Genomic DNA, 115,343 nt, shown 5'->3' on the forward strand with positions numbered 1-115,343 from the left:
CTTCGGAATAACGTGGCATACATGAACCTATGCCGCCCACTGTTTATTAATTAATGGCGAAATTGCCAACTGGACAACTAGGCTGACATAGTGGGGACCTTAGAGATTTTATAACTAAGAATAAGCGGGCATGAGGATTAACTCAGCTTTTTCTGAAGTAGCTCTTCCGGACTTCTTTAGTTCAGTAGTTGGTTCCGAGAGCGTTGCTCACAGGGATGTGAGGAGCTTATATGCAGATAAGTTAAGAAAGCATGTAGATAGAGAGGCAAGCTTTAGAGCTCGAAATACAAGTCTGTTCGGTCCAGTCAACTCGCAAAATATTACGTCGTTGACTAGGAAATCATTTAGTGAGGCTGTTTATGGGAACCTAATTGACGATGAGGACTTTTTAGGGGAAGAGGTTTTCTTTACGCCTAATGGTTTTTTTAGCGCTTCTAGGGCGAAGCTGGCTGAGTTGTCTGAGCTATGTTGTATCTGGGTTGATCTAGATGTTCGGGATAAAGAGCTCGAAAAACGCCTTTCATTAGTTGAAATAGATCGCATACATAAATCTCTCTACAAAACTCTAGAAGCAAATGAAAGTTTGCCAGAGCCAGATATCACAGTTGAGTCAGGTTCTGGTGGTTTACATTTCTATTGGCTTTTTAAACTTGAAGCGGCAACTCCCAAAAATATAAAACGGTGGTTCATGTTAAAGGAACGACTGAATAGCCTGTTAACTGCGCTATCCATAGGGTGGGAGCTATTTGTCGATGAACGAGCTAATAGTAGTCCTAAAAGAATTATGCGTCTGCCAGGGACGATAAACATCAAATATCAGACAGCATGTAAGGCATATCGCTCGAGTAAAGTAACGGAAAGAAGGACGCTTGGGGGGTTAATAAAGCAACTAAATATTGATGACAGGCATAGGGTCTTTCCAAGATCTTATAAGAAGAGTTTCAAGCCTTCACTGGTATCATCAGAGGATTTTTGTCGTGGCTACTTCAATATTTCAGAAAACTTAAGTAACCACCAAAAATGGTGCTTAAAGTATGTGAACTTTGTAATCCCTCTTCTGCTAAAAGGAACGAGGGTGAAAGTTGGTTTTCGCGATCTAATTGCCTATTCCATCGTCGTCTGCTTACGGCAGTTAGCATGTCCACGTAACTTAATTAGGGAAGTTCTTTTTCAAGTCAATAGTAACTCTATAAAGCTTCCAACGGCGGCTCTATTGAATTATGTGTCTACAGCTATGGCAAAACGTTATCAAGCAAGTTCTGGCGAGTTTATTAAGAATTTCACGAAGGGAACTGGCGTACCGACGGGGCATTTAGTGAAGAGACGAAAGCCAAGCAAAAGGAACAGAGGAGATCATGCGCGGTATGTTTCAAAAAAGCTTAAAGAGAGATCAATGCGCAAGGTTGTTAAAGCTATATTCACCATCCAAAAGCAGGGGATTCCAGCCCATAAGATACGATTAAAGCAAGTATCCGAGATTTCTGGAGTGACGACTGAGACACTAAGAAATTTAGGACTAAAAAAGGCTAATATTTGGGCTTGGTGCTTGGTGTTAAGTTCTTCAGCTAGCTTCAAAAGCTCCCAGTTTGTTCCGTTACGGAAAGGCAAAGAGGGTATAGTTCGTTAGTTACTCCGCGCGGCTTCTTTTTTATCTAGTCTTGCAGCTAAAAGCCACAGTGAAGCCCCACCAACACAAACAATTCCGGCAGCAATGAAAAAAGCACCGTAACCAATTTCAAACAAGGTAAAGCCGAGTTCCATAAAATTCTCCTAATCTTCTAGACTAAAACTACTTTACCGTAACAGTTCAAAAATATGTAGCTTTGATAAAAAAGCCAAATCCAGTTGCCTTATAAAGGGGAGGGGTTGAATACCCAACTAACCATTTCATTACTAGCAGTGAATTAGTCTATAACCCTTTAAACTCCAAGACTAGTAGATGAATTTAATGGATATAGCCGCTATCTCATAAAAGTAACGCTATACACGATAAATTCTAATCTGAAGTAACTTTTAAAACGCGACACGAGAGCAACATTTCACTTTAAGGAACAATATCAGTGAAACATAGAACTTTAGAAGAGAGTTTGTAAGGTACTGATATAAAAGAGGTTAATCTAGAAGAATTGGTCGGCGTGAGAGGATTTGAACCTCCGACCCCTGACACCCCATGACAGTGCGCTACCAAGCTGCGCCACACGCCGACCGAGGACTGTTATGTTACTGGATTAAGCCGAATTAGCAAGTCTCAACACGCTTTCCGAGGCTCGACTGCTGCTATTTTCGACAATTACTCCTTGTTTTCAGTTTCGCTAAAGCGTTTTAAATCTTTCAGGGCGTCGATAAGCACTGGAACGGGTGGTTCGGCCTGTTTTTTCAGTTCAAAATCGCTACTGCTGTATACGCTAAACTGACCACTATTATCTAGAATCGTAATCTCTTTCTGATCGTAAATAACAATATAAGGACTGTAGGTTTCAACCAGCGGCCAACGACGCTTAGATGTCTGCAAGCTTTCGCCATTGGTGTAATTTTTATGAGAACCAGCGCAGGAGATACGATCTTCAAGCATGGTTGGAACCAAATCCATAAGTCCGGCTATAGGTTGGTCTGCCAACTGGTAATTTCGCTGCCAAAGGGGAACCTGCATGTTTTCAAGCGCAAACTGCTTGTTACCCAATAACTCTTCACTTTGCGCAGGAGACAAGGCCGTGAGAAGCAGTTGTTGGTCTCCGGTTTGCTGAAGCACTTTATCTAAAGTAGAAATATCGTCTTCAGCAATTAAAATGACATTAATTTGGTTTTGCGGATGAGCGCGAAACTCTGCCAGCTCCTGGCTTTGCCAGTCGGGATGAAACTGACTTAAACTCAGAGAGTCGTTCCAATTTTCGCTGTGATACCAGCGCACATCAAAATTAAAGTCGTTAAGCGGCTTAAGGTAAGCGGGTTTCAGCTGCTGTCGCTCAATGGACTCCTGATAAAAGTCGGGCAAGCCATAAAGCACCTGAAATAATCCACCGTCGCGGTTCGGATGAGCCAGCAGTTTAAGCTCCGGTCGCTCTAGTTGATGTTTGGCTGCCAGAGTTTCCAGTTCTTTCTGAATTTCGCTACTGCTACGTTCGAATAGAATCAGAGTTGTTGATTGCTGAGAATCTATTTTAGAGCATAAAAGCGGGTGCTGAGGATACTTAAGTTTTATTTTATCGGTAGCCATCAGCATTTGTTGTCTGGCCTGATAGCTTTCGACATCAATGACTCCATGCTTAGCCATTAATGTTTTAGCTGTTGTTGGATAGGACAGCGGAAACATATCGTCTTGTTGGGTAATAGGATCGTACAACACTGCGTCAGCCCAAACATGAATACTGTGACTAACGAAAAAGCATAAAAGGAAAATGGCTGTAACCGGAGCGCCGATTTTTCGTTGTTGTAAATCTTCCAGACGTTTCCAGGCGAGGTTAGCCAGTAGCAGCTGTATTCCGACAGTCAGTAAGAAACCTAACAGAACGCCGGAAATAATAACGAAACTTGCCCCTGTGAAAACCGCTTCTGCATCGCGGGTCATTTGCGCCATAGAGTAGGTATTTAAATGATAACCGTACTGCCGAAAGAACAGCGCATCGGCGATAAGTGCTATCAGGCCGAATGAGGCTATCAGGGCGGCAAACCCTCGTAATATTTTGGAGTAGGGAACAACCAGGCAAAACGGGAATATAAGAATAATGAAGAATATAAAAGGCAGGAAGGCAAAGTGACCTATCCAGCTGACAAGCATGTAGAGATTACCGATAGCCGTGGAAGGCTTCGGGGCCGCTTCAATATACAAAAGTCCAATAAACAGGCAAAGGATGATATTGGCAAAGGTAAACCAATGTCCCCAGCTTATTAATCGGGCAATTTTATCCCTACGTTGGTACTTTCCCATCGTTCGTCAGTCCCGTGTTACAATGGCATTATAGTAACACAGCAAAACAGCAAGGATAGTCCCCGTTATGCAATTGCGGATAGAAGAAAGCATTATTCACCAGTTTTATCAAAATGACGGACAAGTCGGCCTTCGACTGGCTCCTTCGGCATTAACCGAAGATGACCAGCTGCACGATTTGTTAGTTGAATTAACGGACGTGTATACCAGCAAACCGGCAAAAGGTTATGCGAGTTTTCTTAAAGACGAAGAAGAAGGGGAACCCGGTCCTTTTCCTGAGCATTTAACCTCCTGGTATGACGGGCAGCTGGACTTTGTCGAGTTCAGCCAACAGTCTGCCAAACTATTGCTGGAACAACTGCAAAACTATAACTTGTTAGAAGCGGGCTTTTTGTTAGTCACACGCTACCAACACATTAGCACCGAGTATTTATTGGTCTGCTTTTTACCCGTTAAAGAAGGGGTAACAATAAACCCTGAGCTGGCTGTTGACCGCTCGTCGCAGTTAGATATAACAAAAGTCCAATTGGCGGCTCGTATTGATTTGACCGAGTGGAAAACATCTCCGGAAAGTGAGCGGTACATTTCTTTTATTAAAGGACGCGCCGGTCGCAAGGTTTCAGATTTCTTCCTCGATTTTCTGGGGTGCACTGAGCGTTTAAACTCAAAAGCGCACACACAACAGTTAGTCGATTCGGTTCAAGAATATGCGAAACAGTCGGAACTGGAAACGGAACAACGCCAAGCTCTGAACAAAGCGGCTTATGAGTATTGTGACGACCAATGGAAGCAGGGCGACACGGTAAAAATCAAAGATCTATCAGAGCAATTTGCAGAGCAGTACCCGGTAGAAAAGAGCTTCGAGAGTTTCTCAAAGGATTTTGCTGAACAGAATTCACGCGAATTAGTCGATGACTTTCCGGCAGATAAGTCGACATTACGTAAGTTGGTTAAGTTTCAGGGGCAAGGTGGAGGAGTCAGCGTTGGCTTTGATCACACAGCTCTGGGAGAGAGAGTGCATTATGATGCAGCAACGGATACATTAACAATTAATGGTACGCCGCCAAATTTACGTGATCAATTACGGCGTTATTTTGGTATAGATAGTTAGTTGAAGTGATTAAGTAAATTAAAACGCCGGACAAGCCGGCGTTTTGAAAGTACTTAAATTGTTTGGTTTAGCCGATGTTATTTATCGGCAGCGCCGGGAACAATGTTGTTGGCATGCAAGCCTTTGGGGCCTTCTTCGAGTTCAAACTCTACGGGTTGCCCCGCTTTAAGTGTGCGATAGCCTTCCATTTCAATGGTTGAATAGTGAGCGAAAATATCACCTTCGCGGTCCTCGCTTTCGATAAAGCCGAAGCCCTTCGAATTATTGAACCATTTGACTTTTCCGGTAGCCATACTTCTACATCCTTCTTCTGCAACAGATAGATAGTTTATTATTATTAGGTGCGGTGGCTTGAAAAATCGCCGATTTAGCACCATGTTTAACTCTAGGTGACGTGAGTGATTAGTCAAGCCCTAAAGTTCAAAAAATAACCTGGGTTGTTAATATTTTGGTTGTTTTTTTATATTTTCTGGTAAATTTAAAACTATTATTATGGCAGGTTGTTAATAAATGAGTCAGTTTGATCACCAGCACCTTAGCGATACAGAGGAAAAGCAGGAGCTCAAGCCACCATCCATGTATAAGGTCATTATTAATAATGACGATTACACCCCTATGGATTTTGTGATTGAAGTATTGATGAGATTTTTTAAGATGGATCAGGAGCGCGCCACGGACACCATGTTACAGGTGCATTATAAAGGAAAGGCCGTTTGCGGTGTATATTCTGCGGAAATCGCCGAAACTAAAGTAGTACAGGTAAATCAGTATGCTCGGGAAAATCAGCATCCATTATTGTGTACCATGGAGCAAGAATGATCCGGGTTGGCTGGTAAGGAGTGGTCTATGTTGAATAAAGCCCTTGAATTAACGCTAAACGATGCGTTTCGGCTAGCGCGCGAACGTAATCATGAATTGATGACAGTTGAACACTTGCTAATTGCATTACTGGATAACCCAGATGCATCGGAAGCGCTTCGAGCTTGTGGGGCAAACTTTCAACAATTGAAAGAAGAACTGTTAAGTTATATTGACCGCAGTACGCCGCTGTTTGGTCCGGAAGAAGAAAGTCCGGACACTCAACCTACGCTTGGTTTTCAGCGAGTTTTGCAGCGCGCGGTATTTCATGTTCAGTCATCCGGTAACGCTGAGGTAACGGGCGCCAATGTATTGGTTGCCATTTTCAGTGAACAGGAATCTCAAGCCGTCTATCTGCTAAGTAAAAACGATATTACCCGACTGGATATCGTTAATTTCATTTCTCATGGTATTTCTCGTATCGATGACGATGAGCCTATGGACGAAGAAATGGCGGAAGAAGAGGCCGTTAAGGGTGGTGAAGAGCAAGAGAGCTACTTGAAGCGCTTTTGTGCCAATCTTAATGTGCAGGCAAAGGAAGGCAAAATTGACCCTCTAATTGGCCGCGATTTTGAGCTGGAACGTTGCGCGCAAATTCTGTGTCGCCGTCGTAAAAATAACCCTTTGCTAGTAGGCGAAGCGGGTGTTGGTAAAACCGCTATTGCAGAAGGCCTGGCTTATCGCATTATTAAAGGTGAAGTACCGGAGATACTCGCGGATGCCACCATCTATTCACTGGACATGGGCGACTTGCTGGCGGGCACTAAATATCGTGGCGACTTTGAAAAGCGCTTTAAAATGCTTTTAAAAGAACTGCAGGAAAAAGAGCACGCGATTCTGTTCATTGACGAAATTCATACCATTATTGGTGCCGGAGCTGCCAGCGGTGGCGTTCTGGATGCTTCTAATTTAATTAAGCCGTTGCTTTCAAGTGGGCAGCTTAAGTGCATTGGCTCCACTACGTACAATGAATTCAAAAATGTTTTTGAAAAAGACCGAGCGCTGGTTCGCCGCTTCCAGAAAGTGGATGTGGTGGAGCCTTCAGTAGAAGACACCACTAAAATTCTAATGGGCTTAAAAGAGCGTTACGAAAGCCATCATGGTATTCGTTACACGCAGCCGGCGATTAAAGCGGCAGCGGAGCTCTCTGCTAAATACATTAATGAGCGCCATTTGCCTGATAAAGCCATTGATGTAATGGATGAAGCCGGTGCTTCCCAGCGTTTATTGCCGCCGTCCAAACGCCGTAAAACGGTCGGGGTGTCGGATATTGAAACCATTATCGCCAAAATAGCCCGTATTCCGGAACAGTCAGTTTCCCGGTCCGACCAGGACTTACTGAAGCAGCTGGATCGTAACCTGAAAATGGTGGTGTTTGGTCAGGATGAAGCTATTGATAAGCTCACTGGTGCTATACGGTTGTCGCGTTCGGGTCTTGCCAACGATAACCAGCCAATAGGTTCGTTTATTTTTGCCGGACCAACGGGTGTTGGTAAAACCGAGGTAACACAGCAACTGGCGAAAGCTATGGGCATTGAGCTGGTGCGCTTTGATATGTCGGAATACATGGAACGCCATGCGGTCAGTCGCCTGATTGGTGCGCCTCCGGGTTATGTAGGCTATGAGCAGGGCGGTTTATTGACCGACGCCGTAATCAAGCAACCGCATTGTGTGTTGCTGTTAGATGAGCTGGAAAAAGCCCACAGCGATGTATTTAACATTCTGTTGCAGGTAATGGATAACGGCACTTTAACGGACAATAACGGCCGTAAAGCTGACTTCCGTAACGTAATTATTGTTATGACAACCAACGCAGGCGTTCGTGAGACTGTGCGTAAGTCTATTGGCTTTAAGCAGCAGGATCACAGCTTCGATGCGCTGGCGGAAATTAATAATATTTTCACTCCGGAGTTTCGTAATCGCCTGGACGGTATTGTGTGGTTTAACCATCTGACACCGGAAGTACTGGAACAGGTTGTCGATAAATTCATTTGTGAACTGCAGGCTCAGTTAGATAAAAAAGGTGTGTCGCTTGAGGTTGACCCTTCTGCTCATGCCTGGATTGCTGAAAAAGGCTACGACAAGGAAATGGGCGCACGTCCAATGAGCAGGGTTATTCAGGAACACCTGAAGAAAACCTTAGCCAACGAAATTCTGTTCGGGAAACTGGCCAGCGGTGGCAGCGTGAAAGTGACTGCTGATGGCAAGGACGGACTGCAATTTGATTACGACAGCAAAAATGAAACCGTAGAAGGTTAATAAGTCTTCGGCAGAAATGAAAAAACCGGCTCATTAAATGAAGCCGGTTTTTTTAATCCTCAGTGCGGATTAACGTGCGCGGAAGACGATGCGGCCTTTGGTCAGGTCGTAAGGAGTTAACTGCACAGTCACGGTATCGCCGGTCAGGATGCGGATATAGTGTTTACGCATTTTTCCTGAGATATGGGCAGTAACTACGTGACCATTTTCCAATTCTACTCGGAACATAGTGTTAGGAAGGGTGTCAAGAACCGTTCCCTGCATCTCAATACTGTCTTCTTTCGCCATTAAAATCCTCTAATCTTTGTTTTGAGCTTTAAGTGTGTGCGATTTTAGCTCTTTTTTCCAATGATTGCCAACCAGTCGTTCATATGGGGCAAATCGAGTCTTATAATTCATCTTTTTGCAGTCATCAATTTGGTAACCCAGATAGAGTCTGGCAACTTCTCGCTCCTGAGCCAATCGAATCATTTCTAATACAGCGTAAGTGCCAGGCGAACGCTTTTCCTCATCGGGATGAAAAAAGGTATAAACCGCGGACATTGCGTCGGCAGTGCGATCAACTACCGAAACTATCATTAACTCATTGCTGGCATTGCGCCACTCTAATAATTCGGGAGTTAACCAGTCGCAATCTATCCAGTTCCAGAATTTGTCCGGGTCGGGTGGGTACATTTCCCCATCCGCGTGTCGTTGTTCAATAAACTGCGAAAACAATTGACTGTATTCAGCTTCCGGCTGCTGTTTAATCTGCAGCGTTAAGTCGTCATTCTTTTTTAGAATTCGTTTTTGGTTTTTACTAAAGCGAAACTCAGGCACGACCACACGGAGCGACTGACAAGCACTACAGAGCCGGCAGTGCGGACGGTAAACGTCATTATGGCTGCGCCGGAAGCCGTATTGCATGAGTTGTTGATACGCGTCTGCATTAAGGTTTTCAAGATCATTAGGCAGGGCAACAACAAGTCGCTCTTCCTGGTCGGTTAAATAGTGACACTGGCTCTCTTTCGTCACGCCAAATTGCACTAGAGTTCTCCAGGTAGAGGAAGCTCACGAGCTTGCCAAAAAGTATCTGGCATCTTTTGTTGTTGCGCAATATTGAGCTTCATTAAAAAACGTTCCCGATGCAGGTTAACAGCACCTAATGAAAATAAATGCGGATTACCCACCTGACAATCAATTAGCTGGCCGCCATGCTTTTTAAAATATTGAGCGAAACGTAACAAGGCTATTTTTGACGCGTCGGTTTTGTAGTGAAACATACTTTCCCCGCAAAAAGCACGGCCTACTGAAATACCGTACAAACCGCCTGCAAGTTCATTGTCGAACCAAATTTCGACCGAATGGGCGTGACCTAACTGATGCAGCTTGCAATAAGCTTCAATCATCTCTTCCGTTATCCAGGTACCTTCTTTGTCGGCGCGTTCGTCTGCGCAGGCACGAACAACTTCAGCAAAGTTACGATTAATGCTCATTTGCCAGTTTGGCTTACGATTGGTTTTAGCTAAAGAGCGGCTGGTATGGATTTGGTCGGGGAAAAATACAGCTCTGGGGTTAGGGGACCACCACAGAATTGGGTCATTTTCTGAGAACCAGGGAAATATTCCCTGCTGATAGGCGTGTATCAGCCGACCCGGCGATAAATCTCCACCGACAGCGAGTAGCCCATTGGGCTCATGCAAAGCGGTCGCTGCGGGTGGAAAACTGATTGATGCCGGATCAAGCTGAACAATCACGTTAAAAGACTAAGACTTAGTCAGTGCGTCTAAGTAACGCTCGGCATCTAACGCGGCCATACAGCCAGTACCGGCAGAGGTAATTGCCTGACGGTAAATATGATCCATTACGTCACCGGCTGCAAAAACGCCCGGTACACTGGTTGCAGTCGCATTGCCCTGAAGCCCGCTCTGCACCTGAATGTAACCGTCCTGCATTTCCAGTTCACCGTCAAAAATACCGGTATTAGGCTGGTGGCCGATGGCAATAAAGCAGCCCGCAACTTCCAGCTCTTCGGTACTACCGTCTTGCGTATCTTTAATACGCACGCCGGTAACACCAGCATCGTCACCCAGCACTTCATCTAAGGTTTTGTTCAGATGGAAAGTGACATTACCGTTCTGCTCTTTTTCATGCAGACGGTCGACCAGAATTTTCTCCGCCCGGAAAGTGTCACGACGGTGGATAACATGCACTTCGCTGGCAATGTTTGAAAGGTACAACGCTTCTTCAACCGCAGTATTACCGCCGCCGACAACGCAGACCTTTTGCTTTTTGTAGAAAAAGCCGTCACATGTTGCGCAAGCTGAAACGCCTTTACCCATAAAGACTTCTTCTGAGTCTAAGCCTAAGTATCTAGCTGAGGCGCCAGTGCTGATAATGACTGAGTCTGCGGTGTACTCACCAACGTCACCTTTTAACTGAAAAGGGCGCTTGGAAAAGTCGACGCTGCTAATATGGTCGAACACAATTTCGGTATCAAAGCGCTCAGCGTGCTTTTGCATACGGACCATAAGGTCGGGTCCGGTTAAACCTTCGGCGTCGCCCGGCCAGTTCTCAACGTCGGTTGTGGTGGTTAACTGACCACCTTGTTGCATACCCGTTACCATAACCGGGTTTAAATTAGCACGTGCAGCATAGACTGCAGCTGTATAGCCAGCAGGACCTGATCCCAGAATAAGTAACTTGCAGTGTTTGGCTTCAGCCATTAGAAAAACTCCATTAATGCGTTTTTGATTGTTCGTTCTTTAGCTATGGGGGTTGATTGTAGGGTTTACAAGCTTAGCGAACAAGAACTGCCAATAAAAAAGCCCGCAAACTTTTGTTCACGGGCTTATTCAGAACAACCGGCTATTACGCCTGAAGCGCTTCGCGAGGGTCCTGGTAATCCAGACCTAACTGCTGACCAAGATCATCGTGAATGGCTTTGTAGGTAATTTTACCTTTATGCATGTTCAGGCCGCGTAACAGGTGCTCGTTTTCGAGCATGGCTTGCACGCCTTTATTTGCTAATGCAATACCATAAGGCAAGGTTGCATTGTTCAGTGCAATAGTAGAGGTACGTGCTACACCGCCCGGCATGTTTGCCACACAGTAGTGAACAACGTCGTCAATAATGTAAACAGGGTCCTGATGCGTGGTTGCTTTTGATGTTTCAAAGCAGCCGCCCTGATCAATTGCAACGTCTACCAGTACTGAGCCCGGCTTCATATTGCTGATGTTTTCACGAGTCAGCAGTTTCGGTGCCGCGGCGCCTGGAATAAGAACCGCACCCACCACTAAGTCAGCTTCACGAGAGTATTTATCGATAGCATCAACGGTTGAGTAAACCGTTTGTACGCGACCGGCAAAGATATCGTCCAGTTCACGTAAACGAGGCAGAGAACGATCTAAAATGGTGACTTCAGCACCCAGGCCAATAGCCATTTTCGCAGCGTTAGTACCAACAACACCGCCGCCAATGATAAGTACTTTACCCGGTGCTACGCCAGGAACACCACCTAATAAGGTGCCGCTGCCACCATGTGCTTTTTCTAAATAGTGAGCGCCTGCCTGAATTGACATACGCCCGGCAACTTCACTCATAGGAGCTAAAAGAGGCAAACCGTTACGGTTATCGGTGACCGTTTCGTAAGCAATAGCAGTACAACCCGCTTTACCCAGTAACTCAGTTTGAGTTGGGTCTGGTGCTAAATGAAGGAAAGTATAAAGAATTTGGCCTTCGCGAAGCATTTTGCATTCGTTTGGCTGAGGCTCTTTTACTTTAACAATCATGTCGGCGCGCTGAAAAATCTCTTCTGGTGTATCAATAATAGTTGCACCGGCTTCCATATATTGCTCATTTGTGAAGCCTATTGCTGCACCACCGTTGTTTTCAATGATGACGTCATGCCCATTTTCCACATATTCACGCACGGCTGCTGGAGTTAAGCCGATACGGTATTCGTGGTTTTTAATCTCTTTTGGTACACCAATTAACATTATCTGCCTCTTACAATTTCGTGTTTAAGGGGGAATTATTTGGCGCAAATTATAGACGCAAACAACAGTGCATGACTTACTTTTTTTAAGTTATTTTTTGGTGTGATATACTAATTTTAATTACTTATTTAGAGATTTATTATGTTTAACGCGGAACAACCAGCAGAAGTCACTATTGATAAAACCGACAGGAAGATCCTGCGGCTTTTGCAGGATGATGGACGCATGTCGAATGTTGAACTGGCAAGGCGTGTAGGGCTTAGCCAGACTGCTTGCCTGGAGCGTGTGCGTAAGCTAGAGCGGGAACAAGTAATTGAAAGTTATCATGCCCGGATTAATCCTGCTAAGTTAGGTGCAAACCTGATGGTTTTCGTTGAAATTACCTTAACCCGAACCTCAGCCGACGCTTTTGCCGAATTTAGCGAGGCTGCACGTAAAACGGATGAAATTCTTGAATGCCATTTGGTGGCGGGTGACTTCGACTTCCTGATAAAAGCACGGGTGCCGGATATGCGCGCTTACCGCAAATTATTGGGTGAAACCCTGTTAATGATGCCGGGGGTTGATGAATCAAGAACCTATGTGGTTATGGAAGAGGTCAAACAAGAAAATAAAGTATTAGTAAAGGGGTAACATTGGGGCTGATATTCGCTACAATCATGCGGATAAAATTTATCTCGATATTTTATCGTAACAAGAATACCAACGAAGGCGCTGCAATAAGATAATGACAGGTGTACAAAGAGTTTTAGAAGCAGGGTTGCTAATAAGTGGTGCGCTGGCCATTTTCATTTTTTTGTCATTGGTGAGCTTTAATCCCGCTGATCCCAGCTGGTCACAGACCGGTTATGAAGGAAGCATACATAATGCCGGCGGTGCCGTAGGTGCCTGGATGGCCGATGTACTCTTGTTTGCTTTTGGCTTCGTTGCCTACCTTATTCCTTTCGGCTTTGTTGGCCTTGGCTACTTACTGTTCCGTAAAACTTACCATTTATTAGAAATGGATTACCTTGCGGTCAGTTTGCGTATGATAGGCGCTATGCTCGCGCTTATTGGTGCATCCGCACTGTCCTCTATTAATTTCGACGATATTTACTACTTTTCTGCCGGCGGTGTTATTGGCGATGTTATTGCGGCGTCTTTGCTTCCTTATCTGAATTTTGTTGGTACAACCTTACTCTTGTTAACCTTCTTTTTTACTGGCATCACTCTGGTCAGCGGTATTAGCTGGTTGCAGGTTGCTGACAAACTCGGTGAGTGGGTTATTGACGGGGCTTTGTGGCTAACCGAAAAAATTAAAATTCTTTGGCAAAGTCGCGGAAGCTCAGAAACGGAAGATAAAGAAGACGACTCAGAAGCTTATGATGACAACGAGCGTGAGCAAACGCTTGAAGAAAAGAAACCCACAACGCTCAGTAGCGACTTATTCGGGGCTGACAAACAAGAACCTGTTTTGAGCCTGCCTTCAATGAGCTCTGTTGATGAAGATGATGACGTAGACAGCGATGCGCCTAAATTTAGCAAGCAAGCGGCTGCGAAAAAAGACACACCTAAGAAACCAGCTGTGGCGCCTTCTTCAGACACCTCTGCGGAAGACGAACCGCAATCAGCGGCTGATTCAGGCGAGGGCGAGTTACTTCCGCCGTTGCCGTCAATAGAGCTTCTGGATAGACCGAATAAAAAAGAGCACCCGGTAACTCAGGAAGAACTGGATCAGGTATCACGCACGGTCGAAACCGTCCTGAAGGATTTTGGGGTGGATGTTCGGGTGGCGCACGTTGAACCCGGTCCGGTCATTACCCGTTTTGAGCTCGACTTAGCACCGGGCGTTAAAGTCTCCAGAATTTCGAATTTGGCAAAAGATATTGCCCGTACCTTGTCTGCTGTTGCTGTACGTGTGGTAGAGGTTATTCCGGGTAAGTCATATGTTGGTCTGGAACTGCCTAATAAACACCGCGAAATTGTGCAGCTAAGCGAAGTGATTAATAGCGACCAGTTCACCCATAGCGGCTCGCCGTTAACGATGATTCTGGGCAAAAACATTGCGGGCACTCCAGTCGTTGTCGACTTAGGAAAAATGCCGCATTTGCTGGTGGCAGGTACCACCGGCTCCGGTAAATCTGTTGGTGTTAACGTTATGATTCTGAGTCTGCTTTACAAGAGCACACCGGAAGACGTTCGCCTTATTATGATAGACCCGAAAATGCTTGAGCTGTCGGTTTATGAGGGCATTCCGCACTTATTGACCGAGGTCGTAACTGACATGAAAGATGCCGCCAATGCACTGCGTTGGTGTGTGGGAGAAATGGAACGTCGTTACAAACTCATGTCATCTTTAGGGGTACGTAATTTAAAAGGCTACAACGCGAAAGTGAAGGCGGCTAAAGACGCTGGTGAACCACTGCGAGACCCTATCTGGAAGCCGGGCGACTCTATGGATGAGTTACCGCCGTTGCTGGAAAAATTACCAAACATTGTCGTGGTGATAGACGAATTTGCCGACATGATGATGATTGTCGGTAAAAAGGTAGAAGAGCTAATAGCCCGTATCGCCCAGAAAGCCCGTGCTGCCGGTATTCACTTAATTTTGGCAACTCAACGCCCATCGGTGGATGTTATCACCGGTTTAATTAAAGCGAATATCCCAACCCGAATTGCGTTTCAGGTATCATCAAAAATAGATTCGAGAACCATTCTGGATCAGCCGGGTGCCGACCAATTGTTAGGGCAGGGCGATATGCTCTATTTACCACCGGGTAGCGGTTCTCCGGTGCGTGTACATGGTGCTTTTGTCGATGACCATGAAGTTCATGCGGTGGTTAAAGACTGGAAAAAACGTGGTCGACCTAACTATCTGGAAGAAATTTTATCGGGCGATCAGGGCGAGGAAGCGCTGCTTCCGGGGGAACAGCAGGAATCTGATGATGCTGAATCTGATCCTCTATACGACGAGGCTGTTGCCTTTGTTACTGAGACTCAACGGGTCTCAGTATCCAGTGTACAGCGCAAATTCCGTATCGGTTATAACCGCGCCGCCCGTATCGTCGAACAAATGCAGGTGAGCGGTGTCGTAACCAGTGCAGGCAATAACGGCCAGCGCGAAGTGCTGGCTCCACGAGCTCCAAGGGATTAATTCATGAAAGCAGTTGTATTTGCCATGGTCATGGCCGTTTCGTTTAATGTGTTTGCCTCAGGCGACGAGTCAGACAAGCAGGCTCTGCAAAGTTTACTGAAACAAACTCAAAGCTTATCGGCAGAGTTTGAACAGCAAGTAAAAGATGAACAGGGCGAAGTGCTACAAACATTAAGCGGTACGTTAAAGCTAAAACGACCCGCTAATTTGTATTGGCATACGAAAGAGCCGGACGAAAGCGTGATGGTCGCTAACGGCAAAAAGGTCTGGTACTACAATCCTTTTGTTGAACAAGTAACCATTTATGCACAGCAGGACATGGTTGACGACAGCCCTTTACTGCTGGTGTTGAACAGCAACGGTAATCAGTGGCAGAACTATAATGTCAGCTTTCGCGATAACCGCTACTTTGTTGAGCATCAAACGAATGGCAGTAAGCTGGAGTTAAGATTTATTGATGAAAAACTCACAGAGATAACTATGGTTCAGGCTCAGGGCGAGCGGACTGAACTGATGCTGAATAATGTGGCGTTAAATGAAACCATCAGCGACGAACAATTTGTTTTTGACGTACCCGCTGATGTCGACGTCGACGATCAAAGTTAATTGTTGTGGCAGGTCTGGACTTAGATTTTCAACCCGATTTCAAACCTCTTGCGGCGCGAATGCGCCCACGCACGGTTGACGAGTATGTAGGTCAGCAACATCTTCTTGCTCCCGGTAAACCTTTGCGGGTAGCGGTCGAGCAGGGGCATCTGCATTCAATGATTTTATGGGGGCCTCCGGGTACCGGTAAAACCACCTTAGCTGAACTCATTGCGACCCAGGCAAATGCTACGGTCAGCCGCATTAGCGCGGTAACCTCCGGTGTTAAAGACATTCGAAAAGCCATTGAAGAAGCGAAGTTGCTGGCTCAGCAGCAGGGGCGCCGCACCATTTTGTTTGTGGACGAAGTGCACCGTTTCAACAAAAGCCAGCAAGACGCTTTTTTGCCCCACATTGAAGACGGCACTATTGTCTTTATTGGCGCGACCACCGAAAACCCCGGCTTTGAGCTTAACAACGCACTGCTGTCGCGGGCGCGGGTCTACCGCTTACAAACACTGTCCAAAACGGATCTTGAACAGGCTCTGGAAAGCGCGTTAACGGACGCGGAACGGGGCCTTGGTCAACGTCAATTGCAACTGGAAGGTGAAGCCAGGGCAAAGCTCCTGGACTTAGCTGGTGGGGATGCACGTCGCTTATTAAACTATCTGGAAGTGGTTGCTGATTTTGTCGAGAGCAGCAGCCAGCCAATTACGCCCGAGTTGATCACTGCGGCTATTGGTGAAAAAGCCACGGCTTTTGATCATCAGGGTGACCATTACTACGATGTTTTATCCGCTTTTCATAAGTCTGTCAGAGGCTCGTCTCCAGACGGAGCCTTGTATTGGTACGCGCGCTTATTGACCGGTGGTGGGGACGCTTTGGTTATTGCCCGCCGGCTATTGGCTATCGCCTCTGAAGATATAGGTAATGCTGACCCCAGGGCATTACAGTTGGCATTAAACGCCTGGGATACGTATCACAGAGTTGGCCCCGCCGAAGGTGAACGAGCCATTGCTCAGGCAGTTATTTATTGTGCCTGTGCGGCGAAAAGCAACGCGGTTTATAATGCTTTTAAGAGCGCACTAAGAACCGCTAAAGAACACAGCGATGCGCCAGTGCCTGAACATTTGCGTAACGCGCCAACCAAGGTGCACAAAGCTCAGGGTTATGGTGCTGACTACCAGTACGCACATAATTATCCTAACGCTTACGTTCCGGGTGAACGTTACTTACCGTCGGAAATCGCCGATACCCAGTTCTACGCCCCTGAGCCGCGTGGTTTAGAAATAAAGTTGCAGGAAAAGCTCCGTTGGCTGCAAGATATGGATTCAAAGTCAGACTGGCACAGGGAACCTGATGAATAACCTTCTTCTTCATTTCTTTTGCGTTGCAGTGGGGGGCGCAATAGGTGCATCGGCACGTTTTGCTATGGTTCTTGCTATGCAATCATTTGGGGTTCGGGCATTCCCTTTTGCCACGTTGACCGTTAACATAATAGGTTCATTTTTCTTAGGGTTGTTGCTGGCTTACGCAGAGCAACAACCTGTTTCTGAAACAACTCGTTTATTTTTAGGCGTTGGTTTACTGGGGGCTTTTACAACCTTCTCGACATTCTCTGTCGAAGTTGTGGCCTTAGCCAGTCAGGGTGAGCTGCTTAAAGCCGCTCTGCACATTGCCTTTAATGTAATTATTTGTATTGCTGCAGTTTTCGCGGCAATGATGTTGTACTCAACAACGGTTAAATAGGACACTCATGCTAGACGCAAAATACTTCCGAGAGGAATTAGACCAGACCGCAAAAAAGCTAGCAACGCGAGGCTTTGACTTAGACGTTGCCAAATTACAAAAACTGGAAGAGCAGCGCAAAGAGGTGCAGGTGCGCACCGAGCAGTTGCAGGCAGAGCGTAACAGCCGCTCGAAAGCCATTGGTAAGGCAAAAGCTTCAGGTGAAGACATACAACCTTTGTTAGATGCGGTAAGCGATTTAGGCGAACAACTGGATAACGCTAAAGAAGAGCTAAAAGTTATCCAGCAAGAACTTAACGATATTATTATGGGTGTTCCGAACTTGCCGGCAGACGAAGTCCCGGAAGGTGCGGATGAAGATGAAAATCAGGAGGTCCTGACTTGGGGCAAGCCTAAGTCGTTCGACTTTGAAGTGAAAGATCATGTCGATTTAGGCGAAGCATTAGCCAAAGGTATGGACTTTGAAACGGCCGCGAAGCTCACTGGAGCACGCTTTGTGGTTATGCGTGGTGGTATCGCCCGCATGCATCGCGCTCTGACTCAGTTTATGCTGGATTTACATACTGACGAGCATGGGTATCTTGAAACCTATGTGCCTTATATGGTGAACCAGGACTCATTATACGGAACCGGTCAGTTACCTAAGTTCGGTAAGGATTTATTCCATATTGAAGGCGAGTCTCAGGATCAAATTCCTATGTCGTTGATTCCAACGGCTGAAGTGCCGTTAACAAACTTATACCGTGATGAAATTGCTGACGAAGAAGAGCTACCGCTTAAGTTTACCGCGCATACGCCGTGTTTCCGCAGTGAAGCCGGTTCTCACGGTCGCGACACTCGTGGGCTTATTCGTCAGCATCAGTTTGATAAAGTGGAACTGGTCTGGTTGGTTAAACCTGAACAGTCGATGGATGCGCTGGAGCAATTAACAGGCCACGCCGAAACTGTGCTGCAAAAGCTTGAGCTGCCGTATCGAAAAGTACTGCTGTGTACTGGGGATATGGGCTTTGGGGCAGCTAAAACCTACGACCTGGAAGTTTGGTTGCCGGCGCAGGAAGCGTACCGTGAAATCAGCTCTTGCTCGAACATGCAGGACTTTCAGGCGCGCCGTATGCAGGCTCGTTTCCGTCGTAAAGCCGCGAAGAAACCTGAACTTATGCACACATTAAACGGCTCTGGTCTGGCTGTTGGCCGTGCGCTGGTAGCCGTGCTGGAAAACTACCAACAGGAAGACGGCTCAATTGTTGTGCCTGAGGTATTACGTCCTTACATGGGCGGTGTAGAAGTGCTTAAGGCTTAAATTAAATACATTTAGCCGGTTTAGGCAGGCCCGCAATTCGTGTGGCCTGCTTTGCCGGGCCTTTAGGGAACAGCTTATACAAATAACGACTGTTGCCTTTATCCTCGCCTAACTGCTTTTTCATGGCTTTAACCAGTACGCGCATTGCCGGACTGGTATCAAATTCACGGTAAAAATCCTGCACAAAAGTCACGACTTCCCAGTGTGCCGGGGTCATGTCGATATTTTCTAACTCTGCAAAGTGAAGGGCCAGCTCCTCGCTCCAGTCGTCTAAGTTTGCAAGGTAGTTGTGTTTGTCGGTTTCGTATTCTTTACCGTTAAATTCAATCATGCCGTGATATTACCAGGTTATTTGTTGTTGGAAGCTAAGCACCAGCTCAACCCACTGCTCGTCCGATTTTAACATGACGTAGTCAGGCAGTGCAGTATCCAAAGCGTTAGCTTCCTGTTTGCGCGCATAAACCGGTAACTCAACAGGTGACTCAGGTGGCAGTTCGTTGAGTGCTACGCCCGACATAAGCAAGGCATCAGTGTCACTCAGCAGGTGGCCATGTTGTTCCAGCCAAGGCACTAAAGACGAATTTCTTAACCAGTGTAAAGTAGAGGTCATGAGAATTGTAATACCTCGTCAAATTGGCTTAGGTGACGCTTTAATTGTTCTGGCGAGACGATAACCGTATCAATGTTTGCGGGCAGGGGGCTTGTATCGGTTAACTCTGCTGAACTTATTACAACAGGTTCTGCATCCAGTAATTCCAGCATGGCATAACGCTTAGAAGGTTGGTTCAGTAGAGACTTAACGGCTTCACCGGACAATATTAATTGCACCGGATAATCAAAGCTGGCTAATGCTAAAGCAATATCGAGTGCTTCGGTCGCCGAGTCGCTAGCGGCACTGCATTGTAAGATAGCAATTTTTTTCATGGTCATTAAAACTGTAAGGTCCGGTCGCTGTTAGCCATGGCAGTTGCCAGAGCGGTTAAACCTGAGGCTTCAAAACCGGGATGGAATTTCTCCATTCCTTTGCGTTCAGCTACGGTATGGCAGACCACCAGGGGGACTTGGTGGTGCTGGCTAAACTCTTCCCATTGCGTAATCAAGTCTTCATTTTCTGCTGGAGTGGGAAATTCCGCATGATTTACTGACTCCCGATAAAAAAACACACAGGCTATGGTGTGGCCGGTGTTGATAGCCGCTTTTGCAAATGCCAGAGCGTCTAAAGAACGAGCTCGTTCTTTAACAGAACGTTGAAGAATGAGAGTAAGTTTAGCCATAAACTGTCCGTTTATACAAAAACGCCCCGCATGGCGGGGCGTTTGTTATTATTTTAGCAGGAGAGATTAATCATCGCCGCTAAACGCCATTAGCAATTGTAGCAAGCTAAGGAACAAGTTATAAATCGAAACATACAAAGTGACTGTTGCAAGGATGTAATTACGCTCGCCACCGTTAATAATGTCGCTGGTCTGCCACATAATCAGCATTGCCATCAATGGAATCATGATAGCAGATATTGCAAGCTGTAATGCTGGCAGTTGGAAGAACAGGTTAGCCAGCATCGCCACAAAAACCATGATAATACCGGCAGTAACCAGACCACCCAGTTTAGACATGTCTTTCTTCGTGGTTAACACATAAGCCGAAGTTGCAAAGAAGGTCAGAGCTGTACCGCCTAACGCAGTAGCAACCATCTCGCCACCACCAGGCATTGATAATGCCATGTTAAGGATAGGGCCAAGCGTGTAACCTAAAAAGCCTGTTAGAGCGAAGGTTAGTACAATGCCCATGCCGCTATCTTTGGTTTTGTGAATACCAAAAAGTAAGCCAAAGTAAGCAACTAAAGTGATAATGAAACCCGGATAGGGCAAGTTCATCATCGTGCTGATAGTAGCAACAATAGCACTAAAGGCTAATGTCATTGCCAATAAAGTGTAGGTGTTGCGTAATACCTTATTAACGGCCAGCGTCGATTCGTTCTGACCGACATAAGTCTGACTGCGATTGTTCATAGATTTCTCCGTGTTGAACTTACTGTCTGTTAAGACTGTTTTTTATTTAAAAAGTTTCCTCGATACTACAGCATTAATGGGGGCGTTGGGTAGAGCAGAAGGTAGTAATTTCTGGCGAATTTTGGTCGGTTTGTTTAATAAACGCCCAAACGAACACTTTGTTCAAATTTTTACTTTACAAGCGTAACTTAGGTCTTTAATATTCGCCTCGTTCTCAACAACGCAGTTGCAGAGAACAAAAATACGGAGAGGTGGCAGAGCTCGGTTTAATGCACCTGACTTGAAATCAGGCGTGGGTTCATACCCACCGGGGGTTCGAATCCCTCCCTCTCCGCCAAATTCAGAAAAAAGCCCCGCTCATTTGAGTAGGGCTTTTTTTGTTCCCGCCGCTTTTTGTTCTAGCCGATAGCGCAACTTTAAACCTCCTGTTATATTAAGCAAAAATGGAATTTTGCCATGGAATCGACCGTCAGTAATTGTAAGAACTGTAATACACCTCTTACCGGTGAATACTGCCATCAATGCGGCCAACAGGATAAACAAAGCATACGCAGCGTTTTTGCCGTTGTCGGCGATCTTTTTGGTGAGTTAGGGCACTGGGACTCCAGATTCTACCGTACTCTCAGAGGACTCTTTCTAAAACCTGGTTTTCTATCATCTGAGTTTATGAAAGGACGTCATGCCTCTTATGTACCTCCGCTCAGGCTCTATTTCTTTATCTCGTTGATATCTTTTATGGTGCTGACATCACAGATAACCTTTAACGATTCACAGTCAAAGAGCGAGGCTCGACAGTCTGAAACAGAAGTATCTGAAAGTGACTCTAACGAAAGTACCGTACGGCGCGGATTTGAGTTGGAGTTTGGTGATATCCCCTGGTTGAATGAAGAGCAAACGCGGATGCTTGAACAGAAACTTCAGCATTTAAAGCAAAACCCCCAGCTGTTTACGCAAAAACTGATTTCAATGACGCCGCAGATGATGCTTTTGATGCTGCCTTTTTGGGCTCTGTATTTAAAAGTCCTTTATTTATTCAGTAACCGTTACTACTTAGAGCACTTAACTGTAGCTTTGCATACACATGCTTTTTTACTGCTTTCCCTGATGTTGTTGTCGACATTAGGCTATATAACTAACCCGCTGATTGATAACTTTGGCTGGACCTGGTTAACCTTACCATCCGACTGGTTAGGTTATATTCTTATTGGATGGATGTTCACTTATCTGCTATTGACGCAAAAGAGCTTCTATCAGCAAAGCTGGACATTAACTGTATTCAAATTTTTAGCCTGTGTTTTTGGTTATTTTCTTTTATTAAGCGCTTCTTTTGTATTAATGGTGATAATTGGTATTCTTAAAGCTTAAATCAAACAGTCGTTTAAATAGGGAATAGTATGAACTTCCACACAGCTGTAGAACAAATCGTTGCGGATAAGAACAATCAAGTCATTGAACTACCTTCCGGCTGGGCTCAAGGACGCGCGTTTTTCGGCGGATTCAGCGGAGCATTGGCTGCTCAGTTTTTGTTGAAACAATTTCCGATTGAATATCATCTTCGTTCCATGAGTATCTCTTTTGTCGCGCCTGCTGAACCGGGTGAGGCTGAGTTAAATTACCGAATTTTGCGCGAGGGAAAATCGGTTATTCAGGTTGCTGTCGAACTGCAGCAGCAAGGGCAGATTATGTTGTCTTGTCTGGCGAGCCTGGGCAAAGGCCGAAGTTCAACGGTTACAGTGGTAAGTGAAACGCCGCCCGATCTTAAAACCATCAACGACGGACCAGGTTTACCTGAAGCGGATATTGTCCCAGAGTTTGCGAAAAACTTCGATTACCGTATTACGTCAGGTGGTATGCCATTTAGCGGACAACCGGGAAGAACTTTTGGTGGCTGGATACGTTTTCGTGAAGAACAACAGCCGCTGACAACGGCAACTATACTGGCTTTAGTTGACGCCTGGCCACCGGCAGTCTTGCCTCATCTGGACAGCCCTGCGCCGGCCTCGTCTTTAACCTGGACTATTGAGTTTCCCGATATTCCTCTACAAAGTTTCAGTAGCCACGACTGGTTTCAGTACGAAGCTTTTATTGAGCATGCTGAAAATGGTTATGGGCACAGCCGCGCTGGTCTGTGGAGTGAGAAGGGCGAGTTATTAGCTATAAGTCGACAGACTTTTACGGTATTTGCGTAATAATTGTATGAAAACGACACCAGCAATCGTCAGACAACACCTTATCGATACTCAGCCGGGTATCGACTTGTTGCTGCTTCAGTTGCCCGAGCGAGGCTTATTGGCGGCATCTGAAACACCCGTTATCGAGGCACTGCCACGAATTATTATTCGTCAAATGCTGTCTTTAAAAGCCTCCGCAACCATTATTGAAAGAGCAGAGCAAAAGGCAAAAGCATTAGGAGTAGGTCGCATTGCTTATATTCCTGCGGAGGAATTAACAGGGTGCGGTGTCAGTCGTTCCAAAGCTGCAGCTATTAACAGCGTTGCTCACTGTCATCAAACTCAGCCTGAGAGAATAGATGCCTGGTCGCAGATGAATTCAGCTGACCTGATTAAGGATGTGACTCAGCTTAAAGGTATTGGCCCCTGGACGGCGTCTATTTTAGCTATGTTTCATTTTGCCCACGAAGATCTTTTTCCCATTCAGGACAGCTCGTTGCGTAAAGCTATGAGTCTGCTGAAGGATCAGGATATTTTGATCATTCCCGAACGGGCTCAGCCTTACCGCAGTTATTTAGCCTGCTATTTGTGGGACATGCTGGATCAGGCACGCTTGTAGCCCAGTATAAAAATTCACCTTGAAGCTAGCTTTCAAATGTTATTTTCACACCTTTGAATTGGCTTTTTCAGAGTTTTTGTAAAGTTCTGTAAAAGCCGCTTGTTATTGTCTTTAAAAGCTCAGAATATTCTATCCGAATTCGGGCAGGGTGGTACGGATTTAACCTAATCAGGAAGACTAACAAGGTATACAAATAAGGAATGTGGAAATGAACCGTATTATTTTAGCGATCCCCAACCCCATTATTAGCGCCGGCATGGCCTCTGTTCTGCAGCAACACTTCAGTGACCAAATATTGACCGTAACCGGTATTGCCGATTTACGCCGAGCTTGCTACGAATATGAAGACGCCGTAGTTGTTTTATGCAGTCGACTTGGTGGTGCTGCAACAGTAGAACACTGGCGTCGCTTGAAGCGCCGTCACTGCGATTTAAAGCTTATTGTCTGGGGTAGCAGCCAACAAGATATACTTGATTTTCAGTGTGGTATTAGTGTTGTTGACGGATACTTACTGGACTCGTGCGACAGTGCCGATTTAGTTCAGGCTATTCGTTCGTTGAAGCAGGGTAATGTTTTTGTCGCGGCGCCAGTCGCTGCTTACCTTGCACAGAATCCGCGTTCGAAGCAGCAAAAAACAATGGTTGATATGCTGAGTGAACGCGAGCTTCAGGTCGCACAAATGCTCAGCCGGGGCATTCGGGTAAGAGAAATATCCCGGCATTTATGCATTAGCAGTAAAACAATAAATACCTTCCGTTATCGGATTTTCTCTAAACTCGGTATCGATGGTGATGTACAATTGTCTCATCTTGCAATTCAGTCAGGTCTTGTTGACCTAATTCAGTTTGAAGGTAGATGACAGAAGGTAATCAACAAAAGCAGTTTGACAGCGACAGCTTTCTTCGTCACCTGACTCATCAGCCCGGCGTTTACCGGATGTACGATGAGTCGGGTGACGTGATTTATGTCGGAAAAGCAAAGGATCTAAGAAAACGTGTGTCCAGTTACTTTCGTGAGAAGGTCGACCGGATGAAAACACAGGTGTTGGTTAAGCAAATTGCGTCTATGGACGTAACCGTTACCAACACCGAAGCTGAAGCGTTAATATTAGAAAACACTTTTATCAAAAAATATCGACCACGCTACAATGTCTTGTTGCGTGACGATAAATCCTATCCTTATATTATTTTAACTGCTCACCAGCACCCTAAGCTTGGTTTTCATCGGGGCGCCCGGCGCGCGAAAGGTGACTATTTTGGTCCCTTTCCTAATGGCTCGGCTGTACGTGAAAGCCTAAACCTGCTGCAAAAACTGTTTCCAATTCGACAGTGCGATGACTCTTATTATCGTGCGCGCACCAGGCCTTGTTTGCAATATCAGTTAAAACGTTGCCTCGCGCCCTGCGTTAATGTTTGCACTGACGACGAATATAATGAACAGGTGGCGCTTGCAAAACAGTTCCTGCAGGGCAAGAATCAGCAGGTTATTGACGAGCTGATGAATAAAATGGAACAGGCGAGTGAAAATCTGGATTTTGAACGAGCCGCTAGATTCCGTGACCAGATAGCTGCGCTACGGAAAACTCAGGAACGTAACTCGGTTACCGGAAGCCAACAAGAACTGGATGTTATTGGTTTAGCACGTGGTAACGGAATGACGACAGTGCAAATGTTGTTTATCCGGGATAATCATTTGCAAGGCAGTCGCAGCTATTTTCCTAAAGTGCCGACAGATACCCCTGACGATGAAGTGCTCAGAGCCTTTTTGCTGCAATTTTATTTGTCAGATACGGCTGGACGGAAAATTCCAAGAGAAGTGGTGCTTCCTGTCGATATTCAGCCTGATAACGTGCTCGCTGAAGTCATGAGTGATGCGTTGTCACAACCCGTTAAGTTGCAAAGCTCGGTACGCGGAGATAAACGTCAGTACCAGTCACTGGCTCAAAAGAATGCGGTTAATGCGCTAGAGAGTCGCCTGAATCAGCAAAGTACGATGAACCGCCGGACTCAGGCATTACAGCAGGTGCTGGAGTTTGGTGTACCTATTCAGCGCATGGAATGTTTTGATATTAGCCACACTATGGGTCAACAAACGGTGGCTTCCTGTGTTGTGTTTGATCAAAACGGGCCTAAAAAGTCGGACTACCGCCGCTATAATATTACCGGCATAACGCCGGGCGACGACTACGCCGCCATGTCTAAAGCCCTGGCTAAGCGGTACGATAATGCGAGAGAGCAGGGCAACATACCGGATATTCTGTTTATCGACGGTGGTAAAGGACAGTTAGCTCAGGCGGAGAACTACTTTAATGACTGGGGAAAAGAAGCGCCGGTATTAATTGGCGTGGCGAAAGGCGAGTCGCGCAAACCGGGTCTGGAAACTTTGATCATGGCAGGTAGCCATGAAACCATTCCGCTGAGTAAAGACGCCAGTGCGCTGCATTTGATTCAGCATATACGTGATGAGTCACACCGTTTTGCCATAACCGGGCACCGCCAGAAGCGGGCAAAAGTAAAGAAAACCTCAACCTTAGAGCAAATTGATGGGGTAGGAGCGAAGCGTAGACAGGCCATTTTGAAAAATCTAGGTGGATTACAGGAGGTAAAAAACGCTAGTATTGATAAATTAGCCAGCGTACCTGGCATTAGCCGAGCATTGGCAGAGAAAATCTATTACTCATTTCGTGATGAGTAAAAACAATAAGGAATCAGCGGATAATGAAGTGGAATATCCCTAATATTTTGACCAGCTTCCGGATAGTACTTATTCCGGTATTTCTGGTGGTTTTCTATTTACCAATGGAAGATGCGCGTTTCTGGGCTGCTTTTATCTTTTGGTTAGCGGCAATCACAGATGCTCTGGATGGCTATATTGCCCGTCGTTTTAACCAATTTACTAAGTTCGGCGAGTTTCTTGACCCGGTAGCTGATAAAGCGATGGTGGTTGCTGCGCTGGTTGTCATTGTTGAAGATTATAATTCTGCCTTTATTACCATTCCGGCGCTGACGATGATTTGTCGTGAGCTTATAGTAAGTGCACTACGGGAATGGATGGCGCAAAGCGGCCACAGAGCAAAAGTTGCTGTTTCGAATTTAGGTAAGTGGAAAACAGTGGCACAGATGCTGGCCTTAATTGGACTACTTTGGAATGCGAACGTCTATATTTATTGGTTATCGATGTTCTTGTTCTATTCGGCTTTCGTTTTGACTGTGTGGTCCATGTGGGAATATTTACGCGGCGCCAAGAGCGAATTGACCAGAAATTAACTGCTTTGCCGTAAATTTGTGCAAACAGTCATTAAAATGATAAAAAGTCATTGACTGAAAACGATTAAACAGTAGAATGCCACGGCAGATGACGGTGCGGGAATAGCTCAGCTGGTAGAGCACAACCTTGCCAAGGTTGGGGTCGCGAGTTCGAATCTCGTTTCCCGCTCCAAATTCTGGCGGGTTGGCAGAATGGCTATGCAGCGGATTGCAAATCCGTGGATCTCGGTTCGACTCCGGGACCCGCCTCCATTATTCGAAAACACTTCTATGTAGTGCCCGGGTGGTGGAATTGGTAGACACAAGGGATTTAAAATCCCTCGAAGGTAACTTCGTGCCGGTTCAAGTCCGGCCCCGGGCACCAATTCCGAATTTACAGCAGTATCTGAAAGTCTACAAAGCCTTATAAATAAAGCCTCTCAGGCGATTCCTTGATTCCCCTTGTCTATTAAAATCTATTGAAAAATACGACCACTTGGTGCTACTTCTAGTGCTACTCCAGTTCGGTGATCAGGATGTGCCACGATTTCTCCCTCGGGTACTAATAAATATAGTTCTTTCTTAGATTCATAAAGCAGGTTAAGTAAATCGTAGGTGTTTTCGGAAATGAATCCAAAAGAGAATAACGTTTCTCTAATCTGCATGGGGTGGATTGAGAGGCTCGACAGAGAAATAAATTCCTGGGTTTTATAATCTTTCGTTAGTAACTTTAACGCCGCATATTTTACTGTGTCATCGAAGCTATACCCCATGTCTTCCAGTGGTTTTACCAAGGATATATTAACTACTTTTTTTTGTTCCGTTAAAAAAGTTGCATCTTCAAGCTGAGCACGAGAATAACTTAATGACTTGTTTTGTCTAATTTGAAGATAATTCAGAATAAGGTCTTGCTTTAAAGGCATTGGGCTGGCTGAACCAGAGTCTAGATACTTTATAGCCTGCTGAACTGCCGCGTTCTGACTGATGAGATTTGCCGACTGCTGTTCTTGTTCATTCTGTATTTCTTTTCCTTGCGAAGTCTCTTTAACCGTCTTTTCAGATTCTTTCTCTTCTAACGCCGCTGAACGCTCTTTAAATGCGCTAAGCAATTTACTGTAGGACTCTTGGATATCGTCATGACACTTTTTCTGCAGCTGATCAAGTTGCTCATATTCACTGCTGTCTAAATTAGGCCGATAGCGATCGAGCTGCATGAACGCATCCAATAACTCTCCGGAGGACGAGGCGTTGTCGAAGTCGGCTTTTGCTTTATGGAAATGAGAGGCCTTGTCACAAGTAATTTGAGCTACTGCAGATGTTGAAAACGCAAAAGAAAAAGGTACCAAAGCCAGAAACACTAAGGTGGGTTTCATTAATTAGTTCCTTCTAAAAGTTACGACTGAAAATAGCTTCTTGCTCATGCACCGCAATCCTTTGCAGAAGCCAATTAAGGCTTCTGCTTCCATTCTCCGTCAATTTTTACATAGTGACCTGACTTGCTGCGCTCAATGGCGCGCTTTCCGGCTAACAGCTCGACATCGGCAACAGCAATGTCGTTGTCGTCGGCAATGCGCGTGTATTCCTGACGACGAGCTTCGTTAATGTGCTTAACAATTTGCTCGGCGGTTTCGGTGGACTTTACTACTCCCAGGTAACCGTCGGGCTTTTCACCTACCAGCCCCTGCTCTTTGGCGTCACTTAACTGCGCCATTGACTGTTCTAAGTTTAGCTGCTGAGCTTGTGCCAGCGGGCTTGATAAGCCAATAAAAGCAATTAAAACTGCGGTTAGTAAATATTTCATCATTGCATTCCTTTGTCGTTAAAACAGGCCACTGGATTCAGAAATTACGTCGTCGAGCGCTTTATCAACTTTAACGTAAATTTCATGCTTTATTTTAACGTTCAAGTTAATAGTAATAGGCTCTTTAGGTGCTGCGACCTGTACCGTTGGGGTACACCCCAGAACGAATAAAGGCACGCTTATTAGTAGCAATAATCGTTTCATACCATCCCCTGATTAATTGATTTTTTGCTGTACTCGTTTACGGATAACATCGTTCAGACTGTTGCTTATTTGCAGTCCTTTTATCAATGCGGGTAAGTCTTCTTCCAAGCTTACGTTAAGCTCAACCGGACGTCCATTTTCAAGCTCAGGGGTCGAGCCTTTTAGTTGTACTGCTAAGGTCAATTTACCATTGTCATTATAATCAACGGTCGTAGACAGTTGATTATAATAGAAGTTACCCAATACGCCTGCCAAAGTTTGTAAGCTGGGGTTACTGCCGGCAAGTTGAACCAGGGCGGACGAATCTACCTGCAGGTGACCACCGGGCGCCAGCGCATCTAGATAACCTCTTTCTACTGTTAAATCGTTAGAGTCCCAGTAAACAGGGATGGTTCCTGAAACCTCACCATCTATGGAAATTTTGTTGCTTGGATATTGACGCATGAGTTCACCCAGCGAAATTTTTTCGAACACAATGGGTAGTGCAAAGCTGTCGGTTAAAGAGTAACGCTGGTTGGGAATGCTTATGCTGCCACCAAGAGCTTTAATGGTGTGACTGGTTAAGTCGAGAGTGGATTGCATAGGTTGTTGAAAGGGCAGTTGGGCTCTAAATTCAGCGGTGATTGGCCCCAGCGCAAAGCCTTGTTGCACGCTGCCAATGTGGAGCTTTGCATTATTCATATTAAGTTGTTCGTTATTGGCGGTGAAACCAAAATCAATATTGCTATTAACCACGGATAAGGTATCAAAAACCCAATCGCTTTGTTGAATCTCTAATTGACCGTTGTCGAGGCGCCAGCGGTTATTATTTATGGAGTAAGTTACATCTGTCTGGCCGCTAATAGCGGCTTTACTCACCACAAATTGAGGCATCATAGTTGCTAGCAGGGCATCCAGTTGTGGAATTTGCTGCCAGTTAAAATCGGCAACTTCAATTTTGCTTTTTAACTGATCAGAAGTAACCTGGCTATGGTGTGCCACTTTTATATGATCACCGAGTACGAGCTCTCCGTCACCGGTCAGTTGCTGCTGTTGATATTGAAACTTACTGTCAAAAACGGCTTTGAGGTTCCGTATGGGGTCGAAATTAACTGCGTTGCTGTGAATGTTAAGGTCAAACTCTGCAAGCGCATTATGAGGTTCGGAGTACGGATAATAAATTTGATTGAAGTTGAGTACGGCTAAGGCGTCGTTGTCTAAAGCTTTAAGCTCAATGCGGGTTGGCTCAGTACTATGGAGTTCGGCAGCTGTGGTCGAGACTGTTCCGGAAAACTTCGATATGAGTTTGCTTATCGTCATTGATTGCCCGGCAACAGGAAGCTTAATGCTGTCCGCATTCAGCTGCACATAATCGAGTTCAAGCGAGTTAAATTGCCATTGTTTTTGTTGTATCGATAACTCAGACGCGAGGCGAATCGTCTCGTTTTTTTCACCTTTAGCTACAGCATTTAGCTTTAGAGGCCAACGGGCTTTATTAACAGCCTGTTGAGCACTGAGCAATGAAACACCCAAACTGTCGCGGCTGTTCAGCTCCCAGGACAACGACGACAATTGTAGTGGTAGATCGGACTCGATTAATGACGCTAAGTTTTCAGTATCACCTTTCAGCTCGAGCTGATAAGAGTCCATAATACCCTTATTCAAATTTAGCTGAAGCTCACCTGTTGCTGTTGTGGTACTGCTGGTAATTTCGATTAAAGTGGGTTGCGTAATTGACACAACAAGCTCGCCGGACAATTCAGCTATAAGACTCTCCACTGTCGCTGACTCAATATAAGGTGAAAGATTACCGTTCCACTTTGCATCAACCGACACTGGCTCGGTCGTTACCTTGTCTGCAAATTGCTGTGCCGCTAAAAGATAACTACCACCGGCTATAAGCTTCCCTGAGTTATAGTCATAATTAGCTTGTAACAGGGCGTTGTCGTAGCGAGCTTTTAGTTTTACCTGGTTATCGTGTCGAATAACTCTCACATCGGCGACAAGTGGCTCCTGGCTATTGAGCTCTAACCGCAATTGCTGCTTGTTTATCAGTGAAAGACTTGCAGAGACGCTTTCAGGCAGTAACTTGCCTTTCAGTTGTAGCGACTTAATATCGATACGTTCTGGTAATAAAGCCGGCATTTCCATGGAGAATATCTGCGTGAGGTTTACCGCTGCGGTGGAACTTGCTCCTGACGATTCGGGTAAGGAATCAATTGTTATTTCCAGCTGCTTAATAACAATGTGGCTGGCAGTCAGTTTGTCAAATTCCACTTCCCAGTCAGTGACACCAGCCAATTTCAGTTGTTGATTTAAGTAGAAGTAGCCGAACAATGCTATAGCAAACGCAATGAGCAGAAGTGTGAGAAGCATGGAGCTGCCGAATGATATTAACCGCCATAGCTTCATTTAGATATTAGTCCTTTTAATAAACGATGCTCTTTAACTTGCTGTTTTATAACTATAGTTAGCACGGATGAACCCTTCAAGGCAAAACCAAATTCGCGGCCTCTCTTTAAAAGCTTTTTACTTAAGCTGGTTAAAAAACAAACAAAAGCTTTACCTTCATTTAATTTCGATTATGATAACTATCATAATTATAAAAAGCGCTGACTACAGGCATTTCGTCATTATCGGTTTTAGCTTCTAGTCAGAAATTGCACTTTGAAAGTTAAAGTTCTGTAAAGCCTCTTTTATACGCTGAGTTACGCAGATAGTCTAAACGCTGTCTATTAATTCACCATTAATGGCTTTTGAATAACTTGCGACAGGAGCTATCCGTGAGCACTATAACCAATACAGCAGTCAATGTGACGCCGGATACCCCGGTGTTTATGGGGTGCAGTAAACCTCTGGAAAGTGATGTTCAGTTTAGCTATTTTTTTAATGGTTGTTTTATCTATTCGTATAATCATACAACTGGGCATTGCACTTGTTTTACAGAGCTCGATGTCGCAACCGCTACGGTGAAGCCTTTTGGACTGGTTGATAAACACTATGTCGTCATTGGCGATAAGCTTTTTCGCTCACCAGCACAAGCTAAGAAAGCCCACAGTGTATTACCCAATGTGAATGCCGCAAATGACAATAAAGTTGATGAACGTGTACCGCTTCCGAAAGCCGAAAATTTATCACCTATAAAGTCGTTAGCTTTAATTGAGCGTTGGTTTAATGAAGACTTCGATGTGAAGTGGGAAACCTATCAGGAAAGCCCTGAGTTCTATAATCTTATTCAATACTATCTGGCTCTTTGCTGTGATGCATACAAAGAAAAGCCCGATCAGGCATTTCTGGATGCAGGAGTTCAGGTTTACTTAAGCATGGCGCAATTCAGTTGGTTAAACCCGTCTATTTTGCACAACGCCGCGTGTGTGTACTGGTTAGCCGGAGAGCAGGACAGTGCCCTTGACTGTATTGAGCTTGCTTTAGATTTTCGTTACACCGGCATGGAAAGCCTGTTAAATGACGAAGACCTTGACGGTCTTAGAGAGCACCCACGGTTTCGTTGTCTGTCGAATAAGTACCAGGCATTAAAGCCGAAATTTAACTATGTTACGCCGGAGCTTTTCGAATCCTTTGAGAATTTCGCGGTGCAGCAGTCTGACTCATTCGTGCGGTTTATGCGTGGCCATTTATTAAAAAACTTTAGGTTCTATGATATCTCTGAACTGAGTGCTCGAATTGATAGTTGCGAAAACGATGATGAGCGTGAATACTGGCAACGTCTGGCATCATTCAATAATAACTATTTATACAATTATATGCTGATGGACGAGCCTATGGATCTGTTAACAGAGCAGGGTAAAGCCAATTATCAGTTGTTTCAGCAATACCGCCATTACCGGGTACTTAATCCTTTAGTTTTTGCCAAGGTAGCAGAGCAGTTGTTTCATCATGCTCATTATTGGGGCAGTCAACATCATGGCTTTTTTAACCAGCGCGATAGCGCTTTGCTGCAACAAAGCTTTCAGCTATTTCAGGAGTTTCACGTTGCGACAGAGAGCCTCTGTAGTGAAAAGCGCAATGAACTTATGGCAAAAGCAAAAGAGTACGATATTTTCAATTACATGGAAAAGTTGGGGAGCTGCTGATTGAGTTAACCAGCCTGACGTATAGTCAAATTTACTCTACAGCGTCCGGTTAACGGGTGCATAGCCTCCTTAAGCTGTTGAACTCCGTGATATCTCAAGCGATCTTTTCCTCCCCAGACAAGCGCATCGGCATGCTGAAGACTGAACTTCTGATACTTATCAGAACGCTTAAAACCGCCCCACATAAAGGTTATAGGTAACCCGAAAGAAAATGAGACGATGGGCTTTGAGAAATCGGCTTCGTTTTTATCCTGATGGAGCCCCATTTTTACGCCTGGCGTGTAAACGTTGATGAGACAAGAGTCTGGCTGAAAATTCTGAAAACCGGCTAAGCGTGAGACCTGCGTTGCTTTTACTAAGATACTCTGGGGAATGTCCGGCCATGGCTGACCAGTGACAGGGTCTGTATTCTGGTAACGATAACCATGCTTATCGCTGAGCCACCCGTAGCTTCCGCAACTGCTACTTTTTACCGACATTTTATGACCTGCAGCAGTCGTTAGGTGACGCAGCGGTGATTGCTTTAAAACGCCACGGATATCATTGAGCAAAGCTTCATCATCCGCCAGCAAAAACTGGTGAAACAGGGTAGCTTGCTCACTTATTTCGGTGCTTAATGGTTCAGAACCATCGTTGGCAAAGAGGTCAAGAGACGACATCAGTTTTCCAGGAGTGAAAGCGTCATTAGCAAGCGATCCTGACCTGGCCCTAAATAGTCACGCACCGTTTGGGTGGTGTTAAAACCAAAGTTTCGGTAAAGCGAAACTGCTGAGGCGTTGTCTGGCGCGACACTAAGCTCCATTTGTTTATAACCAAGGCTGCGCGCAAGTGCTATGGAATCGCTTAATAGCAACTTGCCCAGTCCCTTGCCCTGGAATATTTTTCCCACCAATAGCGACATAAGAGATACATCAGAGTCTGAAACCGGAACCATTAAACTATAACCTGCCGTTTTTTCTCCAGCCTTTAGAGTTAAAAAGGTGTGTGGCCATTGTCTTAATGCCTGATAGAAAAAGGCCGCAGAATAAGCGTCATTTGAATAAAGCTGTTTTTCTAAAAATGCAATTTTGGAAATGTCGTTATAGCCGGTATTGGCTACTGTAAAATCGCAAGGCTGCGCATCTGTCGTTGCAAGGGAACCTACGCATAAACGGCAGTCATCTTCATGAGGCGCGGATGCCTCAACGTAACGCAGCTTATGAGAGGACTTCTCCCTGTTACTGGAGACCTGATAAACACGTTCTCGCTTTTTATTTTGCTCGGTCATGGTGTTTGGTTCGGCGTTTGCCGCTGATCATAGGACGAATAAGCTCTATTTTACCAATATATGCGGTAACAACTACCGCTATGATATGAATAATAACCAGAGCAAAAATGATGTTGGCAGAAACAGAATGAACGGAGGTTAGAAAACTGTCTCCATAGAGTGCATTGATTTCTTCGCGGAGGAAGCCAGTAATAGCTTGCAGTAAGAATAAAGCCAACAAAAAGAACACCATAAGACCACCGAGTGGGTTATGACCCTGCCCCTGATTTACTTTTCTGTGGCGAAGTTCTGCGACGTGTTCTTTAATTCCGACAACAGAAGGGAGGAAATTATGGAAGCGTGCATTTGGCGGCCCCGTAAAACCCCAGATGATCCTTATAATAACTAAGGTTGCGGCAGTATAACCCACGGCCTGATGAAAACTGCCTCCGGGTTCAAGCCAAAAGTAATTGAGACAAAAACACAGCACCAACAACCAATGAAAAGTTCTGATAAATCTATCCCAAATGATCATTGGTACTGCCTTCCTTACTGAGTTACTCGGTTTCTTGCTTGACGATACTGCCATCTACAGGATTAAAGTAAATTTCCACTTTCTGTTTACTTTTATCCTGACCGTAGATTTCGTAACAATTTCCGTCAGTTACCTTAAACTCATTAATCTCGTAACCTTGTTCTTTCAACGACTGTTGGAACTGCTCTTGATCCAGCCAGTTTTCCTTCGGTTCCATAGTGCACTGTGTGGTGCCTGATTCAGGGCCTCCGCAAGCGGTGACAAATAAAGCACTGGCTGCAATTGTAGATAATTTAATAAGTTGGCTTTTCATAAGACCTCCATTTTAACTAAAACTTAGAATCAAATGTAGCAACTCCAACTGAATAACGCTAACGCTCATCAAATATTAAAATGGCAAAACCCAGCTCATCCATAAAAAGTCCAGCCCGTCATTTGGGCGCTTAATGTCAGCATTTGAGTAGTGTGTATATCCCAAAGCAATGCGAGCATCAGAACTTTGGCTGTATTGCCACGAAAGCGATACGCGATCTTCAAACTGGAATTGGGTTGATAAGCGTCGATTACCGATCCGTGTTTTGTCAAAGTAGCTGCCGCCAATGCCGGCTTCAATATAAAGCGGGCGTTCAGCTCCTGCTACATGCCAGGAAAGAATCGGGCTAATTGTGAACGCAGTAATATTGTCCGCTGTATTATTTGAGTCTTGCCAGTGGTTTAAGGCCGCTTCCAGATGAACGTCAGGTGAACCTATCCAACTTGGCAACTTAATTGGTAAGTCGGTTACCCGGTAACCAGCCCTTACGCCTCGTAGCTGATCTGTAGAATAGGCGCCGGCAACATGAATCTCGTCAGCGAAAGATGAAAAACTCGATATTATTAGTACAACCAGTGATGCTCTTAACCACATATCACTCTCCAATAACCAAAAAGGGGTGATATTTTACATACAAACATGAATGTATGTATGTAAATTGAAAAATGAACTTTGGCTAACTGACTGCGCGTTTTTTAGTCTTTATTCAAGAAATAATCATTTGCAGCCATTTTATGAACGCTACCAGGGCTACTGGCTGCCTCTGTCGTTTTCGATAATAGATGCTTAGCGGATACTGACAGGGCTGTGCGGAGTCGTTATAGACTTTTAAATTAGACAGTCCGGGCGTAATAAGACTACTGTCAATTAGTGCCACGGCTTGTTCAGCGGATGATAAGTCGAGTGACATTTGCACATCATTGCAGTGAATAATGCGTGTGGATTTCAATTGTTGACTGTAGGTCTTTAACATTGCCTGATGATCGGGATTCTCAGGGTTTATTAACCAGGGCAACTGGAAAGGTGAGTTATTGGTCTTAATGGCAGAAACCGGGAGCATCTGATTTTTCTGTAACACAATGGACTGAATGTGCTTATCCGTGACTTTTCCATAACCAATGGCAAGATCCCAGCTTTGGTGTTGTATTGCTGACGCCATTTCTGCGGCGCTTTCATTAATAAAGTACTCATTGCAACGGCTGAAGCTAAGTTGAATGTGCGGGTACAGAGAATGAAAATCGGCAAGCTTTGCTGCTAACCAGAAGCGCAGTCGCTCAGAACTGATTGCGACGGTTAACTGGGTTGTTGTATTGTCACTGAGGTTTCGGGTGCGCTCAATGGTACGCTCCAGTTGTTCAAATATTTGCTCAATTTGAGGGGCTAATTCCAGACCGACAGGAGTGAGCGAATGAACCCGGTTGTCTCGCTGGAACAAACGAACTTCGAGCTGTTCTTCCAGAGTTTGTATTTGTCGGGTGACGGCAGACTGAGTTACCCCAAGCTCTTGCGAGGCTTGTTTAAAAGAGCCACTTCGGGCGGCGACATCAAACACTCTCAATGCATTTAGTGAGGGGAGTTTAGTGTTTTTCATGTTGATTAATAGTAATCTGTAATTAATAAAAAGTAACTTTGATTCTGGCATCTAAAGTTGAATTGCGCAATAAGGAGTTTGTGTTGTCTTACTGGAGTGAATTTTTAACTATCGCTTTGATCCACCTGTTTGCGGTCGCGAGCCCGGGGCCTGATTTTGCAGTGGTTTCACGTTATAGCCTGAGTTTTGGTCGTAAGGCAGGTTATTGGGTGAGTTTAGGTGTGGCATCAGGAATCATTATTCATGTTACCTATTCACTTATTGGTGTGGCGCTGATTATTCACCAGACCGACTGGCTCTATCAGACTTTACTTTGTGCCGGTGCACTTTATTTAGGCTTCATTGGAACTCAGGCCATTAAAGCTAAACCCAGAAAGGATATGTCCGATAGTGAATTGGTTGCTACCCAGCCGCGTAAACGGAAAGCGTTTATTGTCGGTTTTATTACTAATGGCTTAAATGTAAAAGCGACTATTTTCTTTTTAACTTTATTTACTACTATTATTGCCCCGGAAACGCCTTTTGCTATCCAGTTTGGTTACGGTATTTATCTAATTGTTGCGACCGGCCTGTGGTTTTTATTCCTCACCTGGTTGCTGACTCAACCGCGCATTTTTAAAACACTCTGGCACTACAGTCATTGGGTTGATCGTACGATGGGAGCTGCTCTTATTTTATTGTCGTTAAAATTATTGTGGGAATGGGCAAACCTGATAGAGCTTATCTGATAAAGCGTTTCAGGTTATACTAGTTACAGTTACCGAAGAAGAGATGAGAACAGCTCGCTATGCAGTTATTTGTGAATGATTTGACCGTTATTGATTGCTCTTACTTATGCCCGGAAAGGGGGATAGTTGGTGAGAGTTGGATTGTTGATATCGTGCTGGATGGCGCGTTAAATGAGCAATCTATGGTGCTCGACTTTGGTCGGGTTAAAAAGCAGGTTAAAGCCATTATCGATAACTCGGTTGATCATAAACTGGTTGTACCGGCAGAGCATTCGTATACAAAAGTTACGCACAACTCTGATGACAGCGCTAACTGGGTCGATTTTCTGCGCCCGGAACAAGGTTCTATTCATTTGTTTTGCCCGGCCGATGCCTTTGCCTTTATCGATGCAGATGTCGTTTCCATGGAGACAGTAACGGACTACCTGAAAGCCGTTATAAAGCGCGAGTTACCGGTTAATGTCGAAGGTCTGCAGTTGTTTTTGAGACCTGAAAATATCGATGGTTTTTATTATCACTACACACATGGTTTGAAAAAGCACGATGGTAATTGCCAACGTATTGCTCACGGTCATCGTTCAAAAATTCAAATTCGACTGGATAACATTCGCCAGCCGGTGTTGGAAAAAGAATGGTCAGATAAGTGGGAAGACATCTATCTAGGCACAACCGAAGATGTTCGTTCGAAAAAGGAACTGACACTGTCCGAGGCTGCAACGTCGGCAACCAGCGAATCGACTCATACCTATTACAGCTATGTTGCCGACCAGGGACTGTTTGAGCTTATTGTTCCGAATGCAGAGAACTTTGTTATAGAGACAGACTCAACAGTTGAGTGTATTGCCGATTTTCTCGCTGCAGAAATTAAATCTAAGCATGCGGGTCAGGCTGTAGAAGTTCGCGCCTTCGAAGGGGTAGGAAAAGGAGCAATTGCCTATGCGTAAAATGATTGTTGCCGCTGCTTTAGCGCTGTGTTCGGCGAATGTGGCCTCAGCCGATGAGTCTTTGCCGTTAGAAATAAAAGGTTCTTTGACTCAGGGGGCTTTAATTCTGGCTAAATCTGAGCCCGGTGTTACTGCAACATTGAACGGCGAAGCTCTGCAGGTAACCGAGCAGGGGTATATTGTTTTTGGTTTTCCGCGTAAGGCTGAGTTAGAAAATACCTTAGTTGTCAGTAAAGGCGATGAAACTATCACTAAGGAACTCAAACTGGCGCCTCGTGAATACAAGATTGATCGTGTCGATGGTGTACCGCAAAAGACCGTGACACCAGACCCTGAACAAGTAAAACGAGCCAGAAAAGAAGCGGAAAAAGTTTGGCTGGCCAGACAAAAAGAAACCACACGAACGGATTTTTTGACTGCAATTACTAAACCCGCCGAAGGCCGCATTAGTGGTGTTTACGGCAGTCAGCGAATTTTTAACGGCGAGCCCCGAAACCCGCACTATGGGCAAGATATCGCCGGGCCAACAGGAACTCCGGTTAAAGCGCCGTGGCCGGGCGAAGTCGTTCTGGCTGAACCTGATTTATTTTACTCAGGCGGTACCATCATTATTGAACATGGCTATAAAGTGAACACAACATATTTGCACCTGAGTGAACTGCATGTTGAGGTTGGTGACAAAGTAGAGCAGGGCGACTCAATTGGTGCTATAGGTGCCACAGGCCGTGCTACGGGACCTCACCTGGACTGGCGGGTTAACTGGGGAAATGAGCGGTTAGACCCTGCGTTACTTCCCCAGCTTTATCAGGACTAACCGGAAGGGGTTAACCAGCCTTTCAGCTTATCTGGTTGTTCTACGCTTAAAACATAGCTGCTTTTAGCGGGTTCTTGCCAGGTAAGCTCCAGTGTCATTAGCTCGTCCCGGCGAAACGCATGAATTGTCACCGTGTCTCCGGGAATATACCGCTCCAGAATTCGTTTAACCGACTGCTCAGTGGCCTGCAAATGATCAATTGCGATGATTTTGTCGCCTGCAGAAAGACCTGCGTGATAAGCGCTTTCATCATGATACACATTAAGAACGTCCAAACCCTGCGGTGATGCTTTGTACTTAGCCCCAAAGTTGACACGCGCAGGCTGTTCTGACGCTTTTCCACCGACGCTGTTATCATCAACGGGCACCTGTTTTTGAACCATAACGCCAAAGTTTTGCAGTAACTCCACAAGCGACAGCGATTCTTTGTTGTATAAAGCGTCTTTTAGGAAGTCCGAAATATCAATGCCCGGATACTGGTTTAGCCAATTAATGACTGTGTCGTCGGCTGTACCAATAGATGTTTTACCAAACTCATGCCAAAGCTCTTTCATAACTCTTGCCAGCGTCAGTTTATGATCGGATTGCAGACGCAACATGAGGTCGAGGCTAAGCGCTATTAAAGCCCCTTTAGCGTAATAGCTGACAATACTGTTCGGCGCATTCTCATTTTGCTGATAAAACTTAGTCCAGGCCAGAAAGCTCGACTCTGTCACGCTTTGTTGGTATTGCCCGGCACCACGCTCAACCCGCGATAGAGTGTCGCCCAAAAGCTTTAAATAACGCTTTTCGTCAATAATGCCGCTTGTGTGCAAAAGGTAGTCGTCAAAGTAGGATGTCATACCTTCGTAGAACCAGAGTTGTTCAGTGTACGACTCTTTCTCCAACTGATAAGGAAGAAACGCCTGTGGCTTCAGCGTTTTAATGTTCCAGCTGTGGAAGTATTCGTGACAACACAAACTTAAAAAAGTCTGATAGTTGTCATTCATTTCGTATTGATGAGCACTGATTAAATCTTTACGGCTGCAAAGCAGTGCGGTTGAGTTTCTGTGCTCCAGCCCGCCAAAACCACTTCCTACCACCATGGTCAGGAAGGTATAGGACTGAAAAGGCGCCTCTTCGAACAAGCTAATCTGAGTTTCGCAAATTTTGGCTAAATCCGCGGTTATGCGGGAGGTATCAGCATAATGGCGGCCGCTTAAGACCAGAGAGTGCTTAATGCCGTGAGCAATAAACTCTTCAATGGTTAAGTCACCAATTAAAAAAGGATAGTCAATTAACGCGTCATAATTATCGGCCCGGAAGCTTCCCCAGGAATGTGCTTGCCCATTTTTCCGGGGCATCCCGGTTGCGACCTTCCATTGTGGGGCTTCTGGCGGCGCATGCAAATGCAGTTCACAGGGAAGGTCGGTTTGTCCCTCAACGGCAAGACACAGGCTGGTATTATTAAAGAAGCCCTGAAACTGGTCCAGATAAGCCGAACGAACCGATAAGTCCCAGGCGTATACCTGATAATGCACAGTAACAGGATGTTTTGAGCGAGCCAGTTGCCAGCGGTTCTTACTTATTTGCTTAACCGCCAGGGAATGGCCATTACTTTCGGCGTGTAAGCCAATAATGTGCTTACTAAAATCCCGTATTAAATAACTGCCCGGAATCCAGTTAGGTAACCAGAGTTCCTGCTCATCGTTCGTTTGCTCAATAGTGAGAGAGACATTAAATAAATGCCCATGTAAATCGATGGGTGTTATATCGTAAGCGATCAAGAGACTCTCCTTTGCTTGACACAGCCTGACAACTAGCGATCATAGTAACATATTGATTCATCGCAAAGAGACCCCTATGCCAAGCAAAATTTCGCAGCTCGTCACAGGTCAGAAAATAGAAGTTCAACTGTCCAATTCGAACGTTCCTGCTCGGTTTTATTCGGAGTTTATTGGCGCCGTTAACGAGCGTTGGGTTATCGTTAATATGCCCGACGCGCGTAAATACAATGATATGCGTGATCTTTTGCAGGAGAAAACTCCGGTCATTGTCCGCTTTGTTCTGGAAAACGAAAGTGGTGAAATTTGTGCGTTTCGCAGTGAAATAAGTTACGTCATCTCGCATCCAACGAAGATGCTTTTTATTATGTGGCCGAATCAGATTGAGCACCGGGTTATTAGAAAAGGGCGTCGGTTTGACGCCTTTTTACCGGCTTCAGTCTCAGGGCAGTCAGTAAAAGGCGAGGAGAAGACTTTCAAAGGACACGTGCTGGATGTCTCTGAAAGTGGATGTCGCCTTAAGCATGAAAAGCCTGAAGGTAAAATAGACGAGCTTTGGGAAAATGGCAGTAAAATTGTTCTTAAAATAGAACAGAAAAATAACGGCGACTTAACCCTTAAAGCTATAGTCCGGCAGGTAAAGCAAGTGGATGACCAGCTTGAGTTAGGTGTCCAGTTTATGGGGAACCAGAAAGATGAGGTTAACTCTCTTTTCTCCGGAAGCCTTGTGGATATTGACGAGTTGTCGCGTTTAGAGTCCTCAACATAATGGAGAAACCGATAAAAACGCAGTGGCAATTATTGATGGATAACCGTAACCGGTTCTTCTGGTTATTGCAGGCGGGAGGCTGGATAGGTTATGCGTTAGTGAACTACATAGGGTCACTAATGCATGAAATGCGGGATATCTACACTTTCATTATTATTTTGGGGGCTTATGCCGGCTTTTTGAGTACTATTCCGCTTCGCTATTTGTACCGGCGTATATGGGAGTTTCCACCAGCGCTTATGGTTTTAATTGCCATTGTGGTCTCTTATGTTACCGCTGTGGCCTGGGCCATTGTCGATAACGCAACTTACTGGGAAATTTATAAATTTGGGTTTCGCCCGGACAGTCCTTTTTTCTATTTGAAAAACAGTTTGGCTAAGTTCTATATTATCCTTAGCTGGAGCGGGCTTTATTTTGGTATTAAGTATTATCAAATGCTGCAGGAAGAGAAGCAAAAAGCCTTACTGGCTTCGTCTATGGCGCATCAGGCGCAGTTAAAAATGTTGCGATACCAACTCAACCCGCACTTTTTGTTTAATACCTTAAACGCAATTTCTACGCTTATTTTGCTAAAAGAGAATGAGAAAGCCAATTTGATGGTGAATAAGCTAAGCCACTTTCTGCGTTTTTCGTTAGATAATGAGCCGATTAAAAAAGTGACTTTGGAAAAAGAAGTGGATGCGTTGCTTTTGTATCTGGATATTGAAAAAGTACGTTTTGACGAGCAGCTTGAAATAGACATTCATTTGTCAGATGAAACCAAGAATGCCCTGGTTCCTAGTTTAATTTGCCAGCCTTTAATTGAGAACTCAATTAAGTACGCCATTTCAAATGTTGAAGGGGTAGGGAAAATCAGAGTTCGTTCCTGGTCAGAAAGAGATAATCTGATTCTGGAGGTGTGTGACAATGGGCCGAAAATAGAAACAGATCCGGAGAAGCTATTCCGCAAAGACGGTGTCGGGCTTAATAACACTCGCCAAAGGCTTAAATCCTTATATGGTAAGCAGTATCGCTTTGAAATGCTAAAGGGTGCTGAAAGCGGTCTTTGTGTTCGTATTACCATTCCGATGGAAATGTTGGAGAGTCAAAGATGAATCGATTGAAAACCCTGGTTGTTGACGATGAACCCTTAGCCAGAAAGGGCTTGGTTATTCGTTTACAGGAGTTTGATCAACTGCAGTTAATGCCTGAATGCAAAAGCAGTAGGGAAGCCGTCGATGTCATTATCGAAAATAAACCTGATTTGATTTTTCTCGATATACAGATGCCCGGGCTTAATGGTTTTGAAGTATTAAAAGCGGTTCAGGAAAAAGGGCAAGAGTTGCCAACCGTGGTTTTTGTGACAGCTTATGACACATACGCTATCAAAGCTTTTGAGGTCAGGGCGCTGGATTATTTGCTGAAGCCCGTTGATGACGACCGCTTGGCTGAATGCGTTAAGCGCGTTATAAATGAGCATCAGACGATTAACAATGAACACCAGGACAAACTTATCAGTTTAGTTGCGGAGGTAACCGGGCAAGATACTCACACTCTATTAGAGAAACTTGCTTCAGGCGAAAATATCACCGCAGACCAATACCCGGACTATATCGCTATAAAGGACAGCGGTGAGATAACCCGGGTTGCCGTCAAAGATATTAAGTGGATTGATGCCGCCGGAGATTACATGTGCATACATGCCGGTGACGATACCCATATTCTGCGACGCACAATGAAAGAACTGGAACAGGACTTAAACCCTAAATTGTTTCAGCGGGTTCATCGCTCCGCCATTGTTAATATCAAACAGGTTGAAAAGCTCTGTAACCAGCAAAATGGTGAGTACCATTTACAATTAAAAAATGGTCAAAAACTGAAAGTAAGCCGTAGTTATAAAGACCGAATTAAACAACTTATTCTGAGCTAATCATGTATCGACTGCTGGCAGTAATAACCTCTCTAATCCTGATAGCAGGGTGTACAGCGAATCTTGGCTACAAGTTCGCTGACACTCTGGTTGAGTGGAAAATAAAAGATTACGTTGATTTAACCGGTGAGCAGGAAGAGCTGCTAGCAGAGAAAGTTGATGAAATGCATCTTTGGCATGCACAAACTCAGCTTCCGTTGTACAGAGATGAACTGAAAAACCTGAGAGATAAGGTCGATAAGCAGAGGCTGAGCGAAGAAGATATCAGCGATTTTGAAGATAAGCTCTGGACGTTCTGGGATAATGTTTTAGTACGAACAGAAGCCGAAGCGGGCTTATTAGCGACTCTTTCACTGAAGCAACGTCAACAACTTATCCGTCGATTAGAAGAAGCGCAGGAAGAGCGTTATCAGCGCTTTCAGGACGATCAGGAAGAAAACCCGATACTAAGAAGGCTGGATCGTATTTCGGAAGTGGAAGAGGACTTAGAAGATATTATTGGTTCTCTCACTAAAGAGCAGGATAAATTATTACGCAGCTGGGTAGCTGATTCTCCTGAACTACGCGGGGAATGGTTAAGCTATCGCTCAAATTGGTTAGGTGAATTTGAGAAAGCGTTGCTGAAGCAAGCTGTAGATGAAAATCGATTATCATCATTAGTTCTTGACCCACAACAATTAAGAAGTGAAGAGCTGCAGCAAAAAGCGGATGAAAATAGCCAGTTTCGTAAAGAGTTCTTGTGGGATATGTATCAGAGCCTGACTGGGGAACAACGCAAAAAAGTGATAGGAAAGGCCGATGAATACATCGACCTTCTTGATTCTTTAATTGATGATTTTAACGATTAACGAACTTCTATCATCTTACAGGTATTACTTGAGCCCACAGTTTCCATTACGTCTCCGTGGGTTAGTATGATTAAATCACCGGTTTTTATGTGTCCACTTTTTTTCACTACCTCAATAGCTTCAGTTATCGGATTACTGACACTGGTAGAATCGAAATCTATAGGGTAAACACCACGGTATAAGGCTGATTTGTCGCGACTTTGCGGATGGCGGGATAATGCAAATATCGGTAAATGAGAAGTAATTCTCGACATAAGCTTGGCAGTAAAACCGGATTCAGTTAACGCTATAATGGCCTTGACCCCATTCAAGTGGGTGGCTGCGTACATGGCAGACATAGCTGTCGCCTCGGTAATGCTGGAAAACATTTCTTCCAGATCCTGGTGGCGTAACTGAGCGGTTGGATGTGTTTCTGCACCCAGGCAAATTTCAGCCATGGCTTTTACGGTTGCTACTGGATGTTTACCGGCAGCCGTCTCAGCCGACAGCATTACGGCATCTGTACCATCCAGTACGGCGTTGGCAACATCCATCACTTCGGCGCGGGTTGGCATTGGGTTTTCAATCATCGACTCCATCATTTGAGTCGCGGTAATAACCACACGGTTTAGTTGGCGTGCACGCGAAATAATTTGTTTTTGCTTACCCACCAATTGCGCATCACCAATTTCGACGCCTAAATCGCCACGGGCAACCATAACGGCATCGGATGCTCTGATAATGTCATCTAATGCATGTTCGCTGGCAACGGCTTCTGCGCGTTCAATTTTAGCGCATAATACGCCTTGTCCACCAGCTTCGCGGAGCAAGTGCCGAGCCTGGTTAATATCATCGCCAGAGCGAGGGAATGAAACCGCCAGGTAATCTACATTGATTTCCGCTGCGAGCTTAATATCGGCTAAATCTTTTTCCGTTAATGCGGCAGCTGACAAACCACCACCCTGACGGTTAATACCTTTATTATTAGAAAGCACACCGCCAACGGTGACTTCTGTTTTAACCTGACTGCCATCAATCTCTTCAACTTTTAATTGAATGCGACCATCATCCAGTAAGAGAAGATCGCCGGGGCTGACATCTTTTGGCAAGTCTTTATAATCGAGGCCGACACGTTCCTGATCGCCGCTGTCTTTTCCAAGCTCAGCGTCTAAAATGAACTTATCACCGACAGCCAACGTAATTTGTTTTTGTTGAAAGCGGGCAACTCGAATTTTTGGTCCCTGCAAGTCGCCTAAAATGGCAATATGGGCGTTTAATTCCCGGGCAATTTTTCTGACCATGGAAGCGCGCTGCTTGTGATCGTCACCATTGCCGTGAGAAAAGTTTAAACGAACAACATTGGCACCCGCTTTTATTAACTCTCTGAGCGTTTCCTCAGAGTCAGTGGCAGGCCCGAGAGTAGTTACAATTTTGGTACGACGAAGCATGCAAAACCTCAGCAAATTTACCCATGAATTTAAGCTTAAGTTTAGCACATGGACTGTTACAGTAGTACGAAATTTAATTGAAAGATAAAGGAGTTAAGCAAATATGAGTGAACACGACTGGAGTAACAAAAGTGAACAGGAGTGGCGCGAAATATTAGGCGATGAAGCTTATTATGTACTGAGAGAAAAGGGCACTGAACGGCCGTTTTCCGGAAAGTATTTAAGCTGTGATAAAGACGGCGTTTACCGTTGTGCCGGTTGCGGTCAGAAACTTTTTGAAGCAGGACATCAATTTGATGCACATTGCGGCTGGCCAAGTTTTGATGAAGCCATAAAAGGCTCAATTGACTATGTAAAAGATTCAAGCCATGGCATGACTCGTACTGAAATACTCTGCAGTCAATGTGGTGGGCATTTGGGCCACGTATTTGACGATGGCCCAACAGAAACTGGACAACGCTATTGCGTTAACTCACTAGCGATGCGTCACGAAGACGATGAGTAGTAACCGCGGAATTTACCCTCTTCAATTTTATCGACAATCGCTTCAGCGCGATCATCCCAGTCGTCGTATTGGTCTTCGCTGGCATTAACAATTGATTTCATACTGTTTTTATCCAGGTTTTTCTGGCCGAACTGCCAGGCAACCTGGGACCAGACATAAGCTTCAGGACCATTACCTTCTTTTAAATACATAGAAACTAAAGTTGAAGGTATTTCAGGGTTTACTTTGTCATCGGGACGATACAGCCGGAGCGCGCTGTAAAGAAGCTCAAAGGTTTTTTCCGAGTCTTTCTTGGTATAATAGGTGGCTAACGCTAGTTTAAGTTCAGGCGTTTCCATTTTTTTGCTGCCCTCTAGTGCGAGAAGCTTATCCAGTGCTTCATGGTCGCTTCGGTTGGCCCAATGCCAGTATAGCCATAGAGGGTGTTCGGAATCGGCGGTCTCGTCAGCCAGCTTCTCTATATTTTTTCGTGAGTTAATAAAGGCCTCTAAACGATCCGACTGCTTCTGTTTTGATTTTGTCATTTCAAGTGTTGCAGCCAGCTCGATACATTTTGAGTACTTTTCCAGATCCCGCATGACGAAATACTGGTTTTCGCTCGTATCGTTTAGACTACGTTCATAACGACTGTAAATAAGTTCGCTACGTTCTACGTTGCACCAGTTATCGGTATTTAAATCGCTACAAATACCAGGAGTAGAATCGCAGATTTTACTGACTGACGGCTTTCCTTCCATACATCCGGTTAAAGCGAGAGCAGCACTTGTAATAACAATTTTTTTAAACATAGGTATCAACATTTTTTTAGTGAAACACAATTGTTTCGTAAAATTGGCTTCATGCCAAGCTTTTCAGTACAATATCGCGGTTTTTAAGCGTAGCACTTTATAAGCTCACAGACATTACCATAGAGGACAGGGCTCACTATGAACTCTAACCAGCAGGATCCAACCTTATCAAGTTGGCAGGAACGTCAGGAATTCGCCGAGCAGATGCAACCTTTGCTTGGGAAGTTGTACCGGAACTTCGGTGTTGAAATTTTGGTTTATGGCCGTTCATTACTGAACGTGTCGACCATTAATATTATTAAGGCACACCGTCTTATTCTTCGCCACGAAGGGCAGAAAGTTCGTTTACGCGAAAGCTTTCCGTTCTTGCAGGCTATGGCCGAGCTGAAATTGTCCCCGGCACGCGTTGATTTGGGCAAACTTGCCTATGGCTACTTGTTTGGTGATAAAGCTGATGGTTTGTCGGTTACAGATTACGTCAAACGTGAGTTAGCAGATATCATTGACTCAGAAGATAATATCGAGCCACGCGACGTGGTTTTATATGGTTTTGGACGGATAGGCCGATTATTGGCTCGTCAGTTAATTGAACGTAATGGCGGCAACAACAAAATGCGCTTACGTGCCATTGTTGTTCGTGGCGGTCGCGATGGCGATTTAGAAAAGCGGGCAAGTTTACTGCGCCGTGACTCAATCCATGGCTTATTTAACGGTTCAATAACTGTCGATCACGATAGCCAGAGCATAAAAGCTAACGGTACCAGTATTAAAGTGATCTATTCTAATGGGCCAGACCAAGTGGATTATACCCAGTACGGTATTAATAACGCGATTGTTATCGATAATACCGGTATCTGGAAAGATGAAGATGGCCTGGGTCTGCACCTGAAATCAAAAGGTGTTGATAAAGTGCTTCTGACGGCACCGTCAAAAGGTGATATCAAGAATATCGTGTTTGGCGTGAACGATAAGATGATCGAAGACAGTGATAAAATTGTTTCTGCAGCAAGCTGCACGACCAATGCGATTACACCTGTGCTTAAAGCAATAAATGATGAGTTTGGTATTCGTAACGGTCACGTAGAAACGGTTCACTCGTACACTAACGATCAAAACCTGATTGATAACTATCATACCGCCGAACGTCGTGGTCGCTCAGCGCCTCTTAACATGGTTATTACCTCTACCGGCGCGGCTAAAGCTGTTGCTAAAGCACTTCCGGAAATGGCTGGTAAACTGACAGGTAATGCCATTCGCGTGCCGACCCCGAATGTGTCAATGGCAATTATGAATCTGAACTTTGAAAAGTCGACAAGTCGCGAGGAATTAAACGATTATCTGCGTCAGGTTTCTCTGCATTCAGAACTGGCTAACCAAATTGACTATACCGCTTCGACTGAAATCGTTTCTTCAGATTTAGTGGGTTCACGTCATGCTGGTGTGGTTGACTCTCAGGCAACAATAGTAGAAGACGACAGAGCAGTACTGTACGTTTGGTATGACAACGAATTTGGTTATAGTTGCCAGGTTATTCGTGTGGCTGAAGCTATGGCCGGACTTAAGGTTCCTAATTTACCTAAATAATTGAAAAAGCGCCTGCGGGCGCTTTTTTTCTACTCTCTTTCTCAGAAACAACACATAAAGGTGAAGTATGCATATCACTGCAAACTTTGACAGTGGCAATATTCAAGTTATCAGTTCAGACAATGCCGATAACATTCGTTTAGCTATCAAGAAAGATCATCAATCTGATTTTTATCAATGGTTCCATTTTAAGCTGTTTGCTGAAGCCGGCGAAGAGCACGTGATGACGATTGAAAATGCATCTGATTCTGCTTACCCCGACGGGTGGAAAGAATACCAGGCACTTGCCTCATACGATCGTGAGACCTGGTTCAGGGTTCCGACGGAGTACAATGGCAAAGAGCTGACTATTCGTCATACACCAGAGCAGGAAAGCGTTTATTATGCGTATTTCATTCCTTATTCGTACGAGCGTCATCAGGACTTGGTTCAATCAGCTCAACAGTCAATTGACTGTTATCACGAGCTACTAGGCGAAACGATAGACGGCCGCGAATTAAACTTATTGGTTATAGGTGAACCTGCTGAGCATAAAAATACCATTTGGGTGACTGCACGCCAGCATCCGGGGGAGTCAATGGCTGAGTGGTTTATGGAAGGCTTAATTACACGTTTACTAGACGACGAAGATGGCGTTGCCCGTAAGTTGTTAGACGAAAACGTTTTTTATGTCGTACCAAACATGAACCCGGATGGTAGTGTTCGTGGACATCTTCGGACGAACGCTGTTGGCACGAACCTGAACCGCGAATGGGCAGAGCCAAGCCTGGAGAAAAGCCCGGAAGTTTTTTATGTACTAAAACGCATGCAGGAAACTGGTGTTGATATGTTTCTTGATGTGCACGGTGATGAAGCTTTGCCTTATAACTTTGTCGCGGGCTGTGAAGGTATTCCTTCATATGACGAGCGCCACAAAGACTTAGAAGAGACCTTTAAGTCAGCCTTTTTAGCTGCAACTCCGGAGTTTCAGACTCAATACGGTTATGAACTGGATGAGCCGGGTAAAGCAAATATGACAGTCGCAAACTCTGCGGTGGGTGAGCGTTTCAAGTGTTTATCTTATACGCTGGAAATGCCGTTTAAAGACAATGCAGACTTGCCTGACGAAGATTTCGGCTGGTCAGTAGCTCGTTGTCAGCGTTTAGGAGAAGATGTTTTAACCGCAATATTGGCAGTCTCACCAAAATTGCGTTAAAACTAGAGTTGGATCACAAAATAATAACAACAAAAGGGGGTCTTCCTTGGAAGCGCTCAACAATTTTTTGCTTTGGATAGACGGGTTTCTAGGCTCTGCAGCCTACTTCCCGTTTCTTTTGCTCGGTGTGGGATTATTTTTCTCACTGTATCTTGGTTTTCCTCAGGTACGCTATTTCAGACATGCCTGGAGAGTACTGGCAGGGAAATTCGATAAAAAAGACTCACAAGGTGATACCAGCCACTTCCAGGCCTTATCGACCGCGTTATCAGGCACTGTGGGCACCGGTAACATTGGTGGAGTTGCGCTGGCAATATTTCTGGGAGGCCCGGCGGCTATCTTCTGGATGTGGATGACGGCATTCCTTGGTATGACCACGAAGTTTGTCGAAGTTACCTTGTCGCATAAATACCGTGTCAAAACCGAAGACGGCACCATGGCCGGTGGCCCTATGTACTATATGGACCGCCGACTTAATATGAAATGGTTAGCGGTTATCTTTGCCATTGCGACTATCGTTAGTTCCTTTGGCACCGGAAATATGCCGCAAATTAATAACATTGCTCAGTCAATGGAGCAGACTTTTTCAATTGATCCGGTCTGGACGGGGGCTATCCTCTCTATTTTGCTGGCAATGGTTATTATTGGTGGCATCAAGCGAATAGCAGCGGTTACCTCAAAAATCGTTCCTATTATGGGAATTGTTTATGTTATCGGTTCTTTGAGCGTTATTTTCTTCAATATCGATAATATCGGCTCATCTTTCGCTTCTATTTTCACTGACGCTTTCACCGGTTCTGCAGCGGCAGGCGGCTTCCTTGGCGCCAGCTTCGCCTATGCGTTTAACCGTGGCGTAAACCGTGGCTTATTCTCTAACGAAGCGGGGCAGGGTTCAGCTCCAATCGCACACGCGTCAGCAAAAGCGAAAGATCCGGTTGCTGAAGGTTTGGTTTCAATTCTTGAACCTTTCCTGGATACCATCTTAATCTGTACCTTAACCGGTCTGGTTATTTTGTCTTCCGGGGTATGGACCGAGAAGTTTGAGAACAATTTCGCCAGAAGTGACCTCGATTTCGTAGTGGGTGAATACAACGACGTAGATAGTGAAGACCGTCAAGAGTTGTATAAATACCTGAACGGGATCGGTGATACTGAAATTAAACGCTTTTCAGGTACGCTGGATGTTGTAGATGGTAAAGCACAGACCAATGGTGAAATTACTATTTTGCATGCGCGCTCAGTCGCTGAAGACGTGCGTTTCATTATAGCAGGAGAAGACGCTTACAATGGTCAGGTTAGAATTGAAAAAGGTAATCTGATTAAAGAGGACATTGAAGTTGTTGGGAAATCACTGGTACATTCCGCGGCTCTGACCTCGTTGGCTTTTGCTAATGGGTATTTCGGAGACTACGGGCAGTACATTATTCCCATTACTCTGCTAATGTTTGCTTTTTCTACCGCAATAGCCTGGTCGTACTACGGTGACAGGGCGGTCGTTTATCTGGTCGGCCAAAAGGGAGTTATGCCTTATCGCATATTGTATGTGGCAGGCTTTTTCTGGGCCTCATTCGCAGATACTACCCTAGTCTGGACAGCCTCTGCCGTTGCTATTGTCTTAATGACTTTACCCAACTTACTGGGTATGATTTTGCTGCACAAAGAAATGAAATCGACGGTGAAGTCTTACTGGAAAGATTTTGGCGATGCCGACAAGAAAAAGTAACAAAATAACGGTCAATTAAAGCAAAACGGTCAACCCAAAGTTGGCCGTTTTACTTTTTATTCCCTCGCAATGCTTGAAATTGAGAGCAAAAGCCTTATATTGCAAGGACTGCATAAGAGATAGGTAGTTTATGGCGTTAACACAATGTCCTTCGTGTAATAAACGAATTTCAAGCAAAGTAAAAGAGTGTCCTCATTGCCAGTTTGTGCTGGCTGGTCAGTCTAAAGATGATATAGAACGTGAAGCCATACGGCTAAAGCAGGAAAAATCCGATAAATTAGTTTCTCGTTCAATGCTCGCCTTACTGATATCGATTGCCGCTTTTACTTATTTATTCCTCCAGCAGCCCATGCCTAAAACATGGCAATACAGTGTTGCTGTGGGTTTAATGGTCGGAGGATTAGTTTGGTTTATAATCAACCGCGTGCAGCTTGTCTTTTTAAAAAAGAAAAAGCGGTAAACTATGCAATTTGATGACTTAATTAAAAGTATGAATCAGGACATTTACGAGCGGCTGGTTCAGGCGGTTGAAACCGGGAAATGGCCAGATGGTAATCGTTTAACGGACGAGCAGCGTGAGAACTCCATTCAGCTGGTCATGGCTTATCAGGCGAAATATGCCAGTACCGAAGAGCCTTTTACCATTGGTGCTAATGGCGAAATCGTTACGAAAACCAAACGGGAATTAAAAGAGCAGTTTAAGACTGACTCTGGTGAACAAATTGCTCGTTTCAAACTCGATCAACAAGAAGGCAAATTATGAGCTCTCAGTTGTATTCTGACTTATTAGCCCAAAGCCGGGCCTTAACAGAAGATGAGCCCGATTTAATTGCAAACCTTGCGAATATCTCTGCGCTACTTTATGAACACATTGAAAACATTAATTGGCTGGGGTTTTACCTGACTCGTTCTGATAACGAATTGGTTTTAGGTCCTTTTCAGGGGCGTGTTGCTTGTGTCCGAATTCCTTTTGGAAAGGGCGTTTGTGGCGTTGCTGCAGAAACCCAAACCTGCCAGAGAGTTGAAGATGTTCACCAATTTGCCGGACATATAGCCTGCGACTCAGCCTCAAACAGCGAAGTGGTTGCACCTATCGTCGTTAATGGTAGAACCGTTGCGGTGCTGGATGTCGACAGTCCTTCAGTCGGGCGCTTTAGTGAAGAAGATGCAAAAGCCATCCAGGCTATTGCCGACTATTGCCAAACTCTGAATTGGCAAGGGTTGCAGTCATAGTATGTTTGTTGAATTTGATATTCACAGTTACTTAGTAACCAAACAAGATGTTATTTTCTTTGAAGAGCAAGAAGAAGAGGCCGCTGATAAAATTAATGAAATGCTGCATCTTATTAATGCATTGAGAGAAGATGACGATACAACAGAGCAGCTTGAAGAAATGGTTCGCCGTACGTTGTACGACTGGATTGAAGAGCCTGCATTACTAGATTTGTCATTTGATGAAATGGACGACTATGTTCGAAACTTAATGAAAGTTGTCCGCGAACAGGAAGAAGAATGGAATGAGTGAACCTGAAAAGCTGACGAAAAGTAAAGATGTCATTGCCTATTTAACCGAACAGTTTCCAGACTGTTTTACGATTAAAGGCGATGCCAAACCTTTAAAAATTGGTATTTTTGAAGATTTGGCGAAACGCCTTGAGGACGATGACAAAGTAAGTAAAACACGTTTAAGAACAGCTCTGCGTCATTACACCAATAGCTGGCGGTATCTGTACAGTGTTAAAACGGGGGCTCAGCGAGTGAACCTAGATGGCGAGCAGGTTGAAGCTGTAACGGAAGAACATCAGCAGCATGCCCAAGAGACTTTAAAAGAATCTAAAGCTAAAGTTGCAGAGAAAAATAAAGCAACCAACAAGGCTGCCGCCAAAAAAGCTCCGGCTAAAGATAAACCTGGAAATACAGCAAAAGCTAAACCGAAAACCGCAAAAAAGCCGGCCAAACCAAAAGTTAAATTGGCTGATGTGGAACTCAACAAGCTTTCTGTTGGTCAACAGGTTCAGGTAAAAGCGGGGAACACCCCCATGTCAGCAACAGTTTTAGAGCTGGACAAGGACGACGTTCAGGTTCAGTTGCAAAACGGTTTAATTATGAAAGTTAAAGCAGATAAGATTTTTCTGCGCGCTTAGGAGTAGTCAATGAAACACTGGGCTGTAAAGAAATGTGCATTGGCACTGATGTGTGTTGTTCCTGCTGCGGTTGCGATACCGCCAGAGCACAAGATCAGTGAATTACCAGAGTTAGAGCAGGAAGCTCAGCATGATACAGCCAGTGAGCGTATTACGTCCTACTTTACCCGTTATCATTTCAGTAGTCTGACCCTGGATAATGAGTTATCTGAGCAAATTCATGAGCGCTACTTTGACTTGCTGGATTACAGCAAGATGTTTCTGCTAAAAGAAGATGTAGAAGCCGCACAGGAGTATCGTCATTTATTTGATGACATGCTGAAACGGGGCGAACTTGATGTTGCTTACGACATTTATCAGAAAAGTCTTGAGCGTCGTTTCCAGCGTTACGAATATGCTCTATCTTTACTGGATGAAGACAAACCGATAGATTTTTCGGTTGAGGGCGACAAATACTATTATGATCGCGAAGATGCTGAGTGGGCAGAATCTAAAGATGAGTTGAATGATCTTTGGCAAAGCCGCGTTAAATACGATGCGCTTAATTTGAAACTGGCCGGTAAAGAGTGGCCTGAGATAGTTGAGACACTTGGTAAGCGTTATAACAGCGCATTAAACCGACTGACAAAATCGAAAAGCGAAGATGTTTTTCAAACCGTTATGAACGCGTTTGCCCGTTCAGTTGAACCACATACAAGTTACCTTTCGCCTTCCAATTCAGAGCGATTCCAGCAAAATATGAATCTTGAACTGGAAGGAATTGGCGCTGTGCTTCAGTCAGAATATGATTACACAATTATTCGTAGTTTAGTACCCGGTGGTCCGGCGGATAAAACCGATGAGCTCTCTCCGGAAGATAAAATTATTGCTGTAGGTCAGGGGACTGGTGAAGACGAAGAAGAATTCGTCGATGTCATCGGTATGCGTCTGGATGATGTTGTTGAGTTAATTAAAGGTCCTAAAGGCACAACGGTTCGCTTGCAGGTTTTAAAAGCCAGTCAGGGCGCTGGTGGCACACCTAGTGAAGTTGAAATTGTTCGTGACAAAGTCAAACTAGAAGACCGTGCAGCAAAAGCTGAAGTCAAAGAGTTTGAAGAGGGGCCGTATAAAGGTCGTCGTCTTGGTGTTATCGAAATTCCCGGGTTCTACAACAACCTGACCGCTGACGTGAAAAAGCTGATAGAAGACTTACAAAGCGACGAAGTAGAAGGTCTGGTGGTAGATTTGCGCGGTAATGGTGGTGGTGCGTTAACCGAAGCCATTAACTTAAGCGGTTTATTCATTGATAAAGGTCCGGTGGTTCAGGTTAGCGACGGTCGCGGACGTATTGATGTCAGTGAAGATAAAGACGGTAAAACATACTACGATGGACCATTGTTCGTTATGGTTGACCGTTACAGTGCTTCAGCATCAGAAATCTTTGCTGCCGCTATGCAGGACTACGAACGTGCCTTAATTATCGGCGAAAACACCTTTGGTAAAGGTACTGTACAGCAACATCGCGGATTGACTCGTCGCTTCGATTTCTACGATAAGCCATTAGGCAGCGTTCAATATACAATTGCGAAGTTCTACCGCATAGATGGTGGTAGTACGCAGTTAAGAGGCGTTCAACCAGACGTTGTGTTCCCTTCGTTTGTTGAAGCTTCAGACTGGGGTGAAAGCAAAGAAGACAACGCTTTACCCTGGGATAAAATTGATAAAGCGAGCTATAGCCCTGTTGATGAAATTAACAGCGCCGAAGTAAAAGAGCTGCAACAGCAGTTAAATCAGAGAATTGAAGATGACCCAGAATTTTCTTACATATTTGAAGAAATAGAACGTTATAGAGAAGAGAAAGATAAAACGTGGGTCAGCTTGGTGTTAACTGAGCGCGAAAAGAAACAAGAGCAGCAAAAAGCCAAGCAACTTGAGCGAGTTAACGAACGCCTGAAACGTGCGGGAAAAGAGCCAATCGAGAACGTTGAAGACGCTCCCGATGAATTTACCGAGGTAGATCCCTTCCTCGATCAAGCCGCTTTGGTTGCATTTGATTTTATTGATAAAAATCAACTCGCCTCAAATTAAATAAACCTTTTAAAAATACCGCCTTTACGGCGGTATTTTTTTGTGCGCTTGTCATAGACCCCAGTTTTGTGGTCATATAGCGCGTTAATGAACACAAACGATTAATAATAATGACAACAAATAATCAGGCGATATCAAGCCGATGGTCAAGTCGGTTAAGTTTTATACTGGCCTCCTCAGCTGCCGCTGTGGGTTTAGGCAATATCTGGAAATTTCCCTACGTTATGGGCGAGAACGGCGGCGGTGCCTTCGTTCTGGTTTACCTCCTTTGTATTTTAGCCATTGGCATTCCAATTATGATGGCTGAAGTGATTATTGGCCGTCGTGGCCGACACTCGCCAGGCTATGCAGCTAAGTCGGTCGCATTAGAGTCAGGCAAGCATCCTGCCTGGCAAGTTGCAGGTTGGCTGGGAATGTTGACCGGTTATCTGGTTTTAAGTTTCTACGCGGTTATAGCGGGCTGGGCGCTGGCTTATGTCTTTAAAGCCGCACAAGGTGTATTTACCAATGCATCTGCCGAAGCAGTAGGAAAAACCTTTGATGCACTGCAAGCGTCGCCCGGCGAATTGATGATGTGGCATAGCCTGATTGTTGTCGCGACCATTTTAGTGGTTGGCAACGGCGTTAAGAATGGTCTGGAAAGGTCGGTTAGACTGCTTCTGCCGTGCATGATTGTGTTGCTGGTTTGTATTGCTCTTTATTCCGGCAGTATTGGTGACTTTTCTGCGGCCGTTGGCTTTATGTTCGAACCAGACTTCAGCAAGTTGAGCGTTAACGGCGTTATGGTCGCGCTAGGCCATTCTTTTTTCACTCTGGGGTTGGCTTCCGGTGTTGTGATTATGTATGGCGCTTACTTACCAAGAGAAACCTCTATAGTACAAACCAGTGTCTGGATTGCTGTTATTGATACCTTTGTCGCGTTGTTAGCGGGACTGGCAATATTTCCTCTGGTTTTCGGTTACGGCTTAACGCCAAGCGAAGGCCCGGGCCTTATTTTTACGACCTTACCTTTAGCTTTCAGTGAAATGCCTGCCGGAGGCTTTGTTGGAACCGTATTCTTCATTATGCTGGTTATTGCGGCGTTTACTTCAGCTATTGCCATGATTGAATCATCGGTTGCCTTTGTTTCAGAAAAGTTTTCCTTAAACCGCTGGCCGGCAACCTTAGTTTCTGCCGGAGTGCTATGGCTATTGGGACAGTTGACCATCCATTCATTTGCCGGCTCCGGCTGGGCTCAATTAGACTCCGAGTGGTTAGGTAAGCCAATTGAGTCACTCTTTGATATTATTGACGTTTTAACATCGAGCTTACTGTTACCGCTAGGCGGCTTGCTGCTCGCTTTATTAGCGGGCTGGGTCATGCGTTCGGAGTTCACGAAAGACGAACTGGATACAAAAAAAGGCATTTTCGATGTCTGGCTGCTGTGCGTTAAATATATTTCTCCAGTCGCTATCATTATTATTTTTTTACAGCTAATAGGCTTTATAAAACTTTAGGTTGAATAATTAATGAGTCATAAAACAAAAGCACCCAGTTTATTACAGGCGCTGATTCCTTTACTTGCGCTAATTGCAATGCTGTCCTCGTCGGTTTATTTATTTGGCGAAGACTCTTCTTATGGACCCAACCAGATAGCCTTGTTAGTGGCGGCCGGTATTGCTGTCATCATAGGTTTTAAAAATGGCTTTAGCTGGGAACAAATAGAAGAGGGCATAACCGAGGGGATTTCTGTCGCCCTGGGCGCAATGTTAATCATTCTTGCCGTCGGTTCATTAATCGGTACCTGGTTACTGTCCGGTACGGTTCCAACATTAATTTACTTTGGCCTGGAACTGCTAAACCCAAGCTTATTTTATGCGGCAAGTTGTATTATTTGTGGCGTGGTAGCGCTGTCTATCGGAAGTTCGTGGACAACTGCAGCAACCATTGGTGTGGCATTAATGGGCGTAGCTTCCGGTATGGGGTTAGAGCCTGGTATCGCCGCCGGTGCAATTGTTTCAGGAGCATACTTCGGCGATAAAATGTCACCTTTGTCTGATACCACCAACCTGGCTCCTGCCGTCGCAGGCACTGAGCTGTTCGCTCACATTCGTTATATGGGGTATACCGCAGGGCCGGCTTTTATTATCTCGATAGCCTTGTTCTTAATTCTTGGTCTTAACGCCGATACCAACGTTAGTTTACAGCGTCTGGAATTGATGCAGGAACAACTAAGCGCAACCTTCAACGTTGGCTGGGAAATGTTGGTTCCTTTAGCTGTGTTGCTATACCTGGCAGCAACACGCAAACCGGCGTTACCCACAGTATTTTTCGGAGCCTTGCTCGGCGGCGTGTGGGCGTTAATTTTTCAACCTGAAATGGTCAGTCAAATAGCCGGAGAAGAGGGCTGGATTGCCTCGTTAAAAGTAGTTTGGTTGGCGTTATCAGATGGCGTAGCGGTGAGTACAGGCAGTGCCAATCTTGATTCATTGTTAAGCGGCGGTGGTATGTCGTCAATGTTAAATACCGTCTGGCTCATTTTAAGTGCCATGACCTTTGGTGCTATTATGGAAAAAGTTGGCCTGCTGGAACGCTTTATCCGCGGCATGTTGAAGTCAGCTAAGAGTGTTGGCTCGCTGGTTACCGGAACCATTTTTACCTGTTTTGGCGCGAACGTATTAACCGCTGACCAATATATGGCGATTGTACTGCCGGGCCGTATGTTTAAAGAAGAGTATGAACGTCGCAACCTGGATCCGAGATTGCTTTCCCGTACTCTGGAAGACAGTGGTACCATTACATCGGCTCTCATTCCGTGGAACACATGCGGAGCTTATATGTTTTCAGTACTTGCCGTTAGTCCGTTCGAATATGGTATTTATGCGTTCTTTAATTACCTGACCCCGCTAATCGCCATAATTCTTGCCTATACCGGCTGGACTATCTTGTATTTGAATCCAAAAGATAAAACGGCTGAAGCCTAATTAGAGCGAACAGCCGTGCGCAAGAAAGCTACTTAGAGAACTAAATACAGAAGGAAGCTATGACACAATTACCAAAGGCTAAATATCGTAAAGATTATCAAGAACCTGAATTCGCAATAACGGATGTCGATTTAACCTTTAATCTTCATCCAACAGAAACTCGGGTAACGAGCGTCTTAAAAGTTGTACGGCAAGGCGATCATGCAAAGCCTTTGGTACTCGACGGGGAACAACTCACCTTATTGAGCTTGAAAGTCGATGGTGAAGACGTCGCTGAGGATGCATATCAATGTAACGAGCACAGCCTGACACTCAACACGTCGCTCAAGTCGTTTACCCTCGAAATTGAAAATAGCATTAACCCAACGGCTAATGAGGCGCTTGAAGGTCTGTATCTGGCTGAAGACACCTTCTGTACGCAATGCGAAGCAGAAGGCTTCCGACGTATCACTTATTACCCCGATCGGCCTGATGTTCTGGCAAAATTTACAACCACAATTATTGCCGATAAAGCAGAGTTTCCATATCTATTGTCAAATGGTAACCGCATAAAGCAGCTGGATCTTGATAACGGAAAACATATGGCAACCTGGCAGGATCCGTTTCCTAAGCCTTGTTATCTGTTTGCTCTTGTCGCGGGTAATTTCGATGTATTACGTGACGAATTTACTACCAGGGAAGGGCGTACCGTCGATTTAGAGCTCTTTGTTGATAAAGGGAATCTGGATAGAGCTGACCACGCCATGTTGTCGCTTAAGAATGCGATGAAATGGGATGAGGAGCGTTTCGACCTGGTCTACGATCTGGATATTTATATGATTGTAGCCGTCGATTTCTTCAATATGGGAGCTATGGAAAACAAAGGCCTGAACGTTTTCAATGCGAAGTATGTTTTAGCGAATCCCGCGACGGCAACCGATCAGGACTTTCTCAACGTTGAGTCCGTTATTGGTCACGAATACTTCCATAACTGGACTGGAAACCGCGTGACGTGCCGTGACTGGTTTCAGTTGAGCTTAAAAGAAGGACTGACTGTTTTCCGCGATCAGGAGTTCAGTTCAGATCTTGGCTCCAGAGCCGTCAACCGCATTCAGGATGTCCGGGTTATTCGTAGCCACCAGTTCGCTGAAGATGCAGGGCCCATGGCACATCCGATTCGCCCGGATAAAGTGGTTCAAATGAATAACTTTTATACGGTGACGGTCTATAACAAAGGCGCCGAAGTTATTCGAATGATCCATACTTTATTGGGAGAGTCCGGCTTTCAGAAAGGCATGAAGCTTTATTTTGAGCGTCACGATGGTAAGGCTGTAACCTGTGAAGATTTCGTTCAGGCTATGGAAGATGCAAACGGCGAAGACTTCAGTCGCTTCCGTCATTGGTACTCGCAGGCAGGAACGCCGGTTGTTACCGCGGAACAGTCTTACGATAAAGATGCGAAGCAACTAACCCTGGTGCTCAAACAGGAAACTGCGTCTACTCCCGGACAAGAGCAAAAGGCTCCTTTCCATATTCCGGTTAAATGGTCAGCCTATAGCGAGCAGGGCGCAGAACTGTCATTAAGTGATAATAATTTATTGCACTTAAAAGAAAATGAAACGACTTTTACCTTTGATAATGTTGCGGAGAAACCCATTTTATCTTTATTCGATAATTTCTCTGCGCCAGTTAAAGTAAAACGCACCATAAGCGATGACGAACTACGAGTACTGCTGGCTCATAGCAAAGATGACTTTAGTCGTTGGGATGCGGCACAGTCTTTGTTTACCCGAATGATTGAAAAGGGAATTAATGACCATTCCGCTATTGAATTATCAGCACAAACTATTGATGCATGCAGGAACCTGCTTCAGGCAAATACGGATCCAGCACTAAAAGCTCTGGCCTTAACACTGCCTTCAGCCTCAACGATTGCTGATAATTATGAAACCATTCCGGTAGAAGCAATTAATACCCAGTTGAAGTCACTAAAAACACAATTGGCAGTTGCGCTGGAGGATGATTTTAGCCAGCTTCTGAGTGCCTGTAAGTCAGAAAAAGCCTACCAGTTAGTGGGTGATGAAATAGCCAAACGTCAGCTGAAACAGGTTTGTTTAAGCTACTTAGCCGAATTAGGCGACGCAGCGACCGATAAGTTGACAGAACAGTTTGACCAGGCCGATAACCTGACTGATCAACTGGGTGCAATGCAGGCCGGAGTGTGGGCTAATCATTCTGCAGCCGAGTCTTTACTTAATAATTTTGAGCAGCAATGGCGTGGCGAAAAACTGGTAATGGACAAGTGGTTCAGCACTCAGGCTCTTGCTAATAACGAAGCTACGGTGGAGCGCGTTAAAGATTTAATGACGCACCCCGATTTCTCGATAAAAAATCCAAACCGGGTGTATTCACTGCTTGCCGCGTTCACTCAAAATCAACCTCAGTTTCATAAAACTGACGGGGCAGGGTATGAACTGATAGGCTCAGTCATTCAACAACTGAATACTAGCAACCCTCAGGTTGCTTCAAGACTCCTGTCTGCTTTTGTCAGTTGGCGCCGGTATGATGAGAAACGCCAGCAATTAATGCGGGATCAGCTTGAGTCTTTACGTCAACTGCCTAATTTGGCCAGTGACTTATTTGAAAAAATAGAAAGTTGTCTAACTGAATAATTATTTAAAGGTATTAACCAACGGTGATCATTGAGTATGTTTTTAACCTAAGTATGAGCTATCAGGAGTTTTGTGATGTTTATTACAGTCAGGGTTATCAACAAATTGTAGTAACGACCGTTAACGGCACGCGGGTAGCATTACCCGCGGGGCGTTTAATCCCTTTTATCGATAACCAGGGCGTGCGTGGACGCTTCCTTTTACAAGTTGATGAGCAGCAAAAGTTCGTGGGATTAAAACGGCTGACTTAGAGTCCATTCATTTAAACTAAATAGTTATATTATTTTACTTGCCATATCTGGTCTAAACACCTGTTTTTAGCGCGAATAAGCATTGAAACCCCAGCGTAAATGTTCGACAATAACATCAATCATATATTCTCTGGCCGTGGGCCGCATTTGGGCTTGCCTACGACGTTTCACCAACAACCTCAAGGACTCTGCAATTATGTCGTTGGTCGATAGTCAATCTCCGGTTTTACTGGAAAAAGTCGTTGAATTGATAAAAAAGAAAGTTCCCGCCTCTCAAGCGCACTTAGTAGCAGATTTTGCCAAGCGCTTATATCGCAATATTGCCAGTGATGATTTAACTAACCGCCACGATAGTGATATGTACGGTGCGGTTTTGGGTTTATGGCACAGCTTTAATGAGTATAAGCCCGGTGATAAAGCACTGATAAAAGTATATAACCCAGAAGTCCCGACGGACGGCTGGGAGTCTCCTCATACCATTATTGAAATTATTCAGAATGATATGCCATTTATGGTCGACTCAGTGCGGATGGCGTTGGCTCGTCTGGGCATTACATCACATTTATTACTGCATATGCCGTTGAGCCATAAACGGGACAAAAATAGCCAGGTTACTGAATTACAGAAACCGGGTACCCGTAGCGATGATAACTATGTCGACACGGTTTTTCTTATTGAAATAGACCGTCAAACCAGCAAAGAAGAGATAAAAACGTTAAAAAGTGAGCTGGTGTCGGTAATGGAAGAAATCAGTCTTGCGGTTGAAGACTGGCAGGCTATGCGTAAGCGTCTACAGACGGTTTCAGAGCAACTGGATCATGAATATTATCCAGGCTCAAAAAAAGAAAAGAAAGAAATTAAGCAATTTTTGCAGTGGCTGGCCAACGATAACTTCACGTTAACCGGTTATCGCTCTTATGAGCTAACTCCGGTGAAAGGCGACTACGAACTCAAACAGGTTAAAGACTCCAGTCTGGGGTTAATGAAAAACTCCGTTAGTGAGAAAGGACGTTTGGTTTCCAGTTTACCGGAAGATGCGCGCGAAATAACGCACAATGAACGTCTTTTGCTGTTGACCAAAACCAACTCGAAATCACGGGTCCATCGTCCGGCATACTCAGACTACATTGGCGTTAAACGCTTTAATGAAGATGGCGAAGTCATAGGCGAAGACCGCTTTATTGGGTTGTATTCAGCTAACTTCTATAACAACAGTGCTCGTGATATCCCATTGGTAAGTGAGAAAATATCTCGCGTATTAGACATGTCAGGCTTTGCTCCGCAGTCTCACGCGGCTAAAGCATTGTTGAATATTTTAGAGACCTATCCTCGTGACGAAATTGTGCAGGCAGAAGAAGACGACCTTCTGACTGTGGGTCTTGGTGTGCTGCAAATGCAAGAACGCGATATGACCCGCGCTTTTCTGCGCCGTGATATTTTCGGCCGCTTTATGTCGTGCATGGTTTACGTGCCTAAAGAACGCTACAACACTTTATTACGCCAAAGAACTCAAAGTGTTTTGGCACGCACGCTGAAAACTGAATATGACGTCGATTTTACCACTTATTTTTCAGAGTCCTCATTAGCGAGAACACATTACACCGTGCGTTTGAGCGAAGACCATCAGGATGTGAACGTGAATGAACTAGAACAGAATTTAATTGAAGCGGCCCGCACCTGGGAAGACAACTTTGAACGTATTTTGCAGTCCACTTTCGGCGAAGCAAATGCTACCCGTTTAAATAAAAGATACTCAATGGCTTTTCCGAGAGCCTACAAAGAAGACGTGCTCCCATCCGTTGCTATTTCTGATATCAAGCAACTGGAATCGTTAAATGATGAACATAAACTGGGTATGGTGTTATACCGTGCTCAGGAAGAAAAAGACGACAGTAAACATCTGCACTTGAAGTTGTTCCATAAAGACGAACCTATTCATCTGTCAGATGTATTGCCTATGTTGGAAAACTTCGGGTTGCGTGTCATTGGGGAAAGCCCGTACCAGATAAAAGCCGCAGATGGCGATATTTACTGGGTACTAGACTTCCACATGCTTCACACAGCAGGCTCGCTTAACCTGGAAGAGAGTCGTGAGACATTCCAGGAGGCTTTTGCCTTAGTCTGGAACGGTAAGCTGGAAGACGATGGCTTTAACCGCTTGGTACTAGGTGCCGGCATGAATGGCCGTCAGGCCACTATTTTGCGTATGTTTGCGAAGTACATGCGTCAAATTGGCACCACATTCAGCCAAAGCTACATAGAGAGTACGTTCAGTAAGTATCCTCTACTGGCCAAGCTGGTTGTGAAGATGTTTTACAGCAAGTTTGAACCGGGTACAAAAGGTGTTGAGAAAAAGCTTGAAGCACTTCATACCCGCATTAATACCGAGCTGGATAACGTTGCCAACCTTGATGATGACCGTATTATTCGTCGCTATGTTGAATTAATTGATGCGGCTTTGCGCACCAACTTCTTCCAGAAAGACGAGCAGGGCAACGACAAACCTTATATTTCGGTTAAGTTCCTGCCTGAGCTGGTACCGGAAATGCCGTTACCATTGCCTAAATTTGAAATTTTTGTTTATTCGCCGAAAGTTGAAGGTGTGCATCTTCGCGGCGGTAAAGTCGCCCGTGGTGGCCTGCGCTGGTCAGACCGTCGTGAAGACTTCCGCACCGAAGTGCTTGGGCTGGTAAAAGCTCAGCAAGTGAAGAACACCGTTATTGTCCCTGTGGGTGCAAAAGGCGGCTTTATTTGTAAGGCCTTACCGGAAGACCGGGAAGGCATGATGGCCGAGGGTAAAGAGTGCTACAAAACCTTTATCCGTGCGTTACTGGACATTACCGACAACATTGTTGAAGGTGAAATTGTTCCGCCGAAAAGTGTTGTTCGTCGCGACGAAGACGACCCGTACCTGGTTGTTGCTGCCGATAAAGGCACCGCAACATTCTCTGATATCGCTAACGGCATTTCAGCTGAATACAACTTCTGGCTGGGTGATGCCTTTGCATCTGGCGGTTCAGTTGGCTATGACCATAAGAAAATGGGTATTACCGCCCGTGGTGCCTGGGAGTCAGTTAAACGCCATTTCCGCGAAATGGGTATCGACTGCCAGACCACAGATTTTACCTGTGTTGCTATTGGTGACATGGGTGGCGATGTATTTGGTAACGGCATGTTGCTGTCCAAGCATACGCGCTTACAGGCGGCATTTAACCACTTGCATATTTTTATTGACCCGGAGCCAGATGCTGCGAAATCCTGGGAAGAGCGCGATCGTCTTTTCAAAATGCCGCGTTCAAGCTGGGATGATTACAATCGCGAATTGATTTCTAAAGGTGGTGGCATATTCAACCGAAGCGCTAAAGCTATTGAGTTAACGCCTGAAATCAAAAAAATGCTTGGCACTCAAAAGAAATCCATGACACCGAATGATTTGATCAAGGCCTGTTTGACCATGGAAGTTGATCTTATCTGGAACGGTGGCATTGGTACTTACGTTAAAGGTAAAGCCGAAACCGACAGCGATGTTGGTGACCGCGCTAACGATGCGTTACGCGTGAACGGCCGTGACCTGAACGCAAAAATCATCGGTGAGGGTGGCAACTTAGGCTTTACTCAATTAGGCCGTATTGAATTTGCGCAAAACGGGGGTCGGGTTAATACCGACTTTGTCGATAACGTGGGTGGAGTCGACTGCTCAGATAACGAAGTTAACATTAAAATCTTATTGAATGGTTTGGTTAACAGCGGCGATCTGACCAAAAAGCAACGCGATAAACTGCTTTACGATATGACCGACGATGTCGCGAAAATTGTTCTGGATGACTGTAACAGACAAACACAGTCAATTTCGGTAACCGCTCTGCGCGGCACCGATCAAGTTAAAGAATACACGCGGTTTATTCATCACCTTGAACGCGAACACTCGTTAAACCGTCAGCTGGAGTTTTTACCTGATGATGACGAATTAGTTGAGCGCCAGGCAACGAACCAGGGCCTAACTCGCCCAGAGCTGTCTATTATTACAGCTTACGGAAAAATGGTTCTTAAAGAGCAATTGATAACGGATGAAATTACGGAAGACCCGTATCACATGCGTGAACTTTTTGACTCATTCCCACACGCGTTGCGTGAGCGTTTTGCTGACAGCATGGTATCTCACCCGCTGAAAGGACAAATTATTGCAACCAAGCTTGCCAATAATATTGTTAACGACATGGGGCCAAACTTTGTTTTCCGCAAGCAGGAGGCAACAGGCTCTACTGTTGCTGAAATAGCTTCCGCTTATGTTGTTGCCCGCGAGTGCTTTAAAGTTGAAGAGCTGTGGGAACAGATTGAAGCATTGAATAATAAAGTGCCTGCCGAAGTCCAGAATGAAGTGTTATTCCAGCTTCGCCGTATGGTTCGCCGTGCAACTCGTTGGTTCCTGCGTCACCGCAACCCGGCTCTGAGTGGTATTCAGGAGCACTTAGATTTCTACATGGGAGCATTTGATGACTTACGCGAGAACAGCCTTAAGTATATGGTTGAAGATGAAGCTAAAGTCATTGAAGAAACCATTGAGAAGTACAAAGAGCATGGCTTCCCGGCTAAACTGGCAAAACAAATTGCGAGCCTGAGCACGGTATTTTCTGCAATGGATCTTGCTGAAGTTGCAAATGAAACGGGGCAGTCGTTCAAAACGGTTGGTACGCTTTACTTCCGCTTAGGTGCGGAAATAAACCTACATTGGTTCTTAATACAAATTAATAACCAGCCTGTGGCGAACCACTGGCAAGCCCTGGCAAGAGCGGCATTCCGTGAAGAGCTTGACTGGCAGCAACGTTCATTGACTCAAGTTGTACTGCGTTCCACACCAGACGTCAGTGACCCGGAGAAGATGATCAGCGAGTGGATAGAGCAAAACGAAGTACTGTTATCGCGTTGGCAACAAATGCTATCAGACTTCCGTACAACGAAGAGCCACGAGTTTGCTAAATTCTCGGTTGCTTTGCGCGAGCTTATGCTGTTGAGTCACAACTGTGCACCTAAAGTGATCAGTTAATGTACAACCTTATAAAGCCATTGTTGTTCCGTCAGGATCCTGAAAAAACGCATGAATTAATGCTCAGGATCCTGAGTAAGTGGCATCGCACTCCGTTGTCGCTGTTTTGGAAGCAAAACGTAGCCAGCAAACCGGTTCGGGTTATGGGAATAGATTTCCCTAACCCGGTCGGTTTAGCCGCTGGCCTTGATAAAAATGCCGAGTGTATAGACGCATTTTCTCAAATGGGTTTTGGTTTTATTGAAGTTGGTACAGTGACACCAGTCGCACAACCGGGTAATGATAAACCTCGTTTATTCCGCTTGACCGAAGACGAAGCAATTATTAACCGCATGGGTTTTAATAACCATGGGGTTGATGAGCTTGTTGAAAATGTCAAAGCGTCTTCCTATAAAGGCGTGTTAGGCATTAATATCGGTAAAAACAAAAACACGCCGGAAGAGCAGGCCATTAACGATTACCTTGTCTGTCTAAATAAGGTTTACCCTTACGCAAGCTACGTCACAATAAACATATCATCGCCGAATACTCCGGGCTTAAGAAATCTTCAGCACGGCTCCAGTCTTGACGGCTTATTGTCCAGTCTTAAAGAAGCTCAGCTAACTTTAGCAAAAGAGCATGACCGCTATGTTCCATTAGTGGTTAAAATAGCTCCTGATCTTGAAGATAGTGAAATTGAAGTGATGGCGCAGTCGTTATTGAAAAATGAAATGGACGGTGTGATAGCAACCAATACAACGTTGTCGCGTGACGGGTTGCATAGCCGTCAGGCGGGTGAAGCAGGAGGCTTAAGTGGTAAACCGCTGCAGGATAAAAGTACTCGGGTTATAGAGCTGCTGTGTAAAACTTTGCAAAGGAAAATCCCGGTCATTGGCGTTGGTGGCATTGATTCAGCTAACTCAGCAGAGGTTAAAATTAAGGCTGGAGCGAGCCTGGTGCAAATTTACACGGGGTTTATCTATCAAGGCCCTGGGCTAATTCGCTCAATTGTTAGTCACTTGTAATGGTTAAGTGACTTTAGTATCTTATTGCAAAGCTTAAATTCTTCTAATAATAAAGGCTAACATCGTGGAATCGGAATCCCATTGGTTATGGTTATTCAATACAGAAAGCGGCAAGCTTAGCGTTAAGCTAAGTGATACCGAGGTATTTGATACGCCGTACAAACCAAGTCAGCTGGTCAATATTCACTTTAATGAACAAATGATGGATATTGAAGACGCAACGACCTTCCAGAGCGTTAGTGAAACTTTAGAGGCTTACCCTGCCGATAAAATGCCTTGCACACCGCAAAATGCGGCGCTTAATGCAACGGCGTGGTGTCGCTTTGGCCGTCCTCAAATGCCACAGAGTTGGCACTTTCAAAAATCCGATATTAGTGAGTGGCCAATTGAGCGGCGCTTGTGTGAATTGAACTCAGGTTTTGATCAGGGATTGTTTTTTATTCTTGATACCGATGAGGAGTTTGCGACTTGCCTGCTGTTAAGTGACGGCATGCAGCTCTCTGCAATTAAGTCTCTACGTCAGTTTCATGTCATTAAAGTTACCTTAAACCGTTTGTTACCGGCAACTGTCGATTTAGCGTTATCGGCACAGTCTAACTGGGGACAGCAACTGGCGTAATTGCTTAAGTGTAAAGCTTAATATTTAAATGTATTTTCAGGCTTACTTGGGAATTTATTCAAAGAAAGAGTACTTAGCAGGAAGGCAGTATTGAATTCTACTTTCGGACGTTGGTTGCGGGGGCAGGATTTGAACCTACGACCTTCGGGTTATGAGCCCGACGAGCTACCAGACTGCTCCACCCCGCGTCCGATTGAGAGCGCATAGTATAGACATAATTCTTACCGCGCAAGCTTTATTTAAACCAACCGCATAGTATTTATACAAATCAGGTTTAACTGCTGTTTTATTAGTCATTCTCTTTGTAATTCTCTTATTTCAGCTGGAATTACAGACAGTCACTGAGCTCTCCGTTATAATTGTCCTCTTAATTTTTTAGGCGACGTTTTCTATGTATCGTTTTTTTATTGCGTGCTCCAAAGGCCTTGAAGGGCTTTTATTTGATGAGTTGCAAGAGTTCAATTTAAGCCACGTAAAGCAAACCCTTGCGGGTTGCTATATTGAAGCCGATTTGCAGCAGGCTTATACCGTGGCCATGTGGTCCAGATTAGCAAGCCGGATGCTGTTACAGTTAGGTGAAAAGGAAGTTTCCAGCCTGGATGAGATTAAACTGGCATTAACTCAATTTGCCTGGAGTAAGGTTTTTGATGCCAACAGAACCTTCGTGGTCGATTTTTCCGGTGGCAATGACGATATTCGCCATACTCAGTTTGGCGCACAGCTAGTAAAAGACTGCATTGTCGATAACTTTCGCAATAACGGATTTGAACGCCCCAGTATTGATAAGCAAGACCCGGACATTCGTATTGCCGTGCGGGTGCATAAAGACAAGCTCACCTGGTCGTTAGACTTTACCGGTGATGGTATGCACAAAAGAGGGTATCGCTTGCAGCAGGGCGAAGCACCGCTGCGGGAAACCTTAGCTGCCGCTATCTTAGTCCGCGCTGGCATCAAAAACGAATTGAAAAAAGACGAACCGGTTATTTTTGACCCATTCTGTGGCTCGGGTACTTTAGTCATAGAAGCTGCCATGATGGCAATGGATCACGCACCGGGCTTGAGTCGCGCACACTGGGGCTTCTTGTTTTGGCATGAACATTCACCGCAATTATGGCACGAAGTACTAGAGCAGGCAGAGCAGCGTTTTAAAGAAGGGAAGAAGAACTTTAAAGGCCAGTTAAAAGGCTCTGACAACAACCCGCACCTGGTGGCTAAAGCCAAAGATAATGCCAAGCGTGTGCTATTGCATGAAGTGATAGAATTTGAAGTTTCGGATGCAACAAACTGCGACGCACCGACGGAAAGTGGCCTGTTAGTCTGTAATCCTCCCTACGGTGAACGTCTGGGTGAGGCCGTTGAAACCTTGCTGTTATACCGTCGCTTTGGCCGTCAACTAAAAGACACTTTCCATAATTGGCATATAGCCGTACTGGCAGGAGACGAACAGTTACTTAAACGCCTGAAACTGCGTAGTCATAAGAAATACCCGCTGTTGAACGGCGCCATTCCGGTTAATTTGGCACTTTACGACTTAACTAAAGAGCAACCTGACTTTGCAGAAAGTCAAGCTGATGACCTTGTTAACAGAGTAAAAAAGAATTATGCAAAATTAAGTAAGTGGGCAGACAAAGAAGGACTGGACTGCTGGCGTGTTTATGACGCCGATATTCCAGAGTACAACGCGGCCATCGATATTTATCAGGATTACGTGGTTGTACAGGAATATGCAGCGCCGAAGGACATCCCTGAAGGGGTGGCCAATGATCGTTTGTGGTTCATGCTCGAGTCTTTGAGTTCAGCCTTGCCGGTGTCAGAAGATAAAATCATTTTGAAACGCCGCCAACGGCAAAGCGGAAAACAGCAATACGAAAAACAGTCGCAGGACAGTACCATTTTAACGGTAAATGAATACGGCGCTAAATTTGAAGTGAACTTAACGGATTATCTGGATACCGGCTTGTTTATGGACCACAGACTGGTACGTAAAGAACTACTGGATAAGTGCGAAGAGCTGGATGTACTGAATTTATTTGCTTATACCTGCACGGCTTCAGTACAGGCCGCCAGAGCAGGAGCCGCACGAGTGGTTTCCGTTGATATGTCAAAAACTTATCTGAAGTGGGGCGAGCGCAATTTTGCGTTAAACCGCTTGCGGGGCGACTACGAATTTATTCAGGCAGACTGTTTCAGCTGGATGCGGGAACAACGTGGCAAACAACTGTTTGACGTTATTTTCCTTGATCCGCCTACCTTTAGTAACTCAAAACGTATGAGCGGAACACTGGACATACAGCGTGACCACGTTGGTTTAATAAAAACCGCTACGGGAATGTTGAAAGAGGATGGCGTGATTCTATTCTCTAACAATAGAAAGAAATTCCGCATCGACACCGAAGGCCTGGATAAAGCCGGTCTTGAAGTAAATGATCAGACCCAGGCCTCAATACCCGAGGACTTCAAACGCCATAAAGGTATTCATCATTATTATATTATTTCACGGGCTTAATTAATGTCTGCGTTTTATTTGCTTACGAAACCAAACTGTCCGCTTTGTACTCAGGCTATTCAGTTACTGCATTCGCTCGACCTGGAAGAGCCGGTTGAACTTGGAGTAGTCGACATTGCCGAACAGCAGGAGCTGCAAGAAGAGTATGGCTGGTTAGTACCAGTATTTATTCGGGGAAAAGACGACGCAGAGTTGCGTTGGCCTTTCGATGCTAATCAATTGCTGGAGTTTGTAGAGCAATGAGTTTATTACGTGTACAGGATGCACACCTGGCCTTTGGCGCTGATGCCATTTTAGACGGTGTTGATTTTACCATTGAAGCCGGTGAACGAGTTTGTTTGGTTGGCCGTAACGGCGCCGGTAAATCCACTTTCTTAAAAGCGATAGATAACGAAGTGGTCTTAGATTCAGGGCAAATACAGTGGGTTGGCGATACTAAAGTGACTCGTTTGCCACAGGATCCGCCCAAGCAGTCCGAGCAGAGAGTATTTGACTACGTAGCAGAAGCTCTTGCTGAATCGGGCAAGGCGTTGGCTCGTTATCATGAATTGTCTGCAAGTCTTACCGACTCGCCCAGCAGCGCAACGCTTGATGAAATGGACAAACTGCAGAATCAACTGGATGCCATTAACGGCTGGCAAGTGAATACCCGTATTGAGCAGGTTTTAACTCAGCTGCAATTACCTGCAGATGAAACCATGGCTGCACTTTCCGGCGGTTGGTTACGTCGCGTGGCGCTTGCCCGTGCTCTGGTTGTTGATCCGGACATTTTACTGTTAGACGAACCGACCAACCACTTGGATATTGAAATGGTGCGTTGGCTGGAAGAGCAAATCGTTAACTTTTCCGGCGCCGTGTTATTTATTAGTCACGACAGGGCATTCATCCGCCGTTTGGCCACACGAATTATCGATTTAGACCGCGGACATTTAACCAGTTACCCGGGCAGCTACGATACCTACCTACAGAAAAAGCAGGAAGCACTGGAAGTTGAAGCAAGCCACAACGCTGAGTTTGATAAAAAGCTGGCAGCTGAAGAGACCTGGATACGCCAGGGCGTTAAGGCACGTCGCACTCGTAACGAAGGGCGGGTACGTGCACTTCAGGACTTACGGAAGCAACGTCAGCAAAGACGCGAGCTTCAGGGTAAGGCAAATCTGGCAGTGAACGAGTCCTCGCGTTCTGGTAAGAAAGTCTTTGAAGGCGAAAATATGGCTTTGCGCTTTGGCGACAAGCCCATTATCAATGACCTGGATCTCTTGTTGATGCGCGGCGACAAAATAGCCTTTGTCGGGCCTAATGGTTGCGGTAAAAGTACGCTGATTAAAGTAATTTTAGGCATGCAGGAAGTGGACAGCGGTAAGGTTCAGCTGGGAACTAATCTGGAAGTCGCTTACTTTGATCAACACCGGGCGCAGCTTGACCCTGAACAAACCGTTATGGACAACGTTGGTGACGGCAAGCAGGACATAGAGTTTCAGGGCCGCAGCCGACATATTTTAAGTTACCTGCAGGATTTTCTCTTTTCACCGAAACAATCACGAACTCCGGTTCGGGCGCTTTCCGGTGGGGAAAGAAACCGGGCGTTGTTAGCGAAAATACTGCTTAAACCCAGTAATATTCTGGTACTCGATGAACCAACCAACGATCTTGATATTGAAACCTTAGAACTGCTCGAGCAAATTGTAGCGAATTATCAGGGCACGGTTCTGTTGGTCAGTCACGATAGGGAATTTGTCGATAATACGGCGACCAGTGTACTGTACTTTGAAGGTGAGGGCGTTATTACGGAAATTATTGGTGGTTTTACTGAGTTAAACCACTATTTAGCGGCAAAAGCGGAAAATTCATTTCATAGCAACGGAACCAAAGCGGCAGCTAAAGAGTCTGACAGCAACAAAAGTTCGCAAAATAAAGGAAAAACCGCAGACAAAGGTTCAGACAAGCCGCGGAAGAAGTTATCCTATAAATTGCAACGCGAACTAGAGCAGTTACCCAAAGTTATTGCAGAAAAAGAAGCAAAACTTGAAGAATTACAACAGTTAATGAATGAACCGGGGTTCTTCGAACAGCCATTAGAAAAAACCGAACCAGTCATGACTCAAATTGCCGAAATTGAAGGGCAGTTGATGCAGGATCTGGAGCGCTGGGAAGAACTGGAAAACTTATCAGAACAGAGTAGTTAGTTAATGAAATCATTTACGTTGAAGTCACTTACCGTAGCAATTGTTTCAACAGTCTCTTTTGCATCTGCAGCAGACACTTATAACATTGAAACAATTGAAACTTTGAATAATTATCGAAGCAGTATCCCGCAAAGTATTAACGCAAGTGGGCAAATTGTTGGTGTTGCACGTTTTCCCGAAAATGTCGAAATTGATTTTTCTAGAGTTCCTTCGCGACTACTCGCGCAGATAGGTTTTGATCCCGAAGAAGATGAAGAACTGACTATTGCTCAGTATCAGGCAATTGTAGAAAACTTGGGAAACTATGCAAATAGCAGCCTTCAGACTCAACGTATTGGATTGAACCAGGCCTTTATTTATAAAGGAAGCAGTAGTGCCGTTAACGCAGTGCCAGCAACTGCGGATCAACTCGCTAATAGCGTCGACAGCTTCTTATACTCAATTAATAATGCCAATACAGCGGTTGGTGTAACCAGTGCACCGTATGAGCTTATTGAACATCAATATACCAATGCCGACGACGAAACTGCGACTGCAGAGTACTTTGTATCAGACTTTTTAAGTCGCGGAATGTGGTACAACAACGGCGAATCCAGTGTCGTTGAACCTCAAGCTCAGGATTACTTGGGGGGCGAAAGTGCCATTTTTGATATCAACGATAGTGGACTTGCTGCCGGTTATGAAAGCGTTGCTTTAAGTCCTGCCGCAACGACCCGAATTGAAGAAAGCTGCGAAGACCCTGAAGTTGCCAGTGCATCACAGCCCCTGGAGGTTTGTGTATGGGGTATTTGGAGAGGCTTGCAAAACGCCGATGCGTCGAATATCGCGGCCTTTAATAATAGCCGTTATCGCTATAGTCGTCCGCGTTCAGGTTACAATGCGGGCCGTTCTATCTATGACATTCGCGGAAAGTTATGGCAGTTTGACGCCAGTGGTGAAGTCATTGACCAAGTTGAATTACCAACTTTGGTAGAAAGAAGAAGTGACGATGAAAATGACTTTTCAAGCTACGCCTATGCCATTAATAACAATGACATAGCGGTAGGGCAAAGCTGGACATATCACCCTGATCGCGGTGCTATTCGTATGCCGGCAATTTTCCAGAACCAGGAGGCACAGCCTGTAACTGAAGACCCTATTTATTTGTGGGGCTCAGCAACAGACATCAATGACTCGAATATTGCTGTAGGCCATTTAACCAAACGTCCCGCAGGAACGTTGCGAAGCTACGGCTTCTATTACGATGTTGATGCGAGTGAATTGACGATTCTTGACAGTTTCTTTAATGGCGCATCGACCGTGGTTCGCAGTATCAACGACAATGGCGAAATGGTCGGTACAGCGGAGGTTGACCCAACACTTTCTCAGGTTCGTGCACGCGCTGGTTTTTACTACGATATGAGTGCAGAAGCCCCACAAATTATCAACCTGAACAATACGATTAGCTGTGACAGCGAATACAATATTGTTGATGCCAATGACATTACCGAAAACGGTGAGATTATTGCTACAGCGCTCAAAACTGAAGAGTATACAGACGAAGAGGGGGAAACCCGGACTCGTGAAATTCTTGTCAATATAAAGCTCGATCCTATTGAAGGCGAACTTAATAACTGTACTGACAATGAAGAACCTGTAGAGCGTCAGGGCGCAGCTGTCGGGCTTGGCTCGCTACTTGGATTTGGCGCCTTAGGTTTGCTTATTACCGGAATAAGAAGAAGAACCTTCCTTAAGACCAAAAAATCATAATAGGTCTTAAAATAAAAAGTAGCACAGTTTCAATCCGTTAAAAAAAGTCAATGGATACTGTGCTGCTTTTACAATTGAACTCTCACCAAATAAGTCTATCAATAGTAATGAGGCAGCAAAAATGTCTCAACTCTCTAAATAATAATCTGTGAATAACAGGCGAGGGATAGATTTATGAAAAGACAAAAGCGCGATCGCTTTGAAAGAGCACATACTCAAGGCTTTAAAGCTGGTTTGCATGGTCGCTCAAAAGACAACTGTCCTTATCAGACTCAGGATGATTTTCGTTCCCACTGGCTGGGAGGTTGGCGAGATGCAATGGAAGCCCGAAATACCGGCTTATTCCGCTGATTGTCAGAGACATTAAAGGTTAGACGAAACGCCGATAGCGAAAGCATCGGCGTTTTTTTCAACTCAAAGAGGGACTAAAAAGTAGAAGTGTCGGTAAACAAGCCAACTTTTAAGTCTTTGGCTGTGTAAATTTCGCGACCATCAACTTCAACACGACCATTACCAACGCCCATAAATAGTTTACGTTTAATAACTCGTGTCATATCAATAAAGTAACTAACTTTTTTATGTTCCGGCAGAATTTGCCCGGTAAATTTAACTTCACCAACACCTAATGCACGACCGCGCCCTGGGCCACCAGACCATGCCAGGTGAAAGCCAAGCAGCTGCCACATAGCATCAAGCCCCAAACAGCCAGGCATTACCGGGTCACCTTTAAAGTGACAGTCAAAGAACCAAAGATCTGGGTTAATATCGAGCTCGGCATGGATAAAACCCTTTCCGGCCGATCCGCCGTCTTCGTTAATTTCAATGATGCGATCCATCATTAACATATTAGGTGCAGGCAACTTACTGTTACCAGGACCAAACATTTCCCCGCGACTGCAGGCGAGAAGTTCTTCGCGAGTAAAGCTCGATTGATTCATAAATACCCTAATTAATTGTTCGAAAAAACTAGGCAGCAGTCTAGCGTACAACTGTACGCTAGACAAATCCGACAAGTGACTTCTCAGCTAAAAAGGCGTCGCCAGAAACCCCGGGGTTGATCATTATCAGAACTATCCAGTGTTCGTTCCCGAACTTTCTGAAAAAGTTCTTTAACCGGAGTGTCTGTCAGTAATTCTAATGCTTCCTCAACATGCTCTACCGTGTAAACATGAAATTTACCGGCTTTAACAGCGTCAATGATATCGTCATTAAGGTTAAGCTGATGTCTATTCGACTGAGGAATAATGACACCTTGCTCACCACTTAAGCCCCTGTGAGCACAAAGAGCATAATAACCTTCAATTTTTTCATTCACTGCACCAATAGACTGAACGTTACCAAACTGATCTATCGCGCCAGTAATAGCCAGCGACTGTTTCAACGGCTGCTCAGCCAGAGCTGAAATCAAGCAGCAAAGCTCGCCAAGTGATGCGCTGTCGCCATCCACCTCATAGTAAGACTGCTCGAATACCACAGTTGCTGATACTGATAGCGGTTCGTGGCGGGCAAATTGGTTGGCCAAATAGGCGCTTAAAATCATAACCCCTTTCGTGTGAATATTGCCGGAGAGGTCTGATTTACGTTCAATATCAATAATATCGCCATCACCATAGTGAATGGTCGCAGTAATTCGGGATGGCTCACCGAACTCACTGCCGCCCATAGTCACTACCGTCAGGCCATTTAGCTGGCCAACTGCAGAACCATGAGTGTCAATTCGAACCTGCTGTTCGAGTATGCTGCGGCGGCTCAGTTCAGCCAGATTACCTTCACGATCCCGTTGTTGCTGCAGCGCTAAATCGATTGCCGCTTTATCTATTTTTGCGTGTTGATTCCGCAGCGCGCAGTCGTTGGCTTCGCGAAGCAATTGCAGTAACTGTATTGTGTTTAACGTAAGTTCCTGCTGATAATCCGTGTATCGGGCACAAACCCGCAGTAAGGCTGAGTAACCATCTGTACTTAACGGCAGCACATCGGCGAGTTGCCACACATACTGTAAGTAATTGAAGTAGGGCGCTACCGGCTCATTCTGAGTTGCATAATGACCATGAAAGTCAGCCAAAAATGGGAAGAAGTTATCAAAGTCTTCGTCGTACTCGCGCAGCTGTGCGTATTCGTTACGTGAACCCAGTAAAATAATCTTAATATTAATGGGCACAGACTCGGGTCGGTAAAAGAAAGCTGCACCTGAAGTCGGTGACTGACGCGGCCACTCAAATTCTCCGCCTTCGATAACATCTTTCAGGCGCTTCCAGAGCGTGATGTTTTCGAGCAACTGAGCAACCTCAATAGCAAGAATGCCTCCGTTTGCTTTATGCAAAAGGCCGGCCTCAATCAAATGCAGCTCTGAACTGACCGTTCCTTCAACCGATTGCACACCAATGTGACCAAAGAGACGTTCCTCAGTAACACGGTCGCAATAGTAGTAAGGGGCAGGGTGCTGATGCCCCACTAAAACAGAAGCCAGGCTCTCTCCCTGGATGTCCTCAGCCTTCTTATCTCGTATTTGTTGCATGTAGTCACGCAGCTTGTGCGTGTCGAATTGCTCAATAATTGTATTGTAAGCTTCTTCGCGCTGATCCAGCGGTCGCTGCAGAAAGCCCCATATCGCTTTAATTGCTGCGTCAGCTGTTCCTGACGGCAAGTTAACGCATAGAGGACGCAGAGGATCGGACGGATTCGCCAGATACAGCCAGTCATACCAATTAGTGAATTCCCAACGATTATCCGTAAAGTAGGCATCCAGGATGTCCCGCTTTAAAAGGCCACCAGGAAATAAAGCATAAATATTAGAGTATGTACCATGCTGACGTAACGCGTTGTTTAAGGCTGTAACCGCACGTTTTTGTCCAACTAAGGCATCTTCTTTAAGTTCCGCAGGCAGCTCTTTGAGCCACTCGCCGGTTTGTGGCTGTAGCGCCAGACAGTCTAATTTCATTTAATTGTTCTTCTCTTAACTAGCAATAACGACATGATAACAGAAATGCTGAATTGAGAGAGTTTTGCTGTGGGAAATAACGATTCTCTGCGGGATCTTTGCCATTTTGTCACTGGAGAGAAACTTCCATTTGGCTTCAATTTCGGTATTGAGTTTTCATAGTTTAAAGCTGAACTTCGGTAATCCGCGACCTTAAAGGGATGCTAGTGGTAAGGACTTCAATTTGCGGCTGTTTTCTCTTAAATATATAATTGCGTATAATGTATATTATGTTAAATGATAACTATATATGTACAACGCCAGTACGAAGCACTTACTTTTTAAAACTGCTGCTGTGCAAGATGCGGAAGCTTTTCAGCGAGGAAATCGATAAGGACACGCACTGCCGGCAATATTCCGCGTCGGTGCGAGTACGTCATATGCATGATCCCGATGGGTAGATGCCAGTCGGTTAAAACGGGGACGAGTTCTCCGCTATTCACTGCATCGTTACAGAGGTAATTTGGCAAAGCGACAATACCAAGTTTTTTTATTGCAGCTTCTCGTAAGACAATCATGTCGTCGGTGATAAGCCGGGGTTTTATTCTGATGTTTTTTTGCTGGCCTGAACTATGGATCAATTCATAACCATATCGTCCGTTGGTGTAATGCATACTCAAATGTTCGAACGTTAATAAGTCCTCAGGCTCAGTTATTGAGTTCTGATTTATTAAATCGGGAGAGATATAAAGGGTTTGAGGAGCCTGACTTATGGGTCTGGCTATTAAACTTGAGTCTTCTATATTTTTTCGTACGCGCAAAGCAATGTCGATGCCCTCTTCTATTAAGTTAACTGGCCGGTTTGTCACAACAAGCTGAATTTCAACTTCCGGATACAAGCTCATAAATTCAGGTAACACCTGTACTAACAAGCTTTGACTTAAAGCATAGGGCGCGCTTATTTCAACTTTCCCCCGGGGTTTATCGAGTAAACGTTGTGTCACTTGCTGAGCCGATTCAGCCGCGCTGACAAGTCGCTCGCAGTGCACCAGAAACTCACGTCCAACGTCGGTTAGTTTAAGTCCTGATCGGCTTCTGTGAAACAGCCGGGTGCCCTGCTCTTGTTCAAGTAAAGCAATTTTTCGGCTTATGGTGGATTTGGGCAAACCGAGCTCCCGTGAGGCTGCGCTGATACTGCCGCAGGCCATAACCTGAGCGAATAGGTAGTAGTTTGTGACATCAGGAAAGGACATTGAGAAAACCTCTACGGTTCCGAATTTGGAACGATAGTTTCCATTTTAACCACTTATTAGATTAATTGGAACGAATTATACTCCTTGCATCAATTAAAAAAACGAAGAGGTTTCTATGAAAGTTTTACATTTGGATTCAGGTATCTTTTTAGAACAATCTGTTAGCCGTCAGGTTAGTCAGAACATTGTTAATAAACTTAAAGAAAAACAAGACATTACCCTTGTTCACCGAGACTTGGTTGCAAACCCTGTTCCTCACCTGGCAGCTGATGAGTTATTAGCTGAAGAGAAGCCGCTAATTGATGAATTGGTTAAAGAGCTGCTCGATGCAGATACGCTTGTCATTGGTGCGCCAATGTACAACTTTACCATTCCGACTCAGCTAAAAGCCTGGATTGATCGCGTTCTGCAAGCGGGTGTCACTTTTAAGTATACAGAGCAAGGCCCTCAAGGCCTGGTAAACGGCAAAAAAGTTTATATCGCGTCTGGTCGGGGTGGTATTTACTCTCAAGGTGAAGCACAGGCTATGGATCATCAGGAAAGCTACTTAAAACAGGTACTTGCTTTTATCGGTATTACCGACGTGACCATCATCCGCGCCGAGGGCATGAACATGGGTGACGAACCACGCCAACAAGGCTTCAAAGAAGCTGAACAGGAAATTGAAACAATATAACTTTTTAAAAGCGCACCTTATTCATCATCACGGTGCGCTTTAATTTGCACATCATCCCCGAGTTGCAGAATTTCGATCTCTATTGGCTGACAACAGATCTGACAATCGACAATCTGATGTTGGCCAATATCATTTATCCAATCAATTTCAATGTCATTTATTGCCATACAATAAGGACATTCGAATGTTTTCGGATCCGTTAAGCTCATACAAGCCCCTTAATTGTCTCTGTAATCTACAATAGTAATCGAATCTGACTCAATTTGCGTAACATATAGACAACTTCCTTTTAACAAAATAGCTGAGTACGAATGATGCCATCATGGTTCAGGCAGTCTGTTTTCTTAATTCCGTTAGTCTTTATCTCTGCAGTAATTAGCGATCAAGCCCGTGCTCAGGCGCCGGTCGAGTACGTTGAAGCTAAAAAGCAGCCGATAATTAATAGCGTTGACTTACCGACCACCCTATCCGCTTTGAATAACTCTCAACTCAGTTTTGCTGTCGAAGGAAAGTTATTGAGCCTGAACAAGGATATAGGTGACAGAGTGAGCAAAGGAGATTTGCTTGCACGGTTAGACGCGCGTCAAATTAATTCGACTATAGAATCTTTACAGGCTCAGGTCGACAGCGCTAAAGCCAGTCTTGCCGACGAAAAACAGCAGCTAAGTGAACTGGAAGAGTTAGCTGAAACCGATTTTGTTCCCACTAGCGATTTAAGGCGCTCACGTACCCGGGTTCAGGTTGCACAGGCACAGCTTGCAGAAACAAAAGCATTGCTAAACGAAACCGAAGTTAATCAAAATTATCATCAACTTACAGCACCTTTCGACGGCGTTATTGCTAGTCGCACTGCGGATTTAGGCGAATGGCTAAGTGCCGATCAGATCGTTTTTCAGTTGGTCGGCAGTGACAATCAGCATGCTGATGTGTTTCTTTCGCAGTCTTACTATTCCTCGATAAACTCTGATACTCAAGCATCGCTTAGCTACAAAGATACAACTATTGATGCTCGTTTAAGTCGCATAGTGCCTTTTGTGGATGGAAATGATCGTTCTTTTCAGGTTCGCCTGACTGGGGATTACCCGGAGAACTGGGTTGTCGGAATACCTCTGAGTGCCTCGTTTGAGATTGATACCGGACGAATTCAGACTTCAGTACCTCAGGATGCGGTTGTTCGCTACAGTGATGGCAGAACCTCTGTCTGGATAGCGGTGAACGAAAATGGTGAATGGCAAGCTAAGGAACTGTCCGTTGAGCTCGGCTTACGCTTTAATGGCTATGTCGAGGTGGAAAGCGGTGTAAGTGAAGGCGAGAGAGTCATAGTACGCGGTAATGAAGCTCTAACTGATGGTCAGGCACTAAAGCTTACGGAGTCTGCTGACTATGATTGAAGCCGTAATAAAGCATAAACATGTCACCATCGTCGCCATTTTAATACTTTGTTTACTGGGCATAACGGCAGCATTACGTATTCCGGTACAAATGATACCTGATTTAGAAGTCAGAACGATTTCTGTACAGACTCAATGGCCGGGTGCCACACCGCAGGATATCGAAAAAGAGATACTAATTGAACAGGAAGAGTTTCTTCGCACTGTCCCCAACTTACAACGTATGGAAAGCAGTGCCAGTAATGGCGAAGCAAGCATAGAACTGGACTTTCCTTTCGGGGTTGATGTTACCGAAACATTAATTCTGGTTAACAATGCGTTAAGTCAGGTTCCGGATTACCCCGAGAATGTCGATGAGCCTCGAATTTTCTCTGCGTCTTTTTCAAGTAATGCTTTCATGTACTTTCGCGTCGCTCCTATTGAGGATAATCCGAAGAATATCGATATGGTTATGATGCGAGATTACATTGAGGATAATGTACGACCGCGAATGTCATCGGTTGCAGGAGTGTCTCAGGTAAACGTTAGCGGCGGTGCACAAAGACAAGTTCGTATTCTGATGGATAAAGATGCACTGATTCAGTACAACGTATCGGTTGCTGACGTAAGAACATCAATAAGCGGGCGTAACAGAGATACCTCAGCAGGAGAGCTTGAACAAGGAAAACGCCGTTTCTTGCTGCGCACTGTCGGTCGTTTTGATTCGCTTGAGGAAATAGAAAATACCATTATTCGCAGAACCGGTGACAGTCTGGTTCGATTAAAAGATGTCGCCGATATCGACTTTAATCACTTTGAACTGAACAGTGAGTCCTGGTTTAAAGGCCAGCAGGTGCTAAGCCTTCAGGTTCAGCGTGAGCTGGGTTCTAATGTCATTGACATAAAATACGCCATGCTGGACGAAGTTGAGCGCATTAACGAGGAGTTGCTGCGCCCGGCCGGTATGGAAATTACACTAAACTCTGATGATGTTCGTTATGTGGAAAGCTCGGTTCAGAATGTTTTAGTGAATTTACTGTTAGGCGCCCTGTTTGCAACTCTGGTTATGTATGGTTTGATGCGTTCCGCTCGAGCCACTTTAATTGCGGTTATCGGCATTCCAATTTGTACTCTGGCCGGATTTCTGGGGCTGTTGCTGCTGGACAGAACCATCAACGTCATTTCATTAGCTGGTATTGCATTCGCTATTGGCATGACGCTGGACAACACCATTGTCGTGTTAGAAAGTATTGAGCTGGAACGACAAAAAGGGCTAAACCCTAAAGACGCTGCGGTTGAAGGGGTAAAACGAGTCTGGACCGCGGTGCTCACCTCTACCCTGACAACTGTCATGGTCTTCCTTCCAATTCTCTTTATTGTTCAGGAAGCCGGACAATTGTACTCCGATATCGCTATTGCTATTTCGGCATCGATTATCGCTTCCATGTTTGTTTCTGTGACCTTAGTACCTTTACTCGCGGCTTACTTTCCTGCAGAGGCAAAAACAAAAGTAACAGACAAACTGACCAACCGAATTGAAGCCGTCACTAGCCGGCTTTTGCGTTCCAAAAAGTCAAAACTAAGTACCGTTGGAGTCACTTTTCTCGCAGTGGTAGCTATTTGGTGGTTTCTAATGCCTCCTGCAGAATATTTGCCTGAGGGGGAAGAAGCTAAAACTTTTGCCACTATGAGCGCCCCACCCGGCTATAACTTGCAAACTATGTCTGCGATTGGAGACGAAATACGTGACATTTTCGACCCGGCATTAACGACGGAAGATAATGAGGTTACTCGCTCGGGAGTCACTATTCCTGCGCTAAAAACAATGAGCTTAAGCGTCGCTCCGTCGAATATTCGAATTATTGCCGAAACCCGGGATAAAAGCCGGATTGATGAGCTTATGGAAGTCATTACCGAAGTTTATGAACGCTACCCCGGCATGCGGGCCTTTGCAGCTAAAGGCTCCATTATCAGCAGCAATGATGGTGGTACCCGTAGCATTAATGTCGATGTTGGTGGACGAGAGCTCAACGAAGTTTATGCGGCCGCACGAGCCATTTATGATCGCTCGCAAGAGGTTTTTGATGACCCCAGAATTCAATCCACACCGAACTCTCTTACTCTCGCTCAGCCTTTATTAGAGGTACGTCCTGACTGGGAACGGATGAGTGAATTAGGTCTGGATGCGGACAGTTTTGGTTATGCTGTTTCTGCATTAACTGACGGCGCCTTTGTCGGTGAGTATTTTCAGGGTGACGATAAAATTGATATGTACCTGTATAGCAATAAAGGCACAGAAGTGACACCGGAGATGCTGGATGACTTACCACTACTTAATGTCAATGGTCGGCCTGTAGTACTGAATGCTATAAGCGATGTACGCGAGATTGTTGATACCAGTACCGTGCGCCGGGTCGATAGTCGCCGTACAGTAACCTTAAACATTATACCTCCGGAGTCAGTTGCACTTGAATCTGGAGTTGAAATAGTTCGTTCAGACGTTTTGCAGCACTTACGGAAACAAGGTGTTATAGCTGCTGATATTTCGACTCAGTTATCCGGTGCCGCTGACCAACTAGCAGAAACCCAGGCCGCACTAAGTGAAAACTACGTTATTTCCATCGCTATTATTTACCTGTTGATGGTCGCAATTTTTGCGCACTGGGGATATCCGTTACTGATAATGGCAACCATACCAATGGGGATAAGTGCAGGTATTGCCGGGTTAGCTCTTATGAACGGTGTCGGTCAGCTTTTACCCGCTGTCGGGCTTCAGCCGCTGAGTCAGCCTTTCGACATGATCACCATCCTTGGCTTTCTTATTCTTATGGGAACAGTCATTAATAACCCCATTCTGGTGGTTGAGCGGGCTATTTATCTTCGTGATAAAGAGAACTACTCACTTAAAGAGGCGGTTCAGGAAGGTTTGCTGTCGCGCGTCCGCCCGATAACCATTACAACCTTAACCACGCTATGCGGTATCGTGCCTCTGGTTTTTATGCCCGGAGCCGGCACGGAATTGTACCGGGGCGTTGGGGCTATTGTGATGTTTGGCTTAATCGGTGCAGCATTAGTTACCGTGTTTACTTTGCCAGCTTTGTCAGCGTTGGTACTTAAAGGAAGAAAGATCAACTCCTAGAAAAATAAGCATTATTAAGCTACTTTTCTGCTGTAAAGATTTTGTAAGCTGCCGATAGCCTATTACGAAAGCTTTCCGACGGTTGAATAAGGAATATTAATGAAAATCGTACAGCAGTTAAGTATCACACAGAGACTTATAGCATTGTTGGGCATCGCCGCTCTGGGCACCGCCCTGATGGTAGCCTTTATGATGTTCTTACTGAATAACCTGTTGGTTAAGGAAGAAAAACGTAAGCTCGATTCCGTTCTTGATACTGCTCACAGTGTGGTCAGTCATTACCACCAGCAATACCAGGATGGTAATTTGACCGAGGAAGAAGCAAAAGCTAAAGCTTACACCAGCCTTGACGGAATTCGATACGAAGGCAGCGAGTACATTTTTACACTTAATCGTGATGGAATTCTGGTTCAGCATCCTTTTACTAAACAGTTAGTTGGTAAGGATGTCATGAGTTATGAGGACCCTGAAGGAACTCGTCTTTTCCAGGAGATGGTTCGCAAAGCACGTTCGGCCAACGAAGCCACAGTAGAATACGTTTGGCAAAAAGGTAGTGACGCCAATAATCTCGTCGCGAAAGTCAGCCGGATACGCGTTTTTGAACCATGGAATATTATCCTTGGCACAGGACAGTACAGCGACAATATTACCGCTATTCTATGGCAGGAGTTTTTTAAGTTAGCTGGTTTAGCCGTTGTTTTATCCGTCCCCCTACTTTTGTTATTTGTTGTCATCATACGCAGTATCACCAGCCCTTTAAAAACCATTAATAGTGCTATGTTTGATATCGCCGAAGGCGAAGGAGACCTGACTAGACGATTGAATGAATCGGGGTCTGATGAGCTTGCGCGACTAGCAAAATCATTCAACACCTTTGTTCACAAAATTCAGCAACTTGTTCAAAGTGTTCAGGAAAGTGCAAGGAATGAGAGCGAAGCTGCAAGTCAATTGACTGAATTATCAGGTACCAGCAGCCGTCAAAGTGATGAGCTTAGCTCACAAACAAGTTCTGTGGCGACAGCCATTACCGAATTGTCTTCCTCAGCTTCAGAGGTTGCTGATCACGCCCGTCAGGCGGCCGACTCGGCTAATACGGCAGACGAAGAAGCTGGACGCTCAGCTATTATCGTACGAGAATCTGTTAATAACATCGAAGCACTGACTTCTGAGCTGGGTAAAGCAGGCGAAAAAGCCCGCTTACTGCAAAACGGCTCTGACAAAATAGGAAACATACTCGGCGTCATTGTTGCTATAGCAGAACAAACCAACTTACTGGCGTTAAATGCGGCTATTGAGGCTGCTCGCGCTGGCGATGCCGGACGAGGGTTTGCGGTCGTTGCCGATGAAGTTCGAACGCTGGCAACCAGAACTCAGCATTCAACGGATGAAATTTCTTCAATTGTGGAAAGTATCCAGGGTGCGATTAAAGATGTGAGCCAGATCATCAGCGATGTTGAACGTCGCTCGTCCTCTACAAACGAGGAGGCTCTGAAAGCCGAGCAAGCGATAAGTCAGATTCAGGAAGCCGTTGCGAATATATCGAGCATGAATATACAAATTGCTTCTGCGACCGACGAGCAGAGTCGGGTAACTAAAGATCTGAACGAGAATATCACTGGCATTTCCGACCTTTCTCAAGCCAATCAGGACGCTAATACACGCGTTGCTGAAGTCAGTCGGGATTTGAGTAAAAACAGTATTGATTTGAGTCAACTTGTCAGTCGGTTTAAGACAAAATAACCTTAAAAATACAGGGGATACTGGTAATCTCCCCTGTACCTTTCAACTCACAAGACGTAAAATAAATGCACTTTTACATGGATTGTGTCTGTCTGGTAAAAGTCACCTTTTTCCTGATTTTACATCACTGCGGATTTAAAAGATGAGTCAAACAATTCCACAACAACCGATCGAATATAATATGAAAGTCGTCCGGCAGTTTACTGTCATGACGATTATTTGGGGTATCGTCGGTATGTCTGTAGGCGTATTGATAGCTGCCCAGCTTGTCTGGCCAGAGCTTAACTTCAATACTCCCTGGCTAACCTACTCCCGTCTTCGCCCGCTACATACAAACGCTGTTATTTTCGCGTTTGGTACCAGCGCTCTTTTTGCCACTTCTTACTATGTTGTTCAGAAAACGTGTAGAGTGAGCTTGTTCTCAGACAAGTTGGCAGCTTTCACTTTCTGGGGGTGGCAGGCCGTTATAGTCGCAGCCGTTATCACTCTGCCTATGGGTCTTACCAGTACGAAAGAATACGCTGAACTTGAGTGGCCTATCGACATTTTAATTACAGTCGTCTGGGTTGCTTACTTAATCGTCTTCTTCGGCACGCTGGCTATTCGTAAAACATCGCACATTTATGTGGCTAACTGGTTCTACGGTGGTTTCATTATCGTTATCGCCATGCTGCACATTGTGAACAGTTTTGCTTTACCAGTGTCGTTTATGAAGTCTTATTCAATCTATTCAGGTGCTGTCGATGCCATGGTTCAATGGTGGTACGGGCATAACGCGGTAGGTTTCCTACTGACCGCTGGCTTCCTGGGTATGATGTATTACTTTGTACCGAAGCAAGCTGAGCGCCCTGTTTACTCTTACCGCTTGTCGGTTGTTCACTTCTGGGCACTTATTTCCTTATACATATGGGCCGGACCTCACCACTTACACTATACCGCGTTACCAGACTGGACTCAGTCGGTCGGTATGGTCATGTCTGTTATCCTGTTCGTGCCTTCATGGGGCGGCATGATTAACGGTATCATGACCTTATCTGGTGCATGGCATAAGCTGCGAACCGACCCAATTCTGCGTTTCTTAATTGTTTCTCTGTCATTCTACGGCATGTCGACTTTCGAAGGCCCAATGATGGCAATCAAATCAGTGAACGCGCTTTCTCACTACACAGACTGGACTGTGGGTCACGTACACTCGGGTGCTTTAGGCTGGGTGGCAATGATCACTATCGGTTCTATGTACTACCTGGTACCACGCCTGTTTAATCAGAAAGAAATTCACAGCATTAAGCTGGTGAACGTCCATTTCTGGCTACACACTATCGGTGTTGTTTTCTACATCGTATCAATGTGGATTTCAGGTGTAATGCAAGGTCTTATGTGGCGTGCGACAAACTCTGACGGAACCTTAACTTACAGTTTCGTAGAGAGTGTTCAGGCATCATACCCGTTCTGGACAGGCCGCTTTATCGGTGGTGTTTTCATTGTAATCGGTATGTTGCTGATGGCTTATAACTGTTATCAGACAATTCGTGCCGGCCGTCGTGAGACAGCTGCAGGCAACGTCGTACAAACTGCCTGAGGGAGAGAATAATGAGTCGTTTTAAACACGAATTTGTTGAAAAAAACTTAGGTTGGTTGTCAATTTTAATGATCATTGCGGTTTCTATCGGTGGGTTAGTAGAAATTACTCCCCTGCTGTTTCAAAACCAAACCAATGAACCCATAAAAGGTTTGCAGCCATACACCGCGTTAGAGCTGGAAGGTCGCGATATTTATATGCGTGAAGGTTGTAACAACTGCCACAGCCAGATGATTCGTCCTTTCCGTGCAGAAACGGAACGTTACGGACATTATTCATTAGCTGGTGAACACGTTTGGGAATTCCCTCACCTTTGGGGTTCTAAGCGCACAGGCCCTGATTTAGCACGTGTGGGTGACCGTTACAGTGATGAATGGCATCACGTTCATTTAATGAACCCTCGTAATGTGGTTCCTGAATCTAATATGCCAGCGTTCCCCTGGCTTGCAGAAAACAAGCTAACGGGTAAATACACAGCCAAGAAAATGGAAGTTATGCGGACATTGGGCGTTCCTTACGAAGATGAGGACATAGCCGGTGCAAAAGAAGCCGTTCAGGGTAAAACTGAAATGGAGGCGCTTATCGCTTACTTACAATCGCTTGGCACAACGCTACAGCAGGCTGATAAGTAATGGATTACGGAACTTGGCGCGGCGTGTTCAGCCTGATCATACTGGCAATTTTTATTGCCATTGTGGCCTGGTCGTTCAGCCGCCGGACAAAAAAGCAATTTGATGATGCGGCTAATTCTATATTTGAAGACGAATCATCAATAGATAACAGCGACAAACCGGAGTCGAAGAAAGATGAGTAGCTTCTGGAGTGCATGGATAATTGTTTTAACGCTGGCCACCTTAGTAATATTAATTTGGCTACTGCGCTGTAACATGAAAAATTACACTCACATCGAAGAAGGTCAGGAAATGGACCACGAATTCGATGGGATTGTAGAATTAAACAACCCTCTTCCTAAATGGTGGACCTATTTATTCTGGGCCTGCTTTGTATGGGGCTTTATATATTTAGCTCTATACCCAGGGCTGGGTAATTTCAACGGGTTACTTGGCTGGAAAAGCTCAAACCAGGACGTTCAGTCCTTAGAAGAGTCTCGTCAGGCAATGGAAGAAGCCCATGAAAAAGGGATGCTTGTTGAATATGACCGCGCGGTTCGTGCAGCGGAAGAAAAGTATGGCCCTATCTTTGAAGCATTTGCAGAGCAGCCAATTGAAGAGTTGGCAAAAAATGAAGATGCTTTAGATGTTGGTCAGCGTTTGTTCCTGCAAAACTGTGCTCAGTGTCATGGCTCGAACGCGATGGGCGGTCAAGGCTTCCCTAACCTGACTGACGATGACTGGCTATATGGTGGTAAACCTAGTGATATCAAAACCACTTTGCTTGAAGGACGTCAGGGGAATATGCCGGCGTTTGGTGAGCAGTTCAGCGATAAAGAAATTACTGAACTTGCCAACTATGTCGCCAGTTTAAGCGGTCGTGAACGCGATGCCGATTTAGTCGAAGCAGGCAAAGCAAACTTCGCAGTTTGTAGTGCGTGTCACGGTGCTGATGGTAAAGGTAACCAACAGCTTGGCGCACCAAACTTAACTGACGATGTCTGGCTTTATGGTGGTTCAATTAATAAAATTGAAGAAACCCTTCACCATGGCCGTAGCGGTGTTATGCCCAAATGGAAAAACATTTTAGGTGAAGATAAAATTCACGTTATTTCAGCTTATGTCTACAGCTTATCTAACGACGAATAAAACCTAGTAAACACAGCCCCGCTACGGCGGGGCTTTTTGTATGAGGTCTCACTATGATTCAACCCTGGTATAAGCAGTTCTGGCCATGGTTTCTTATTTCCCTCCCTGTTACTGTGATGATCGTTTGTGGCGTTATCATTTATCTGTCCGTTTCTCAGGGCGGCGTTTCCATGGTCGTTGATGACTACTACAAACGCGGCAAAACCATCAACGCAATTATCGAGCATGTTGAAGAAGCACAACGCCGTAATATCTCTTTTGAGTTTACTGCTGATAAAGGCCTGTTTACTCTTAAATATGCTTCTGGCCAGCCGGAAGAACTGTCTGCTCTACGAGTGTTTTTTATTCACGCTACACAAGATGAAAAAGACTTTACCCGCATGTTGACGGTTGCTTCAGATGGTACCTATCGAGCAGATATTCCTGAAGAGATAGAGGGCAAATGGACCATAACCGTTGAGCCTTTTAATGAAGTCTGGAAAGTAAGCGAAAAATATCAACTACCAAAATCCGAGTTGACTAAACTTCGTCCGTTATTATACGGAGTTTGATTGAATGGAATGTTTTCATTGCCTGCAGCCGGTTCCCAAAGGGGTTAATCTTGCTGTTGAGTACAAAGGTTCTGAGAAACCGGTCTGTTGTGCTGGATGTCAAGCTGTGGCACAAACCATCATTCAGCACAACCTGCACGCTTATTACGAACACAGAGACACATCTCAATTACAGGACTCTCCCGTTCTTCCTGAAGAATTAAATGATTTAAACCTCTACGACAACCCTGACTTACAAAAAGAGTTTGTAAGGCATGAGGGAGCCGACACCGAGCTGGCAACTCTCACCGTAGAGAATATTACCTGTGGCGCCTGTGGCTGGCTAATTGAACGTGAGCTATTGCGCCTTAAAGGTATACAAAAAGCGGTGGTTAATGTTACCAGCCGCCGGGTTCAGGTTAGCTGGTCTCCTGCTCAATTAAAACTAAGCGATATTTTAAGAGTTTTAGCCAATATTGGATACAAGGCTCTGCCATTCCAGCCCAATGAAGCCGAGCAACAATATGCAAGGCAGCGAAAGAGTTATATCCGTCGATTAGGCGTAGCGGGCATTGCTACTATGCAGGTTATGATGATTGCCTTTGGCCTGTATTTCGGCGTTGTCAGCGACTTATCACCTGACTTACAACGCTTTCTCTGGAGCGTCAGTCTGGTTTTCGCGACCCCTGTTATTCTTTATAGCGCACAACCTTTTTATGCAGGTGCCCTAAGAGCTTTACAGGCATCGCGTTTGAACATGGACATTCCCGTCAGTATCGCCTTATTAGGCGCCTACAGTGCCAGTGTGTACGCGACAATAACCAATACGGGTGAGGTTTATTTCGAATCTATATCCATGTTTACTTTCTTCTTGTTGACGGGTCGTTTTTTGGAGTTACTGGCAAAAGAACGAGCATTGAAATTTGCCACTAACCGTCTGACCTTACTGCCTAAGCTGGCTAACCGTGAAACTCCCGAGGGCTATGAATCCGTTGCTATTAAATTGCTGGAAACCGGTGACATTATTCGTGTGAAAGCTGGTGAGACTATTCCTGCAGACGGTGAATTACTGAATAAACAAGCTCAGGTTGATGAAAGCTTGTTGACCGGAGAAAGCCTGCCCAGATCAAAAAAACTTGGAGACGCGGTTATTGCCGGCAGTATTAATCAACACTCTCCAATACGGATAAAAGTAACAGCAACTGCTCAGCAAACAGTTTTGGCCGGCATTATCGCAATGCAGGATTCTGCTTTAGCGGTTAAACCCAAGGCACAGCAAGTTATCGATAAACTGGCGGGTTATTTCATTGCTGCAATTTTAACCGTTGCAGTTATTACCTATTTTAGCTGGTGGTGGATCCAGCCAGATCATGCTTTGTGGGTTACTTTGGCTGTTTTAGTTGCCACCTGCCCTTGCGCTTTGTCTCTTGCGGCACCGACAGCATTAACTGGCATCATTCATCGACTAAACAGAGATGGTATTTTACTAAAAGGCTCGGATGTCCTTGAGTCCGTTAAACAACTGAATAAAGTGTGTCTGGATAAAACCGGTACCCTAACGGAGGGTAAGTTTCGGCTGGTTGAGCGAAATGACTACATAGACTCTAACACCGTTGATGAACTGATTAGCGGCCTGGAGCTTTTTTCCGAACACCCTCTTTCGGTTCCGTTAAGCCAGCTGTCGGACACCCCGGCGTCATTTCAGGATGTCACTAACGAGATGGGTTTTGGCCTGCAAGGAGAATTCAACGGTCAGTCATATCGCGCAGGTAGTGAAACTTACATTCAGCAGTGGCATCCGGAGTTTAAAGCGACTAACAAGCACCAGGTCGTCATTGCCAGTAAAGAACGCATCCTGGCCGAGTTCAGAGTGGAAGATCAAATAAGAGAAGATGCTGCTAAAACCATTAACTGGTTAAAAAACAACGGTTATCAACCCATTATTCTAAGCGGAGATAGTGAATCAAGAGTTCAGTCTCTGGCTCATGAACTGGGTATACCTGAATATCACAGTGCCTTGAAACCAGCAGAAAAGCTTGCTTTTGTCACAGCTCAACAAGAAGCCGGGCATACGGTCTGGATGGTTGGCGATGGCATTAATGACAGCCCGGTTCTGGCAAAAGCCGACCTTTCAATGACGTTTTCTCAAGCATCTGATTTAGCGCAAACGGCAGCCGATGTTGTGTTGATGTCTGAATCCCTGAATCAAATTAAAGTGGTAATAGAAAGCGCTCTCAAAACACGCCAGATTATGAAACAGAATTTCATTTGGGCATTGGTGTATAATGTTTCTGTATTACCTGTAGCTGCTATCGGTATGATTGCTCCCTGGGCAGCAGCACTTGGTATGTCGCTTAGTTCTCTTCTGGTAATAGGAAACTCTCTAAGGTTGTATCGAAAATGAGTGTAATTTACGCATTAATTCCCATCGCTATAATTTTCGTTATTATCGCTGTTGCGGTCTTTTTCTGGGCGGTACGTTCCGACCAGTTTGAGGACATTGAACGTCAGGGACTCAATATTCTGATGGACGACGAAGATAACACCAATAACGCTGATGATGAATCCGATAAATCCAAGCGCTGATTTAGTTACAGCCTTGCTGATGGGGCTGGCCGGTGCCGGGCATTGCTTAATGATGTGCGGGGGCATTGCCAGTGCCATGGGCATTAATACCCGCCCCTACCATGTCTGGCTGTATAACTTAGGCCGGGTTTGTTCTTACATGCTTATTGGAGCTTTGGTCGGGGGAGCTATTGGCTTGTTTGCTCCGGAAGGTGGTTATACAACAATCATTCTTCGCTGGTTAGCTGTTGCTTTTCTCCTCTTGCTCGGACTGTATTTTACCGGATGGTTTTCAGGATTGGTGTATCTGGAAAAGTCAGCACGTCCAATTTGGCAGAAAATACAGCCTCTGGCCGCAAAGCTCAGAAACAAGCCTGGTATTTTTGCCACCTTCTTTGCCGGGGCTTTATGGGGCTGGTTACCCTGCGGCATGGTCTATAGTGCCCTCAGCTGGGCAGCTTTAAGCGGCTCAGCTAGCGGTGGAGCGCTAACCATGGCTGCTTTTGGTCTGGGAACCTTGCCGGCGATGATAGCCGCCGGACATTTCAGTCAATTCCTGCACCGCTTTTTACGCGCCCAGGGCGTGCGTACAGCTATGGGTGTTTTGCTAATAATCTATGCTTTATGGAGCATGTTGACCTTAATCAAACCTTTTTTCTAATAAAGCCTGCAAAGCGTTCTGCTTTCGTCTAATCTTAACAATGAACATAGATTAACTACGAGGTCAGTATGGACGCATTCCGTCATATTTTAGTTGTTATAGACGCTGCAGATGAGCAGCACAAAGCATTAAAACGCGCTTTACATATGGCTAGATTGAGCGATGCCAGATTAACGCTGTTTTTGTCTATTTATGACTTTTCTTACGAAATGACAACCATGCTATCCAGTGAGGAACGCGACGTTATGCGTTCAAATCTTATAGCGGACAGAAGAGCCTGGTTAACCGACGTATTGAGCGAATTTGATACCGATTCGGTTCGCATTGATATTGATGTGGTCTGGCATAACCGACCTTTTGAAGCCATTATTAAAGAAGCAATAAAACACAAGCACGACCTTATAATAAAAGGTACTCAGGTCAGTGCCAGCTTCCAGAATTTAATTTTCACACCAACTGACTGGCACTTGTTACGAAAAGCCCCCTGCCCGGTTTTGCTGGTTAAAGAACATGAGTGGCCAAGCCACGGGCAGATCATTGCTGCCGTTCATACCGGTTCTGAAGAAGAACATCACCAACAGTTAAATAAACGTATTATTGAACACGCGCAGTCCATGAGCAAAGTACTGAATGCAAGTGTGCACCTGGTCAATGCTTACCCCAGCGCTCCGGTTAACGTAGCGGTGGAGATTCCTGAATTTGATGTCAGCGAATACAGCGATGCACTCGAGCAGCACCACGTGAACCGTATGGCCGCGCTGGGACGTGATTACGGCATTTCCAGCCACTACCAGCATTTGTCGCAAGGTTTGCCGGAACAGGTTATTCCCGAAGCAGCAAAACAACTCGATGCGGAATTGGTGGTATTAGGCACCATTGGCCGCACGGGGTTAAGCGCCGCCTTATTAGGTAACACAGCTGAACACGTACTGGACCAGTTAAATTGTGACGTGCTGGCAATTAAACCAGAAGACTTTGTCAGTCCCCTCGCTTGAGTTTAATGCCTCAGGTATAATCCGGCTCCTCAGAACTTCCAGATGACACAGGTTGCAGGAGCCACTATGGCCAGTGAAAATAAATACAGTTTCAACAAGCTACAGAAACGTATTCGTCGCGATGCGGGAAAAGCCATACAAGATTTCGGCATGATTGAAGACGGCGATCATATTATGGTGTGTCTGTCAGGCGGCAAAGACAGTTACACTTTGCTGGACACCCTTCTCTATCTGCAAAAAGTTGCTCCTGTTCGCTTTTCTCTGGTTGCGGTCAACCTGGATCAAAAGCAACCCGGGTTTCCGGAGCATGTGCTTCCGGCCTATCTGGATAAGCTTGGTGTTGACTACAAAATTGTTGAAGAAGACACCTACAGCATCGTAAAAGACAAAATTCCCGAAGGAAAAACAACCTGTTCGTTATGTTCCCGTCTTAGACGAGGCATTTTGTATCGCACAGCGAAAGAGTTAAAAGCGACTAAAATAGCTCTTGGCCATCATCGCGATGACATGATTGAAACCCTTTTTCTGAATATGTTTCACGGTGGCAAGTTAAAGTCTATGCCGCCAAAATTGGCCAGTGACAATGGTGAGCATGTAGTTATTCGCCCTTTGGCTTATGCCCGTGAAAAGGATATAGAACAATACTCAGCTGCAATGGAGTTTCCTATTATCCCTTGTAACTTATGCGGCTCTCAGGAAAACCTGCAAAGAAAACAAATAAAGCAAATGCTTAACGGGTGGGACAAACAATTTCCGGGCAGAATTGAAAGCTTATTTACGGCAATGCAAAACGTTGTACCCTCACATTTGGCCGACAGTGCCCTGTTTGATTTTAAGGCCGTTACCGCAGACGGCGTTGCTGATGAAAATGGCGATAAAGCTTTTGATACTGACAGCTTTACTTCAAACTTTGAAACTGAAGAGAGTCCTGTTTTTGCCAGCAATATTCCCATCAAACATTTGGCCTAAACCAGATACAAAAAGAGGCTCTGAATTGAGCCTCTCTTATGTTTATGCCAATATAATTTCGCTTAAACTTTACTCTGGTTGCGGAACTTCCGGCGTATTCAATTCCTCGCTGACTCGTTTCACAATGGGTCGATTGATACGAATCATCGCGCGGAGTTCATCAATATACTCTTCTCCTCGTTCAGAGTAGCTTGATAAGCCGGTAATTAAATCTCTTGCCAGTATGTCCTCGTTATCCAGGCGTTTTTGCTCTCGCAGCAAACGTAAATCGAGATAAGCGCCATGAGTATTAATATTGCGCATATAGCTTTTTACGGAAGCGTTAACAGAATCAAACTGCGCAACTTCATGGCGCCCATCGTCATCTCTTTGGTTAGGAACTAAGCCGCAACCTTTGGAGTAACACCACTGGCCAAATAAGTTCAGACCTTGACGTGAGAATCTGGAAGTTCCCCAGCCTGACTCATTTGCAGCCTGAACCAGCACCATCATTTCCGGAATAATATCAATACGGCGCTTCAACAAACCAAATAAATTTTCATCAATCGCAATATCGTCTTCCAGTCGATAATACTCTATCCAATCTGCTATTCGTTTTTTATCCGCTTCGGTCAGTTCATTGCTTTTAAATCGTTCGTGAATTGCCTTGAGGTATGCTCTGTCATGCAATATTCGTATATTTTCGGCCTCCACCAAAGGCAGTAAAAAGCGAAAGAATTCTTCTTTCTTTTCTGTAACATCGGTCATCGACATAAAATCTGGTAAGTCTCTTTGAACCGGCACTTCAGGAATTGCCGGTAAATGAGCCGTGACTGACTGTTCAGGTGTTTCTACCTCGGTATCTTTAATAAGCCAGGGTAAAAGTAGTGCCGCTACGCTCAATACAATAAATAGTAATATGGTTAATAATCGCATGTAGTCCTCAAGCCGAAATATTCTCAGACGAACTGTCTTTTTTGGGTTTCTCAATAACTGTTACGCCAATGACTTCTCTATAGACCACTCCAATAAGGTTATAAATCATTGGTAACATCCAGATAAGTCCTAGCCCGAAGGGGATAATGGCCAGAAGTAACAAGCCCGCAAGAATCAAAAATAACAAGATAAATTTAGGCAGCTTGAAATGGATAATTTTTATTGAATAGTACAAGGCGTTTAACGGGCCAACTCCTCGCTCAATAACTAATGGCATGGCGAGTGTCAAAATAACCGTAATATAAAGTTGCGCCAAAATAGAAATATTTGGATGAATCAACCCAAATAATTGACTGGCTACGATGCTTAACAAAGTACTTATTAGAGCGACAGCAATTAAAGGGAACATCACATTGAAACCGTTAAAAACATCTGCGCTTTTTGTGCCAATACCGACGCTGTGCTTGATACCCATTAACATCAAGCCACCTAATAAAGGAGCGCTGATTACAGCTTGTATAATGCTGGAAAAGTACTGAAGTTTTATTGATGTTTGCAGGCTCTCAATCGAAAACACGTTCATCAAAATGAGTACCATTACCACATTAATACCCAATAAAACCAAAAAACCACCAATTAACGGGGTCAAGTTTGATTTGGTAATGTTAAAAGCCTGTTCAAAAACTTGCCGCAACGACAGCTGATAGTTTCCTTTAAGCGATTCAACTAATGAACCACCAATTATTACTTTGTTATCATCCACAGAAATTCCCACACTTTTTTGATCAGTAAGATAAACTAGCGCCCGATATACTAGAGTATCCTCTGGTACGATCCAATTTAAATCGACAGAACAATCTGAGGCAGTCATGAAATCGCAGACAAAACGACCGGCAAACCCCAAGTTGGTTTTACTAAACAAGCCTTACGGCGTTTTATCTCAGTTTACCGGAGAAGAAGGCGACCAGACTTTAAAGCCGTTCATTCCCCATAACGACGTATACCCCGCCGGACGTCTTGATAAAGACAGCGAAGGGTTGTTGTTGCTAACCAATGACGGCGTTTATCAGGCTCGCCTTGCTAACCCTAAGTACAAAGTCTGGAAAACCTATTGGGTGCAGGTAGAGGGTAACCCAAGCGAAGAGCAGTTAGAGCAATTAAGGAACGGTGTCGAGTTAAACGACGGAATGACCCGCCCAGCTGAAGCCTTCGTTATGCCTGAACCAATGAATTTATGGCCACGAAACCCTCCCGTTCGTGAGCGCAAAAGCGTTCCTGACAGCTGGCTTTGCCTTAAAATTCGCGAAGGCAAAAACCGCCAGGTTCGCCGTATGACAGCGCATGTTGGGTTACCTACCCTTCGCCTGATACGGGCCGCTGTGGGTCCTTTTCAGTTAAAAACAATGCAGCCCGGCGAATGGCGTTCAGAACCACCAGTTTGGTAACTTCCTGAGCTACCCTCGTGCGCGCTAAAATGATAGAATGCGCAGCCAATTCAGGAGCTATAGTCAGTTAGGGTCAACCTATGTCAAATGCCAGTAAAAAAGTCATTGTCGGAATGTCCGGGGGCGTCGACTCCTCGGTTTCAGCTTACCTTCTTATGCAACAGGGCTATCAGGTAGAAGGCCTGTTTATGAAGAACTGGGAAGAAGACGATACTGACGAATACTGCGCTGCTTCCGACGATTTAGCTGACGCTGAAAAAGTGTGTGAAACGCTGGGTATTGAGCTGCACACAATCAATTTCGCTGCAGAATATTGGGACAATGTATTCGAGTATTTTCTGGAAGAATACAAGGCGGGTCGCACGCCTAATCCCGATATTATGTGCAACAAAGAGATTAAATTTAAGGCCTTTCTTGAGTTTGCCGCTGAAGCATTAGATGCCGATTATATTGCGACCGGACATTATGTGCGTCGTCAACAGCGTGATGGCAAATGGGAAATGCTGCGCGGCTTAGACAGTAATAAAGATCAAAGCTACTTTTTGTATACCTTGAGCCACGAGCACATTGCACAAACTCTGTTCCCGGTCGGAGAACTGGAGAAACCAGAAGTTCGTCGAATTGCTGAAGAACAAGGTCTGGTAACGGCCGACAAAAAAGACTCAACCGGCATTTGCTTTATTGGCGAGCGCAAGTTTAAGGACTTTTTGCAGCAGTACCTGCCTGCTAAACCCGGGCCCATTGAGTCGGTTGAAGGTGAAGCCTTAGGCGAACACGAAGGCCTGATGTACCACACGTTGGGTCAGCGTAAAGGTCTGCATATAGGTGGCATGGCCGATAATTCTGGCGAACCCTGGTATGTTGTCGACAAAGATGTCGAACGTAACGTTTTAATTGTAGCGCAGGGGAAGAAACATCCGCGTCTATACTCTCAAGGCCTTATTGCCGGACAACTGCACTGGGTTAGTCGAAGCGCCCCATCGGAGGCCTTCGATTGCACGGTGAAAACGCGCTACCGCCAGCAGGACATTCCCTGCCGGGTTACGCCGCTTAGTAACGGTGACTTTCAGGTTCAATTTAAAGAACCGGTCGCAGCAGTTACTCCGGGACAGTCTGCGGTATTCTACAGCGATGATGTTTGTTTAGGTGGCGGCATTATTGAACAACGCATTACAGACTTTGAGGTCAAGCTATGAACGAATGGCAGCAACGGGTAATTGCCTTAGCTGGCATGTCGTTAAGTGCTATGGCTGTGCAGAAGCTGGCTCGCAGCGGAGAGCTTTACCCGGAATCTATTAGCAATACCTTAGTGCACAGCCTTTTACAGCAAAACCCGGACAATATCGAAGATATTTACGGCGGACTGGACAACATTAAACCCGGTATCCAGGCGTTTATTCGCCAGGCCGGCAGCAATAAAAATAAGGACATTGAGGTTACCCGCTATCTGATAGGCCTCATTCATTTATCCAGAAAGCTCTTAAAGCAACCAGATATACTCAATTTACTGGGCGAGCGTATTACCCAGGTAAAACGTCAAAAAGAAGAGTTTGAGTTTGAAAACTACCGCATTCAGCAAAGTTTGGCTGGAATTTATCGCGAACTGATAAGCCCCCTGGGACAACCTATTCGCATTAATGGTAACCCGGAGTTTTTAAAACGGGACTCAAATCAACACCATATTAGAACCCTGCTGCTAGCTGGCATTCGCAGTGCCGTGCTTTGGCAGCAAGTAGGCGGCAAGCGTCGTCATTTCGTGTTTTCTAGAAAGAAAATGTTAGATACAGCGCAGCAACTGCTGCATGTCGCATAACCAGTAACAAGTAACAATTAACGATTTAATTAACCCTCGGAGAGCCAGTTTATGTTGCCCTTTTCCTCCTTGACGGCGGTGTCACCTGTTGACGGACGATACGCCTCAAAAGCAGAAATGTTACGTCCTATTTTTAGTGAGTACGGACTGATTAAATTTCGAGTGACTGTTGAGGTTCGTTGGTTACAATTATTAGCCGACGTTGACGGTATTAAAGAAGTACCTGCGCTAAGTAAAGAAGCAACACAGATACTGAACTCTATTGTTGAGAATTTCTCGGTCGACGACGCTGAACGCATAAAAACTATTGAACGTACCACCAACCACGACGTGAAAGCGGTTGAGTACTTTCTGAAAGAGAAAGTGGCAGATAACGAAGAGCTGAATAAAGTTTCCGAGTTCATTCACTTTGCCTGTACGTCCGAAGACATCAACAACCTTTCTCACGGTTTAATGTTGAACACGGCTCGCGATGAAGTACTACTGCCTATGATGCAGGAGTTGGTCGACCGGGTTAAAGAACTGGCGAAAGAACACAAAACCGTTCCTATGATGGCCCGTACACACGGGCAACCGGCAACGCCAACCACAATGGGCAAAGAATTTGCAAACGTTGCCGTGCGTTTACAACGTCAGCTGGAACAGCTTAAAGCTGTAGACGTTATGGGTAAAATAAATGGTGCTGTCGGTAACTACAACGCGCACCTGGCAGCCTACCCTAACGTGGACTGGCACCACATTTCAGAGCAATTTGTTACTTCATTAGGCTTGAGCTGGAACGCTTACACAACGCAAATTGAGCCGCATGACTATGTTGCTGAATACTTTGATGCATTAGCTCGTTTTAATACCGTACTCATTGATTTTGATCGTGACGTATGGGGCTATATTGCATTGAACCACTTCAAACAGCGTACTGTTGAAGGCGAAGTTGGCTCATCAACCATGCCTCATAAAGTAAACCCTATCGACTTTGAAAACTCAGAAGGTAACCTGGGTATTGCAAACGCTGTTATGCAGCATTTAGCTCAGAAACTGCCTATTTCACGCTGGCAGCGCGACCTGACTGACTCAACCGTTTTACGTAATTTAGGCGTGGGTGTTGCCCATACTGTTATCGCATTCCAGGCTACCTTAAAAGGTTTGAGTAAACTGGAAGTTAACGAAGCCCGTTTAGCGGCTGAGCTGGATGAAAACTGGGAGCTGATGGCTGAACCAGTACAAACCGTTATGCGCCGCTACGGTGTTGAAAAGCCATACGAGAAGCTAAAGACCCTAACTCGTGGTAAGCGCATTACCAGCGATGATCTGGCGAAATTTATTGACTCTTTAGACGTGCCCGATGCCGCTAAAGACGAAATGAAAGCACTGACTCCGGCAAATTATATTGGCCGCGCCACTCAGTTTGTTGATGATCTCCTATGAAATTAGTGTTTGATAAAGACGATTTTTTAACGAACTACTGGCAGAAAAAGCCTTGTCTTATTCGACAGGGCTTTGCCGATTTTACCGACCCTGTCAGCCCTGAAATTCTGGCTGGACTGGCGATGGAAGAAGGCGCTGACTCGCGAGTTATTGAGTCAAAGGCAGACACGGAATCGGGTTGGCTAGTGACTCATGGCCCATTTGAGGACTACGAAAAGTTCGGAGAAACTGACTGGACTTTGCTGGTGCAGTCAGTAAACGAATGGCTACCAGACGTAGGTGAATTGATAACCCCTTTCCGCTTTCTGCCCGACTGGCGCATTGATGACGTAATGGTCAGTTTTTCCTGCGAAAATGGCGGTGTTGGCCCTCACCTGGATCAGTACGATGTTTTTATTATTCAGGGCGCAGGCTCCCGGCATTGGCGGGTGGGTGAAAAACAAGCAATGCAGGAATATCAGCCCGCGGAAGACCTCTGCCAGATAAAGGGCGAATTTAACGCTGTTATTAATGAGCACCTGACTGCTGGTGACGTTTTGTATATTCCAGCTGGCTGTCCTCATGACGGTATCTCGCTGGAACCGTCTTTAAACTACTCTGTTGGTTTTCGTGCTCCATCGAAAGCCGAGCTACTGCTGCAGTTAGGTGATATTGCGATGCAACAGGAGTCATTGCAGGAGCGTTATCAAGACCCGGCTCTAAGCAGCGAAGACGTTTCATGGGTTATTGAAAAAACGCAGCTAAGTGCATTAAAGCAGTTTTTAAAAGACGCTTTAGAAAGCGATGAAACCGGCGCATTATTAGCAAAAATCATCTCCCAGTCTAAACGCCCTCTTCCCGAGCCAGAGCTGCCAACCACCGCTGAGCAAATTCCGACTCTGCTCGCGCAGCAAAATGCATTTATAGAAAAGACCTCGGGCGCACGTTTCTTAAAACTCAGCGACACGCAGTTTTACGGTAATGGCGAAGCCTTTCACGTTATACAAGAGGCTTTACCTACCGCGGAATGGCTGGCGCAACTGCAAGGTTCTGAGGCTACTGAAGAATTAGCTAAATTGGCAAAATCTGTTGCCGGGTGCGAGCTAATTGCCGAAACAATTAACCAGGGAATCATCTACTTATACATTGACGAATCCTGAGTGATTCTGTGTAAACAAGAGTTGATAAACGCCCGTTTAAATACCTAAATTTATTCACATCTTAAAGTAGCGCGAGCCTTATCTAAATGGTAATGTTCGCGCAATTTTTGAAGCAATGAGGAAGTGAAACTCATGTCTCTATACGAGCATCCCGAATTTGATCACCACGAGCAAGTGGTGTTTTGTCATGATCAGGAATCAGGCTTAAAAGCCATTATTGCCATCCACGATACAACTCTAGGTCCAAGCCTTGGTGGTACTCGTTTATGGAATTACGCTTCTTCTGCCGAAGCGGTCACCGATGTACTGCGTTTGTCTCGTGGTATGACTTATAAAAGTGCAATGGCAGGTCTGCCTTTAGGTGGCGGTAAAGCGGTTATCATCGGCGACGCGAAAAAGATCAAAAGCGAAGAACTCTTCCGCGCTTATGGTCGCTTCATCGAGTCTTTAAGTGGTCGTTACATTACCGCTGAAGACGTCAACATTCGTACTGAAGACATCGGTATGGTCGCAAAAGAGACCAGCTACGTTGCAGGCACGGCAGATAAAGCCGGCGACCCTTCACCTCATACAGCACTGGGTACTTACCTTGGTCTTAAAGCGGCAGCAAAACACAAATTAGGTAGCGAAGATCTTAAAGGTGTTAAAATTGCCATTCAGGGTCTGGGCGCTGTTGGCTACGATTTCGCTAAATATTGTGCAGAAGACGGCGCTGAACTTATTGTTACCGATATTAACGAAGAAGCCATTGAGCGTGCTGTTAAAGAACTGGGCGCGAAAGCTGTTGGTCTGGACGAAATCTATGGCGTAGACGCTGACGTTTATGCACCATGCGCTTTAGGTGCCACCATCAATGACGAGACTTTGAAGCAACTTAAAGTCAAAATTATTGCCGGCAGCGCGAATAATCAGTTAGCCAACCCTAAACACGATAAAGCGGTTAAAGATATTGGGATTTTATACGCTCCGGACTACGTGATTAATGCCGGTGGCGTTATTCATATTTGTTCAGAAGCCGCCAACTTTACTGTAGAAGAAACAGAAAAACGTGTGCGCGGTATATACGATACCTTAGATCAGCTTTTTGCCCGTGCACAGGACGAAGACCGCCCTACCGGAACTGTCGCTGATGAAATGGCTCGCGAAATCATCGCTAAAGGTAAGCAGTAAACGTCACTGCAAATAAAAAGCCTGAGTTAACTCAGGCTTTGTAAGATTATCTCAAGCGGGTGTCTCACCCGCTTTTTTTCTATCCGTTTTATTTGTGAGCGACAAGAGAATCCAGTAACCAGTACTCCGCTGCTTCCATACTCCTGAACCGCTTGTTGCCAGCCCATTTGATAAAGTCCCCTGCTGTCTTCCTGATTCTGTTTTTCATGACCAAATGTACCGGCCATGCCGCAGCAACCCACATTAACAACATCCAGTTTTAGCCCCAGATTTTGGAATAAGGCTTGCCATTGTTTAGCTGACTCAGGTACGAAACTCTGTTCGGTACAGTGCAGCATTAGACCGTAGCGACTGGTGCTGAATGAACTGATATTGTCAAAGTTCAAGGTATTAAGCCATTCTACAACCGTCATTACGTTAACTTCTGGTAGTTGACCATCGCTCGCCTTGCGATACTCGTCCCGGAATATCAATGCTGTAGAGCTGTCGGGCCCAATTAATGGAATACCAGCATCAGAAATAGGTTTTAACTGCTCGGTCACCTTTGCGGCTGTTTTCTCAAAGTCGCTGATAAAGCCTTTTACGTGCTGCGCTTTACCATGTCCTAAGAACGGCAGTAAAATCGGTGTGTAACCTAACTTTTTGATAAGCAGACCCAATTTTAGAACCAGATCGGCCTCGTAGAAGGTTGTGAACGGGTCCTGCGCAATAACCACCGAGTTTGACTTCTCATCCTCGGTCAAACTCATTATCTGCTCTGTGGTTAACTCAATAAGCCCGTTTCGACGCCAGGCGGTTCTTAAGTTGGGCGTTGAGAATAACGGCGTATCGACATAGCCAATACCATATTTGAGCACAAACCGGCTTAACGGATTATTAATCAGTAAATTGCTCAACCGGGGAAACTTACTCGCTATCGGCGCGGTCTTTTCAATACCTTTGACCAGATAGTCCTTTAACGGACGAGCGTATTTACTGTAGTAATGATCATAAAAACGAGCGCGGAACGTCGGCACATCGACACTGACTGGGCATTGGTTGGTACACGCCTTACAAGCCAGGCATTTGTCCATGGACTCTTTCACTTCGTGGCTGAAGTCATTTTTTCCGGCAAACCGGTTAAGCTGGCGTTTGGCAAAGCCCAATGATTCTGGCTTTTCAGCCGCGTTATAGCCGGCGTTGTGAGTTAACCGTAACCATTCACGTAAAAGCCCAGCCCGCCCTTTGGGCGAATAACGACGGTCCCGCGTTATCTTATAAGAGGGGCACATAGCGGACTTAGGATCGTAATTAAAGCACAAGCCATTACCGTTACAGTCCATCGCGTTTTTATAGCTGTCGCGTGTAGCCACCGGTATTTGACGATCAAAGAAGCCGCGCTTAACGGCATCGACAGAAATAAGCTCGGCATTGGTGTTAAACGGCGTACAGATTTTCCCCGGGTTTAGCTGGTTAAAGGGGTCAAAGCTGGCCTTAATTTTTTGCAATTCGGTATAGAGATGCTCACCAAAAAATGCCGGTACGTACTCTGAGCGATAGCCTTTACCGTGTTCGCCCCACATGAGTCCACCGTACTTTTGTGTCAGCTCGGCAACTTTATCACTGATTTGTCTGAGCATGACCTCATCTTCCGGCTCACACAAATCCAGTGCCGGGCGCACATGCAAAACTCCGGCATCTGCATGCCCAAACATGCCGTAATGCAGGCCGTTAGCGTCTAAAAGAGCACGAAACTCATTAATAAAATCAGCCAGTTTCTCGGGCGGTACAGCGGTGTCTTCCGCAAAAGCTACGGGTTTACGGCGTCCTTTAGTTGCGCCCAGCAAGCCTACCGATTTTTTCCGCATCGCATAAATCAACTGGATACTGGGTAAATCATCACAGACTTGATAGCCAATCACACCTTTGCTGTCTTTGCTTTTAATCAGCTTGTCCAGGCGTTGGGTTAAAGAGTTAACTTTGCTGTCTATTTCTTCCTGATTTACCCCCGTGAACTCAACCATGTTGATGCCATCCATTCGCTGACCTTCAACATCAGACAATAGTGGTTCAACCGACTTCCAGATTATATCCTGACGTGCAAGATTCAGTACGGTACTGTCAACTGTCTCTACTGAGGTTGCTTTGGCATCAACTAAAAAAGGCGAGTTCTCTAAAGCAGCCTGGAAATTTGAATACTTTACGTTCACCAACACCCGGTGTTTGGGAATAGGAGTAATATTCAGCCGGGCTTCACTGACAAACCCTAAGGTTCCTTCTGAGCCCGCAATTATTCGCGAAACATCTATCTTTTGCTGCTCGGCGTTATAGGCATGTTTCAAGTCATAACCGGTTAAAAACCGATTCAGCGGCGGAAATTTATCATGAATACTCTCAGCTTCACCGACACAGGTATCAATAATCTGTCTGTAAATTCGGGCAATGCGATTATCCTGCTGTGCAACAGTTTCGGCCTGTTCAAGCGAAACCGGTCCGCTATCAAGTACAGAACCGTCAAGCAGTACAGTCTTTAAACCAAGAATATGGTCGCTGGTTTTACCATAAACTAAGGAGCCCTGACCGGACGCGTCGGTATTGATCATCCCGCCAAGAGTCGCACGGTTACTGGTCGATAAGTCAGGTGAAAAGAAATAGCCATGAGGGCGCAAAATATCGTTTAGCTGATCTTTTACCACCCCGGCCTGCACTCGCACCCAGCCCTCTTTAGGGTTAACTTCCAGCACTTTATTCATGTGGCGACTTAAGTCCACCACAATACCAGAAGTTAAAGACTGGCCATTGGTACCGGTGCCACCTCCACGGGGAGAGAACTGCACACTGCTATTGTTTTCCTGACCTGCCAGCTTCATCAGCAATACAAGGTCGGTTTGATTAAGAGGATACAAAACGGCCTGAGGCAGGTTTTGGTAAACGCTGTTATCCGTGGCCGCGATTAAACGGCCCGAATAACTCACGTCAATTTCACCTGCAAACTCTGAGCTTCTTACCTGCTCAATAAAGTGCCGGTAGTCATCTGGTAACGCATTCTCAGCAGCAATCTCAGGTAATACAGTCATACTTATAGGTTTTCCGCCAGGTACATCCAGGTTTCAATAACGGTGTCCGGGTTCAGCGATACCGAATCAATGCCCTGATCAACCAACCAGGCTGCAAAATCAGGATGATCCGACGGGCCCTGACCACAAATACCAACGTACTTACCGCGTTTCTTCGCCGTTTGAATGGCCATTGCCAGCAATTTCTTCACAGCTTCGTCACGCTCATCAAATAAGTGCGCGATAACACCGGAATCACGATCCAAACCTAAAGTTAACTGGGTTAAATCATTAGAGCCAATAGAAAAACCGTCGAAGATATCGAGGAATTCATCGGCCAGCAGAGCATTAGAAGGAAGTTCACACATCATAATAACGCGCAGGCCATTTTCGCCCTGAACCAGCCCCTGCTCGGCCAGAAGTTCAATTACTTTACGCCCTTCTTCAAGAGTTCTGACAAACGGGATCATGATTTCGATATTGGTCAGACCCATATCGTTACGAACGCGTTTAATTGCTTCACACTCTAATGCAAAGCAGTCCCGGAACTCCTCTGAGATATAACGCGACGCGCCCCGGAAGCCCAGCATTGGGTTCTCTTCACCCGGCTCATACTGTTTTCCGCCAATAAGATTCGCGTATTCGTTCGACTTAAAGTCAGACATGCGCACAATGACGCGTTCTGGAGAGAATGCGGCTCCCAAGGTAGAAATTCCTTCGGCTAAACGCGCTACGTAATATTCGCGAGGGCTGCTGTAGCCGGCCATCATGCTATCAATCGTCTGCTTCAATTCGTCGCTTTGCTGGTCGTAATTAAGCAAGGCTTTAGGGTGAACCCCTATCATCCGGTTGATAATAAACTCCAGACGAGCCAGACCAATACCGGCATGAGGTAAGCTGGCGAAATCGAAGGCTCGGTCCGGGTTACCCACGTTCATCATAATTTTTAACGGTAGATCCGGCATGGCATCAATTTGTGATTCGGTAATATCAAAGTCCAGTTCACCCTGGTAGATATAACCGGTGTCGCCTTCGGCACAAGAAACCGTAACGGCCTGACCATTACTGATATGGTCAGTTGCGTCACCGCAACCAACAACCGCCGGAATGCCCAGTTCGCGTGCAATAATCGCTGCGTGGCAAGTACGACCACCGCGGTTAGTAACAATGGCCGCCGCACGTTTCATAATTGGTTCCCAGTCAGGGTCGGTCATGTCGGTAACTAATACATCGCCCGGCTGCACTTTATCCATTTCGCTAATGTCATTCAGAACACGAGCAACACCACGACCAATACGCTGGCCAATAGCGCGCCCTGTGCAGACAACGTCGCTTTTAGTTTTTAACGCAAAACGCTCAATGGCTTGCCCTTTTTGGTTTGACTGAACCGTTTCAGGACGTGCCTGAACAATATACAGCTTGCCGTCGACGCCATCTTTTGCCCACTCAATGTCCATTGGACGACCATAATGCTCTTCAATGATAAGAGCTTGCTTAGCCAGTGTTTCGACTTCTTCGTCTGTTACCGAGAAGGTCAGGCTCTTCGACTTTTCTATGTCTTCTATTAATGTCTGTTTTCCATGTTCTCTGTCGTCAGAGAAAATCATTTGAATTTTCTTGCTGCCCAGAGTTCTGCGCAATACTGAAGGGCGCCCTGCTTTTAAGGTTGGTTTATGTACGTAGAATTCATCTGGGTTAACCGCCCCCTGCACGACCATCTCACCAAGACCGTAAGATGAGGTAATGAAAACCACATCATCAAAACCTGACTCTGTGTCAATGCTGAACATAACCCCGGAAGAGGCAATGTCACTGCGTACCATACGTTGTATACCAGCCGACAACGCAACACCGCGGTGGTCGTAGCCCTGGTGAACGCGATAGGAAATAGCGCGGTCGTTAAATAATGAAGCAAACACGTGTTTAATGGCTTCCATTACACTACTTAAGCCACGTACATTCAGGAAGGTTTCCTGCTGGCCGGCAAATGAAGCATCCGGCATATCTTCTGCCGTCGCTGAACTGCGTACCGCAAAGCTAAATTCGTCGTTGTTTTCACTTAACTCAGCAAAAGCGTCTTTAATAGCTGCTTCAAATTCTGGTTGAAAAGGCGTATCAATAATCCATTGGCGGATTTTTTTGCCAGCCTGAGCCAAGGCCTGTACGTCGTCAACATCAAGCGTGTCGAGCAAATCGTGAATACGATCGTTTAAACCACTTTGCTCCAGAAACTGGTTATAGGCATCAGCCGTTGTTGCAAAACCACCGGGCACTTCAACTCCTGCTCCGGCTAAGTTACTGATCATCTCACCCAGCGAGGCATTTTTGCCACCCACTCGGTTTACGTCCTGCATTCCCAGATGTTGGTACCAAACTACGTATTCTTGCACGTCACAATCCTTAATTGATTTTTCGGCATGGAAGTGGCATCTATTTTACACGCTGTGGCCCAACAAGTTAATATCGAACCTACAATCGGTTAAAAAGAGATTTGCCAGTGCGCTATGCATTTTACATTTCAGATGGTACAGCATTAACCGCCGAGGCCTTTGGCCACGCGCTTTTGTCCATGTTCCCGGTCAATTTTGAGCACAAAACATTACCTTTTATCGATAATCAGGAAAAAGCAAATGAGGTGTGTAAAACAATAAAAAAAGCCGTTTCCGACAGTGGTGAGCCGCCTTTAATCTTCCATACTTTCGTTAACGAGAAGCTAAAAGCAAAAATTACCGACTGTGGAGGCATTTGTTACGACTTTTTAGACCACTTTATTGCTCCGGTGGAAAAAGAGCTGGGTGTTAAGGCGGAACCGAAAACACACCGTACTCATGGTGTACATAAAAACTACAACTTCAGAATAGATGCCATCAATTACGCGCTGGATAACGACGATGGCAAACGCTTAAATCAACTGGATAAAGCTGACCTGATTTTAATTGGAGTGTCGCGTACAGGGAAAACGCCGACCAGCTTATACCTGGCCATGCAATACGGAATTAAAGTTGCCAACTACCCTCTGACCGACGATGACGACTTTGAACGACTGCAATTGCCTAAAGAACTTAAGCAATATCGTCATAAGCTATTTGGATTGACCTTGTCGTCACAGCGTTTACATGAAATTAGAAGTCAAAGACGGGAAGGCAGCCAATACGCTTCTATGGCGCAGTGTCGGTTTGAGCTAGCTGAAGTTGAAAGGCTCTATAGCCGGGAGGCAGTACCTTTTATCAACTCAACTCATTATTCAGTAGAAGAGATAGCCGCAAAAATTCTGGCTAAAACAAACTTAGAGCGGCATCGTTACTAATGCCGCTCTAATATTCTGAGAAGCTACACTTTACTTCGCGTTGGTGCTTTCAAAAATTTTGTCCGCCGACGCTGCAACAAAGCCGGTATACAGTTTGCCGTCTTCAATTTCGTAGCGCTTAGCAAACTCATAGAAGCAACTGGGGATCTCAACAGTCTTATCAGAAAACTCAACTGGATGACGGTCAGCCATAGTTGATGATTGTTCCAGATAAACTTCCGGAGACCCTTTGATTTCGCCGCCAGACGCGTTCAGTTTGAAACCATTGTCTTTTAACTTCTGGTTTACCTGCTCAAGCGTTTGATAGCCCGGCAACTGGTTAACGCTGACCGTAAAGTGGTTAGCGCAATAGCCAAATGCAGCCATCCACGCAGCGTACTCACTTTCTTCGAGCAATGACTGGTAATCGGCATAACTGACTTTCCAGTGCGTACCCGAATAAAGAAAGTCCGGCTTTTTAGTGTCTTCAGCCGAAACCTGAGCCACCATATCTTTGACTTTGCTCTGCAGTTCATCAGAAAATTCAGCCGTCATTAATTCGCTGATAAATACTTTTGGCAATTCAGGGTCTTCATGCTCAAAATGTTTTGCACGCAGTTTTTTCGCTTCAAAGTGGTAGTCACCACCCTCTTTGTAACCTAAGTCCAGAAAATGTTGTGCCAGTACTTCCAGACCAACAGGACTGATATCAAAAGTCCGAAAAGCAACATGATCATTAACGATCGGATGCCCTTCGCCTAAAATTTGATGCACCTTTTTTGCTGAAGGTGTACGCGATAAATAATCTTGCCACAAGTTTTCAAATAACACTTCTACCTGTTGCGACATATAAAAAATTACCTCTTAAATATTCGGTTAAAGGGGATGATCAACCCGCGCCGTTGCGAGCTGCTTTTAATGATTCTGCGACTAAAAACGCTAATTCTAGCACTTGATCGGCATTCAGTCGTGGATCGCATTGAGTCCGGTAACGACTGGACAGATCTGCTTCACTTATACGGTAGGCACCGCCGGTACATTCTGTAACATCTTCACCTGTCATTTCCAGATGGATGCCCCCAGGGTAAGTGCCTTCAGCTTGATGAATCGCAAAGAAATGTCTTAATTCTTTATGTATGGCGTCAAAATTCCGGGTTTTCAAGCCATTATCAGCCTTAATCGTATTGCCATGCATGGGGTCACTTGACCAGACCACGTTACGACCTTCCTGTTTTACACGGCGCACTAACTCGGGCAATTTATTAGCCAGATTATCGGCGCCCATACGAGTAATTAATGTTAAACGTCCGGGTTCGTTGTCAGGGTTCAATGCGTCAATTAACTGAATGAGCTCATCACCTGGCATGGTTGGGCCCACTTTTACTCCAACTGGGTTATGAATGCCGCGCATAAACTCGACATGAGCTTGATCTAACTTACGAGTACGTTCACCAATCCAGACCATATGCGCTGAGCAGTCATACGGCAAACCGGTTAATGTGTCAGTGCGGGTTAAAGCTTGTTCATAAGGCAATAACAATGCCTCATGCGAGGTGAATAGCGAAGTCTCGTGAATGGCCGCGTTATTCTCTGAATTAATGCCCAATACTTCCATAAAGCGCAGCGCCGACTGAATTTCTTCAGCTATTTTCTGGTAACGCTCTTTTAACGGATTAGAGGCAATAAAACTTAAGTTCCATTTATGCACCTTGTGCAAGTTGGCCAGACCGCCCTGCGCAAATGCTCGCAACAAGTTCATGGTCGCTGCGGAGTGATGATAAGCTTTAATCATGCGTTCAGGGTCAGGTTGACGAGCCATTTCCTCAAACTCTGAGCCATTAATGATGTCACCACGGTAACTGGGCAGACTGAGATCGCCAATGGTTTCAAAGTCACTAGAGCGCGGCTTCGCATACTGCCCGGCCATGCGTGCAACTTTTGTCACCGGACAGGAGCCTGCAAACGTCATGACAATGGCCATCTGCAGAATGACCTTAAAAGTGTCACGAATTTTCGGTGCGTTGAAGTCACTAAACGACTCTGCACAATCGCCGCCCTGCAGCAGGAAACCCTCTCCTACGCAGACATTCTTTAACTGGTTTCTTAACGCTCGTATCTCTTCTGCGAACACCAGTGGCGGGAACTGACTCAGTTGCTGTTCTACTGCCTGCAACTGCGACGGATCGGAATACTTCGGTTGTTGTTCTATTGGCTTATCGCGCCAACTGCGCGCACTCCATTGGGCCATAACAAAAATTTATCCGCTTTATCGGTGAGTAAGAGTTAAGAATGTACCTCTGTATCCCTTGAAAAGCAACGACTAACGCCGTTGCTCAAGAGCATGAATTCGTTCTTCTAAAGGCGGGTGACTCATAAACAATTTCGACATAGTTGAGCGTTTTCCTTTAATACCAAACGCCAGCATAGTGCCATCGAGTTCCGACTCTTTGCCTTGCTGTAAGCGACGTAAAGCAGCAATCATTTTTTGTTTACCAACTAAATCTGCGGACCCGGCATCTGCTCTGAACTCACGCTGACGAGAGAACCACATGACAATGGTACTGGCTAAGACGCCAAATACGATTTCCAGCAACATCACGACACCATAATAGGCGAACCCACCGCCCCGCTGGTTATCACCGCCCCGCATTATCGCGCTGGCAATGATCCGCGCAAAAAACATGACAAACGTATTTATCACGCCCTGGATTAAGGTCAGCGTCACCATATCGCCATTAGCAATATGACTCATTTCATGTGCAAGAACCGCCTCAACTTCGTCAGCATTCATGCTTTGTAATAGTCCGGTACTGACCGCAACCAATGAAGCATTTTTACTGCGCCCGGTAGCAAAAGCGTTAGGCTCCGGCGATTGATAAACCGCGACCTGAGGCATAGGAACCCCTGCTTTTTGCGCCTGTTGCTGAACGGTACGGAACAACCATTCTTCAGACTGGTTCTGTGGTTTTTCTATGACTCTGGCTCCGGTTGAACGAATTGCCATCCAGCGTGATATCCAGAGCGATACAAACGCACCACCAAAACCAAACAGCGCACAGAACACCAGTAAACCCACTGACCCTTGTGCATCAATGCCGGTTACCGCCATCACAATATTAAAGACCACGCTAACAACCAGCAAAATGGCCATGTTAGTCGCTAAAAACAGCAAAATTCTCTTCATTGCTCGTACTCCGGGGAACTTAGTCTGCTAAGTTATGTGGGGGTATTTAGTCGTATTTCAATCTTACTTATGGAAATAAATGCTCAAATCTTCCTCTGTCCAGCCTGGCAAATAAGGAATACTAGCGAGCTCTTTTTCGTCCAGCAACTCACGTAAAGACGCTAGGTTCTCGGCCTGTCGCGGCATCGGCTCCGGCCCGGTTTGCACGGCAATCCAACCTGCAACATCGCAACCTTCCTGCTTTATTGATTGCAGGCTAAGCAACGCATGGTTCAGGCAACCCAGTTTTAACCCGACCACCAGCACAACTTTCGCATTAACCTCCTTTACCACTTGCGGCATACGCAGTCCGGAAGCCAGAGGTAACTGCCAGCCACCGGCACCTTCAATCACTAAACTGTCTATTGGCCGCTCATGAAACCAGTCTACCGCTTTCAACAGGCGTTCTTTGTCTATGACCACGCCACTGTCTGCTGCCGCAATATGAGGCGCAATTGCGGCTTCAAAGGTATAAGGATTAACTCTATCGTAATCAAAGGAAGTATTAGACTGACGCATTAAATTCAGTGCATCTTCATTCACCAACTGCCCGTTTTGCCAATGACAACCGGATGCAACTGGCTTCATTACCGCAACTTGTTGCGACTGCTTTACTAAGTATTGAACAAAAGCACATGCTGCAACGGTTTTTCCTGCGTCAGTGTCTGTTCCGGTAATAAAATAAGTGTTCATATCAACTTAAACTCAATGCTACTTAACTAATTTAATATTAAGAATTGACCATTCAAGTGGCAATCCCTGCAAAGTTCTATGATTTTCGAAGGCATTTTCCAACTGCTGTAAGCGGTTGCGCGTCATCAGTCCGGCGTTATCAGTTCGCCTCACATAGTTGGCACCAACTCCCTTAATACTGCCTATAAGTTCACGGACACTGGCAAAATACTGGGTGTGTTCTTCTGTCACGAATTCTGAATGACGCCAGTTAACTGAGTCGACTTCATTCTGCACCCTCTCTGCAGATTTAAAGCGGTGCGTATGTTGCAAATCGTCCACTTCATTCCAGCTTTTTGTGAAAGAGTTGAAAGTGCCCTCAATAACGGTATTAACGGTTACAACCCCACCCGGCTTTAAAACTCGATAAGCTTCACTCATCGCATTTTGCAAATTATCGACCCATTGCATAGACAAATTAGCGAAAAGCCAGTCAACTGAATTGTCAGCTACTGGCAAAGCTTCCCACTCGCCATTAAGCCAACTCAGTTCCGGATAATCAGCGGCAGCTTTAGACAACATAGCCGGAGCAATATCAACACCAAGATAATGATTTGCCCGGAGTAAGAGGTCTGCTGTCGTTGACGCGGGACCACAGCCAACGTCAAGCGCCTGATTCACATTAGCCGGCCCGAGGCTTAATAGCCGGTTGGCTGTTAAGCGCTGAATACTTGCGTGCTGGTGATAGTCTTTTGCCGCCTTATTGAACTGCCGCGCAACAGCCTGTTGAAAATTCATTGGTTTCATAACGGAGGTTTCATAACTTAGATTTCATAACGGAGACTTCATAACTGGCTAAGAATCCTATCTACCCGACTCCAAAATTGAGCAAGTTCGGGCGTCGACATTTCTGACGTTAAACTAAAACGGATACGGGAGCTTCCCGCAGGTACTGTTGGCGGACGAATAACGCTGCATAAATACCCCTGAGCCTGTAGTTCTGTTGCCATGTTTAGCGCGTCATCATCGGAGTTAAATAACCATGTTTGTATGGCCGAGTTTGATTCTATCGTTTTTAAACCGCGCTGTTTCAGCTGTTCCCGAAAATACTGAATGCGCTCAGCAAGTCTTCCGCGGCGGTCATCGCCTTCTGCGCTGCGTACAATTTCTACAGAGGCTTTTATTGCAGCGGCCTGAGCCGGCGGCATCGCAGTGGAATAAATATAATCACGGCAAAACTGAATTAAACTTTCAATTTCATCATCATCGGCACAAACAAAGGCTCCACCGACGCCCAACGCTTTACCAAAGGTGCCGGTTATCACATCGGCAACAGCGGAGTCCGCAACTAATGAGCCTTTCCCCTCAGCGCCATACGCGGCTATTCCATGCGCATCGTCAAGCATAATTTTCAGATCATACTTGCGCTTTAAATAAGCCAACAGGTTTAAATCACAGGCGTCTCCGTCCATGCTAAAAACACCTTCGGTCACCAGCCAGTCGCACGGACTGGCTTTGCTAACAACTGGTTCAGGTTGGTTATGTGGAAACCGCTTAAAACGCCCTTCACCGTGCTGCATACCGTCAATAATTGAGGCATGAACCAATTTGTCGGCGAACAGCTTTTGTTGTTTATCGATCAGGGTTGTCAGCACACCGTGGTTTGCTGCGAAACCTGAATTAAACAGCAAAGCCCTGGGTTTATTCATCCACTCGGCCAGCAACTCTTCCAGTTCCTGATGAACTTTACTGTAACCGCTGAGTAACGGTGAGCCAGTACTGCCAACACCCCAGATATCAATAGCTTGCTTAAATGCACGCTTTATATCCGGATGCTGGCTTAAGCCGAGGTAATCATTGGTACTGAAATCCAATTGCCAATGAGCGTCGGAGCTACGTACCTTTCGCGAGCGAAACAGCGAAGAGTCTTTACGCTCATTAAGCCGCTGCTCATACCCCAACACGATTTTCTCCACTCTCTATTCTCTGCCTATTCTCTACTAAGACGCGTCGTAGTATCGAACAGGGTTTTGCTGTTCTTTAATCGCATCTTCAATAACCGCGGTGTGAACTTCATCATCATAGCCGTCGCGCTGTTCAGGCTTAATGCCCAGACGCTCGAATAAACGTAAATCGGCATCTGCTTCAGGGTTCGCTGTGGTCAGCAGTTTTTCACCATA

Annotated in this window: 108 protein-coding genes and 6 tRNA genes (1 of these 114 running past the window's edge); 71 read left to right on the forward strand and 43 right to left on the reverse strand. The window is 45.3% G+C overall.

Features of this window, described 5'->3' with window-relative positions:
- The first annotated feature begins 130 nt into the window (after nt 1–130).
- Nucleotides 131–1,627 (forward strand): hypothetical protein, encoded by a 1,497-nt coding sequence (locus DET62_RS04065; protein WP_110013074.1) that lies wholly within the window; start codon nt 131–133, stop codon nt 1,625–1,627.
- On the opposite strand, the gene DET62_RS14445 is transcribed toward DET62_RS04065, so the two are convergent.
- The 3 genes from DET62_RS14445 to DET62_RS04075 all read right to left on the reverse strand — a co-directional run bounded on the left by DET62_RS14445 (nt 1,624) and on the right by DET62_RS04075 (nt 3,925).
- Complete coding sequence (locus DET62_RS14445) at nt 1,624–1,761, reverse strand: hypothetical protein (RefSeq protein ID WP_166635826.1); 138 nt, start codon at nt 1,759–1,761, stop codon at nt 1,624–1,626. The two genes, DET62_RS04065 and DET62_RS14445, sit on opposite strands and share 4 nt — an antisense overlap.
- Nucleotides 1,762–2,127: 366 nt before the next feature.
- A tRNA-Pro gene (locus DET62_RS04070) sits at nt 2,128–2,204 on the reverse strand.
- 86 nt (nt 2,205–2,290) lie between these two features.
- On the reverse strand, nt 2,291–3,925 hold the full coding sequence (locus tag DET62_RS04075; protein ID WP_110013075.1) for a DUF3413 domain-containing protein: 1,635 nt from the start codon (nt 3,923–3,925) through the stop codon (nt 2,291–2,293).
- Between the two features lie 67 nt (nt 3,926–3,992).
- On the opposite strand from DET62_RS04075, the gene yejK reads away from it, so the two are divergent.
- Complete coding sequence (gene yejK, locus DET62_RS04080; RefSeq protein ID WP_011233929.1) at nt 3,993–5,036, forward strand: nucleoid-associated protein YejK; 1,044 nt, start codon at nt 3,993–3,995, stop codon at nt 5,034–5,036.
- A 77-nt stretch (nt 5,037–5,113) separates the two neighbouring features.
- Here the strand turns inward: yejK and cspD are convergent, their stop codons facing one another.
- Nucleotides 5,114–5,329: a cold shock domain-containing protein CspD gene (cspD, locus tag DET62_RS04085; protein ID WP_011233928.1), complete on the reverse strand. Its 216-nt coding sequence runs from the start codon at nt 5,327–5,329 to the stop codon at nt 5,114–5,116.
- Nucleotides 5,330–5,546: 217 nt separating this feature from the next.
- Here cspD and clpS point away from each other — a divergent pair, with 217 nt between their 5' ends.
- Nucleotides 5,547–5,855, forward strand: a complete 309-nt coding sequence (gene clpS / locus DET62_RS04090) for an ATP-dependent Clp protease adapter ClpS (protein WP_011233927.1) — start codon at nt 5,547–5,549, stop codon at nt 5,853–5,855.
- Between the two features lie 27 nt (nt 5,856–5,882).
- Nucleotides 5,883–8,153: an ATP-dependent Clp protease ATP-binding subunit ClpA gene (gene clpA / locus DET62_RS04095; RefSeq protein ID WP_011233926.1), complete on the forward strand. Its 2,271-nt coding sequence runs from the start codon at nt 5,883–5,885 to the stop codon at nt 8,151–8,153.
- Between the two features lie 69 nt (nt 8,154–8,222).
- On the opposite strand, the gene infA is transcribed toward clpA, so the two are convergent.
- The 5 genes from infA to ald form a co-directional block, all read right to left on the reverse strand.
- Nucleotides 8,223–8,441: a translation initiation factor IF-1 gene (infA, locus tag DET62_RS04100; protein ID WP_008489926.1), complete on the reverse strand. Its 219-nt coding sequence runs from the start codon at nt 8,439–8,441 to the stop codon at nt 8,223–8,225.
- A gap of 9 nt (nt 8,442–8,450) precedes the next feature.
- Nucleotides 8,451–9,179, reverse strand: a complete 729-nt coding sequence (locus tag DET62_RS04105; protein ID WP_110013076.1) for an arginyltransferase — start codon at nt 9,177–9,179, stop codon at nt 8,451–8,453.
- Entirely contained in the window at nt 9,179–9,889 is a 711-nt protein-coding gene (gene aat, locus DET62_RS04110) for a leucyl/phenylalanyl-tRNA--protein transferase (protein ID WP_110013077.1), read from the reverse strand. Before aat ends, DET62_RS04105 begins: the two co-directional genes overlap by 1 nt.
- Nucleotides 9,890–9,898: 9 nt before the next feature.
- A complete protein-coding gene (gene trxB / locus DET62_RS04115) occupies nt 9,899–10,858 on the reverse strand; it encodes a thioredoxin-disulfide reductase (protein WP_110013078.1) in 960 nt (319 codons plus the stop codon).
- A 145-nt stretch (nt 10,859–11,003) separates the two neighbouring features.
- Nucleotides 11,004–12,131 carry an alanine dehydrogenase gene (gene ald / locus DET62_RS04120; protein ID WP_110013079.1) on the reverse strand — a complete coding sequence of 376 codons (1,128 nt, stop codon included), beginning with the start codon at nt 12,129–12,131 and terminating at the stop codon, nt 11,004–11,006.
- 138 nt (nt 12,132–12,269) lie between these two features.
- Between ald and lrp the strand changes: the two genes are divergently transcribed.
- The 6 genes from lrp (at nt 12,270) to serS (ending at nt 18,898) form a co-directional block, all read left to right on the forward strand.
- Nucleotides 12,270–12,764, forward strand: a complete 495-nt coding sequence (lrp, locus tag DET62_RS04125) for a leucine-responsive transcriptional regulator Lrp (RefSeq protein WP_041291753.1) — start codon at nt 12,270–12,272, stop codon at nt 12,762–12,764.
- 94 nt (nt 12,765–12,858) lie between these two features.
- On the forward strand, nt 12,859–15,264 hold the full coding sequence (locus tag DET62_RS04130; RefSeq protein ID WP_110013080.1) for a DNA translocase FtsK 4TM domain-containing protein: 2,406 nt from the start codon (nt 12,859–12,861) through the stop codon (nt 15,262–15,264).
- Nucleotides 15,265–15,267: 3 nt separating this feature from the next.
- Complete coding sequence (gene lolA / locus DET62_RS04135; protein WP_110013081.1) at nt 15,268–15,870, forward strand: outer membrane lipoprotein chaperone LolA; 603 nt, start codon at nt 15,268–15,270, stop codon at nt 15,868–15,870.
- 59 nt (nt 15,871–15,929) lie between these two features.
- On the forward strand, nt 15,930–17,216 hold the full coding sequence (locus DET62_RS04140) for a replication-associated recombination protein A (RefSeq protein ID WP_153849289.1): 1,287 nt from the start codon (nt 15,930–15,932) through the stop codon (nt 17,214–17,216).
- Nucleotides 17,209–17,598 carry a fluoride efflux transporter CrcB gene (gene crcB, locus DET62_RS04145; protein ID WP_011233917.1) on the forward strand — a complete coding sequence of 130 codons (390 nt, stop codon included), beginning with the start codon at nt 17,209–17,211 and terminating at the stop codon, nt 17,596–17,598. Before DET62_RS04140 ends, crcB begins: the two co-directional genes overlap by 8 nt.
- Before the next feature lie 7 nt (nt 17,599–17,605).
- On the forward strand, nt 17,606–18,898 hold the full coding sequence (gene serS, locus DET62_RS04150; RefSeq protein WP_110013082.1) for a serine--tRNA ligase: 1,293 nt from the start codon (nt 17,606–17,608) through the stop codon (nt 18,896–18,898).
- 1 nt (nt 18,899) lies between these two features.
- On the opposite strand, the gene DET62_RS04155 is transcribed toward serS, so the two are convergent.
- From DET62_RS04155 to DET62_RS04175, 5 genes are all read right to left on the reverse strand, one after another.
- Nucleotides 18,900–19,229, reverse strand: coding sequence for a TusE/DsrC/DsvC family sulfur relay protein (locus DET62_RS04155; RefSeq protein WP_011233915.1), 330 nt, complete (start codon nt 19,227–19,229; stop codon nt 18,900–18,902).
- 9 nt (nt 19,230–19,238) lie between these two features.
- Nucleotides 19,239–19,508, reverse strand: a complete 270-nt coding sequence (locus DET62_RS04160) for a hypothetical protein (protein ID WP_011233914.1) — start codon at nt 19,506–19,508, stop codon at nt 19,239–19,241.
- Nucleotides 19,505–19,828 (reverse strand): DsrE family protein, encoded by a 324-nt coding sequence (locus DET62_RS04165; RefSeq protein ID WP_110013083.1) that lies wholly within the window; start codon nt 19,826–19,828, stop codon nt 19,505–19,507. Before DET62_RS04165 ends, DET62_RS04160 begins: the two co-directional genes overlap by 4 nt.
- A complete protein-coding gene (tusD, locus tag DET62_RS04170; protein WP_011233912.1) occupies nt 19,828–20,172 on the reverse strand; it encodes a sulfurtransferase complex subunit TusD in 345 nt (114 codons plus the stop codon). Before tusD ends, DET62_RS04165 begins: the two co-directional genes overlap by 1 nt.
- Nucleotides 20,173–20,238: 66 nt before the next feature.
- On the reverse strand, nt 20,239–20,907 hold the full coding sequence (locus DET62_RS04175) for a Bax inhibitor-1/YccA family protein (RefSeq protein WP_011233911.1): 669 nt from the start codon (nt 20,905–20,907) through the stop codon (nt 20,239–20,241).
- A 245-nt stretch (nt 20,908–21,152) separates the two neighbouring features.
- Here DET62_RS04175 and DET62_RS04180 point away from each other — a divergent pair.
- The 10 genes from DET62_RS04180 (at nt 21,153) to DET62_RS04225 (ending at nt 27,327) form a co-directional block, all read left to right on the forward strand.
- Nucleotides 21,153–21,244, forward strand: a tRNA-Ser gene (locus DET62_RS04180).
- Between the two features lie 119 nt (nt 21,245–21,363).
- A complete protein-coding gene (locus DET62_RS04185) occupies nt 21,364–22,272 on the forward strand; it encodes a DUF3667 domain-containing protein (RefSeq protein WP_110013084.1) in 909 nt (302 codons plus the stop codon).
- Between the two features lie 29 nt (nt 22,273–22,301).
- On the forward strand, nt 22,302–23,096 hold the full coding sequence (locus DET62_RS04190; RefSeq protein ID WP_011233909.1) for a thioesterase family protein: 795 nt from the start codon (nt 22,302–22,304) through the stop codon (nt 23,094–23,096).
- 7 nt (nt 23,097–23,103) lie between these two features.
- A complete protein-coding gene (locus tag DET62_RS04195) occupies nt 23,104–23,697 on the forward strand; it encodes a 3-methyladenine DNA glycosylase (protein WP_011233908.1) in 594 nt (197 codons plus the stop codon).
- Between the two features lie 208 nt (nt 23,698–23,905).
- Nucleotides 23,906–24,556, forward strand: a complete 651-nt coding sequence (locus DET62_RS04200; protein ID WP_110013085.1) for a response regulator transcription factor — start codon at nt 23,906–23,908, stop codon at nt 24,554–24,556.
- On the forward strand, nt 24,553–26,391 hold the full coding sequence (gene uvrC, locus DET62_RS04205) for an excinuclease ABC subunit UvrC (RefSeq protein ID WP_110013086.1): 1,839 nt from the start codon (nt 24,553–24,555) through the stop codon (nt 26,389–26,391). Before DET62_RS04200 ends, uvrC begins: the two co-directional genes overlap by 4 nt.
- A gap of 23 nt (nt 26,392–26,414) precedes the next feature.
- Entirely contained in the window at nt 26,415–26,963 is a 549-nt protein-coding gene (gene pgsA / locus DET62_RS04210) for a CDP-diacylglycerol--glycerol-3-phosphate 3-phosphatidyltransferase (protein WP_011233905.1), read from the forward strand.
- Between the two features lie 96 nt (nt 26,964–27,059).
- Nucleotides 27,060–27,135: transfer RNA gene (locus DET62_RS04215), tRNA-Gly, on the forward strand.
- A 6-nt stretch (nt 27,136–27,141) separates the two neighbouring features.
- Nucleotides 27,142–27,215 (forward strand) — tRNA-Cys (locus DET62_RS04220).
- Nucleotides 27,216–27,240: 25 nt separating this feature from the next.
- Nucleotides 27,241–27,327 (forward strand) — tRNA-Leu (locus DET62_RS04225).
- A gap of 91 nt (nt 27,328–27,418) precedes the next feature.
- Here DET62_RS04225 and DET62_RS04230 read toward each other — a convergent pair.
- The 4 genes from DET62_RS04230 to DET62_RS04245 form a co-directional block, all read right to left on the reverse strand.
- Nucleotides 27,419–28,315, reverse strand: a complete 897-nt coding sequence (locus DET62_RS04230; protein ID WP_243734873.1) for a hypothetical protein — start codon at nt 28,313–28,315, stop codon at nt 27,419–27,421.
- 74 nt (nt 28,316–28,389) lie between these two features.
- Nucleotides 28,390–28,746, reverse strand: a complete 357-nt coding sequence (locus DET62_RS04235; RefSeq protein WP_243734871.1) for a YdbL family protein — start codon at nt 28,744–28,746, stop codon at nt 28,390–28,392.
- A 15-nt stretch (nt 28,747–28,761) separates the two neighbouring features.
- Nucleotides 28,762–28,947, reverse strand: a complete 186-nt coding sequence (locus tag DET62_RS04240; protein ID WP_011234492.1) for a YnbE family lipoprotein — start codon at nt 28,945–28,947, stop codon at nt 28,762–28,764.
- 12 nt (nt 28,948–28,959) lie between these two features.
- A complete protein-coding gene (locus tag DET62_RS04245) occupies nt 28,960–31,302 on the reverse strand; it encodes a YdbH domain-containing protein (RefSeq protein WP_243734869.1) in 2,343 nt (780 codons plus the stop codon).
- 407 nt (nt 31,303–31,709) lie between these two features.
- Here DET62_RS04245 and DET62_RS04250 point away from each other — a divergent pair, with 407 nt between their 5' ends.
- Entirely contained in the window at nt 31,710–33,020 is a 1,311-nt protein-coding gene (locus tag DET62_RS04250) for a hypothetical protein (protein WP_110013089.1), read from the forward strand.
- Between the two features lie 5 nt (nt 33,021–33,025).
- Here DET62_RS04250 and alkB read toward each other — a convergent pair whose 3' ends face one another.
- From alkB to DET62_RS04280, 6 genes are all read right to left on the reverse strand, one after another.
- Complete coding sequence (gene alkB / locus DET62_RS04255) at nt 33,026–33,679, reverse strand: DNA oxidative demethylase AlkB (protein WP_110013090.1); 654 nt, start codon at nt 33,677–33,679, stop codon at nt 33,026–33,028.
- Nucleotides 33,679–34,287: a GNAT family N-acetyltransferase gene (locus DET62_RS04260; protein WP_110013091.1), complete on the reverse strand. Its 609-nt coding sequence runs from the start codon at nt 34,285–34,287 to the stop codon at nt 33,679–33,681. Before DET62_RS04260 ends, alkB begins: the two co-directional genes overlap by 1 nt.
- Nucleotides 34,271–34,801, reverse strand: coding sequence for a cytochrome b/b6 domain-containing protein (locus tag DET62_RS04265; RefSeq protein ID WP_110013092.1), 531 nt, complete (start codon nt 34,799–34,801; stop codon nt 34,271–34,273). The genes DET62_RS04260 and DET62_RS04265 overlap by 17 nt, the downstream gene beginning before the upstream one ends.
- A 22-nt stretch (nt 34,802–34,823) precedes the next feature.
- Nucleotides 34,824–35,114: a PepSY domain-containing protein gene (locus tag DET62_RS04270; protein WP_011234498.1), complete on the reverse strand. Its 291-nt coding sequence runs from the start codon at nt 35,112–35,114 to the stop codon at nt 34,824–34,826.
- 75 nt (nt 35,115–35,189) lie between these two features.
- Nucleotides 35,190–35,708, reverse strand: a complete 519-nt coding sequence (locus DET62_RS04275) for an acyloxyacyl hydrolase (protein WP_110013093.1) — start codon at nt 35,706–35,708, stop codon at nt 35,190–35,192.
- A 112-nt stretch (nt 35,709–35,820) separates the two neighbouring features.
- A complete protein-coding gene (locus tag DET62_RS04280; RefSeq protein ID WP_153849087.1) occupies nt 35,821–36,705 on the reverse strand; it encodes a LysR family transcriptional regulator in 885 nt (294 codons plus the stop codon).
- 80 nt (nt 36,706–36,785) lie between these two features.
- On the opposite strand from DET62_RS04280, the gene DET62_RS04285 reads away from it, so the two are divergent.
- The 3 genes from DET62_RS04285 to DET62_RS04295 are packed head-to-tail and all read left to right on the forward strand — an operon-like array spanning nt 36,786 to nt 39,191.
- Nucleotides 36,786–37,433, forward strand: coding sequence for a LysE family translocator (locus DET62_RS04285; protein WP_243734867.1), 648 nt, complete (start codon nt 36,786–36,788; stop codon nt 37,431–37,433).
- Nucleotides 37,434–37,492: 59 nt separating this feature from the next.
- Nucleotides 37,493–38,377 (forward strand): 6-carboxytetrahydropterin synthase, encoded by an 885-nt coding sequence (locus tag DET62_RS04290; RefSeq protein WP_110013094.1) that lies wholly within the window; start codon nt 37,493–37,495, stop codon nt 38,375–38,377.
- A complete protein-coding gene (locus DET62_RS04295) occupies nt 38,370–39,191 on the forward strand; it encodes a M23 family metallopeptidase (RefSeq protein ID WP_110013095.1) in 822 nt (273 codons plus the stop codon). The genes DET62_RS04290 and DET62_RS04295 overlap by 8 nt, the downstream gene beginning before the upstream one ends.
- Here the strand turns inward: DET62_RS04295 and DET62_RS04300 are convergent.
- On the reverse strand, nt 39,188–40,957 hold the full coding sequence (locus DET62_RS04300; RefSeq protein WP_110013096.1) for a PDZ domain-containing protein: 1,770 nt from the start codon (nt 40,955–40,957) through the stop codon (nt 39,188–39,190). The two genes, DET62_RS04295 and DET62_RS04300, sit on opposite strands and share 4 nt — an antisense overlap.
- A gap of 76 nt (nt 40,958–41,033) precedes the next feature.
- Here DET62_RS04300 and DET62_RS04305 point away from each other — a divergent pair, with 76 nt between their 5' ends.
- From DET62_RS04305 to DET62_RS04320, 4 genes are read left to right on the forward strand one after another with little or no spacing between them, the layout of a single operon-like run.
- Nucleotides 41,034–41,723, forward strand: coding sequence for a flagellar brake protein (locus tag DET62_RS04305; protein ID WP_110013097.1), 690 nt, complete (start codon nt 41,034–41,036; stop codon nt 41,721–41,723).
- Complete coding sequence (locus DET62_RS04310; RefSeq protein ID WP_110013098.1) at nt 41,723–42,817, forward strand: histidine kinase; 1,095 nt, start codon at nt 41,723–41,725, stop codon at nt 42,815–42,817. The genes DET62_RS04305 and DET62_RS04310 overlap by 1 nt, the downstream gene beginning before the upstream one ends.
- Entirely contained in the window at nt 42,814–43,632 is an 819-nt protein-coding gene (locus DET62_RS04315) for a LytTR family DNA-binding domain-containing protein (RefSeq protein ID WP_110013099.1), read from the forward strand. Before DET62_RS04310 ends, DET62_RS04315 begins: the two co-directional genes overlap by 4 nt.
- Before the next feature lie 2 nt (nt 43,633–43,634).
- Complete coding sequence (locus tag DET62_RS04320) at nt 43,635–44,480, forward strand: DUF6279 family lipoprotein (protein ID WP_110013100.1); 846 nt, start codon at nt 43,635–43,637, stop codon at nt 44,478–44,480.
- On the opposite strand, the gene pyk is transcribed toward DET62_RS04320, so the two are convergent.
- Entirely contained in the window at nt 44,477–45,907 is a 1,431-nt protein-coding gene (gene pyk, locus DET62_RS04325) for a pyruvate kinase (RefSeq protein WP_110013101.1), read from the reverse strand. The genes DET62_RS04320 and pyk overlap by 4 nt on opposite strands.
- Before the next feature lie 103 nt (nt 45,908–46,010).
- Here pyk and msrB point away from each other — a divergent pair, with 103 nt between their 5' ends.
- Nucleotides 46,011–46,412: a peptide-methionine (R)-S-oxide reductase MsrB gene (msrB, locus tag DET62_RS04330; RefSeq protein WP_034820836.1), complete on the forward strand. Its 402-nt coding sequence runs from the start codon at nt 46,011–46,013 to the stop codon at nt 46,410–46,412.
- On the opposite strand, the gene DET62_RS04335 is transcribed toward msrB, so the two are convergent.
- Nucleotides 46,394–47,200 (reverse strand): DUF2989 domain-containing protein, encoded by an 807-nt coding sequence (locus DET62_RS04335; protein WP_243734859.1) that lies wholly within the window; start codon nt 47,198–47,200, stop codon nt 46,394–46,396. The two genes, msrB and DET62_RS04335, sit on opposite strands and share 19 nt — an antisense overlap.
- 138 nt (nt 47,201–47,338) lie before the next feature.
- Between DET62_RS04335 and DET62_RS04340 the strand changes: the two genes are divergently transcribed.
- The 16 genes from DET62_RS04340 to DET62_RS04415 all read left to right on the forward strand — a co-directional run bounded on the left by DET62_RS04340 (nt 47,339) and on the right by DET62_RS04415 (nt 68,445).
- The gene (locus tag DET62_RS04340; protein ID WP_034820840.1) at nt 47,339–48,784 is read left to right on the forward strand and encodes a glyceraldehyde-3-phosphate dehydrogenase; all 1,446 of its coding nucleotides are present in this window, start codon (nt 47,339–47,341) and stop codon (nt 48,782–48,784) included.
- Between the two features lie 67 nt (nt 48,785–48,851).
- Nucleotides 48,852–49,979: a M14-type cytosolic carboxypeptidase gene (locus DET62_RS04345; protein WP_110013102.1), complete on the forward strand. Its 1,128-nt coding sequence runs from the start codon at nt 48,852–48,854 to the stop codon at nt 49,977–49,979.
- Between the two features lie 46 nt (nt 49,980–50,025).
- Nucleotides 50,026–51,702, forward strand: coding sequence for an AGCS family amino acid carrier protein (locus DET62_RS04350; RefSeq protein WP_110013103.1), 1,677 nt, complete (start codon nt 50,026–50,028; stop codon nt 51,700–51,702).
- Between the two features lie 130 nt (nt 51,703–51,832).
- Nucleotides 51,833–52,162, forward strand: coding sequence for a hypothetical protein (locus tag DET62_RS04355; RefSeq protein WP_110013104.1), 330 nt, complete (start codon nt 51,833–51,835; stop codon nt 52,160–52,162).
- Nucleotides 52,163–52,165: 3 nt separating this feature from the next.
- On the forward strand, nt 52,166–52,465 hold the full coding sequence (locus DET62_RS04360; protein WP_110013105.1) for a DUF1315 family protein: 300 nt from the start codon (nt 52,166–52,168) through the stop codon (nt 52,463–52,465).
- On the forward strand, nt 52,462–52,935 hold the full coding sequence (locus DET62_RS04365) for a GAF domain-containing protein (RefSeq protein ID WP_110013106.1): 474 nt from the start codon (nt 52,462–52,464) through the stop codon (nt 52,933–52,935). Before DET62_RS04360 ends, DET62_RS04365 begins: the two co-directional genes overlap by 4 nt.
- A gap of 1 nt (nt 52,936) precedes the next feature.
- Nucleotides 52,937–53,227: a hypothetical protein gene (locus DET62_RS04370; RefSeq protein ID WP_110013107.1), complete on the forward strand. Its 291-nt coding sequence runs from the start codon at nt 52,937–52,939 to the stop codon at nt 53,225–53,227.
- Nucleotides 53,220–53,846, forward strand: a complete 627-nt coding sequence (gene proQ / locus DET62_RS04375; RefSeq protein WP_110013108.1) for an RNA chaperone ProQ — start codon at nt 53,220–53,222, stop codon at nt 53,844–53,846. The genes DET62_RS04370 and proQ overlap by 8 nt, the downstream gene beginning before the upstream one ends.
- A 9-nt stretch (nt 53,847–53,855) precedes the next feature.
- Nucleotides 53,856–55,913 (forward strand): carboxy terminal-processing peptidase, encoded by a 2,058-nt coding sequence (gene prc, locus DET62_RS04380; RefSeq protein WP_110013109.1) that lies wholly within the window; start codon nt 53,856–53,858, stop codon nt 55,911–55,913.
- A gap of 110 nt (nt 55,914–56,023) precedes the next feature.
- Complete coding sequence (locus tag DET62_RS04385; RefSeq protein WP_110013110.1) at nt 56,024–57,409, forward strand: sodium-dependent transporter; 1,386 nt, start codon at nt 56,024–56,026, stop codon at nt 57,407–57,409.
- A 12-nt stretch (nt 57,410–57,421) separates the two neighbouring features.
- Nucleotides 57,422–58,876 carry a Na+/H+ antiporter NhaC gene (gene nhaC / locus DET62_RS04390; RefSeq protein WP_110013111.1) on the forward strand — a complete coding sequence of 485 codons (1,455 nt, stop codon included), beginning with the start codon at nt 57,422–57,424 and terminating at the stop codon, nt 58,874–58,876.
- Between the two features lie 59 nt (nt 58,877–58,935).
- A complete protein-coding gene (gene pepN, locus DET62_RS04395; RefSeq protein WP_110013112.1) occupies nt 58,936–61,527 on the forward strand; it encodes an aminopeptidase N in 2,592 nt (863 codons plus the stop codon).
- Nucleotides 61,528–61,550: 23 nt separating this feature from the next.
- Nucleotides 61,551–61,778, forward strand: coding sequence for a DUF2835 domain-containing protein (locus DET62_RS04400; RefSeq protein WP_110013113.1), 228 nt, complete (start codon nt 61,551–61,553; stop codon nt 61,776–61,778).
- A 196-nt stretch (nt 61,779–61,974) separates the two neighbouring features.
- Nucleotides 61,975–66,822 (forward strand): NAD-glutamate dehydrogenase, encoded by a 4,848-nt coding sequence (locus DET62_RS04405; protein ID WP_110013114.1) that lies wholly within the window; start codon nt 61,975–61,977, stop codon nt 66,820–66,822.
- The gene (pyrD, locus tag DET62_RS04410; RefSeq protein WP_110013115.1) at nt 66,822–67,826 is read left to right on the forward strand and encodes a quinone-dependent dihydroorotate dehydrogenase; all 1,005 of its coding nucleotides are present in this window, start codon (nt 66,822–66,824) and stop codon (nt 67,824–67,826) included. Before DET62_RS04405 ends, pyrD begins: the two co-directional genes overlap by 1 nt.
- 64 nt (nt 67,827–67,890) lie before the next feature.
- Nucleotides 67,891–68,445: a cell division protein ZapC domain-containing protein gene (locus DET62_RS04415; protein ID WP_110013116.1), complete on the forward strand. Its 555-nt coding sequence runs from the start codon at nt 67,891–67,893 to the stop codon at nt 68,443–68,445.
- A gap of 111 nt (nt 68,446–68,556) precedes the next feature.
- Here the strand turns inward: DET62_RS04415 and DET62_RS04420 are convergent.
- Nucleotides 68,557–68,633 (reverse strand) — tRNA-Met (locus tag DET62_RS04420).
- 203 nt (nt 68,634–68,836) lie between these two features.
- Here DET62_RS04420 and rlmKL point away from each other — a divergent pair.
- The 5 genes from rlmKL to rmf all read left to right on the forward strand — a co-directional run bounded on the left by rlmKL (nt 68,837) and on the right by rmf (nt 75,237).
- Complete coding sequence (gene rlmKL / locus DET62_RS04425; protein ID WP_110013117.1) at nt 68,837–70,951, forward strand: bifunctional 23S rRNA (guanine(2069)-N(7))-methyltransferase RlmK/23S rRNA (guanine(2445)-N(2))-methyltransferase RlmL; 2,115 nt, start codon at nt 68,837–68,839, stop codon at nt 70,949–70,951.
- Nucleotides 70,952–70,954: 3 nt separating this feature from the next.
- Nucleotides 70,955–71,194 (forward strand): glutaredoxin family protein, encoded by a 240-nt coding sequence (locus tag DET62_RS04430; protein ID WP_011234529.1) that lies wholly within the window; start codon nt 70,955–70,957, stop codon nt 71,192–71,194.
- Nucleotides 71,191–73,137 (forward strand): ATP-binding cassette domain-containing protein, encoded by a 1,947-nt coding sequence (locus tag DET62_RS04435; protein WP_110013118.1) that lies wholly within the window; start codon nt 71,191–71,193, stop codon nt 73,135–73,137. The genes DET62_RS04430 and DET62_RS04435 overlap by 4 nt, the downstream gene beginning before the upstream one ends.
- Nucleotides 73,138–73,140: 3 nt before the next feature.
- The gene (locus DET62_RS04440) at nt 73,141–74,886 is read left to right on the forward strand and encodes a DUF3466 family protein (protein ID WP_110013119.1); all 1,746 of its coding nucleotides are present in this window, start codon (nt 73,141–73,143) and stop codon (nt 74,884–74,886) included.
- A gap of 174 nt (nt 74,887–75,060) precedes the next feature.
- On the forward strand, nt 75,061–75,237 hold the full coding sequence (gene rmf / locus DET62_RS04445; RefSeq protein WP_011234532.1) for a ribosome modulation factor: 177 nt from the start codon (nt 75,061–75,063) through the stop codon (nt 75,235–75,237).
- 74 nt (nt 75,238–75,311) lie between these two features.
- On the opposite strand, the gene fabA is transcribed toward rmf, so the two are convergent.
- The 3 genes from fabA to DET62_RS04460 all read right to left on the reverse strand — a co-directional run bounded on the left by fabA (nt 75,312) and on the right by DET62_RS04460 (nt 79,056).
- Nucleotides 75,312–75,824 (reverse strand): 3-hydroxyacyl-[acyl-carrier-protein] dehydratase FabA, encoded by a 513-nt coding sequence (gene fabA, locus DET62_RS04450; RefSeq protein ID WP_011234533.1) that lies wholly within the window; start codon nt 75,822–75,824, stop codon nt 75,312–75,314.
- Between the two features lie 83 nt (nt 75,825–75,907).
- Nucleotides 75,908–77,824 carry a Lon protease family protein gene (locus DET62_RS04455; RefSeq protein WP_110013120.1) on the reverse strand — a complete coding sequence of 639 codons (1,917 nt, stop codon included), beginning with the start codon at nt 77,822–77,824 and terminating at the stop codon, nt 75,908–75,910.
- 320 nt (nt 77,825–78,144) lie between these two features.
- Nucleotides 78,145–79,056: a LysR family transcriptional regulator gene (locus tag DET62_RS04460; protein WP_110013121.1), complete on the reverse strand. Its 912-nt coding sequence runs from the start codon at nt 79,054–79,056 to the stop codon at nt 78,145–78,147.
- Between the two features lie 115 nt (nt 79,057–79,171).
- Here DET62_RS04460 and DET62_RS04465 point away from each other — a divergent pair, with 115 nt between their 5' ends.
- A complete protein-coding gene (locus DET62_RS04465; protein ID WP_110013122.1) occupies nt 79,172–79,732 on the forward strand; it encodes an NAD(P)H-dependent oxidoreductase in 561 nt (186 codons plus the stop codon).
- A gap of 17 nt (nt 79,733–79,749) precedes the next feature.
- On the opposite strand, the gene DET62_RS04470 is transcribed toward DET62_RS04465, so the two are convergent.
- Entirely contained in the window at nt 79,750–79,941 is a 192-nt protein-coding gene (locus DET62_RS04470; RefSeq protein ID WP_011234539.1) for a CPXCG motif-containing cysteine-rich protein, read from the reverse strand.
- A 102-nt stretch (nt 79,942–80,043) separates the two neighbouring features.
- On the opposite strand from DET62_RS04470, the gene DET62_RS04475 reads away from it, so the two are divergent.
- From DET62_RS04475 to ttcA, 13 genes are all read left to right on the forward strand, one after another.
- Complete coding sequence (locus DET62_RS04475) at nt 80,044–81,123, forward strand: efflux RND transporter periplasmic adaptor subunit (RefSeq protein WP_110013123.1); 1,080 nt, start codon at nt 80,044–80,046, stop codon at nt 81,121–81,123.
- Entirely contained in the window at nt 81,116–84,241 is a 3,126-nt protein-coding gene (locus tag DET62_RS04480; protein WP_110013124.1) for an efflux RND transporter permease subunit, read from the forward strand. Before DET62_RS04475 ends, DET62_RS04480 begins: the two co-directional genes overlap by 8 nt.
- Nucleotides 84,242–84,340: 99 nt before the next feature.
- On the forward strand, nt 84,341–85,981 hold the full coding sequence (locus tag DET62_RS04485; RefSeq protein ID WP_110013125.1) for a methyl-accepting chemotaxis protein: 1,641 nt from the start codon (nt 84,341–84,343) through the stop codon (nt 85,979–85,981).
- Nucleotides 85,982–86,123: 142 nt separating this feature from the next.
- Nucleotides 86,124–87,560, forward strand: a complete 1,437-nt coding sequence (gene ccoN, locus DET62_RS04490) for a cytochrome-c oxidase, cbb3-type subunit I (protein ID WP_011234543.1) — start codon at nt 86,124–86,126, stop codon at nt 87,558–87,560.
- Between the two features lie 11 nt (nt 87,561–87,571).
- On the forward strand, nt 87,572–88,192 hold the full coding sequence (gene ccoO / locus DET62_RS04495) for a cytochrome-c oxidase, cbb3-type subunit II (RefSeq protein ID WP_110013126.1): 621 nt from the start codon (nt 87,572–87,574) through the stop codon (nt 88,190–88,192).
- Nucleotides 88,192–88,374 carry a cbb3-type cytochrome c oxidase subunit 3 gene (locus DET62_RS04500; protein ID WP_110013127.1) on the forward strand — a complete coding sequence of 61 codons (183 nt, stop codon included), beginning with the start codon at nt 88,192–88,194 and terminating at the stop codon, nt 88,372–88,374. Before ccoO ends, DET62_RS04500 begins: the two co-directional genes overlap by 1 nt.
- On the forward strand, nt 88,367–89,320 hold the full coding sequence (gene ccoP / locus DET62_RS04505; RefSeq protein WP_110013128.1) for a cytochrome-c oxidase, cbb3-type subunit III: 954 nt from the start codon (nt 88,367–88,369) through the stop codon (nt 89,318–89,320). Before DET62_RS04500 ends, ccoP begins: the two co-directional genes overlap by 8 nt.
- 53 nt (nt 89,321–89,373) lie before the next feature.
- Nucleotides 89,374–89,871: a FixH family protein gene (locus tag DET62_RS04510; protein WP_011234547.1), complete on the forward strand. Its 498-nt coding sequence runs from the start codon at nt 89,374–89,376 to the stop codon at nt 89,869–89,871.
- Nucleotides 89,872–89,875: 4 nt separating this feature from the next.
- Nucleotides 89,876–92,254 (forward strand): heavy metal translocating P-type ATPase metal-binding domain-containing protein, encoded by a 2,379-nt coding sequence (locus DET62_RS04515; protein WP_110013129.1) that lies wholly within the window; start codon nt 89,876–89,878, stop codon nt 92,252–92,254.
- On the forward strand, nt 92,251–92,436 hold the full coding sequence (ccoS, locus tag DET62_RS04520) for a cbb3-type cytochrome oxidase assembly protein CcoS (RefSeq protein ID WP_011234549.1): 186 nt from the start codon (nt 92,251–92,253) through the stop codon (nt 92,434–92,436). Before DET62_RS04515 ends, ccoS begins: the two co-directional genes overlap by 4 nt.
- Entirely contained in the window at nt 92,408–93,076 is a 669-nt protein-coding gene (locus tag DET62_RS04525) for a sulfite exporter TauE/SafE family protein (protein ID WP_228757929.1), read from the forward strand. The genes ccoS and DET62_RS04525 overlap by 29 nt, the downstream gene beginning before the upstream one ends.
- A gap of 68 nt (nt 93,077–93,144) precedes the next feature.
- The gene (gene uspE, locus DET62_RS04530; protein WP_011234551.1) at nt 93,145–94,071 is read left to right on the forward strand and encodes a universal stress protein UspE; all 927 of its coding nucleotides are present in this window, start codon (nt 93,145–93,147) and stop codon (nt 94,069–94,071) included.
- Nucleotides 94,072–94,137: 66 nt separating this feature from the next.
- Nucleotides 94,138–95,040, forward strand: a complete 903-nt coding sequence (ttcA, locus tag DET62_RS04535; protein ID WP_110013130.1) for a tRNA 2-thiocytidine(32) synthetase TtcA — start codon at nt 94,138–94,140, stop codon at nt 95,038–95,040.
- 69 nt (nt 95,041–95,109) lie between these two features.
- Here ttcA and DET62_RS04540 read toward each other — a convergent pair whose 3' ends face one another.
- A complete protein-coding gene (locus tag DET62_RS04540) occupies nt 95,110–95,955 on the reverse strand; it encodes a glucosaminidase domain-containing protein (RefSeq protein WP_011234553.1) in 846 nt (281 codons plus the stop codon).
- 7 nt (nt 95,956–95,962) lie between these two features.
- Nucleotides 95,963–96,718, reverse strand: a complete 756-nt coding sequence (locus DET62_RS04545) for a hypothetical protein (protein ID WP_110013131.1) — start codon at nt 96,716–96,718, stop codon at nt 95,963–95,965.
- A 106-nt stretch (nt 96,719–96,824) separates the two neighbouring features.
- Here DET62_RS04545 and DET62_RS04550 point away from each other — a divergent pair, with 106 nt between their 5' ends.
- The 6 genes from DET62_RS04550 (at nt 96,825) to DET62_RS04575 (ending at nt 102,947) form a co-directional block, all read left to right on the forward strand.
- A complete protein-coding gene (locus DET62_RS04550) occupies nt 96,825–97,400 on the forward strand; it encodes a pseudouridine synthase (protein ID WP_110013132.1) in 576 nt (191 codons plus the stop codon).
- Between the two features lie 80 nt (nt 97,401–97,480).
- Complete coding sequence (gene mnmA, locus DET62_RS04555; RefSeq protein WP_110013133.1) at nt 97,481–98,596, forward strand: tRNA 2-thiouridine(34) synthase MnmA; 1,116 nt, start codon at nt 97,481–97,483, stop codon at nt 98,594–98,596.
- A complete protein-coding gene (hflD, locus tag DET62_RS04560; protein ID WP_110013134.1) occupies nt 98,593–99,213 on the forward strand; it encodes a high frequency lysogenization protein HflD in 621 nt (206 codons plus the stop codon). The genes mnmA and hflD overlap by 4 nt, the downstream gene beginning before the upstream one ends.
- Nucleotides 99,214–99,267: 54 nt before the next feature.
- Entirely contained in the window at nt 99,268–100,638 is a 1,371-nt protein-coding gene (purB, locus tag DET62_RS04565; protein ID WP_016341327.1) for an adenylosuccinate lyase, read from the forward strand.
- On the forward strand, nt 100,635–101,777 hold the full coding sequence (locus DET62_RS04570; RefSeq protein ID WP_110013135.1) for a cupin domain-containing protein: 1,143 nt from the start codon (nt 100,635–100,637) through the stop codon (nt 101,775–101,777). The genes purB and DET62_RS04570 overlap by 4 nt, the downstream gene beginning before the upstream one ends.
- Before the next feature lie 132 nt (nt 101,778–101,909).
- Complete coding sequence (locus tag DET62_RS04575; protein WP_110013136.1) at nt 101,910–102,947, forward strand: Glu/Leu/Phe/Val dehydrogenase dimerization domain-containing protein; 1,038 nt, start codon at nt 101,910–101,912, stop codon at nt 102,945–102,947.
- Between the two features lie 26 nt (nt 102,948–102,973).
- Here the strand turns inward: DET62_RS04575 and DET62_RS04580 are convergent, their stop codons facing one another.
- Nucleotides 102,974–106,003 carry an FAD-binding and (Fe-S)-binding domain-containing protein gene (locus tag DET62_RS04580; RefSeq protein WP_110013137.1) on the reverse strand — a complete coding sequence of 1,010 codons (3,030 nt, stop codon included), beginning with the start codon at nt 106,001–106,003 and terminating at the stop codon, nt 102,974–102,976.
- 2 nt (nt 106,004–106,005) lie between these two features.
- Nucleotides 106,006–108,372 carry a phosphoenolpyruvate synthase gene (gene ppsA / locus DET62_RS04585; RefSeq protein ID WP_110013138.1) on the reverse strand — a complete coding sequence of 789 codons (2,367 nt, stop codon included), beginning with the start codon at nt 108,370–108,372 and terminating at the stop codon, nt 106,006–106,008.
- A gap of 107 nt (nt 108,373–108,479) precedes the next feature.
- Here ppsA and DET62_RS04590 point away from each other — a divergent pair, with 107 nt between their 5' ends.
- Entirely contained in the window at nt 108,480–109,289 is an 810-nt protein-coding gene (locus DET62_RS04590) for a pyruvate, water dikinase regulatory protein (RefSeq protein ID WP_011234563.1), read from the forward strand.
- Nucleotides 109,290–109,319: 30 nt separating this feature from the next.
- On the opposite strand, the gene DET62_RS04595 is transcribed toward DET62_RS04590, so the two are convergent.
- The 7 genes from DET62_RS04595 to bioB form a co-directional block, all read right to left on the reverse strand.
- Nucleotides 109,320–110,117, reverse strand: a complete 798-nt coding sequence (locus DET62_RS04595) for a DUF1338 domain-containing protein (protein WP_110013139.1) — start codon at nt 110,115–110,117, stop codon at nt 109,320–109,322.
- A gap of 40 nt (nt 110,118–110,157) precedes the next feature.
- Nucleotides 110,158–111,516, reverse strand: a complete 1,359-nt coding sequence (locus DET62_RS04600; RefSeq protein WP_110013140.1) for a 3-deoxy-7-phosphoheptulonate synthase class II — start codon at nt 111,514–111,516, stop codon at nt 110,158–110,160.
- Between the two features lie 72 nt (nt 111,517–111,588).
- Complete coding sequence (htpX, locus tag DET62_RS04605; RefSeq protein ID WP_034823144.1) at nt 111,589–112,452, reverse strand: protease HtpX; 864 nt, start codon at nt 112,450–112,452, stop codon at nt 111,589–111,591.
- 63 nt (nt 112,453–112,515) lie between these two features.
- Nucleotides 112,516–113,184 carry a dethiobiotin synthase gene (bioD, locus tag DET62_RS04610; protein WP_110013141.1) on the reverse strand — a complete coding sequence of 223 codons (669 nt, stop codon included), beginning with the start codon at nt 113,182–113,184 and terminating at the stop codon, nt 112,516–112,518.
- Between the two features lie 18 nt (nt 113,185–113,202).
- On the reverse strand, nt 113,203–113,970 hold the full coding sequence (locus DET62_RS04615) for a methyltransferase domain-containing protein (protein WP_110013142.1): 768 nt from the start codon (nt 113,968–113,970) through the stop codon (nt 113,203–113,205).
- Nucleotides 113,971–114,008: 38 nt separating this feature from the next.
- Nucleotides 114,009–115,139 carry an 8-amino-7-oxononanoate synthase gene (locus DET62_RS04620; protein WP_243734856.1) on the reverse strand — a complete coding sequence of 377 codons (1,131 nt, stop codon included), beginning with the start codon at nt 115,137–115,139 and terminating at the stop codon, nt 114,009–114,011.
- Nucleotides 115,140–115,163: 24 nt separating this feature from the next.
- Nucleotides 115,164–115,343 carry the final stretch of a biotin synthase BioB gene (gene bioB / locus DET62_RS04625; RefSeq protein ID WP_011234570.1) on the reverse strand. Its footprint extends 858 nt past the window's final position, so only the last 180 of its 1,038 coding nucleotides appear in the window; its start codon lies off the right edge, out of view — the gene reads right to left on this strand; it ends in the stop codon at nt 115,164–115,166.

Source organism: Idiomarina sp. H2, from assembly GCF_004364275.1.
Lineage (GTDB): Bacteria > Pseudomonadota > Gammaproteobacteria > Enterobacterales > Alteromonadaceae > Idiomarina > Idiomarina loihiensis.

Coding starts and splice junctions, on each gene's coding strand:
- ccoP (WP_110013128.1), top strand. CDS start 88,367: ATGAGTAGCTTCTGGAGTGCATGGATAATTGTTTTAACGCTGGCCACC.
- lolA (WP_110013081.1), top strand. CDS start 15,268: ATGAAAGCAGTTGTATTTGCCATGGTCATGGCCGTTTCGTTTAATGTG.
- rmf (WP_011234532.1), top strand. CDS start 75,061: ATGAAAAGACAAAAGCGCGATCGCTTTGAAAGAGCACATACTCAAGGC.
- DET62_RS04500 (WP_110013127.1), top strand. CDS start 88,192: ATGGATTACGGAACTTGGCGCGGCGTGTTCAGCCTGATCATACTGGCA.
- DET62_RS04475 (WP_110013123.1), top strand. CDS start 80,044: ATGATGCCATCATGGTTCAGGCAGTCTGTTTTCTTAATTCCGTTAGTC.
- tusD (WP_011233912.1), bottom strand. CDS start 20,172: ATGGCTAAACTTACTCTCATTCTTCAACGTTCTGTTAAAGAACGAGCT.
- DET62_RS04310 (WP_110013098.1), top strand. CDS start 41,723: ATGGAGAAACCGATAAAAACGCAGTGGCAATTATTGATGGATAACCGT.
- DET62_RS04230 (WP_243734873.1), bottom strand. CDS start 28,315: ATGAAACCCACCTTAGTGTTTCTGGCTTTGGTACCTTTTTCTTTTGCG.
- DET62_RS04270 (WP_011234498.1), bottom strand. CDS start 35,114: ATGAAAAGCCAACTTATTAAATTATCTACAATTGCAGCCAGTGCTTTA.
- bioD (WP_110013141.1), bottom strand. CDS start 113,184: ATGAACACTTATTTTATTACCGGAACAGACACTGACGCAGGAAAAACC.
- DET62_RS04550 (WP_110013132.1), top strand. CDS start 96,825: ATGAAATCGCAGACAAAACGACCGGCAAACCCCAAGTTGGTTTTACTA.
- yejK (WP_011233929.1), top strand. CDS start 3,993: ATGCAATTGCGGATAGAAGAAAGCATTATTCACCAGTTTTATCAAAAT.
- DET62_RS04195 (WP_011233908.1), top strand. CDS start 23,104: ATGAAAACGACACCAGCAATCGTCAGACAACACCTTATCGATACTCAG.
- DET62_RS04485 (WP_110013125.1), top strand. CDS start 84,341: ATGAAAATCGTACAGCAGTTAAGTATCACACAGAGACTTATAGCATTG.
- DET62_RS04200 (WP_110013085.1), top strand. CDS start 23,906: ATGAACCGTATTATTTTAGCGATCCCCAACCCCATTATTAGCGCCGGC.
- DET62_RS04580 (WP_110013137.1), bottom strand. CDS start 106,003: ATGACTGTATTACCTGAGATTGCTGCTGAGAATGCGTTACCAGATGAC.
- DET62_RS04440 (WP_110013119.1), top strand. CDS start 73,141: ATGAAATCATTTACGTTGAAGTCACTTACCGTAGCAATTGTTTCAACA.
- alkB (WP_110013090.1), bottom strand. CDS start 33,679: ATGTCGTCTCTTGACCTCTTTGCCAACGATGGTTCTGAACCATTAAGC.
- DET62_RS04245 (WP_243734869.1), bottom strand. CDS start 31,302: ATGCTTCTCACACTTCTGCTCATTGCGTTTGCTATAGCATTGTTCGGC.
- proQ (WP_110013108.1), top strand. CDS start 53,220: ATGAGTGAACCTGAAAAGCTGACGAAAAGTAAAGATGTCATTGCCTAT.
- DET62_RS14445 (WP_166635826.1), bottom strand. CDS start 1,761: ATGGAACTCGGCTTTACCTTGTTTGAAATTGGTTACGGTGCTTTTTTC.
- crcB (WP_011233917.1), top strand. CDS start 17,209: ATGAATAACCTTCTTCTTCATTTCTTTTGCGTTGCAGTGGGGGGCGCA.
- DET62_RS04405 (WP_110013114.1), top strand. CDS start 61,975: ATGTCGTTGGTCGATAGTCAATCTCCGGTTTTACTGGAAAAAGTCGTT.
- DET62_RS04525 (WP_228757929.1), top strand. CDS start 92,408: ATGATGAATCCGATAAATCCAAGCGCTGATTTAGTTACAGCCTTGCTG.
- DET62_RS04140 (WP_153849289.1), top strand. CDS start 15,930: ATGCGCCCACGCACGGTTGACGAGTATGTAGGTCAGCAACATCTTCTT.
- ttcA (WP_110013130.1), top strand. CDS start 94,138: ATGGCCAGTGAAAATAAATACAGTTTCAACAAGCTACAGAAACGTATT.
- DET62_RS04575 (WP_110013136.1), top strand. CDS start 101,910: ATGTCTCTATACGAGCATCCCGAATTTGATCACCACGAGCAAGTGGTG.
- DET62_RS04130 (WP_110013080.1), top strand. CDS start 12,859: ATGACAGGTGTACAAAGAGTTTTAGAAGCAGGGTTGCTAATAAGTGGT.
- pyrD (WP_110013115.1), top strand. CDS start 66,822: ATGTACAACCTTATAAAGCCATTGTTGTTCCGTCAGGATCCTGAAAAA.
- DET62_RS04265 (WP_110013092.1), bottom strand. CDS start 34,801: ATGATCATTTGGGATAGATTTATCAGAACTTTTCATTGGTTGTTGGTG.
- DET62_RS04435 (WP_110013118.1), top strand. CDS start 71,191: ATGAGTTTATTACGTGTACAGGATGCACACCTGGCCTTTGGCGCTGAT.
- DET62_RS04335 (WP_243734859.1), bottom strand. CDS start 47,200: ATGTTTAAAAAAATTGTTATTACAAGTGCTGCTCTCGCTTTAACCGGA.
- cspD (WP_011233928.1), bottom strand. CDS start 5,329: ATGGCTACCGGAAAAGTCAAATGGTTCAATAATTCGAAGGGCTTCGGC.
- uspE (WP_011234551.1), top strand. CDS start 93,145: ATGGACGCATTCCGTCATATTTTAGTTGTTATAGACGCTGCAGATGAG.
- DET62_RS04540 (WP_011234553.1), bottom strand. CDS start 95,955: ATGCGATTATTAACCATATTACTATTTATTGTATTGAGCGTAGCGGCA.
- rlmKL (WP_110013117.1), top strand. CDS start 68,837: ATGTATCGTTTTTTTATTGCGTGCTCCAAAGGCCTTGAAGGGCTTTTA.
- DET62_RS04595 (WP_110013139.1), bottom strand. CDS start 110,117: ATGTCGCAACAGGTAGAAGTGTTATTTGAAAACTTGTGGCAAGATTAT.
- DET62_RS04470 (WP_011234539.1), bottom strand. CDS start 79,941: ATGAGCTTAACGGATCCGAAAACATTCGAATGTCCTTATTGTATGGCA.
- DET62_RS04600 (WP_110013140.1), bottom strand. CDS start 111,516: ATGGCCCAATGGAGTGCGCGCAGTTGGCGCGATAAGCCAATAGAACAA.
- DET62_RS04155 (WP_011233915.1), bottom strand. CDS start 19,229: ATGATTGAATTTAACGGTAAAGAATACGAAACCGACAAACACAACTAC.
- msrB (WP_034820836.1), top strand. CDS start 46,011: ATGAGTGAACACGACTGGAGTAACAAAAGTGAACAGGAGTGGCGCGAA.
- DET62_RS04280 (WP_153849087.1), bottom strand. CDS start 36,705: ATGAAAAACACTAAACTCCCCTCACTAAATGCATTGAGAGTGTTTGAT.
- DET62_RS04315 (WP_110013099.1), top strand. CDS start 42,814: ATGAATCGATTGAAAACCCTGGTTGTTGACGATGAACCCTTAGCCAGA.
- pgsA (WP_011233905.1), top strand. CDS start 26,415: ATGAAGTGGAATATCCCTAATATTTTGACCAGCTTCCGGATAGTACTT.
- pepN (WP_110013112.1), top strand. CDS start 58,936: ATGACACAATTACCAAAGGCTAAATATCGTAAAGATTATCAAGAACCT.
- DET62_RS04355 (WP_110013104.1), top strand. CDS start 51,833: ATGGCGTTAACACAATGTCCTTCGTGTAATAAACGAATTTCAAGCAAA.
- DET62_RS04465 (WP_110013122.1), top strand. CDS start 79,172: ATGAAAGTTTTACATTTGGATTCAGGTATCTTTTTAGAACAATCTGTT.
- uvrC (WP_110013086.1), top strand. CDS start 24,553: ATGACAGAAGGTAATCAACAAAAGCAGTTTGACAGCGACAGCTTTCTT.
- nhaC (WP_110013111.1), top strand. CDS start 57,422: ATGAGTCATAAAACAAAAGCACCCAGTTTATTACAGGCGCTGATTCCT.
- pyk (WP_110013101.1), bottom strand. CDS start 45,907: ATGCTTCGTCGTACCAAAATTGTAACTACTCTCGGGCCTGCCACTGAC.
- DET62_RS04065 (WP_110013074.1), top strand. CDS start 131: ATGAGGATTAACTCAGCTTTTTCTGAAGTAGCTCTTCCGGACTTCTTT.
- infA (WP_008489926.1), bottom strand. CDS start 8,441: ATGGCGAAAGAAGACAGTATTGAGATGCAGGGAACGGTTCTTGACACC.
- DET62_RS04455 (WP_110013120.1), bottom strand. CDS start 77,824: ATGAAATTAGACTGTCTGGCGCTACAGCCACAAACCGGCGAGTGGCTC.
- DET62_RS04260 (WP_110013091.1), bottom strand. CDS start 34,287: ATGACCGAGCAAAATAAAAAGCGAGAACGTGTTTATCAGGTCTCCAGT.
- DET62_RS04295 (WP_110013095.1), top strand. CDS start 38,370: ATGCGTAAAATGATTGTTGCCGCTGCTTTAGCGCTGTGTTCGGCGAAT.
- DET62_RS04385 (WP_110013110.1), top strand. CDS start 56,024: ATGACAACAAATAATCAGGCGATATCAAGCCGATGGTCAAGTCGGTTA.
- clpA (WP_011233926.1), top strand. CDS start 5,883: ATGTTGAATAAAGCCCTTGAATTAACGCTAAACGATGCGTTTCGGCTA.
- DET62_RS04240 (WP_011234492.1), bottom strand. CDS start 28,947: ATGAAACGATTATTGCTACTAATAAGCGTGCCTTTATTCGTTCTGGGG.
- DET62_RS04515 (WP_110013129.1), top strand. CDS start 89,876: ATGGAATGTTTTCATTGCCTGCAGCCGGTTCCCAAAGGGGTTAATCTT.
- DET62_RS04290 (WP_110013094.1), top strand. CDS start 37,493: ATGCAGTTATTTGTGAATGATTTGACCGTTATTGATTGCTCTTACTTA.
- DET62_RS04275 (WP_110013093.1), bottom strand. CDS start 35,708: ATGTGGTTAAGAGCATCACTGGTTGTACTAATAATATCGAGTTTTTCA.
- DET62_RS04365 (WP_110013106.1), top strand. CDS start 52,462: ATGAGCTCTCAGTTGTATTCTGACTTATTAGCCCAAAGCCGGGCCTTA.
- DET62_RS04175 (WP_011233911.1), bottom strand. CDS start 20,907: ATGAACAATCGCAGTCAGACTTATGTCGGTCAGAACGAATCGACGCTG.
- DET62_RS04460 (WP_110013121.1), bottom strand. CDS start 79,056: ATGTCCTTTCCTGATGTCACAAACTACTACCTATTCGCTCAGGTTATG.
- clpS (WP_011233927.1), top strand. CDS start 5,547: ATGAGTCAGTTTGATCACCAGCACCTTAGCGATACAGAGGAAAAGCAG.
- DET62_RS04480 (WP_110013124.1), top strand. CDS start 81,116: ATGATTGAAGCCGTAATAAAGCATAAACATGTCACCATCGTCGCCATT.
- serS (WP_110013082.1), top strand. CDS start 17,606: ATGCTAGACGCAAAATACTTCCGAGAGGAATTAGACCAGACCGCAAAA.
- prc (WP_110013109.1), top strand. CDS start 53,856: ATGAAACACTGGGCTGTAAAGAAATGTGCATTGGCACTGATGTGTGTT.
- hflD (WP_110013134.1), top strand. CDS start 98,593: ATGAACGAATGGCAGCAACGGGTAATTGCCTTAGCTGGCATGTCGTTA.
- DET62_RS04615 (WP_110013142.1), bottom strand. CDS start 113,970: ATGAAACCAATGAATTTTCAACAGGCTGTTGCGCGGCAGTTCAATAAG.
- DET62_RS04160 (WP_011233914.1), bottom strand. CDS start 19,508: ATGACCTCTACTTTACACTGGTTAAGAAATTCGTCTTTAGTGCCTTGG.
- DET62_RS04165 (WP_110013083.1), bottom strand. CDS start 19,828: ATGACCATGAAAAAAATTGCTATCTTACAATGCAGTGCCGCTAGCGAC.
- DET62_RS04190 (WP_011233909.1), top strand. CDS start 22,302: ATGAACTTCCACACAGCTGTAGAACAAATCGTTGCGGATAAGAACAAT.
- ccoS (WP_011234549.1), top strand. CDS start 92,251: ATGAGTGTAATTTACGCATTAATTCCCATCGCTATAATTTTCGTTATT.
- ccoO (WP_110013126.1), top strand. CDS start 87,572: ATGAGTCGTTTTAAACACGAATTTGTTGAAAAAAACTTAGGTTGGTTG.
- ald (WP_110013079.1), bottom strand. CDS start 12,131: ATGTTAATTGGTGTACCAAAAGAGATTAAAAACCACGAATACCGTATC.
- ccoN (WP_011234543.1), top strand. CDS start 86,124: ATGAGTCAAACAATTCCACAACAACCGATCGAATATAATATGAAAGTC.
- mnmA (WP_110013133.1), top strand. CDS start 97,481: ATGTCAAATGCCAGTAAAAAAGTCATTGTCGGAATGTCCGGGGGCGTC.
- DET62_RS04510 (WP_011234547.1), top strand. CDS start 89,374: ATGATTCAACCCTGGTATAAGCAGTTCTGGCCATGGTTTCTTATTTCC.
- htpX (WP_034823144.1), bottom strand. CDS start 112,452: ATGAAGAGAATTTTGCTGTTTTTAGCGACTAACATGGCCATTTTGCTG.
- DET62_RS04075 (WP_110013075.1), bottom strand. CDS start 3,925: ATGGGAAAGTACCAACGTAGGGATAAAATTGCCCGATTAATAAGCTGG.
- DET62_RS04320 (WP_110013100.1), top strand. CDS start 43,635: ATGTATCGACTGCTGGCAGTAATAACCTCTCTAATCCTGATAGCAGGG.
- DET62_RS04370 (WP_110013107.1), top strand. CDS start 52,937: ATGTTTGTTGAATTTGATATTCACAGTTACTTAGTAACCAAACAAGAT.
- DET62_RS04305 (WP_110013097.1), top strand. CDS start 41,034: ATGCCAAGCAAAATTTCGCAGCTCGTCACAGGTCAGAAAATAGAAGTT.
- DET62_RS04360 (WP_110013105.1), top strand. CDS start 52,166: ATGCAATTTGATGACTTAATTAAAAGTATGAATCAGGACATTTACGAG.
- DET62_RS04235 (WP_243734871.1), bottom strand. CDS start 28,746: ATGATGAAATATTTACTAACCGCAGTTTTAATTGCTTTTATTGGCTTA.
- DET62_RS04185 (WP_110013084.1), top strand. CDS start 21,364: ATGGAATCGACCGTCAGTAATTGTAAGAACTGTAATACACCTCTTACC.
- DET62_RS04570 (WP_110013135.1), top strand. CDS start 100,635: ATGAAATTAGTGTTTGATAAAGACGATTTTTTAACGAACTACTGGCAG.
- fabA (WP_011234533.1), bottom strand. CDS start 75,824: ATGAATCAATCGAGCTTTACTCGCGAAGAACTTCTCGCCTGCAGTCGC.
- DET62_RS04340 (WP_034820840.1), top strand. CDS start 47,339: ATGAACTCTAACCAGCAGGATCCAACCTTATCAAGTTGGCAGGAACGT.
- DET62_RS04345 (WP_110013102.1), top strand. CDS start 48,852: ATGCATATCACTGCAAACTTTGACAGTGGCAATATTCAAGTTATCAGT.
- trxB (WP_110013078.1), bottom strand. CDS start 10,858: ATGGCTGAAGCCAAACACTGCAAGTTACTTATTCTGGGATCAGGTCCT.
- DET62_RS04430 (WP_011234529.1), top strand. CDS start 70,955: ATGTCTGCGTTTTATTTGCTTACGAAACCAAACTGTCCGCTTTGTACT.